This window comes from Kribbella sindirgiensis (assembly GCF_004331435.1).
Classification (GTDB): domain Bacteria; phylum Actinomycetota; class Actinomycetes; order Propionibacteriales; family Kribbellaceae; genus Kribbella; species Kribbella sindirgiensis.
Genome location: NZ_SJKA01000006.1, coordinates 340,744 through 454,420, shown reverse-complemented (window position 1 = coordinate 454,420; position 113,677 = coordinate 340,744). Strand labels below are relative to the sequence as shown.

The following is a 113,677-nucleotide window of genomic DNA, read 5'->3' as shown; positions in this document are numbered from 1 at the left end:
ACGGCTGTCGGTGCGAACCAAAGGGGTCACGAGCGGCGAGGGGTTCGGGTTGGCGGGAATGCGGGAGCGGCTGGCGCTGGTCGGTGGGACGCTGACGGCGGGTGCGGACGGCGACGACTGGTTGGTGGTGGCAGAGGTTGACTGACGCAATCCGAGTGGTCGTGGCGGACGACCAGCAGGTCGTGCGGGAAGGACTGGTCGCCCTGCTCGGGCTGATCGACGGCGTCCACGTCACCGGCGCGGCCGCGAACGGTGTCGAGGCCGTCGACCTGGTTGCCCGGGGCAACGTAGACGTGGTGCTGATGGACCTGCGGATGCCCGTCCTCGACGGGACGCAGGCGACGGCGCGGATCACGGCCGACTTCCCGGACGTCGCCGTACTGGTGCTGACGACGTACGCCGACGACGCCTCGATCGCGAGCGCGCTCCGTGCCGGCGCCCGCGGCTATCTCACCAAGGACGCCGGCCGCGCCGAGATCGGCGCCGCGCTGCGATCGACCGCGGCCGGGCAGTCCACGTTCGACGCAGAGGTCTCGAAGCGTTTGATCGCAGGGCTCACCTCGACGGACCAGAGCACCGACGGGCTGACGGCCCGGGAGACCGAGGTACTGCGGTTGATCGCGCAAGGACTGAGCAACCCGGAGATCGCGGGCCGGCTGTTCATCAGCGAGGCGACCGTGAAGACGCACATCAACAACACGTTCGCGAAGATCGGCGCCCGCCACCGCGCGGAGGCAGTGCGCTACGCATATCAGAAAGGAGTCGCATCGGATTCCTGACCCGCCTGCGGGCGACACGCTCAGCGAGGTTGACGGCCGTCTCGATGTCCGATAATCAGAACGTCGAGAGCCGGAGAGCGTGGGGGGAACACCTGGATGGCACAAGATCTCAGACTCCAGATATTCCAAGGGGAGTCACTACTTCAGCATTTGCGCCAACGAAATTCCAGCGGCGGCTTCCTGTTCTGGTTGCCGATCGTCGCGCTCGGATCATTTGCGGTACTTGCGGCGGCCGGCCAGGATCTCGGCCAGGCTGATCTCGCGGGCCTGCTCTGTCACGACATCAAGGCGTATATCTATGCCAATGACAAGCTCTGCAGCTCCGCACCGCCTTCGGAGCGTATGAGTTTCCTCAGAGACCTGCCGCTGCTCATCACAATAACCCTGCTGTCCTTGACGCCGGGCCTGATGTACCGCCAGTGGCTGGGCATCGAATCGTTCCTCGACTCGATGGAGCGCCGGAACATCCTCGCCTGGCCGAACGGACGAGCCGCCGTCCTTCAAGAGGTGCAGTCCTGCAACGCGTACTATCGCCGGGCATCACGGACGAGCCTCGCGATCCTCGCATTCTCGTTCCTGTCAGTCAGCATCGTGTGCAAGGCGCTCGCGGTCGGCAGTGATTACCCGGTTCTTGATACGACAGGGAATGGCGGCGCCGTCAAGTACTCACTGTGGTGGGCAGCGATATCGTCCGAGGGCTGGGCGTGGCTCGGCTATGTCGGCTGGGGAACTCTCTTCGTGTACTCGGTCGTGTTGCAGAATGTCTACGGCGGTCGCGCCGTCGCACTCCTCTGGCGGACCAGGAAGTCGATCGACTACGGCGCCGACGTCGACAACCTCGACGGCCATTTCGGCTGGTCGGACGTCCGGAAGATCCTGCTCTGTACCTGGACAGCCATCATCATCCACGGCATCGCGATGGCGATGGTCGCGATCTCGTTGCCGAACCATCCGGCGATCGTGCTCTCGCCGTTGCTCATTCAATGGCTGGTGACAACACCTTTCTATGTCGGCATTCCGATCTATCTGATCAGGAAGAACATCGCGAACTGGAAGAGCGCCGAACTGAGCAAATTGACGCTGGCCCAGGTGCCCGCGGCGAGCACACAACAGGCTACGGCCGCAGGGGCCATGGCGGATCGGATCAGAAGAGTTCGGGTGAATCCGTACGCAGGGATCACGGCTCGGATCGTCTACTTTCTCGGCTTCGTGTCATCACTGACGGTCGTTATTCAAATTCTGCGCATCATCTACTGATAGGGGCCGAAAGTGCCTGAACAACCCGATGGCCGAGGGAGTGAGCTGCGAGAATTGCTCGACTGGTACCTGAGTTCCTGGGGACCGGTCGACTGGACAGCGGTTCGCCAGGTTTCCGATCTCGATGCCGATCCCGAGCTGGGCAGAATGCTGCTGGCTTTGTCGATGATCGAGGCGGACTCTCAGGTCATGCGGCGCAAACTGGCCGCATCCGGAGCGGACCGATCGCCCGAACTGCTCGAGTTCATCGCTGTCTGGCTCGCGGAAGAGGGCGAGCACAGCCGCGCTCTGAAGCACATGGCCCGCAACTACGGGACGACCGACCTGGCAATCGACGAGCGGCGCTGGTCACGCGACATCCGGGCATTCATCACCTGGCCGAGCCTGTACCTGGGCCGGAGAATCCCCGGCTTGAAGGCCGCTTACTGTACGTTGGGCGCCATGCAAGAACTGGTGGCGCTGACCACCTACAACCACCTCGCGCAGCGCTGCGACACGTCGCCGGTCTCGTCGGCGCTGAGGGCAATCGCAAAACAGGAATCTCGTCACATGCGTTTTTATCGCACCGCAGCCGAGATCTTTCTCGGCGCCTCACCGGCCGCTCAGCGGACGACCCGCGTCCTGATCGGAAAGCTCTGGCGGCCACCCGGCATGGACCTGATCGGCAAGGGTTGGTACGAGGAGATCTTCGGCCCGATTCTGCGCGATCCGCAGTACACCTCCGCGCTGCTGCGGGTCGATCGAATCGTCTCGGCGCTCCCTGGCATCGGCTCGATCAGCGTGATGCGCGAGTATCTCCATACGCACGAATTCCCGGCACCAGTGGCGGCGGTCGCGCGGCGGGAGGCTCAGGGAGCGTCCGAGTGGTAGGCACTGCTGATGTTCTGGACAGGGGCAGCGGTCCGGCCTTTGTTTGCCTGCACGGCTTTCCACAGAACATGTCCGCATGGGACCAGGTCGCCGATCATCTCGTTGCGGCCGGCTTCCGCGTCATCGCCCCCAACATGCGTGGCTACCGCTCGGCGTCCGAGCTGGGGCCGCGACAGGACTACACCTCGACCAAGCTGGCCGAGGATGTTCTGGCGATCCTGTCGGAGCTCGAGGTCTCAGAAGCTGCGGTCGTCGGGCACGATCTCGGAGCGTCGGTTGCCTGGGAAGTCGCCCGGATCGCACCCAAGCAAGTGACCAGAATCTTCTCGCTCGCTGCTCCACACCCTGCGGCGTTTGTGCAGGCTTGTCTCTCGAGTGCCCAATTGCTCCGGGCGTGGTACGTCCTTGGCGCACAGTCCACGGCCTTGGCTCTGAAGTTGTTCTCCCCGAGGGACGCAGGTTCCGCGCGTCGGCTCGTCACTTTCCTGTCCGAGCGAGGTTTGGTCTCGCCGGAAGTCGACCGTTACCTCGACTATCTCCGCAGCGATCATCGCTTCGAGTCGGCGCTGCGCTGGTACCAGGCGATGCCGCTCAATGATCCCCGCAGCGTCTGGACGAAAGCGGAGGTGCCGGCGACCGTGATCTGGGGCAAGCAGGACCCGTTCACGAACGGACGATCCGTCGACCTCACCTGCCAGTGGACGAACTCCACCTGCTCCGTTCACCGACTTCCCGATGCCGGCCACTGGTTGCTGGACTACAACGCCAAGCCAGTGTCCGAGATCCTGATCGAGGACATGAAGCATTGAGCGGGAGTCTTGTCAGATTCGTAGCTCGGCGACGACCGGGCGGTGATCGCTGCCCGTCGAGCTCATCACCCAGGCCTTGGTCGGGGTGACGCCGCGCACCAGGATGTGGTCGATCCGCGCCATCGGGAACTTCGACGGCCAGGTGAACCCGAAGCCAGTGCCCGCCGCGCCCTGCGCCGAGCGGAGGCCGGCCGTCAGCGGGGCGAGACTGCGATCGTTCGCCGTACCGTTGAAGTCGCCCATCACGATCACGCCCGCGAGCTGCTCGTCGGCGATCTGCCGGCCGAGTGCCTTGATCGTGTCGTTGCGCTGGTCCGACGTGAAGCCGCTGGTGCCGACGCGGACCGAGGCGAGGTGCGCGACGTACACGGCGACCTTGCCCTCCGGCGTGCTGACCTCCGCGCGCAGCGCCCGGGTCCATTTGAAGCCGACGTCGACGGACTTGGTCTCGACGACCGGGTACTTCGACCAGAGGGCGACCGTGTCGCGGGACACCTGGTACGGGTACAGCTTGGCGAAAGCAGCCTTGTAGATCTTGAGGTCCGACGAGGTGAGCTCCTCGAGCGCCATCACGTCGGCGTCGGCCGCGATCAGGTCCTGCGCGGTCTTCTCCGGGTCCGGGTTGGCGGCGTCGACGTTGTGCGTCAGCACGCGCAGGTCGTACGCTCCCCCGCCACCCTTGCCCGGGACGAGCAGGTTGCCGAACATCAGGCCCCACACGAGTGCGGGGACCAGCAGCGCGACACCGGCCGTCGCGGACCGGCGTACCAGAGCCGCGAGGCCGAGGACCGGCACCGCGACGCCTACCCAGGGCAGGAAGGTGTCGAGCAGGCTGCCCAGGTTGCCGATCGAGTTCGGAACGTAACGGTGGAACACCAGCGGCAGCGCCGACAGGATCGCCAGCACCGCGATCACCCGTCCGCGCCGCCACATGCCACCATTCTTCCTCCGCCGCGCGCTGGTGCGCGGCGGCGGCGGTTTGCGAGTGGCGACAGCTGTCTGGCGGTCCGGCATGGAGCGATTGTTGCGGACGGCCGGGCCGGACCAAAGTCCGTGCACGGTCAGGGACGGCGATTTCATCCGTACGGACGATCGCCCGGCACCGGAATGATGAGGAAACCGTGAGGATGGCGGGAGAGCTCTGGTGCCTTCGGGTGAACGCATCGCACAATGCCCGTATGGCGTCAGCGCAGATCACCGAGCCGTTCGTCGTCAGGCGCCACGGGCTCGGTACGACGAAGACCGCGCTCGCGCTCGGTACCGCGGTCTTCGCGCTGATGGTCGTCCTGACGCTCACGATCGTCGTGGTGCAGGCGATCCGGGGCGCCTCGATCCGGGAACCGCTCGAGGCCGTGTGGCTGGCCTGGGGCGGTACGCCGCTGATCTTCGCGGTCGGGCTGCCGATTCTGCTCGTCGTCGGCGCGATCACGGCGTACGAGGAACGCCGCGAGGAGGACACCGACGACGTACTGCTCACCGTCGACGACACCGGCATCTACCTGGGCGGTGAGCAGCAGCGCACGATCCCGTGGGCGCAGGTCCGCGGCGTCTGCCGGCTCGAACTCCAGGACAGCGAAGAGACCTGGGAACCGCGGCTCGTCGTCATGCTCGTCGACGAGGACGCACTCCCCCGCAGCACCAAAGCGTGGGGCCCGTCCTGCCCCTGGCCCGGCACCCACGAAATCCTCGGCCGAACCCTCCCGTACAACGAACTGGCCACGGCAATCGCCCAGCGAGCCCCGCACATCCACGTCACCGACCGCGGCCGCGTCGAGGACTGACCGCAGGTCACCGTCGGGACATGACGGCTGCTGCGGCTTCCCTCGAGCCTTGAATGGTGTTTTCGTGGCTGAGAAGGTCTTCGCGGGGCAGGGGCTGCCGGTGCGGGAGGGGCAGGAGGGGTGAGATGGCCAAGCTGGTCTATGCGGCGATCACGTCACTGGACGGGTACGTCGAGGATGCCGACGGCAACTTCGACTGGGCGGCGCCGGACGAGGAGGTGCACACCTTCGTCAACGCGCTGGAACGCCCGATCGGCACGTACCTGTACGGGCGCCGGATGTACGAAACGATGCTCTACTGGGAGACCGCGACCGATCAGTCGCCGGCGACCCGGGAGTACGCGGCCATCTGGCGGTCGGCCGAGAAGGTCGTGTACTCGCGCACGCTGCAGGCGGTGACCAGCGCGAAAACACGCATCTGGCGCAGCTTCGACGCCGACGCCGTACAGCTCCTCAAAGAGTCGTCCGCCGCCGACATCAGCGTCGCCGGCGCCGAACTGGCCGCCCAGGCCCTCGAGTCCGCCCTCGTCGACGAGATCCACCTGTTCCTCAACCCGGTCATCGTCGGCGGCGGCAAACGGGCGCTCCCCCACCACCTGCAGCTCTCACTGGAGCTGGTGGACGAGCACCGCTTCGCCGGCGGCGTCGTCCACCTGCACTACCAGGTGAAGAACTAGCCCTTGGGGCCGAGGAGTTTTTCGAGGTCGGTGAGGACGTCCATGGCGCCGATGGGGCCGAGGCCGAGGAACCAGACCTCGTCGTCGACGCGGGCCGACTTGCCGGCCTTGACGGCAGGGAGGGACTTCCAGAGGTTGCCGTTGACAACCTTGGTCTCGTCGGTGCTGTCGGGCTTGCCGTAGCTGGAGTAGAAGATCCAGTCGCCGGCGGCCTGGCCGATGTTCTCCTGGGAGACCTCGACGGCGAGGTCCTGCACGTCCTGGATCTTCGGGCGCGGCAGGCCGACGTCCTTCAGGATGACGCCGATGAACGACAGGTTGCCGTACAGCCGGATCTGCCCCGGACGGAAACGGACCAGCGAGATCGTCGGCGTACCCTCCACCTTCGACTTCACCTCGTCGGCGCGCTTCTGGTAGTCGTTCAGGATCGACGTCGCCTGGTCCTCCGCGCCGACCGAGTCCGCGACCAGCAGGAAGTTCTCCTTCCACGGGAACCCGGGCCGGATGCTGAACACCGTCGGCGCGATCGCGCTGAGCTTCTCGTACAGGTCGTTGGCCCGCAGCTTGCTGCCCAGGATCAGGTCCGGCTTCAGGGCGGCGATCGCCTCGAGGTTCAGCTCGCTGATCCCGCCGACGGTCTTGATCCCCTGCGCCTTGTCGGCGAGGTACGACGGTACGCCGCTCTGCCCCGCGGTCGTCGCCATCCCGACCGGGGTGATGCCCAGCGCCAGGACGTCGTCCAGCTCGCCGCTGTCCAGCACGACCACCCGCGACGGCTTGGCCGGGATCTCGGTCGAGCCGAGCGCGTGCTTCACCGTCCGCGGGAACGCTCCCGGTGCGGCGTCCGAGCCGAGTTTCGCGGTCTCCTCGTCGGCCGTCTTGAACAGCCGCCCGCCGGTCGCCACTTCCTTGTCACCGACGCCGGCGTCCGCGCTCTTGCTGTCCCCGCCGCCACACCCGGCCAGCACCAGCACACCCGCCGCCACCACGATCCCGATCAGTCTCTTCACGGACGTTGAGACTACAACAACCCAGGTAAGGCACACCTAACCCGCCCCGATTGTGAGATCGCGGCGCTCGCCGGCGGCGAGGGTGAGGGTGATGGGGGTGTTGGTGGCGAGGGCGATCTGGTGGGTGCCTGCGTGGGAGGCGTGTACGACGGCTTCTGTCAGCTGCCCGTCGCGCCAGGTGACGTCGAACGTCAGCCCGCCGCGGGCCCGCAACCCGCGGAACGATCCGTCCGGCCACTCGGCCGGCAGCGCGGGGAGCACGCGGATGACGTCGGTGTGACTCTGCAGCAACAGTTCAGGGATGCAGCCGGTCAGCCCGAAGTTGGCGTCGATCTGAAAGATGTCGCCGTCGCGATGCATGAGATTGTCCGACACCAGCCGGCCCAAGTAGTCCTGGATCACCGCCACAGCGCGAGACGGCTCGAACAACCGCGCCCACAACGCCACCAGCCAGGCCGCGGTCCATCCACCGTTCACCGCGCCCTCGGTCCTCCGCTCCAACGAGGCGCGAGCGGCCGCGGCCCATTCCGGCGTCCGCAGAGGATCAATCTCCGCGCCCGGATACAGACCGTAGAGGTGCGACTGATGCCGATGCTGCGGCTCCGACGGTTCCCAGTCCGTCGGCCATTCCAGCAACCGGCCGTCAGCCGTCGTACCGATCCGCGGCAACCGTCCGCGGGCGATGGTCGCCCGGCGCGCGAGGTCGGACGAGAGCCCCAGCACACCCTCCGCCTCGACCAGATTCGCGAACAGCTCGCGGATCAGCCAGATGTCGTACGTCGACGTGAGGTCGACCGATGCCTTCTCGCCGGAGGGCAGCACGAAGTGATGCTCCGGCGCGGTCGACGGAATGAACTGCAACTGCTCACCATCGTCCACGAGCATCGCCAGAACGAACTCCGCGGGACCCGCGATCACCGGATACGCCCGCTCCCGCAGGAAACCAACGTCCAGCGTGAACCGGTAGTGCTCCATGAGATGCGCCGTCAGCCATACCCCGCACGTCGCGCACATCGACCACACCGGATCGTCGCCGCCGTCGCCGACGGGCCAGGTCGCCCGCCAGATGTCCGCGTTGTGGTGCGACACCCAGCCGGGTGCGTCGTACAGGATCCGGGCCGTCTCGGCACCCGACGCGGCCAGACCCTCGAGCAGGTCGGTGAGCGGGTCGAAGCACTCGCTCAACCCGGTCAGGTCGGCGAGCCAGTAGTTCATCTGGGTGTTGATGTTGTTGGTCCAGTCGCTGGCCCACATCGGGCGCCGGTCCTGGTTCCAGATGCCCTGCAGGTTGGCCGCCTGCGTCCCAGGGCGGGAGGACGCGATCAACAGGTACCGACCGAGATTGAAGGCCAGCGCGACCAGATCCGGATCGTTGCCCCCGGCACCGACCGCCCGCACCCGCTCGCCGGTCGGCGCGTCCACCACCGGGCCGAGCTCCAGCGACGCCCGGTCGTACAACGCCGCATGATCCTCGATATGCCGCTCCCGAAGCTTGTCCACGGCAACCGAATCCAGCACGGAAAACGCTGTATTCAGGGCAACCAGCGGATCCCGTCCGGGAGGTACCCGCCAGCCGGCGAACGTGCTCGCCGCCGCCAGTACGACGGTCACGCGGGACGCCCCGCGCACCGTGACACCGGCATCGGACGTCGTCACCGATCCTCCGTCGGCGAACGCCCGCAGCGCGACCCCGAACCCGATCCCGCGACCGTCCTCGTACCGGATCGGATCGGGACTCTCCCGGTACTCGATCGTCAGATCCGACGGCGCCCGTCCGACGACTCCATAGGTGCCATCCGCAACTTTCACCGAAACCGGATGCCGACTCTCCAATGCGAGATCGAGATCAACAGCACCGTCCCGATCGGCCGTGATCGTCCAGGTCAGCACCTGGTCCGGCGCGGACACGAAGGTCTCGCGCCGGAACCGGGTGCCGTCCACCGTGTAGTCCACGCCCACGACGCCGGTACTCAGGTCGAGCGTGCGCCGGTAGTCAGTCGCCGTACCGCCCGACCGGATCACCAGATCGGCGAGCGGCTGGTACGACTCCACCAACGGACCCTGCAACGCGCGGGTCCGTTCGGTGGCCGCCAGCTGATCACGGTCTTCCAGCAACAACCGGCGTACGTCGGCCAGCACCGCCGGCCCGTCCGCGACCTCGAGCGAACGCGGACCGTCACCGGACCAGACGTCGTCGAGGTTGAGCGCGATCCGCTCGTCGGCGACCCCGCCGTACACCTTCGCGCCGAGGTGCCCGTTGCCGAGTGGCAACGCCTCGAACCAGTCCGCCGCGGGGGCGTGGAACCACAGGAGGTGGGACAATTACTTGCTTCCGCTCTTGTACTTGTCGTAGGCCTGCTGGTTGATCTCCAGGTACCGCGGCATGCCGGTGCTCTCGAGCCCCTTCACGTACGCGTCCCACTCGGTGTCGATGTTCTTCGAACCGGTGATGAAGGCCAGCTGGTTCTGGTTCACGTACGTGTTCAGGTTGGTCTGCAGCGTGGCGAGCTCACTGCTCAGGCTCGGGTCCGGCCAGACCGAGGTCGAGGGGAACCACTGCGCCTTGTCCTCGTGACCCTCGTACTGCTTGGTGGCCTCGAACAGCCGCCGCTCCAGACCGTCGCCGGAGTAGATGTCCTTCGGCACGACCTGCGAGTTCCTGAAGGCGAGCGTGATGTTGTACTGCGCCATCGCGTCCCACGAGAGGTTCTTCGGCTGTTTGTCGCCGGAGAACCGGTACCACGCCGGCTGACCCTCGAGCCCGATCTCTCCGGCCTTCGGCTTGCGCCAGCCGACGTTCTCCGGGCCCATCAGCGAGACCTCGCGACCTTCGTCGCTGTAGATCCAGTCGAGCATCTTGATCGCCGCGACCTGGGCCTCCTTGCTGGCCTTGTTGGTCAGCATGAACGTGTACCCAGTCGAGCTCGGGTAGTTGTACCCCGTGTAGCTCTTGCCCTCCGGGCCGGTCAGCGGCGGTACGGCGTCGTACTGCTTGTCGCGCCCGTCCTTGGAGTCCAGCTGGACGAAGATCCCCGGCCAGAGCACCGGCACCGAGCCCAGGACGACGGCCTTCGGGTTGTTGCCCTGGGCCTGCAGCGCCTGCGCGTTCTGGGTGAACGCCGCCTGGTCGATCAGGCCGTCCTTGTAGAGGCCGCGAATGTACTTCAGGCCTTCCTTCCACTGGTCCGACGTCACCGGCGTGGTGACCTTGTCGCCGTTCAGGGTGAGGAGCGACCGGACGCCGTTGTTCGCGCCGACCGGGTCGTAGGCGAACGCGTTCATCAGGTACGCGATCAGACTGCTGTCCTGGACGTCGGTGGTCATCGGGATCTCGTCGGCCTTGCCGTTGCCGTTCGGGTCCTTGGTCTTGAACGCCTCGAGCACCTTGCGCAGGTCGTCGGTCGTCTTCGGCACCTGCAGACCGAGCTTCTTCAGCCAAGTGCTGTTGATCCACAGCTTGTCCGGGTACGTGCAGTGGAAGCAGTCCGACCACTGCGACAGGGCGTAGATGTGCCCGTCCGGCGCCGTCACCATTTCCTTGAAGGTCTTGTTGGAGTCCAGCGCCTTCTGGATGTTCGGCGCGTTGTCCTTGATCAGGTTCTCCAGCGGCTGCGCGACGCCCTGCTGACCGAGCTTCAGCACCTCGGCCTGGCTGAAGCCGTCGACCCACGGGATCAGCAGGAACAGGTCCGGGTAGTCGCCGCTGGCCAGCGCGATCTGCCGCTTCTCCTTGGCCGCACCGGCGTCGAAGGTCGTGGTCTGCCAGCGGAACTGGATCTTGAACTTGTCGCTGACCACCTTGGTGACCGCGTTGGTGTCCAGGTTGGTGCCGTTGGAAGGATCGGCCGGCGCGAACACGTCGAGGACGACCTTGCCGTCGGCGCTGGTCTCGTTCGCGGCCCCCTTGCCCGACTTGTCCGAGCTGCACGCCGCCAGGGCGAGCGCGCCGGCGATGCCGAGCGCGACGACCTTGCTCACGGATGAGCGCATTTCTTGTTCCCTTCTGAAGTGGGCGTTTCAGCCCTTGACCGCGCCGACCATCACGCCCTTGGTGAAGTGGCGGGCGACGAATGGGTAGATGACCAGTACGGGCAGGCTCGAGATGACGATGAGCGCGTACTTGAGGACGTTGGCCAGCTGTTGCTGCTCGAGTTGCTGCGCGAGGTTCTGTGCGCCCGCGCCGCCGTACTGGTTCAGGATCAGCACGTTCCGCAGCACGATCTGCAGCGGGTACAGGCCGGGGTCCTTGAGGTAGATGAGCGCGTCGAAGTAGCTGTTCCACTGGAAGATCGCGTACATCAGCGCGATCACCGCGATCACCGGCTTGGACAGCGGCAGCACGATCGACCACAGGAACCGCAGGTCGCTCGCCCCGTCGATGGTGGCCGCCTCGTACAGCTCGTCGGGGATCGTGCTGCGGAAGAAGGTCCGCGCGATGATCACCTGCCAGACCCCGATCGCGCTCGGGATCACCATCGCCCAGCGGGTGTTCAGCAACCCGAGGTCCTGGACCACCAGGTACGTCGGGATCAGGCCGCCGGAGAACAGCATGGTGAAGATCAGCACGCTCATGATCACGTTCCGGCCGAAGAACGTCCGGCGCGACAACGGGTACGCGATCGCGATCGTCAGCGTGACACTGATCAGCGTGCCGCCGATCGCGTAGATGAACGAGTTCAGGTAGCCCTTCATGATCAGCGGATCGCTGAACGCTTCCCTGTAGGCCTTGAGCGAAGGCTCGATCGGCCACAGCAGCACCCGGCCGGCGCTCACCGCCGACGGGCTGCTGAACGAGTTCGCGACGATGTAGATCAGCGGTACGGCGACCAGGATCAGCGCGATCCAGAGCATGATCTTCACGCCGAGCAGGAAGATCTTGTCGGTCCGCGTCTCCTCGATCGTGGTGCGCTCCGACGTACGCCGCAAGCCTTGCAGTGTGATGCTCATGACCAGAGTCCGTTTCCGGTGATGCGCTTGGCGGCGAAGTTCACGCCGAGCAGCAGGAACAGGTTGATCACCGAGTTGAAGAGCCCGATGGCGGTCGCCATGCTGAAGTCGGCGTTCAGCAGGCCGGTCTTGTAGACGTAGGTGGCGATGATCTCCGACTGCGCGGTGTTCAGCGGGTTCTGCAGCAGGAAGGCCTTCTCGAACCCGATCGACATGATGTTGCCGACGCCGAGCACCAGGATGATCACCGCGGTCGGCATGATGCCCGGCAGGTCGACGTGCCGGATCCGCTGCAGCCGGCTGGCGCCGTCGATCCGCGCCGACTCGTGCAGCGCCGGGTCGATCCCGGACAGCGCGGCCAGGTAGATCACCGCGGAGTACCCGGTGGTCTGCCACACGTCCGACCACACGTAGATGTGCCGGAAGTAGTCCGGCCGGCCGAGGAAGTCGATCGACGGTACGCCGAACAGCCCGATCGCGTCGTTCACGAACCCGAGCCGCGGCGACAGCACCAGGATCGTCATCGAGACCACGACCACGGTGGAGATGAAGTACGGCGCGTACGTGACCAGCTGCACGGTCTTCTTGAAGCGGCCGTTGCGGATCTCGTTCAGCGCGATCGCCAGGATGATCGGGATCGGGAAACTCGCGAGCACCGTGTAGACCGACAGCAGGAACGTGTTCTTCACCAGGGTCCAGAACACCGGGTTCTGGAAGAACAGTTCGAAGTTGCGGAAGCCGACCCAGTCACTGCCCCACGGGCCCTTGATCGGGCTGTAGTTCTTGAACGCGATCACCGCGTTCGCGATCGGGATGTACTTGAAGATCACGAAGTACGCGAGCGGTACGACGACCAGCAGGTAGAGCTGCCAGTGCCGCCGCAGACTGCGCGCGGCCTGGGTCCGGCGAGTCGTTCGCGGTGGTTTCCGGGCGGTCGATGCCGCCGGCGGTGCCGCTGCCGGCTGCTGCCCGCGGGCCGGTTTCACCTCGAAGGTTGCGCTCACTCCGCATCCTTTCCCTCACGCGCTGGAGTGGAACCGATATCCGATAGGATCTCGGGTTTCGCTATCCCGGAGGATGACACACAACCCCCGCGGAGTGGAAGACTTCCCGCCCGGGTCGATACCGGACGGTGACCGAAGCGCCTCAATCCCTTGCAGACAAGGGATTCCCGGCGTTGCCCCCAGCAACTAGCGGTCGTAGAACGACGAATGATCCGATGGCTCGCCACCGGATCCGGGCATCACGAGATCACGTCCGGAGTCGCTCTGAGCCACCGCCACCGGACCGATCCACAATTTATTTCTTCGGTTAACTATATCGCAGTCAACCTGCCGGTGACGCCCTATGTCAAGACCTGACCGCGGCCAGCCGGCGGTCGATCGTCACCTCGTCGAAACGCCCCGCCTGGCGGCCGTTCCAGAGGTCGGCCATCACCATCAGCACCCGGAACACAACCCGCAACGGCCCGATCGCAGCCAGCTCATGTTCCGTGAGCGGATCCGTGGCGGCTCGCTGATAGCCCTCGATCAGCTCTGGTCGCACCCGGGCGATCACGAGCTCCCACGCGCGGCTGTCCGGGTGACACAGGTCGAAGTCGATCACCCCGGCGAAACGACCGTCCTCGCCGAAGTGCAGGTTCCAGCTCGCGAAGTCCCCGTGCACGATCGTCTGCGGCAGTTCCAGCAGACCGTGCGCCCGCACCAGTTCCTTCGCGCCGTCCATCGCCTGCTCGGCTCGGTCCGCGAGGTCGGGCCGCAGCAGTTCGACACCGCGGTCCCAGCCCTGAAGCTCCCCCATCGCATCCAGGTCCGCGGCCTGGAAGAACCCCGGCCGCGCGCCGAGGTCAAGGCCACTCAGGTCCGCATGCAACCGTGCAAGCACCTCACCACGCTCCGCCTGCTGCGCCGCGGTCTCATCCTTGTGCGGTTGGCCCGGTACGAAACGGGTGACCGCCCAGAGGCGTCCGTCGTACCGGACCGGACCGGCGATCCGCGCGGGGACGCACCACCCGCGCGCTGTCAGGTGATCGAGCACCTGGGTCTCGTAAGTGAGGTCCTCTTCAGTCCTCAGCAGGTGGTACCGCCGCAGGATGTGACGGTCGCCATCGCCTGTCCAGAGGTGCCAGTTCCCGTTCCGAACCGAGTCCTCGTCACCGAGCCGGGTCGGCTCCAGTCGGACCGGCTCGAGTCCCATTGCTTCCACCACAGCACCCAGCGCGACCATTAGCTCATCCTGGCCGGAAGCCGGTCGACGGGCAAAGAGAAACCTGACCCGACCATCACGGGGGAACGGCCGGGCCAGGCACTACCGATAGTACCCCTGATCACCAACCGGGGTCGGCTAATTCGAAGGCAGACGCGCCGGGTCTCCCCTACTCTGTTCGCCATGCGAACCCGCTCCTGAAAGCGCACCACCGCGGCCCTGCCGCCGTCCGTGCGCCACGCAAGCGTTTGACCCTGCCGGTCGGCGCTTCGTCCTGCCCGCACGCGCTTTCAGGAGCCGCTCCCGATGTCTTCCTACCGGTCCGCCGACCCCACCCGGACGTACTACGTCTACAACGCCGCCTGGTCCTTCCTGGCCGCCCTGTCCTTCACGCTCAACCTCGTGTACTACGTCCGCGAGGCCGGGCTCGACCCGCTCCAGATGGTCCTGGTCGGGACCGCCCTCGAGCTCAGCTGCTTCCTCTTCGAGGTCCCCACCGGCATCGTCGCCGACCTGTACAGCCGCCGGCTCTCGATCGTGATCGGCTTCGTGCTGATCGGCGCCGGCCTGCTGCTCCAGGGCCTGGTGCCGGCGTTCCTGGCGATCCTCGTCGCGCAGGTGCTGTGGGGCGTCGGCTACACGTTCACGTCCGGCGCCGACCAGGCCTGGATCACCGACGAGATCGGCGCCGAACGCGCGGGCCGGGTGTTCGTCCGCACGCAGCAGTTGGGGCTCGCCGCGGGCATCGCCGGCACGGTCACCGCCGGCGGTCTCGGGCTGATCAGCCTGCCGTTGCCGATGGTGATCTCCGGCGCCGGAACGATGCTGCTCGGCCTGCTGCTCGCGGTGTTCATGCGTGAGCAGAACTTCCATCGCACGCCGCGCGAGGAGCGCGAGACGTTCCGGCAGATGGCCGAGACGCTCAAGCACGGTCTGGGGGTCGCCCGGCGGCGTCCCGTCGTCCGGACGCTGGTGGTCATCAGCCTGATCGCGGGTCTGTCCAGCGAGGCGTTCGACCGGCTGTGGTCGGTGAAGCTGCTGACCTTCAGTTTCCCGACCGTGTTCGGTACGTCGGACCCGGCGTTCTGGTTCACGCTCCTGGCGCTGGCCGGCACTGTCCTCTCGCTGGGTGCGTCACTGCTGCTGAACCGCTTCTCCGCCGAACGCCTGCAGGCCGTGCACCCGACCGGCATCCTCGCGACGCTCGCCGCGCTGGACGTCCTCGGCATGTTCCTGTTCGCGTTCGCCGGGAACCTCTGGCTCGCACTCGCGGCGCTCTGGCTGCGGCAGATCGCCGACACCCTCACGAGCCCGATCCACTCCGGCTGGCTGAACCGGCATGTCGACTCCCGTTCCCGGGCGACCGTGCTCTCAATGGTGTCGCAGGCGAACGCGATCGGTCAGGTCGTCGGCGGCCCACCGCTCGGCGCCCTCGGCCGTACGTCGTTGCGCGGCGCACTGCTCGCGTCCGGCCTCATCTGGCTACCGATCCCGGCGCTCTACCTCAGGCTCCGAGGCGGACCGCCAGCACTCACCAAGTCGGCTCCGGCGGGCGGCTCACCGCTCACGAACACCGATCGGACGGAGGTCGACGGCGATTGATGAGTGCTGGCGGTCCGCTCACTCGTCGATCTTGATGCGGATGGCTTCGCGGCGGTTGTCGCGCGCGGATTTGAGCAGGCTGGCGACCGTGGTGACGAACAGCGTGCCGACGATGAAGCCGAGCGAGGTCAGGATGCCGATGTGCGGCAGGTGGATCGCGCCGATGTCGTCGATGTGCGAGCCGTGCAGCGCCTCGATGATCAGCTTCACGCCGATGAACGCGAGGATCACCGACAGGCCGACGTTCAGGTAGACGATCCGCTCCAGCAGGCCGCCGATCAGGAAGTACAGCTGCCGCAGGCCCATCAGCGCGAACGCGTTCGCGGTCAGCACGATGTACGCGTCCTGGGTGAGCCCGAAGATCGCCGGGATCGAGTCCAGCGCGAAGATCACGTTCGCCATCCCGATCGCGGCGATCACGATCACGAGCGGGGTGAGCATCCGCCGGCCGTTGGTCCTGGTGACCAGTTTGGCGCCGTCGTAGTCATGCTGCAGCGGCAGGATCCGGCGCATCCCGCGGATCACGACGTTCTCCTGGCTCTGTGAGTCGTTGATGGCCTGCTCGTCGCTCTCGCCCTCGATCGCCAGCCGGACCGCGGTGTAGACCAGGAACGCTCCGAAGATGTAGAAGACCCAACTCGCGGCCGAGATCGCTGCCGCGCCGGCCAGGATGAAGATCGCCCGGAGCAGCATCGAGACCACGATGCCGACGTACAGCACCTTGTCCTGCGCCAGGCTCGGGACCGCGAACCGCGCCATGATGATCACGAACACGAACAGGTTGTCGACGCTCAGGCTGTACTCGGTGATGTACCCGGCGACGAACTCGCTGCCCGACTGCCCGGGGCTGAACAGGAACAGCCCGAGCGCGAACAGCCCGGCGAGACCGACGTAGAACAGCACCCAGCGGGTCGCGTCCTTGATCGTCACGGTGTGGTTGCGGCGGGCGATCACGACCAGGTCGAACGCGACGATCGCGAGCAACCCGGCGATCGTCAGCACCCAGACGGCAGGGGACATGACAGAGACCATGACGAACCTCCGGACGTCGGCGAACAGCGAGCTTGGTCCGGAGGTCTCTCCCACCTGGATCGCGTGTCCTCGATCGATCCGGGCCGGCAGCACCGGTTCGGCCGTCCAGGCCTCCCGTGATGACGACGCTGCCGCTTCGGGGATACTCCCCTCCACAAACGCGCCAAGTGTATCGGGTCCCGATCTATCTCACCGTTCGGCAGGTCACACCGGCACGTTCGCGAAGATCGTATACCGCATACTGACTGCAGAACTAGATTACTGACCAATATGAGACACGAATGTCTCATATGAGGTATTCTCGTCTCATGGCTGTTGATCGGGACCAGGTACTGCGGGCCGCCGCGAGTCTGCTGATGCGGAGGTCCTCGGCGACGATGGACGAGGTGGCTCGCGCCGCGGGGATCAGTCGCGCCACGCTGAACCGGCAGTTCGCCGGGCGGGACGCGCTGGTCCGGGCGCTCGAGGACCTCGGCATCGCCGAGTGCGAGGCCGCGGCGGAGCGGGCGTCCGTCGACGAGGGTCCGGCCCCGGACGCCGTACGGCGCCTTGTGCGCGAGCTGGAGCCTGCCGCGGGACTGCTCGCGTTCCTGTACTCCGAGAACCAGCTGTTCGAGGGCGACGAGCAGAACGAGGGCTGGGCCCGGCTCGACGCGCGCCTGGTCGCGTTGTTCCGGCGCGGTCAGGAAGCCGGCGAGTTCCGGATCGACCTCAGCCCGGTGTGGCTGACCGAAGCGCTCTACGGGCTGCTGGTTTCCGCGGCCTGGGCCGTCTACGAAGGCCGCGTCGCCCCCAAGGATTCGAGTTCGAACGTCACTGAGCTACTGCTCGGCGGCGCGCTACGGAGAGAGAAATGAAGCAGCAAGCCATCACCCGGCCGAGGCGCTGGCTGGCGCTCGGCGTCCTCGTGCTGGCCGTCCTCCTGGTCGCGCTCGACGCGACGGTGCTCGGCCTCGCGACCCCGTTCCTGTCCGAGGACCTGAAGCCGTCGGGCACCCAGTTGCTGTGGATCGGCGACGCGTACTCGTTCGTGCTCGCCGGGCTGCTCGTGTCGATGGGCAGCCTCGGCGACCGGATCGGCCGCAAGCGCATCCTGCTGATCGGGGCGACGGCGTTCGGCGCGATCTCGGTACTGAACGCGTACGCGAACTCCGCCGAGCTGATGATCGTCGCGCGAGCACTGCTGGGGGTCGCGGGCGCGACGCTGATGCCGGCCACGCTCGCCCTGATCCGCAACCTGTTCCACGACCCGCGGGAGCGCAGTGTCGCGATCGGGATCTGGGGCGCCGCGGCGTCCGCGGGGATGGCGATCGGCCCGATCGTCGGCGGTGTCCTGCTGGAGAACTTCTGGTGGGGCTCGGTCTTCCTCATCAACCTGCCGGTGATGGCGGTGCTGGTCGTCGTCGGCGCTCGCTTGCTGCCCGAGTCGCGCAATCCGGAGCCGGGCCCGTGGGACCTGGCGAGCGTGGTGCTGTCGATGGTCGGGATGATCGGAATCGTCTACGCGATCAAGGAGTTCGCGGCGCACGGGTTCGACTGGATCCCACTGGCCGCAGGCCTGGTCGGCGCCGGCGCTCTCTACGGGTTCGTACGTCGTCAGCGTCGGCTCCCGGTCCCGCTGCTGGACCTGCGGTTGTTCCGCAGCCGTGGTTTCAGCAGCGCCGTACTGGCCGATCTGCTCACGATCCTCGGCCTCTCGGGATTGATCTTCTTCCTGTCGCAGTTCCTGCAACTGGTGCAAGAGCGGCGGCCGATCGAGGCCGGGCTCGCGGAGTTGCCCGCCGCGATCGGTTCGATCGTCGCCGGTCTGCTCGCCGGGCAGGTGGCGCGCCGGTTCTCGGTGCGGGCGGTGGTGGCCGGTGGTCTCGCGGCCATCGGGCTGGCGCTCGCGGCGCTGACCACGATCAGCCAGGACACCGGGTATCCGCTGCTCGGCGCGGCGTTGCTCGTGGTCGGGGCGGGTGCCGGGTTCTCGTTCACCGTCACGGCCGACGTGATCCTGGCCGCCGTACCGAAGGAGGAGGCGGGCGCGGCGAGTGCGGTGTCCGAGACGGCGTACGAGCTCGGTGCGGCGCTGGGGATCGCGTTCCTCGGGTCGATCGTCACGGGCGTGTACCGCGATTTCACCGGTCCCGCGGGTACTCCCGAGGGAGCGCACGAGTCGCTGGGCGGAGCGGTCGAGGCGGCCGCGCAGCTTCCACCGGAGGCGGCGGCTCAGTTGCTCGACGCGGCCCGGGAGTCCTTCGCCCACGGGGTTTCGATCGCCGCCGGCGTCGGCGCTGCCGTCCTGCTGACCACCGCGGTCGTCGCCTGGTTCCTCCTCCGCGGCCAGCGACTCAGTTCGGAACGCTAGGCAAAAAGTTTCCGTTTCTTCGATTACCTCTGGGAGATTCCGCCGAACCGGAGTACAAAGAGTTCTTGTAGGTCTTACCGCCCCTAGACCTGGAGGAATCTGTCATGGCCGGAATCACCGCCGAAGCCTCATGGTTCTGTTGTGGGAACGCATGGGGTCCCTGTGGAAGCGCCGGGCACGGCGCCTGCGGGACGTGCAATTCGGGAAGCATGCAGCACGCGTGGCCGAACACCTCGGACGCCTGCTACGCGATCACTCGACCGGACAGCTGCGGGATCACCGGGATGTCCCGGCGTACCTGCGGTTTCCGGCACGCCACCACCAGCCCGTGTACCGGAAAGCGGATCGTCACGTCGATCGCCGACTGCGGTCCGCAGACCGACCTGTTCTGCGGCGAACGCTCCTGCTGCGGCGGGAACTGCGCCTCGAACAGGGTCATCGACTTCACGCCGGCCGCGTTCAGCGCGCTCGGCCTCAGCCTGAGCAGCGGCCTGTCCCCCGTGTCGATCGACGTGGCCTGAGAGGAGACCGAGATGACCACCACGATGGACCGCCGCTCGCTGCTCAGCCGCGCCGCCCTCGGTGCGACCGGCCTGGTCGCCGCCACCGCCATGGGCTCGCTCGCCCCGGAGGCCGCGTTCGCCGCGCAGACTCCGGACGCCGGCCAGCCGGACCCGAACTTCGCCGAAGGTGTGATCACCGGCCGGAACCAGGATCTCCTGCAGGTGCAGGGATCCGACGGCCGGCTGCACCGGATCCAGTTGACCGGTGTAACGAGTGTCTGGAAGCTCCGCCCGACCACGATCGACCAGGCCAGGATCGGCGACGGCCTGTACGCGCGCGGCGTACTGCTGCCGGACGGGATCCTGGCCGCCGAGGCGATCTGGGTCAACATCGTCAACCTGACCGTCGCGATCACGGCGATCGGCCGGAACGGAGTCCAGTTCGACCACCACGGGCAGAAGGTCGTCGGGCACGTACAGTCCGGGACCACGGCTGCCGTGTACAACGGAACGCCCGCGGTGTCGGACCTGTCGATGCTCACGGTCGGCCGGCACGCCCAGGTGATCGGCGCCTGGCGGCCGGGAACCAACGAGATCGACATCGCGACCATCTACACGTCGAACTGAGATGGGTACCTTGGCGGCTGCTCAGCCGCTCTTGATCGCGCTGATCCTGGCATGGTCGGGCTACGGCAAACTCACCTCACCGGACCAGGCAGACCGCACAGCGCTCCCCCGCCTCCTCGGCGAGTCCGGCACAGCCCGTCCGGGCTGGTTCGGGGCGTCGCGCGCCGTCGCGGCGTACCGAGGTGTCGCTGTCCTCGAGATCGTGATCGCCCTTCTCCTGTTACGGTCCTGGGCGATCGGGGCAGTGGCCGCTGTCGCGCTGTCCGTCGGCTTCACCGGATTCCTCGTCTACTCCAAGATCGTCGTCCCCGAGGCGTCCTGCGGGTGTGCGGGAAAGTCGGCCAAACCGGTCGGCAACCGGGCGATCGGCCGTGCTTTGTTGCTACTGGCAACTGCCGGCCTCGCGGCCACGGCGTCGACCGCCTGGTGGTCGGCGGGTGTGGGTCTGCTCGTGCTCGTCGTCGAGGCGGCGGCGTTCGCGATGCTGTCCGCCGAGCTCGACCGGTACTGGCTGCTGCCGCTGCGGCGGCTCCGGATCCGGCTCGGTCACCCGTACGCCGGCACCGCGTCCGACGACACACCACTCGTCGCGACCCAGCGGCGGGTCCTGCTCAGCCCGGCGTACCGCGCGGTCGACGGGTTGCTGCGTTCCGACATCCACGACTACTGGGACGACGAGGACTGGCGGTACGTGAGCTACGCCGCCAAGTACGACGGACGTCGCGCGACCGCCGTCTTCGCCGTACCGCACCAGAACTCCACCCCGTCGGCGATCCGGGTCGCCGTCGTCGACGAGGAGGGTCTGACGCTCTACCGCCCGACGGTTCTCGCCACCGCCGGGTAGCCCGGATCGCCAGGCCATCACAGTTGCAGATCCGCCGCTCCCGCCACGCTCGTCGTGGCGGGAGCGGCGCACTTGTGATGGCGTGGCGATCCGTGCTGTTGACCCGCGCTCAGGTGCACTACCCCGCCGCCCGACATCTCCTGTCGAGCTGCGGTGTCGGCCCATCAGATCGGGCGGCCGAAGTCGGCGTACACGTGGGTGTTGGTGGTGAGGGCCTGCTGGGCGAGGGTCAGGCGGCGGGTCATGGAGGGGCGGAGGCGGGGGGTCGCCTCGGGGAGGGCGAGGAAGTGATGGGCTCGGACTTCGGTGGGGTCGAGGACGAGGGGTTCGTGATCCAGGACACCGCCGTCGAAGACGAAGGCCAGGGAGTCCGACCACGGGCCGTGCGCGGGGACCCAGTCGACGACCAGCAGGCGGCTGATCGCCAGGTCGAGGCCGATCTCCTCCCGCACCTCGCGGCAGCAGGCCTCGTACGGCGACTCGTCGGACTCGACGATGCCGCCGGGGATGTCGAGCGTGGGTTTGTAGGTCGGCTCGAGAAAGAGAATCCGGCCGGCCGGATCGCGGATGAGCGCACCGCCGGCGGCCGTCTTGCGGGGGAAGCGGGCCGCGATCCCCGGGTTGAACTCCCGCTCCGGCTCACCTTCAGCGGCGAGATCGTTCTGTCGATTCACCCGTCCAGTGTCGGCTACCTGTTGAGTTCGGGCGGCTGCGGGCAGCTACCCACTCGACGGTTCGCGTGGATCGGCGCATTCTGATCCAGCAGACAGCGCGCGGAGGGGTCTGAGGCGCTGGGAAGTGGGGGCACGAGATGTGGGGTCTGGTGAGGCGTGCGCGCGGGTGGACCAGTGTGGCGGCCGCGATGCTGCTGGTCGCCGCGGCACTCGGTCAAGGCGCGGCCCGGGCGGAGACGTTACCTGCCGGGTTCCGTGACACGGTCGTCCTGAGCGGACTGACGAACCCGACGGCGCTGCAGTTCGCGCCGGACGGGCGGATCGTCGTCGGTCAGAAGAGCGGCGTGATCAAGATCTTCCAGAGCCTCACCGACACCAGCCCGGTCACTGTCGCCGACCTGTCGCTCCAGGTCGGGGACTACTGGGACCGCGGCCTCCTCGGTCTCGCCCTACCGCCCAACTTTCCCACCAGCCCGTACATCTACGTGCTCTACGCGTACGACGCCGCGATCGGCGGAACCGCGCCGCGGTGGAACGACGCCTGCCCGACACCACCCGGCCCGACCACCGACGGGTGTCTCGTGTCGGCCCGGCTGTCCCGGCTGCAGATCAGCGGCAACGTCATGACCGGCCCCGAGCAGGTCCTGATCAACGACTGGTGCCAGCAGTTCCCCAGCCACTCGGTCGGCACGTTGCTCTTCGGGCGTGACGGCTACCTGTACGTCAGTGCCGGCGACGGCGCGAGCTTCAACAATGTCGACTACGGGCAGTACGGCGCGACGTACGCGGGCGGCCAGGCGAACCCGTGTGGCGATCCGCCGGGTTCGGTCGGCACCGCTCTGACGCCGCCGAACGCGCAGGGCGGTGCGCTGCGCAGTCAGAGCATTCGCCGTCCGAGCGGTCCGGCCACGCTCGACGGTGCGATCTTGCGGCTCGATCCGGCCACCGGCGCCGGCGTCCCGGGGAACCCGTTCTTCTCGTCGCCGGATCCCAACGCCCGGCGGATCGTTGCCTACGGCGTCCGTAATCCGTTCCGGATGACGCAGCGCCCCGGGACCGACGAACTGTGGATCGGTGACGTCGGGTGGAACACGTGGGAAGAGATCAATCGAGTGGTGGCCCCGACGACAGCCGCCAACTTCGGCTGGCCCTGCTATGAGGGGGCGGGCGTGCAGGGCGGGTATCAGGGCGCCGGGTTGTCGTCGTGCTCGGCGCTGTACTCGACGCCCGGTTCGGTCGTGGCGCCGTACTACGCCTACCACCACGGTGCCTGCGTGGTGAGCTACACCGGGTGCCGCACCGGCGGTTCGTCGATCACCGGGATCGCCTTCTACCAGGGCGGGTCGTATCCGTCGGAGTACAACGGAGCGCTGTTCTTCGCCGACCACTCGCGGAACGAGATCTGGGCGATGCTGCCCGGTACGAACGGCTTGCCCGATCCGGCGCGGCTGCGGTCGTTCGTCGGCGTCGACGCGACGGGTGGGGCCGCGGGCCATCCGGTCGACCTGAAGATCGGTCCGGGGGGTGACCTGTTCTACGTCGACATGGAAGGTGGCACCGTCCATCGCATCACCTTCACGACCGCCAACCAGCCGCCGACCGCGTCGTTCACGGCGACCCCGTCCAGTGGAGCCGTCCCGCTGACCGTGAACTTCAACGGCACCGCGTCCTCCGATCCCGAGGCCGGACCGCTCAGCTATTCGTGGGATCTCAACGGCGACGGCACGTTCGGCGATGCGACCGGCGCGACGGCGACGCGTATCTACAGCGCGGCGGGGACCTATCACCCGAGCCTCCGCGTGACGGACAACCAGGGGGCGACGGATACGGCGTCCGTCACGGTCACGGCCGGCAACACGGCGCCGACGGCCGTGATCGACTCGCCCGCATCGAGCCTGACCTGGAAGGTCGGCGACCAGATCGGCTTCGGCGGCCACGCGACCGACGTACAGGACGGGTCGTTGCCCGCGTCCGCGGTGAGCTGGAGTCTGACCATGCATCACTGCTCGACGCCGTCCGACTGCCACGCACACCTGCTGCAGACGTTCAACGGTGTGTCGTCAGGGAGCTTCACGGCACCGGACCACTCTTATCCGAGCTGGCTCGAGCTGGCGTTGACGGCGACCGATTCCGGAGGTTTGTCCTCGACAACTTCGGTGCGGCTGGACCCGCGGACCGTCGTACTCACGTTCCGGACCAACCCGGGCGGGCTCACGCTGACCAACATGGTCGTCAACGAGGCACCACGCTCGACCCCGTTCTCGGTCACGGTTGTGGTCGGCTCGGCGAACTCGGTCAGCGCACCGTCGCCCCAGCAGTTCAACAAGTTCACGTACAACTTCACGTCCTGGTCCGACGGAGGCCCGCAGAGCCACACCATCACCGCGCCAACCACCAACACCACCTACACGGCCACCTACCGAAAGCGCTGACCTGTCGGATCGCTCCTCTAGCGTCGTAGTCCACACGAGGAGGTACGACGATGCTCAGAGGACGATCCGCGAAGGGCCACTGGTTCGGGACGGTGATCGACGCCCCGGACCCGCAGGCGCTCGGCCTGTTCTACCACGAGGTGCTCGGCTGGAAGATCCACAAGAACGAGCCGAACGAGTTCATCCTCGCGGTCCCCGGCGGCTCCGAGACGTACTTGGCGTTCCAGCCCCAGAGGTCGGCGCCGTGGGAACGCCCGGTCTGGCCGGCCGCCGAGGGGCGGCAGCAGATGATGATGCACCTGGACATCGAGGTCGGTGACCTGGACGCGGCCGTCGAGCACGCCGTGGAACTCGGTGCCGCGCTCGCCGAGTTCCAGCCGCAGGCGGACGTCCGGGTTCTGATCGATCCGGCCGGCCATCCGTTCTGTCTTTACGCCTGATTCAGGCGCAGCGTCATCCAGACCAGGTCGCCGCGTTCCGGGTCCGGGATGCCGCGGCCGCTGTCCTCGAACCCGACCTTCTCGAGGACGCGGAACGACGCCGCGGGCCGCCTCGGTCGCGTACCCGTGTCCGTGGGCCCGCTGCGCCAGCTCGTACGCGATCTCCGGCTCGTCGAACGTCGCCTGCCCGACGGTCAGTCCGCAGTACCCGATGAACTCCGCGGTCGCGCGCAGCTCGATCGGCAGCAGCCCCAGTCCTGGCTCGGGGAAGTCGTCGTACACGCCGTCAATCTGGTTGGCCGCCCGGAATCGATCAGTTTTCGAGAAGCGGAGGGGGTACGGCGGCTTCTAGTGTTTGGGGTGTTGAAGACGGCAACCACACAAGGGAGAGTCCGATGGCCACCGCGAAGAAGACGACCGCGAAGAAGTCGTACGACGGGTTCAGCGACGCTGAGCGGGACGCGATGAAGGAGCACGCGAAGGAGCTGAAGAGCAAGCAGGACCCGGCGGAGGCGCAGGCCGCGAAGATCGCGACGATGGCGGACGCCGACCGCGTGATCGCCGAGCGGCTGAACGAGCTGATCCCCCAGATCGCGCCGGAACTCACCCCGAAGCTCTGGTACGGCATGCCCGGCTGGGCGAAGAACGGCAAGATTGTCGTCTTCTTCCAGGACGCCGCGAAGTTCAAGTACCGCTACTCGACCGTCGGCTTCCAGGACTCCGCCAACCTCGACGACGGCGACATGTGGCCGACGTCGTACGCCATCACCAAACTGACCCCCGCCGTCGAGAAGCAGCTCATCGCGCTGGTCAAGCGCGCCGTGAGCTAAGGCGTCGGCGGCGGAGCCAGGCTCACCGACCTCCGCCCAGCCTGTGCAGGGACTGGTCAGGTGAGCCCCGGGTGCGTGGCAAGATCTGCTGGGTGCAGATCGGGATGCTGGGGCCGTTTGAGGTGCGTGCGGGCGATGGGGGGCTTGTCGACGTACCGGGGGCGCGGTTGCGTGGGCTGTTGATCGTGCTCGCGCTGGATGCCGGGCGGGTGGTTCCGAAGGCGACGTTGGTCGACTGGATCTGGGGTGAGCAGCCGCCGGCGGATGCTGCGAACGCCTTGCAGCGGTTGGTGTCGCGGCTGCGGAAGGTGCTGCCGGACGGCTCGGTCGAGGGACACACGGACGGGTACCGGCTGCAGATCGATCCCGAGGCTGTGGACGCCGTACGGTTCGAACGTCTCCTCACTCGTGCCCGCACCGACCAGGACCCGCAAGGCGTCCGGCTGCTGCGTGAGGCGCTCGGATTGTGGCGTGGGTCGGCGATGCAGGATGTCGGGCTGACCGAGAGCGGCGCGTTCGACGCGGCCGTGACCCGGCTCGACGGCCTCCGCCTGACCGCGATGGAGGACCGGTACGACGCCGAGATCACCCTCGGCCACGGCGCGGACCTCGTCACCGAGCTGACCGACCTGGTCGCCGCGCACCCGGTCCGCGAACGCCTCGTCGCCGCTCTGATGCGCGCGCTGGTCGCCTCCGGCCGCGACACCGAGGCGCTCCGCGTGTACGAGCGCACCCGCGAGACCCTCGCCGACGAACTCGGCGTCGACCCCTCCCCGGAGCTGTCCGCGCTGCACGTCGCCCTCCTCCGCGGCGAGCTCGTACGCCGGGACGAAAAGCGCAACACGAACCTCCGCGAAGAACTCACGACGTACGTCGGCAAGGACGCCGACATCGCCACCGTCCGCGACCTGATCGCGGGGCACCGCCTGACGACGCTGATCGGGCCGGGCGGATCGGGAAAGACCAGGCTCGCGAGCGAGACCGCGCGGACTGTCCTGGGCGACCTGCCCGACGGCGCCTGGATGGTCGAACTCGCGGCGATCGGCGCCGACGACAACGTTGCGCAGGCGACGCTCGGCGCGCTCGCACTGCGGGACGCGCTGCTCGGCGACGTACCGGACGCGGACCCGACGGACCGGGTGATCGCCGCGGTCCGCGAGCGGGCGATGCTGCTGATCCTGGACAATTGTGAGCACGTGATCGAGTCCGCGGCGACGTTCGCCCACCGGGTACTCGGCGAGTGCCCGCGGCTGCGGATCCTGGCGACCAGCCGGGAACCGCTCGGCATCACCGGCGAGGCGCTGTGGCCGGTCGCACCGCTCGCGCTCCCCAGCGGCAGCGGCGAGATCGACGACTCGCCGGCCGTCCGGCTGCTGCAGGACCGGGCCCGGGCGGTCCGCGCGGACCTTGCCCTGGATCCGGAGACGATGGCGCGCATCTGCCGCGCGCTCGACGGGATGCCGCTGGCCATCGAGCTGGCCGCGGCCCGGTTGCGCACGATGTCGCTGGAACAGCTCGCCAATCGTCTCGACGACCGGTTCCGCCTGTTGACCGGCGGCAGTCGTACGGCGCTCCCCCGCCACCGCACGCTGCGTGCAGTGGTCGACTGGAGCTGGGAGCTGCTGTCCGAAGCCGAGCGGGCTGCGCTGCGCAGGCTCTCGGTGTTCGCCGGGGGTGCGAGCCTCGAGGCAGCCGAGCAGGTCTGCGCGGGTGGCGAGGTCGAGTCGTGGGAGGTGCTCGACCTGCTGACCGCGTTGACCGAGAAGTCCCTGGTGGTCACCAAGGACGAGGGCGCGCCGCGGTACCGGCTGCTCGGCACGATCAGGGAGTACGCCCAGCAGCGTCTCGAGGAAGCTGGCGAGACCGACCAGACCCGCCGTACCCATCTCGCCTACTTCACCGAGCTGGCCGAGACCGCCGATCCGCACCTGCGCCGGGCCGAGCAGCTCGAATGGCTGGCGATCGTCGAAGGCGAACACGACAACATCGCCGCGGCGATGCGGGCGGCGCTGGCGGCTGGTGACGCCGCGGGCTCGATGCGGTTGGCGGCGGCGGCCGGCTGGTACTGGTGGTTCGCCGGGCACAAGATCGAGGGCAGCGAGTTCCTGATCGCCGCCCCGGATCTGCCGGGCGAGGTGTCCGACGAGAGCCGCGCGGTGGTGTACGCGTTCGTCGCCAACTTCATGACGTCGGGCCGTGGCCGTGACCAGTTCAACGCGGCGGACTGGATCCGCAAGGCCGCGGACATCAGCCAGCGGGTCAAGAGCCCGCACCCCGCGGTGACGCTGTCGACCGCGCTGGAAGGCCTGCTGCGAGGGCCCGACTCGTTCGTGTCCACGTTCGAGCCGCTGCTCAGCGACCAAGATCCTTGGGTACGGGCGGTGGCACGGCTGCAGACCGGCAAGATGCGGATCATGCTGGGCGACGGCGACCGGGATGGCGACCGCGCGCTGGAGGCGGCGCTCGCCGAGTTCCGCGCGATCGGTGAACGCTGGGGGATGTCGTTCGCGCTGACCGAGCTCGCCGACCGGCTCGCCGTCCGCGGCGAGTTCACCGAGGCGTGCGCGTACTGCGAGCAGGCGATCGCGGTCGCCGCCGAGGTCGGCGCGACCGAGGACGTCGTACGGATGCGGTCGCGGCAGGCGCAGCTGTACTGGCTCGCGGGCGATCTGGACGCGAGCTCGGCGGCGATGGCGGACGCGGTACGGCAGGCGGAGCGCGTCGCGTGGCCGGAGGCTCTGGTCGAGCTGGCGTTGTGCAAGGCGGAGCTCGCGCGGTGGAGCGGCGACGCCGACGAGGCGCACCGGCAACTCGACCTGGCGACCACGATGCTGGGCCACGAGGCCGAGCGGGCGAACCTGCGCGCAATGATCCAGGATGTCCTCGGGTATCTGGCCACGGACCTCGACCAGGCCTGGCAGCACCGCAGCGCATCGTTCCAGGCGGCGGCCGAGGGCGGGCACCCGCCCGGGATCGCCCGGATGCTCGTCGGGATCGCGGATCTGGCGTTGCGCACCGATCAGGACGAGCAGGCCGCGCGGCTGCTCGCCGCGAGCACCGTCGTCCACGGACTGCCCGACCGGTCCAACCCCGACGCGGAGCGGCTGGAACAGGAAACGCGCCGCCGCCTCGGTGACGAGAAGTTCACCGAGGCGGCGGAAGAGGGCCGGCAGGCGAGCTGGCGAGAGCTCGTCGAGGTCACGCTCGCTTCTTGAACGTCGAGGTCGCCCAGAGGTAACCGACCACGGCGATCCCGAGGCACCAGGCGAACGCGGCGATCAGGTCACCGGTCTGCGGCGAACCGTTCAGCAGACCGCGGAGCGATTCGATGATCGGCGTGAACGGCTGGTACTGCGCGAACTGCTTCACACCGGGACCCATCTTGTCGGCCGGCACGATCGCGCTGCTGAAGAACGGCAGCATCACCAGCGGCACCGAGGCCAGACCCGCGGTCTCGGGGGTCTTCGCGAAGAGGCCGAGGGCAACGGTCAGCCAGCCGGTGGCCAGCCCGAGCAGTACGACGAGACCGATCACGGCCAGCCATTGCGCGAAGCTCGCGGACGGGTTGAAGCCGAGCGCGAACGCGACCCCGATGATCGCGGCGATCGCGATCAGGTTGGTCATCACGCTGGCGATCACGTGCCCGGTCAGGACCGCGCCGCGCGGCACGTCCATCACCTTGAAGCGGTTGATGATGCCCTTGGTCATGTCGGAGTTCACGGCCGTCGCCACGGCGCCGAGCCCGTAGCAGACCGCCAGCAGGAGCATGCCGGGAGTCGCGTAGTCGACGTACGGGACGCCGACGCTGAACGCGTCGCCGAGCATGTAGACGAACATCAGCATCACCACGACCGGCATCAGGACCGCGTTGAAGACGGAGGTCGGGTTCCGCGCGATGTGCTTGAGGTTGCGGCGCAGCATCACGATCGAGGGGTTCTTCATTTCGCGACTACCTCCGCGGTGTCGTGGCCCGTCAGGGCGAGGAATACGTCATCGAGGTCAGGGGTGTTGACGGAGAACTCGTCGGCGTCGAGCGAGTACTCGGCGAGCCGGTCGAGCAGCGTGCGGACCGACTGGGTGCCGCCGTCGCTGGGGACCCGCAGGGTCAGCGCGTCGTCGTCCCGGGTCGAGTCGGGCAGGATCCGCGCGGCGGTGTCGAGGTCCTCGACCGAACCGAAGCGGAACCGGACGTGGGTGCCGGGGATCTGCCGCTTGAGCTCCTCCGGGGTGCCCTGGGCGACCAGACGGCCCTTGTCGAGCACCGCGATCTGGTCGGCCAGCTGGTCGGCCTCGTCGAGGTACTGCGTGGTCAGGAAGATGGTCACGCCGTCGGCGAGCAGTTCCCGGATGATCGTCCACATGGTGCGCCGGCTGCGCGGGTCGAGGCCCGTCGTCGGCTCGTCCAGGAAGATGATCTTCGGGTCGCCGACCAGGGTCATCGCCAGGTCGAGCTTGCGGCGCATGCCGCCGGAGTACGTCGCCGCCGCCTTGTCGGCCGCCTCCGCCAGGTCGAAGCGCTGGAGCAGATTGTCAACAATCCGCTTGTCGTCCGTGACCGGGCTGAGGTCGACCATCAGCTGGAGGTTCTCGCGGCCGGTCAGCAGCTCGTCCACGGCCGCGAACTGGCCGGTGACGCCGATCGCGGACCGGACCGCCTTGGCCTCGGTCGCGACGTCGTGCCCGGCCACCCGGACCGTGCCGCTGTCGGCCTTGGTCAACGTGGTCAGCACGTTCACCGTGGTCGTCTTGCCGGCCCCGTTCGGGCCGAGCAGGGAGAAGACGGTGCCCGCGGGGACGTCGAGGTCGATCCCGTCGAGCACGGTCTTGTCGCCGAATGCCTTGCGCAGTCCTGTAACCGCGATCGCCGAAGTTGTCATGGGAACACCTTCGGCGGACGTCCTGACACGCACCTGACACGCCGCCTACACGGTGTCAGCCCCGTGTCCGCGCTCGTCGCAGGGCCCTGTCAGCGCCCGCGACCAGAGTTGTCGGCAACCGACACCCCAAGGAGCTCAGATGTCCACGTTCAGCACCCCCGCACCGGTCTCCGCCACCATTGACATCATCTTCGGCGACATCACGGTGCGGGCGAGCGACCGTACCGACACCGTCGTCGAGGTCCGGCCCGTCGACCCCGCCTGGGACCTGGACGTGAAGGCCGCCGAGCAGGTGGTCGTCGAGTGCACCGACGGGAAGCTGCAGGTCAAGCACCCGAAGCTGCGCTCGATCTTCAGCAAGCGGTACGGCGCGGTCGTGGTGCTGATCGAGCTGCCGACCGGCTCCGACGTCCAGGGGTACACCGCCAAGGGCGAGTACGTCGTCGAGGGCGAGGTCGGCTCGTGCGAGCTGAAGACCGCCAACGGCGACATCCGGGTCGGCACGGTGACCGGCAACCTCCGGGCCAAGTCGGCCACCGGCCACATCACCGTCGAGGCGGCCGGCGCCGACGTCAACGCCCGGACCGCGAGCGGCAACATCCACGTCGGCGCAATCGGCACCGGCAACGTCGACCTCTACACCGCCACCGGCGAGGTCGCGATCGACGTACCCGAAGGCACGGCGGCCGCCCTCGACGCCCACACCTCGGTCGGCCGCGTCTTCAACGAGCTGGAGTCCGTCGACCACCCCACCCGCACCGTCAAGGTCCGCGCCCGCACCCACGGCGGCAACATCACCCTCCGCTCAGCCTGACGCGCCGTCGCAGCCGCCGGCGGGGAGTTGCGTCCGGCGCCGTCGGAAAGGAAGCTGAATTTTGTCGGAGTGTTGACGGAATAATTCCGGGTTCCTAGCGTCGCGGCTGTGCAGAGCTATCCAGGAGTGCAGGCGCTGGTGCGGAGGACCCACGAAGAGCGGGTCCTCCAGGTGCTGCGGGAGCAGGGCGCGCTCAGCCGGAACCAGATCGCCCGGGCCATCGGCCTGTCCCGTACCACCCTGTCCGAGATCACCGGGAGCCTGCTGCAACGGGGCGCGATCGTGGTGACCGACACCGACGCGGCCCATCGCGAAGGCAGCGGCCGGCCGGCTGAGCGGCTGGCCCTGGATCCGGCCTCGGGACAGTTCATGGGCGTCGACTTCGGGCATCGCCGCGTCCACGTCGTCGTGGCCGACGCCTCGCACGAGATCGTCGCCTCGGGTTCCGACCGGTATGCGGACCATGTCGACTGGCCGACCCGGCTCGATGTCGCGTTCCGCCTGGTGGAGCGCCTCAGCGACGAGTACGGCGTCCACTACGGCGCGCTGCAGGGGGTGGGCATCGGGATTCCCGGGCCGTACTCGGGCAAGCCGGGCGTGCGCGACTACCCATCGCACCGGTCGGCGGCCGACGGGTTCCACGAGGCCTCGGTCGACGAGGCCTTCGGGGAGCGATTCGGCGCCCCGGTGATCGTCGACAACAACACCCGGCTGGCAGCGCTGGCGGAGGCGATCTTCGGCGAGAAGGCGATCGAGAACCTCCTGTACGTCCGCCTGTCCGACGGCGTCGGCGGCGGGCTCGTGGTGGGCGGCCGGCTGGTGTCCGGTTCGGCCGGGCTGGCCGGCGAACTCGGCCACGTCACAGTCACCGCCGACGGCAGCCCCTGCCGGTGCGGCAAGAACGGCTGCCTCGAGACCATCGCCTCGGTCCCCGCGATCCTGGCCGCCTGCCGGGCGGCCGGGCTCCCGGTGGAGAGCCTGGACGACCTCGCGGCCGCGATCGCCCGCTCGCACCCGCTGGCCGACCGGGTACTGCGCGACGCTGCCGCCGCGGTGGGCCGCGTGCTCGCCGCCGTCGCCATGGCGCTGAACCCGTCCGAGATCGTCATCGGCGGCGAGATCACCCGCCTCGCGCCCGTGATCGTCCAGCAAGCCTCCGCAACAGTCGCGTACGAACTCTTCCCCGGCGCGGCGTCGCCCGGCGTACGGGCGGCTCACCTCGCCGACGACGACGGCGCTCTCGGTGCCCTCGCCGCGGTGTTCCACAGCTCGCCGCTGCTGGCGGGCTACCCAGAGACGCCGGCGCCGACCGGTGCCGGTCCGCGGGCGGCGATCGCCCCGCGGCAGACCCGAGGAGTGGCCGATGGCCGTCATCAGTGACCAGACCGCCCGCGGCGCCAAGCCGCGCGACCGCGCCGGCGGGCGAACGCGCGCCCGGGCTGTTGGTCTCCCCCTGCTCCTGAACGCGGTCTCGGTCGGCCTCGGTATCGCGGTGTGGTGGGCGCTGGCTCTCGCCGGCCTCAAACTGCCCACGCCGCCCGAGGTCGTCACGCAGGCGATCACCCTGATCGGGAACGGCACGCTGGGCAAGGACGTCCTGGCCAGCCTGACCCGGGTCCTGATCGGTTTCGCGCTCGGCACCGCCGCCGCGGTCCCGGTCGGGTTCCTGATGGGCTGGTACGCCGTCGTTCGCGGACTGGTCGAGCCGTGGATCCAGTTCTTCCGCACCGTTCCGCCGCTGGCGATCATCCCGCTGGCCATCGTGCTGATGGGGATCGGCGAGGCGCCGAAGATCTTCGTGATCTTCCTGGCCGCGTTCCTCGCCTGCGTGATCTCGACGTTCCAGGGCGTGGTCAACGTCGACCGCACGCTGATCAACGCGGCCCGGGTGCTGGGCGCCAAGGACGCCGGCATCTTCGCCCGGGTAGTGGTGCCCGCGTCGACGCCGTTCATCCTCGTCGGCATGCGGGTGGGGCTCGGGTCGGCCTGGGCCACCCTGGTCGCCGCCGAGCTGATCGCCGCACAGCAGGGCCTCGGCTTCCGGATGCAGAACGCGCAGCTGTACTACGACCTGCCGACGATCTTCGTCGGCCTGATCTCGATCGGGATCCTCGGCCTGCTGATGGACCGGATCCTGCTCGTGGCCGAACGCAAACTCACCGGATGGCAGGAGCGCCGATGACCGCGAAGATCACTGTCCAGTCCGTCACCAAGACATTTGCCTTGGGCAAGGACACCTTCACCGCCCTCGACCAGGTGTCGCTCGACATCGCGGACAACGAGTTCATCACCGTGGTCGGTCCGTCGGGGTGCGGCAAGAGCACGCTCATGAACATCCTCGCCGGTCTCGAGGAACCGACCGCGGGGCGCGCGCTCGTCGACGGCGTACCGGTATCAGGTCCCGGGCCGGAGCGCGGCGTGATCTTCCAGCAGTACGCGCTCTTCCCCTGGCTCACCGTGCGCAAGAACGTCGAGTTCGGCCTCAAGACCGCCGGCGTCGGCAAGGCCGAGCGCCGCGAACGGGCCCAGCACTTCATCGACCTGGTGGGGCTCGGCGACTTCGCCGACGCACTGCCCAAGATGCTGTCCGGCGGTATGCGGCAGCGCTGCGCGATCGCCCGTGCGTACGCCGTGAATCCGTCGATCCTGCTGATGGACGAACCGTTCGGGGCCCTGGACGCCCTGACCAGGGTCAAGCTGCAGGAGCAGCTCCTCGACACCTGGAGCCAGGAGCAGCGCACGGTCCTGTTCATCACCCACGACGTCGACGAGGCGGTCTTCCTCGCGAACCGCGTCATCGTGATGGCCGCCCGACCGGGGCGGATCTACGACGTGGTCGAGGTCGACCTGCCGTACCCGCGGTCGGAGGACTTCCGCCTCAGCCCCGAGTTCGCCGACCTGCGCAACCGGGTCTGGCACTCCGTTTACCACCAGGACGGCCGCACCGCGGCCCCTGTCGCCGCTCGACCCTAAGGAACCTCATGTCTGTTGCACGCAAACTGGCGGCGCTGGCCGCCGGAACCGTTGCCCTCGCACTCGCCCTCGCCGGTTGCGGTGGATCCGAAGACCAGGCCGGCGGATCCCTGCAGACCGTGAACTTCGGCTACATCGCCGACTACAACGGCACCAGCCTGCTCGCGATCGCCAAGGACCAGAAGCTCTGGGAGAAACACGGCCTGAAGGCCGACGCCAAGGTGTTCACCAACGGCCCGCTGCAGATCCAGGCCCTCGGCACCGGCGACCTCGACTTCGGCTACATCGGCCCCGGCGCGTTCTGGCTGCCGGCGTCCGGGCAGGCGAAGATCATCGCGATCAACACCCTCGGCAACGCCGACCGGGTGATCGCCCGCTCCGGCACCACCTCGATCGACCAGCTCCGCGGCAAGACCGTCGGCGTACCGGAAGGCACGTCGGGTGACATGATCCTGACGCTCGCGCTGCAGAAGGCCGGGATGACGAAGAAGGACCTGAAGGTCGTCAACATGGACGCGTCGACGATCGTCTCGGCGTTCGCGTCCCAGAAGATCGACGCGGCCGGCTTCTGGTACCCCGCCATCGGCACCATCAAGAAGCAGGTGCCGGATCTGACCGAGCTCGCCAAGAACTCCGACTTCGAGTCCCAGGTCTCGTTCCCGACCGCGTTCGTGGCCGGCAACGACGTCGTGTCGGGGCAGAAGGACAAGACCGAGAAGACGATCGCCGTACTGCGGGAGGCGATGGCCTACCGCTCCGCGAACCCGGACCAGGCGATCGAACTGACCGCGAAGATGCTCAGCGTGCCGGTCGACCAGGTCAAGGCCGACGCGAGCAACGTCAAGGTGCTGCCGGTCGACGAACTGGACGCCAAGACCAAGGACGGCACGATCGGCAAGTGGCTGAACGGGATGGCCGACTACTTCGTCCAGGCCGGGAAACTCAAGACGAAGACGGACCCGAAGACCTACTACACCGGCGATCTGTTCACCACGGCGGCGGCCAAGTGACTCAGCCGAAGAACATCCTCTTCCTGATGACCGACCAGCACCGAGCCGACACCCTCGGTGCCTACGGCAACCAGTTGGGCACCACCCCGAACCTCGACGAGCTGGCCCGCACCGGGACCCGGTTCGACCGCTGGTACACGCCGACAGCCATTTGTACGCCGGCCCGCGCCAGCCTGCTCACGGGCCAGGCGCCGTTCCGGCACAAGCTGCTGGCGAACTACGAGCGGAACGTCGGATACCTCGAAGACCTGGGCGAAGGACAGTTCGCGTTCTCGCAGGCGCTGCGCGACAAGGGGTACAACTGCGGGCTGATCGGCAAGTGGCACGTCGGCACCAACAAGTCGGCCGGTGACTTCGGGTTCGACGGCCCCGATCTGCCGGGCTGGCACAACCCGGTGGATCACCCGGACTACCTGGCCTACCTCGAGGAGCGGGGTCTCCCGCCGTACGAGATCTCGGACCGGATCCGCGGCACGCTGCCCAACGGCGGGCCCGGCAACCTGCTCGCCGCCCGGCTGCACCAGCCGGTCGAGGCAACCTTCGAGCACTATCTGGCGACCCGGGCGATCGAGATGCTGGAGCGGTACGCCGCGGACGGTGGGAAACCGTTCTTCCTGGCGCTGCACTTCTTCGGGCCGCACCTGCCGTACATCCTGCCGGACGAGTACTTCGACCTGATCGATCCCGCGGACGTCGAGCTGCCGCGATCGGTGGCGGAGACGTTCCAGGGCAAGCCGATGGTGCAGAAGAACTACAGCGCGCACTGGACGTTCGACACGATGCCGATCGAGACCACGCGCAAGCTCATCGCGGTCTACCAGGGGTACGTCGCGCTGATCGACTTCGAGCTCGGCCGGGTGCTCGACGCCATGCAGCGGCTCGGGCTCGCCGACGACACCTCGGTCTTCTTCACCTGCGACCACGGGGAGTTCACCGGCTCGCACCGGCTGCACGACAAGGGGCCGGCGATGTACGAGGACATCTACCGCACTCCCGGCCTGCTCCGGGTGCCGGGCCGGCCGGGAGGCGTCGTACGGGACGAGTTCGTGAGTCTGCTCGACTGCACCGCGACGATCCTCGAGCTGGCCGGCGCCGACCCCAAGGCGGCCGTCGACTCGCGGAGCCTGCTGCCGCTGGTGAGTGGCGAGCCGGTCGAGTGGGACGACGACATCGTGTGCGAGTTCCACGGGCACCACTTCCCTTACCCGCAACGGATGCTGCGGACGGACCGGTACAAGCTCGTGGTGAATCCGGACTCGGTGAACGAGCTCTACGACCTGGAGCTCGATCCGGACGAACTGCTCAACGTGTACGAGCACCCGGAGCAAGCCGCCGTACGGTCGCGGATGCTGCGGCGGCTGTACACCGTGCTGCGGGAGCGGGGCGACAACTTCTACCACTGGATGACGTCCATGTACGACGTGGGCGACGTCGGCTACGACCCCACCATGAGCGGCCTCGACGAAACGACGTACCAGAAGGAGTAGTAGCTCCTCAGCTCCTGCGGCGTTGCACGTACAGGCGGTTGGTCTCGGGTCCCGTCCATTCCATCCGGACGACGCCTGGTACGGCGGCATCGTCGACGCGCGCGGGATCGGCCCAGTAGCCGAAGGCGGGGTTGCGGAAGAACGTGGCCCACAAGTGGCCGGCGGCGTCGGTGAACAGGTTGTTGTGGCCGGCGCCGACGCCTGCAGTCCAGCGTTTCGAGTACGGGCCTTCGAAGCGGTCGGCGACCGCCATGACCAGGTCGTACTGGTACTGCACGCGGCCCGGCGCGGGAGGGTCGTAGGCGTTGCGTGCACTGCCGTCCGGGTTCGTCGAGGCGCGGTCCCAGGCGGCGTGCATGAGGTAGTACTTTCCCCCGTGCTTCAGCACGTACGCGCCCTCGAGGTACGGCTCGGGTGCGTAAGCGGTCTGCTGGAACGTGGACAGGTTGGTCGTGGGGACGATGTCCTCCATGTCGTCGCGGAACTTCGCGTAGAGGTTGTTGTGCAGGACGAGCCACGCGTCGTCGCCCTCGGAGTACAGGCCGCCGTCGATGTGGTGGTAGGCGCCGGGTTCGATGAACGGCGGGCCGCCGACGAACGAGTCGCCGAACGGTTTCGTGAGGTTGCCCTGGGCAACGCGGTACGGTCCTTCGACGCCGCCCTCGCTGATCAGCAGGAACGACCCGACCTTGCGCGAGTGGTCGCCCATACAGGCGACGATGTACCAGGTGCCGCGGAAGTAGTGCAGCTCGGGAGCCCACGCGTTTCCTCGCTTGCCGAACTGGTCGTCGTACCAGTACTCCTGCCACGGAGCGACGACGGTACGGCCCGGTGTGTTCTCGCCGGCGAACTCGGGTGACCAGACCTTGCCCCGCTCCGCGTCCGGCCGGATCCCTCTCGTGTCGGCGAGTCGCCACGGGCCGTGCAGCGCCGGCGCCGTCCAGACGAAGATGCCGTCGTTCCACGGACCCGCGCCCGGCCGCCCCGGTACCCGCGTCGTACCCGTTGCGACGTACAGCGGGCGGCCGTCGACCCGGAAGCAGTTCACGTACGTGTCGCGCATCCACACCCGCCCGAGCTCCTCGTCACGGGGCCGGAGTTCGAGCGGCAACACGAAGGAGTTGTCGTCCCGCGGCCACAGGTCGAGCCGGGTGTCAGCCACGCCGTACGGCTCCAGCTCGGGCCACGCCGCCGGATACCGCGAGCTGCTCCCGTACGCCGTTCCGCCCGGCAGTGCCGTGGCGCCGACAGCCCCGGCCAGGCCACCCAGAACCGTTCTCCTGTTGATGTGAGCTCTCTCCATGCCGCACACGCTAATCAGACTCATTTCGACGGTGAACCAGCGGCAAAATGCAGATTTCTGTGGAGTGATGTCAAGACGGGCCGGCCGGCGCCGACCTTCCCGTGAAGGCGCCGAAGGGCGGTGCCGGAACGAAGGAGTAGTCCGATGTCCGAAGTTCGTGTTCACAATCTTGCGATCTCGCTCGACGGGTTCGCCACCGGGGACGGGCAGTCCCTGGAGGCGCCGTTCGGGCACGCCGGCGAGCGGCTGCACGAGTGGCTGGTCGGCACCCGGTTCTTCCACGCGGCGGACGGCCTGCCCGGTGGCACCGTCGGCACCGAGAACGCGTTCGCCGAGCGGCACGAGCCCGGGATCGGCGCCGAGATCATGGGCGCCGGGAAGTTCGGCCCGCCCGGATGGCAGGACGACCCGGAGTGGAAGGGCTGGTGGGGCCCGAACCCGCCGTTCCACTCGCCGGTGTTCGTGCTCACCCACCGCCCGCGCGCGTCGGTCGAGATGGAGGGCGGGACGACGTACCACTTCCTCGACGGCACGCCCCAGGAGGCGATCGACCAGGCCCGGGCCGCGGCGAACGGCGCTGACATCCGGGTCGGCGGCGGTCCGACCGTCGTCCGTGAGTTCCTCGCCGAAGGCCTGGTCGACTACGCGCACATCGCCCAGGTGCCGATCCTGCTGGGCCGCGGCGTCCGCCTGTGGGACGGCCTGGAGGCCCTCGAGAACACTTACGACATCGAGGTCGTCACGAGTCCGAGCGGCATCACGCACCTGACGCTCACGGCCAAGATCCGCTGAAGATCAGGTTTCCGGCCCGGCAGCGCCGCGGGCTCGTCGCGTCCAGCTCTTCTCGGCACTCCGCAGAGGCAGTTCCACGGTGGCGCGGAGCCCGCCGCCGTCGCGTGGAGCGAGGGTGAGGGTGCCGTTGTGGGCCTGCGCGATGCTGTTGACGATGGCGAGGCCGAGCCCGACGCCCGCGTGGTCGGACCGGGCCCGCTCGGCCCCGCGCTGAAACGGCTCGACCAGCGTGGACACCAGGTGTGCGGTCAGTTTCTGGCCGGTGTTCTCGACGGTGAGCCGCACGGTCCGGGGGCCGACACCGGTCCGGACCCAGATGCTGCCCTGGGCCGGCAGATTGTGGACAATCGCATTGTGGACGAGGTTCGTCGTCAGCTGCAGGAGGAGCGGGGCCGAACCCATGGTGGGGGCCACGTCTCCCGAGGTCTCGAGGGTGAGACCGCGCTTCTCCGCGAGGGGGAGCAGCGTTTCGGTGGCCTCCTCCGCCAGGAGGGACAGGTCGACGGGTTCCCGGATGAAGGTCCGCTGGTTGGCGCGGCTGAGCAGGAGCAGCGCCTCGATGAGGTCGATGGCCCGAGTGTTCACCAGGTGGAGGCGCTCGACGAGTTCGCCGGGGTCGTGGTTCGGGTCCTTGCGGGCCACGTCGAGCAGCGTCTGCGTGATCGCCAGCGGGGTGCGCAGTTCGTGGGAGGCGTTCGCCGCGAACCGCCGCTGCTCCGCGTCGTGCGCCTCGATCCGGGCGAGCATGACGTCAAACGCGTCGGCCAGCTCACGGAACTCGTCGGTGCGCCCCTCCAGATGGATCCGGTGCGACAACGACCCGTTCGCGCCCAGGCGGGTCGCATGGGTGATGCGAGTCAGCGGCGCGAGCATGCTGCCGCCCAGAATCCAGCCCCCGACGAGACCGAAGACCAGCAGGAACGCGAGCATCATGGTCACCTTCGGGATGAACGCCCGCATCAGGTCGGAGCGGTCGGGCGTGCGCATCGGGCCCATGGTCACGTCGGGTACGTACCGCAACAGGAACACCCACACGACCGCGAGCAGCAAGGCGCCGGCCAGCATGATGAATCCCGCATAACTGAGGGTCAGCTTGAGCCGAACGCTCAGCCCGGGCTCCCTATCCACGACCCTCAGCTCCAGTGTCGATGCGGTAGCCGGAACCGGCCACGGTGGCGATCAGCCACGGCTCACCGAGGCGTTTGCGCAGTGCCGAGACAGTGATCCGTACGGCGTTCGTGAACGGGTCGGCGTTCTCGTCCCAGGCCCGCGCGAGCAGCTCCTCGGCGCTGACGACCCCTCCTTCGGCAGCGACCAGCACCTCCAGTACGGCGAACTGCTTCCGGGTGAGCGCGACGTACCGGCCGTCGCGGTAGACCTCGCGGCGGAACGGATCCAGCCGCAGGCCCGCGATCTCCCACACCGGCGGCCGGTTGTGGGCGCGCCGGCGGTCGAGCGCCCGCAACCGGAGGACCAACTCCTGGAGCTCGAACGGTTTGGTGAGGTAGTCGTCGGCGCCGAGCTCGAACCCCGACGCCTTGTCGTCGATCCGGTCGGCCGCGGTCAGCATCAGAATCGGCATACCGCTGCCGGAGGCAACGATCCGCTTGGCGATCTCGTCACCGGACGGGCCGGGGATGTCGCGGTCCAGAACGGCGATGTCGTAGCTGTTGATACTCAGCAGCTCCAGCGCCGCGTCACCGTCGCCGGCCACATCGGCGGCGATCGCTTCGAGGCGCAGACCGGCACGGACGGCGTCCGCCATCTCAGGTTCGTCCTCGACGATCAGTACCCGCACAGTCTCGATGGTACGAGGCCGCACATATCGCCCGCATATCCAAAACCCGATACGCGCTGACAACACGCGCCTGTTTTGACTGGACACATGTCCGTCAGCGCACCTTCACGCCGGATGACCTTCCGGGCGGCGCTCGTCGTCGCCAATGTGGCGATCATCGGCGTGTTCATCCACCAGTCACTCGCGTTCCCGTCGTACTCGGCCGGATCCACGCTCGGCGAGACCGACGGCGCCGTACCCGACGGCGTCACGGTCTTCGACGATATTCCCGCAGTCGCCAACCTCGATCCCGCGCTGCTCGTTGCCCTGCGCAAAGCCGCGACCGACGCCGCCGACGACGGGGTGCAGTTCTTCGTCAACAGCGGCTGGCGTACGCCGGCGTACCAGGAGCACCTGCTCCGCGAGGCGGTGTCGAAGTACGGCTCCGAGCAGGAAGCGGCGCGCTGGGTCGCCACCCCGACGACATCGCCGCATGTGGCGGGGCAGGCGATCGACATCGGGCGCTCCGACGCGACGGCGTGGCTGTCCGAGCACGGCGCCCGGTACGGGCTGTGCCAGATCTACGACAACGAGCCGTGGCACTACGAGCTGCGCCCGGAGGCCGTGACGCGCGGCTGTCCGCCCCGGTACGCCGACCCGACGCACGATCCGAGGATGCAGCGGTGACGCTGACCGTCGCGCCGATCAGCTCGACCGAGCATCTGGAGTTCGTGCGGGCCCAGCGGTCGGTCAGCTTCTTGCAGACCCCGGCGTGGGGCCGCGTGAAGACCGAGTGGCGGAGCGAATCCCTCGGCTGGTACGACGGTCCTCGGCTCGTCGGCGCCGGACTCGTGCTGCACCGGCCGGTACCGCGGCTCGAGCGTCATACGCTGGCCTATCTGCCCGAGGGGCCGTCCATCGACTGGACCGGCGATCTCAGTGGGTGGCTGGACCCGTTGGCGGCGTACCTGAAGGCGCAGGGTGCGTTCGCGATCCGGCTCGTTCCGCCGCTGCGGACGGACAGTTGGAGCGCCGCTCAGGTCAAGGCCGGGATCGCGGACGCGGGCATCGGGCGGCTCACCGACCTGCCTGGGGCGGTCGATCCGGTGGGTCGGCGGGTGGTTGATCGGCTGCGCCGGGCCGGGTGGCTGGCGCAGAACCCGGAGGACGGGTTCGGGGCCGGGCAGCCGCAGTTCAAGTACGAGGTTCCGCTGGCCGGGCGGAGCGAGGACGACGTACTCGGTGGGATGAATCAGCTCTGGCGGCGCAACATCAAGAAGGCGGCTCGGGCCGGTGTCGAAGTCACGGTCGGCACGGATCTGAAGGCTTTTCACGATCTGTATGTGCACACCGCCGAGCGCGACCACTTCGTGCCGCGCCCGCTGCGGTACTTCGAGACGATGTTCGCCGAGCTGAGCGCGGAGGACCCTTCGCGGATCAAGCTCTATCTGGCCCATCACCAAGGCGATCTGGTCGCAGCGACGATCCTGGTCCAGGTCGGGGCCTACGCGTGGTACTCGTACGGCGCCTCCGCGACCGAGAAGCGGGAGGTCCGCGGCTCGAACGCCTGCCAGTGGGCGATGATCCGCGACGCGCTCGCGGCCGGCTGCGACGTGTACGACCTCCGCGGCATCACCCCGACCCTCGACGTCGACGACCCGCACGTCGGACTGATCCAGTTCAAGGTCGGCACCGGCGGTCAGGCGGTCCGGTACGTCGGCGAGTGGGACCTGCCCCTGCGGCCGGTGATGTACCGGGCCTTCGACCTCTACATGAAGCGCCGCGAACACCTGAGAGGCAAGCGAAGATGACCGAACCAGCCGCGACCACATCTGCTGTCACGGTACGGCGCACCGTCACCGATCTGACCGTCTTCGGGTGTGAACCGGACGAAGCCGCCTTGTTCCGGGAACTGGCGCCACGCTTCGGCATCGCGCCGACCATCACCGACGCCGCAGTCTCCGAGGCCAACATCGATCTGGCGTTCGGCAGTCGATGCGTCAGCGTCGGCCACAAGACCCGCGTCACGAACGCCACTCTGCGCGCACTGAGCCGGGTCGGCGTCACCTACATCTCCACCAGAAGCGTCGGCTACAACCACATCGACGTGCGGTACGCCGAGCGCGTCGGGATCCGCGTCGAGAACGTCGCGTACTCACCGGACAGCGTGGCGGACTACACGCTGATGCTGATGCTGATGGCGGTACGGAACATGAAGTCGGTCCTCCGGCGCGCCGACGTCCACGACTACCGGTTGAGTGCCACCCGCGGGCGGGAACTCCGCGACCTGACCGTCGGCGTCGTCGGAACGGGGCGCATCGGCAGCGCGGTGATCGACCGGCTGCGCGGGTTCGGCTGCCGGGTGCTTGCCTATGACAAGGATCCCGGAACACGTGTTCCGCTCGAAGAGCTGCTGCAGCGGAGCGACATCGTGACGCTGCACACGCCGCTTACCGCGGAAACCCAGCATTTCCTGGATCGCCGGCGGATCGGGCAGCTGAAGCCCGGCGCGTTCGTGGTCAACACCGGACGCGGAGCGCTCCTGGACACCGAGGCGCTGGTCGCGGCACTGGAGAGCGGGCGGCTGGGCGGCGCCGCCCTCGACGTACTCGAAGGCGAAGAAGGAATCTTCTACGCCGACCGTCGCGACGAACCCGTCGAGAGCGACCTGCTGCTGCGGCTGCAGAAACTGCCGAACGTGATCGTCAGTCCGCACACCGCCTACTACACCGACCACGCGCTCAGCGACACGGTCGAGAACTCCATCATCAATTGCCTGAGATTCGGAAGCAGGGAACACCATGGATAGGGTCAAGATCGCCGTCCTCTTCGGCGGCATCTCCGAGGAGCACCACATCTCGGTCAAGTCCGCGCAGGAGATCGCGAAGAACCTCGACCTGGACAAGTACGAGCCGTTCTACATCGGGATCACCGAGCGCGGCGCGTGGAAACTCTGCGACGGCCCCGGCCCGGACTGGGAGAACGGCAACTGCCGTCCGGTCGTGCTGTCGCCGGACAGCAGCGTGCAGGGCCTGCTCGTCCTGGAGTCGGACCGGATGGGTTCGCGGATCAGGCAGGGGCAGTACCGGACGATCAACCTGGACCTGGTGTTTCCGGTGCTGCACGGCAAGCGCGGCGAGGACGGTGTGATCCAGGGCCTGCTGGAGCTGTCCGGGATCCCCTACGTGGGCTGCGATGTGCAGAGTTCCGTGCAGTGCATCGACAAGTCGCTGACCTACACCGTCGCCCGCAGCGCCGGCATCGCGACACCGAACTTCTGGTTCGCCACGCCCGACCTCGATCCCGAGCAGCTCCCGTATCCCGTCTTCGTGAAGCCGGCCCGTTCGGGTTCCTCCTTCGGTGTCAGCAAGGTGTCCGACGCCGCCGAACTGCGGGAGGCGCTGGAGACCGCCGGCCAGTACGACTCGAAGGTGCTGATCGAAGAGGCCGTCGTCGGCAGTGAGGTGGGCTGCGCGGTCCTCGGGAACGACGTGGACCTGATGACCGGCGAACTAGATCGCGTCGCGCTGACGCACGGCTTCTTCAAGATCCACCAGGAGGACTCGCCGGAGACAGGTTCCGAGAACGCCACGTTCGTCGTTCCCGCCGACATCTCGGAGGAGTCGCGCGCGCTCATCCAGGAGACCGCGCAGGCCGTGTACCGCGCGCTGGGCTGCGGCGGGCTGGCCCGCGTCGACCTGTTCCTCACCGCGGACGGTCGAGCGGTCCTCAACGAGGTCAACACCTTGCCCGGTATGACGTCGTACAGCCGTTATCCCAGGATGATGGCCGCGGCCGGCGTACCGCTGAGTGAAGTGATCGACCGGCTGGTGTCGGTGACTCTGACCGGGAAGCTCCAGTGAACGCTGACTTCGCCTTTGTGGACGAGGTGGCGCCGGGGATCCGGTGGGATTCCAAGTACGCCACGTGGGACAACTTCACCGGCAAACCCGTGGACGGCTACTTGGCGAACCGGATCGCCGGGACGCGGGCGCTGTGCGCGGCGTTGCAGAGAGCACGCGAGAAAGCGGAACCGCTCGGCTTCGGACTCCTGCTGTGGGACGGTTACCGGCCACAACGTGCCGTGGACAACTTCCTGCGCTGGGCGCGACAGCCCGAGGACCGCCGTACGAAGCCGCGGCACTATCCGAACATCAACCGTCTGGAGATGTTCGAAAAGGGCTATGTGGCAACGAAATCCGGCCACAGCCGCGGCAGTACGGTCGACCTCACGCTGTACGACCTGGCGACCGGCGAACTGTCGCCGATGGGCGGCCACCACGACCTGATGGACTCGATCTCGCACCACGGTGCCACCGGTATCACCGCACTCGAGGCCGAGAACCGGCGGCACCTCTGCTCGATCATGGAGTCCGCGGGGTTCAGCCGGTGCGACCACGAGTGGTGGCACTACACGTTGCTGGACGAGCCCTACCCGGACACCTATTTCGACTTCCCGATCGCCTGATGGACATCCGTCTCGCCCGCACCACGGACGCCCCCGCTATCAACGAACTACTGGATCAGCTGGGCTATCCGCAGTCGGACCCGGCGGCGACGGCGACCCGCATCAAGACCTGGTCCGACGACCCGGCCGGAGCGGTCTACGTCGCCGACAGCGGGCAGGGGCTCCTGGGCGTCATCGCCGTACGCACCTGCCCGTTCTTCGAACGCGACGGCACCTGGGCCCGCATCGTCGCCCTGGTCGTCTCAGACAAGGCCCGCCGCCAAGGCATCGGCTCCCAGCTCATCACAGCCGCAGAGACCTTCGCCACCACCCGCGGCTGCCTACGCATGGAAGTAACCAGCGCAACCCACCGAACCAAGGCCCACACCTTCTACCAGTCCCACGGCTACACCGTCACACCCACTCGCTTCCTTCACACACTCCCCCACTGACCGCGGGTGCCCCAGCCGAGGCACCCGCGGTGCTTGTCAGCCGTCGGTGGAGACGCCGAGGATCCGGTAGATGCCGACCACGCCGCTCCACATGGGGTGCTTGGCGAGGCCGAGGTCTTCGTTGAGGGCGCCGTAGGCTTCGTTGTTCCCGGCGTAGAAGTCGACGTGGTCGATAGCCGCGTCGCCATCGGTGTTGTAGAAGAACAGGTCGCCGACCTTCGCGTCCGCCCGGTCGACCCGCTTTGCGTAGACCTTCGCGGGCGAGGTGTGCGACGTCGCCCAGTTGTAGATCGAGTCGGCGGTACGGACACCGCCGAAACCGGGGAAGAGCGGGATCTGGTTGTAGGACCAGAGTGTCAGCCCGGAGCAGTCGTAGTCGTTCGGCCCCACCCCTCCCCACTCGTAGGGCTTCTCCTCCTGGCTCCAGGCGTTGTTGTAGGCGATCCTGCTCCAGTTGAAGATGTTGCGGGACTCGGTGCAGTGGATCCCCTGATCGGTGGTCCCGTTCTGGACCTTCACCTTCAGGTGATTGAGGTCGGCCATGTTGCCGGGATTCCAGTCCGCCTCGAGGCCGACCTCGCTGTGTCCGTTGCCGCCCCTGAGGACGAACCAGGCATCGCCGCTGGGGAAGACCATGGGTGCCACAGTGCCGTCCCCGTCGACCGCCTGGATTCGCAACACCGGAGAGATTCCGGCCGTCGTTCCGGTGTCTTCGAGGCTCCAGCGGACAGTTACCCGGTTCGGGCCCAGCCAGTCGACCTGAACGAAGGCGGACGCCCCCGGGCATTCGACGGTGAGCGTCCCGCTCGGGTTGGCCAGCCCATCGGCGTACGCCGGTGTCGCGGCGACAACGACGGCTCCGGTGAGCGCGGTGACGAGGGCCAGGGCCGACGTCGTGATCCTCCGGGTGAGATGTTTCCATTTCATGGTGCGCTTTCCTTTCGGGCGGGTTCCGTGCACGAGAAAAGGTCGACGGTCAGCCGTGGCAGTTTGCGGAGCTGTCCCACGGCTGCCAGCCGCGAGCGCGGTACAGGTCGTAGGCGGCGTGGATGTTGTCGGCCGAGCTCAGCGCCCGGTCGATCTTCTCGCCGGCGTCACTGCCCGGCAGGTACTCCTGGAGAGTTCCGCCGGTGTTGAACTGGAACACCCCGACGTCCTTTGTTCCGTTGGTGTTGAGACCGACGGCGATCGGGTTGAGCCCGGACTCGCAGCGGGCGACCCGGACGGCCTTGTTCGCGATCGCTGCCGGGAAGACGGCGCGAATCTGACTCTCGACTGTCGCGTCACAGGCGACGGCCAGACCCTCGTCCGGGTCGGCGAGCTTGGCCCGGGTCACCGATCCCACCACGCCGACCATGTCCAGCCGGTTGCGGCCCTGGAAGGCGTACACGCGCATCCGGGTCGCCGTACCGAACTGTCCGTCGACGTCGAGCTGGTTGCCGCAGTTGAGCCCCAGCTCGTTGAGCCGCCGCTGCAACCGCTCCACGCAGCTGCCGGACTCGCCGTACTCCAGCTCGACGTCGCACAGCGTGACTGCACTGGTGCCGGCCTCTGCCGCGGCGGCCGGCCCCGGGCTCAACGCGATCGAACTGACCGCGACGAGCACCGCACTCAGCAGCGCGGCCGATCGTTTTCGAAACCGGAATCCCTCGTCCGAACTCATCGCTTCTCCTCCTCGGGCGGTACCTGCGGGCGAACTGGATTCCGAGGCTAGGAGCCGCCGCTGGCGTGCTGCTGCCAGTACTCCGCCAGTACTGCCAGTACGGCGCGCTTCGGGCGAGCCCGTACACGTTCCTCGTCGGTAGGATGAGCGCGGTACCTCGAAACCGCAGGCCCGACGGTCTGCCCGCCCTGAGCAGGTACGAGTGATCGAAACCGATATCGCCGGACAGCTTCGCGCTCATCGGCAGCGGGCCGGCCTGACCCAGCGGCAGCTCGCCGACCGGGCGGGTGTGAGCCCCTCCGTGATTCGCGACCTCGAGCAGGGCCGGACGAGATACCCGAAACGCGAGTCGGTCCAGGCGATCGCCGCGGCTCTGGAGTTGCCCGAGCCCGACACAGCGAACCTGCACGCTGCTGCGGGAGCCCGTGCTCGCACCGGCGCGCCGGCGGTCGAGGGCGGTCCGTTGCGCATTCGCGTGCTCGGTCCGATCGAGGTCTGGCACGGCGAGGTCCAGGCACCACTCGGCTCCGAACGGCAACGCACGCTGCTCGCCCGGCTCGCGCTCGCAGGAGGCGCGGCGGTCAGCCAGGAAGAGCTCGTCGAGCTTCTGCGGAGGCCGGGTGAAGCTCCGCGACCGATGAGTCTGCTGCACACCCACATCGCCAGGCTGCGACGGCTGCTGGACTCCGGATCGCAAACCGGCAGCGTGCTCGTCGGTGGCCAGAAGGAGTACAGGCTCACGGTCGGCGCCGCGCACCTCGATCTGCTGGCGTTTCGAGACCTCACCTCGCGGGCCGCGCACTGCGGCCCGGAGGTCGCCTTCGCCCGGCTCGCGGATGCCGTCGCGCTGTGGCGCGGTGAAATCGACGCCGACCGGTTGGCGTCGAGCCCCCTCTATGCCGCGACAATCGCGGAGTACGGTGCCGTCGTTCAGACGTTCGCGGCGCTTGCTCGAGATCTCGGCCGGCCGGACGACGCGCTGAAGCCGTTGCAGGACCTGACGCTGCGGCGTGAGCTGGACGAGCCGCTGCACGTCGCGCTGATCCTCACTCTCGCTGCGAGTGGTCGCCAGGCGGAAGCGCTCGCGGCGTACGACCGGATCCGGCTGGCACTTGCCGACCAGCTCGGCATCGACCCAGGAGAGTCGCTCCGGTCGGTTCAGCTCGCCGTACTCCGCCAGCAGGAGGTACGTCGCGTCCGGCCGGCAGCGATCCAGCAGACACCCGCCGCGCCGCCGGACTTCGTCGGCCGGAACGGTGAACTGACCAGCATCCAGGCCGCGCTGTCCCGGCCGGGCGAGACACCCGCGCCGGCTGCACCCAGGATCGTCCTGATCGCCGGCGTCGCGGGCATCGGCAAGACCGCGCTCGCTCTGGCCGCCGCGCAGCGCTTGCGTGGACGGTACCCGGACGGTCAGCTGTACGCCGATCTGCGCGGCGCCACCGAGACCGCGCCGGAACCGATGCAGGTGCTCGGCCGATTCCTGCGAGCACTCGGCGTACCCAGCCGACAGATCGGTACCGACGAGGCCGAGGCGGCGGCGTTGCTGCGGAGCGAACTGGCCGGCCGGCGGATGCTGATCCTGCTGGACAACGCTCACGACGCGGACCAGGTCCGGCCGTTGCTGCCAGGGGCCGGAGGCAGCGATGTCGTCGTGACCAGCCGACGCCGGATGCACGGCCTCGCGGGAGCGTTCGTGCTCGACCTCGAGCCACTCGACCCGGAGGAGTCGGTCGCTCTCATCGCCGCGACCGCCGGATCACACCGGGTCGACGCCGACCCCGCCGCCGCGAGTGCGCTCGCCGAGGCCTGCGCACGGCTGCCCCTGGCGCTGCGCATCGCGGGCGCGCGGCTGGCCACCCGGCAGGCGTGGACGATCGACGACCTGACCCGCAGACTCGGCGACGAGCATCACCGGCTCACCGAACTGTCCACCGACGACTCGAGCGTGCTCAACAGCTTCCAGCTCAGCTACGCCGACCTGAGCCCGGCGGCGCAACGCGCGTTCCGGCTGTGCAGCCTCCATCCCGGCGACGACTTCGGCGCGGACGGTACCGGCGTACTGCTCGGCCTGCCGCCGGCCGAGGCCGACCGGCTGCTGGAGAACCTGCTCGAGGCGAACATGCTGATGCAGTACGCACCGGACCGCTACCGATTCCACGACCTGCTCGGTCTGTACGCCCGCCGGCTGCTGAGCGACGATGCCGAGACCGGCACCGCGCGGTCCCAGCTGTACTCCTGGTACGCCGAAACCGCGACCGCAGCAATGGAGTGGGCCTATCGCCAGCTCGTGCGACTCAGCGGGCATCCGGCGCGTGAGGCGTTCTTCGCGTCCGAGGCAGATGCGCTGTCCTGGCTGGATGCCGAGCTGCCGGCATTACTTGCCGTGGTCGGCGCGACGGCTCGGTCCGCCGACCCCACGCTGTCCTGGCAGATCACTGACCAGCTCCGCGGCTACTTCATGATCCGTCGGCACGTCGACGGCTGGCTGGGCGCGGCCGAGGCAGGGCTCGACGCCGCCACCAGGACCGGCGATGCCACCGCACGGACGGCGATGCTGATCAGCCGCGGTCATGCGCACTGGTCGGTCGGTCGCGACGACGAGGCGCTGGCCGATTTTCTCGCCGGCGAGCAGCTCGCGGTCGCGACCGGTTGGACGATGGCCGTTGCGTACCTGTCCCACGACATCGGCTGGCTGCACCTAGATCACGGCCGGCTCGCGGAAGCGCACAACTGGTTCGACCGTGCACTGCAGCTGACCGAACACGACAAGACCAGCCACGTGCGAGCGGTCGCGCTCAACGCACTCGGCGTCATGAACCTGCACCAAGGGCAGCTCCGCGACGCCGCCGATCTGCTGTCCGCGGCCTTGGAGATCAACAAGGAGAACGGCAGAGAGCTGTCGGCGCTGGCCAACAGCGGCAACCTGGCGAGCGCGCTCCGTCAGGCCGGCGAGGAGACGCAAGCGTCCGCACTGCTGACCGACGTACTCGCGGACTACCGCAAGAGATCCAACCTTCGCGGTGAGTTGTCGACGTTGGACGAATGGAGCAAGCTGCACCGGCAGCGCGGGGACACCGCCACAGCGCTCCAGGTCGCCAGACGCGCTCACGAGCTGGCCAACACGGTCCGGGACCGCAAGGCGATCGCGCAGACCGCAGCCACCGTGGCGCAGGCACACCTCGCCCTCGGCGACGCCACCGCGGCCGCCCAATGGTTCGACGACAGCCTGACGATCGCCCGCAGCGTCTACCCCTTCATCGAGGCACGCGCCCTTCTCGGCCTCGCCACCGCCCGCCTCGCCGCCAACGAACCAACCTCAGCAAGGCACGCAGCCAACCAAGCCCTCACTATTGCCACCACCTGCGGATTCCACCTACTAGCCCAGAAGGCGTCCGCCGTACTCCACCTCTCGGCCCAGCCCTAGCTCCTGGACTTCAGAGTTGCTTTCCAGTTGTCGAGGTAGGTCTCGATGTAGGTGAGGTCGCGGAGGTACCCAGCACCGTGGCGCCACGGCTCAGGCTGTTCCCATTGGGCCTGCCAGCCAGGTCGGTCTTCGGAGGCCCAGATCCGCATGGTGTCGTAGGCGGCGCGGACCCGAACGGGAATGGTGTCGAGCAACGTGTCCCACTGCTCTTGGGTGCAGCCGTAGGCATCCCGGATACGCGCAAGCCGTTCGCAGACCGCAGTCGGGCTCGGCCATCCCATAGCTTGCAGATTCTCGGGCGCGGCCAACGGAACGAGTGTGTAGGCGAGGTACGCCAGATCCCACATCCGCGGCCCGGGCGCCGCGGTATCCCAATCCACAAAGGCCACGACCGAACCGTCGCGAGCAATGAGGTTCCACGGCGCAACGTCGTTATGGCAGATCACCTCCGGCTCACCAACCGCCACAGGCGCCAACTGCCACGCGCCCGCCGCCGGCCTCCACCCCTCGACCACGTCGTGATACCGGCGCAACAGCGCCGCCGCACTCTCGAGCACCCCCGACATCGGACCAGGCGGCCAAGGAGTATCACCTGGCACCAGGGACAGGATCTCCCGCCCGTCCTGATCAACCCCGAGAAACCGCGGCGCTCCAGCAAACCCGCGGGCTTCGAGATACTTGAGAAGCTCATGAACAGACGCCGACCACGGCCCGACCGTACGCCGAATCGTCTGCCCGACCTGCGTTACCTGGTTGATGCCTCCGTCGACCCGGCGTTCCTCCATACCTCATACGATATGACGCACCATGAGCACGCGTTTGACCGTCGCCACCCTGAACGTGCGTGGGCTTCCGCTGAAGGGCTCCCGCCTCGGCGAGCGGTTCGCCGCGATCGCGGACGAGTTCGATGCCGCCGACATCGATCTGGTCTGCCTGCAAGAGGTGTTCGCCTACCATCACCTGGCGCACCTCCGGAAACGGATGCCGTCCTTCCCGTACGTCGCCTACCGGCCGTCGGCGATCGGCCCAGCCGGCGGCCAGGTCACGCTGTCACGGCTCCGGCCGGCAAGCACGACGTACGCCGGACTTCCGTGGTCGTCGCGTCCCTCGGCACTGCCCCTTCGCGCGCGACTCAATGCCCTCCACAGCGGGATGCTCACCGTTCGGCTGGCCGACTGCCGCGTACTTAACGTCCACCCGATGGCCAACACGGACGGCGACTGGTCTGAGCAGAATCGGTTCTATGAGCTGCAGCGCGATCAGTTCAGTGCGCTGGCGCGGGCCGTCTCAGCCGAGAACTCGCCGGCGGTGGTGTGCGGAGATTTCAACGTCTCCCAGGCGAGCACGCTGCATCGTGAACTCCAGCAGCGGACCGGTCTGCGCGATGCGTTCAGTCGCCTGTGCCCACCGACGTTCCACGCCGAATACCTTGCACCAGGCAACAAACCACACTGCATCGACTTCATCCTCGCCGCGGAGACGATCGGCGTGGACAGCACCGAGCTTCTGTTCACCGACAAGCGCGTCCTCCGCAGCGGTCCGACGTACCTCTCAGACCACATCGGTCTCCTGGCCCGTCTCCGGATCCCCGACTAGCACCTCGCCCATCGGGACTTGGCTCAGGAGTTCGGTTGCGTCGTCGTTGTCGGGGTTGAGGTCGATGGCGCGTTGGAGGGCGGATCTCGCGAGGTCGTGTTGACCGTCCAGTTGGTGGGCCCATCCGGTCATCGTCCAGGCGTCGGAGGAGTCCGGGCGCACCTCGGTCCACACGCGCAGGAGTGGCCAGACCAGGCTCGGGCGGTGCAGTTCGATCGCTCCCCAGGTGGCGTCGGCGAACCGTTCGTCGTCGAGGTCGAACTCGGCCGGGTCGACCGCGGCCAGCCGGCGGAACTCAGCCTCGGCGGCTTCCGGCCCCGATGCTGTCAGCACCTCGGCAACAGGCCCGACGATCGAGCGCGGCATGGCGCGCAGATCGACCATCCCATCAGGCTTCGCCGAGAGCGGGACATCGGCAAGGGCGACGTCGAGCGCTGCCGCCGCGATGTCCGACGCAGGGATGTTGTTGGAGTTGGCCAGCACGACAACGCCGGTCCGCCGCTCAGGCACCATCACGAACCTCGACCCGAACCCAGGGTCCGACCCGGCATGGCTAACGGTTCGATGCCCGCGGTAATCGCCCACGAACCAGCCGAGCCCGATCTCCCCCATCCACGGCGGACGCCCCACCGGCATCATCGGCTGCCACAGCTGCTCGCGTACAGCAGGATCCAGCCGCGCCCACTGCCCGTCGGATCCCGCGGCCGGCTCGAAGTAGGCCACCATCCAGCGACACAGCTCGAGCACGCTGGAGTGCAGAGTCGAACTCGGGGCATGGCGCCTGGTGTACGGGTACGAGCCCTCAGGCACTGCAAGCGGCATACCCACATGCGGTGCGGCGGCCAGGTCCGGAGGTACGTCGCCACGCAGGAACGTGCTGTTCTGCAGCCCGAGCGGGTCCAGGACCTGTTGCCGCATGGCCTCCTCGAACGTCGTGCCGGTCACCCTGGACAGCAACAAGCCGAGCAGCTCGAACCCCGCATTGGAATAGGAGAATGTCGAGCCCGGCTCCGACTGCAACCGCCAGTCCGAGATACTGCGAGCGAACTCGCTGAGCGCGTCGTCCCCGAGCTGAGGATCGTGCCACTCGTAGTCCTGGACGTCCGGGAGTCCGCTCGAGTGGCTCAGCAGTCGCCGAGCTGTGACCTCCCCTTGCCGACCATCAGCGAGCGTGAATTCAGGCACCCATTCGGTGATCGGAGCATCAAGATCGAGCACCGGCTCACCGTGAGTCGCCGCCGCGGACACGATCGCGGTCGCGACGAAGGGCTTCGACACCGACGCCAGGTGGAACATCGTCTCGGGCGTGACCGGCGTACCGGCCCCGGCGTCACGGACGCCGAACCCACGCGCGACGACCTCCTCATCCCGCACCACGGCAACAGCCAGGCCTGCCACGTCGTGCGAGCCGAGATAACTCTCGACCCGCGGCCACAACCCTTGCTCCACACGCCCCCGAAGACCCGCCCCCACGTCCATCATTCGAGAGTACGCCCACCTGCGGATCCCGGACTCCTGATTTCCCTATCGGGTCAAGGTGAGCGGCGATGGGGTCAGAAGGTGGCAATCGGGTTGACCGGACTGCCCGACGTACCGGCGAAACGGACGGGCGCGACCGCGAACTGGAAGTCCCACTGGCCGAGTTCGGCAGCTGTGGCCACGCACTCCTCCAGGTCGCAGTTGTCGAGCATCCACAGCCCCATCGCGACGAGGCTCACGGCGTGCACCGGCATCAGTACGTCGTCGTACCCCGACGGCTGTACGTCCTGGGGCGTGTCGGCACCGATCAACGCGACCTCCCGTTCCTGCAGCCACGGCAGACAGGACACGTGCCACCCGGCCTGCGTGATACCCCCGGACTGGCCGGACTCGTGGCGGGCGCGGCCGTACCCGGTGCGCAGGAGTACCGCATCGCCGGACTGGACCCGCACTCCCTGACGATGTTCGGCCTCCTCGAGATCCTCGGGAAACACACCCTCACCAGGCTCCAGCCAGGGGACGTCGCGGACCGCGGCAACGTCCAGCAGGACACCACGTGTGACGATCCCGTTCGCCGCCGCCGTGACGGCCGCCCACGCTGATCCCGTCGCAGCGTCGACCAACTCATGCGACCGCCCGTTGTACATCTTGCCGTCCCAGAACAGATGGCAGGGCGAGTCGAGGTGCGTGATCGTGTTGCCGTGGAACATCATGCCGAGCCGCTCGTTCGAGAACCCCCAGCGGCGGTCGTTGTGGAACAGCGGCGGCATGTGCTCGGCCCCCGGCATGTCGGCCGCACACGGGCACGAGTTCGTCGCCCGCTCCATCTCCTCCGGTACGGCGACCTCCCACGCACACGACACGCTCCGCCCATGCCGCACAGCCCGCGCCGCCCCCAACCGAACCTCGTCAGTGACGTGATTCAAAGTCCCCAGCTCATCGTCCTCCCCCCACCGCCCCCAGTTGGACAACCCCTCGAAGTACCCAAGAACCTCATCCTGCGTAGGCACCGTCATCCCACCATCAACTCCTCCAAGCGACCTGACCTGCATGAAACTACATCGACAGGCCAGGGGGCGATCGATCAGGCGGGACCGCGTTGGAAGGCTGCGCGGTAGGCGCTTGGGCGGCGGCCTGTGTGGCGGGTGAAGAGGGCGGCGAAGGTGCCGGCGTCCTGGTAGCCGACTCCGGCGGAGATGCTTGCGACCGTTCGGTCCGTCGTCTCTAGGAGGTGGCGGGCGCGACGGACACGCGACGCCTGCAGGTAGTCGAGCGGGCTCTGGCCGGTCTCGTCCGCGAAGCGGCGCAGCAGCGTTCGCGTGCTGACGTTGAAGTCTGCGGCCAACGCACCGAGGTCGTAGCGTGCGGCAAGGTTCTGGTCGAGTCGTCGCATGACCCGGCGGGAGAACTCGTTTCCGGGGCGGGGCAGAAGGCGCGCGTCGACGTACGGCGTCTGGGACGATCGCGCGTCGTCGACGAGCGCCATCCGCGCGGTCGACCGTGCCACGCGGGCACCGCTGTGTTCGCGGATCAGTTCCAGCGCGAAGTCGTACATGGCGCTGAAGGCCGCGGTCGTGGTCACCCCCGTATCGGTGACGACGAGACGTTCGGGCTGGACGTCGGCAGCGGGGCAGCGTCGCGCCAGTTCGTCGGCGAACAGCCATGCCGTCGTCGCCCGGCGGCCGTGGAGCACTCCCGCCTGCGCAAGCAGGAACGCCCCGACACAGATCGACACCACCACGTTGCCCGCGCTCGCGTGTGAGCGGATCGCCGCAACCTCCGGGGCGAGCGACGCGAGTTTCGCGTCCACGTCGAGACCCGGCGCCAGCTCGAACCCCGGTACGACGAGGACATCCACGTCGCGCAGCGGAGACACCGCCAACGACGTACCACCCGATGCGGCGACCCGCCGACGGGGCGAAACGATCGATACCTCGTAACCGACGTGGTCCGGACCAGCGATGTGAGTGGCCATCGTCAACAGATCGGGTACGCCGAACACCTCGGACGCGAAGCAACCCGGATAGGCCAGGACACCGATCCGTAGTGCGCTCACGATCACCTCCTGTGGCGAGATTACCGCCATATGTGGCGATCTGGCCCAGCGCTTTGTACGGCGGATCGGGCCACGCTGTCGGCATGAGCGCCGCCGACCTTGATGACGCGATCACCGACTTCGCTCGCCGAGACGTGGACGTGGACGGGGTGGTGAAGACGGTGTACGTCGCCGGTACCGGCCCGGCTGTGGTGCTGATGCCGGAGATGCCCGGTATCAGCCCAGACGTCCTTCGGCTGGCGCGGTGGGTGCGGGATGCGGGCTTGACCGTCTACGTCCCGTCGCTCTTCGGGGTCGACGGTGCGTATCCCACCGCCGAGGGTGGTCGCGAGGTGGTACGGCGCGCGTGCGTCAGCGCCGAGTTCCGCGCCTTCGCCAACGGCGGCACCAGCCCCGTGACCGTGTGGCTCCGTGGTCTCGCACGACAGGCTCACGCCGAATGCGGTGGTCCGGGAGTTGGTGCGATCGGCCTGTGCTTCACCGGCAACTTCGCACTCACCATGGCACTCGAGCCGGCCGTCATCGCGCCAGTGGTCAACCACCCGTCACTGCCACTGGACGACCCCGCCGGGCTCGAACTCAGCGACGAGGACGCGCACGCGGTCCGGGATCGCATCGCGCGCGACAGACTGACCGTCCTCGCGTACCGCTTCGACAACGACCGCTGGTGCACCGGCCAACGCTTCGCCGCCTACCAAGCCCTCCTAGGCGACACCTTCGACGGCCGCGTTCTCCCAGGCCGCTCCTCGAACCCCAACCCACCCCCGTTCTTCCGCGACGTCGTCGAGACCCCTCACAGCGTCGTCACAGCCCACCTCGTAGACGAGACAGGCCACCCCACCCTGAAGGCCCGCGACGAAATCCTCACCTTCCTCACCACCCGCCTGGGACAACGACGGGTCTGAGCACCCTCTGCGGGGGCAGGAGACAGGTTATTGCGTGCCTCCAGCCACCAGTTCCTGTCCGCCGCCACCATTTCGGCACGGAGCTGGGGACTGCTACCCACCTGCAATGACCAGCCAGAATCCCCAGTCGCCCGAGCCGCTGCGGGTTTGTGCAGGGTCGACAGGACATATCCGTCCCTGCCCGTCGAACCGGCCGCTGCCCCGGTGCGCAGTGGCAGGTAGTACACGTATACGTCCTGTCGACCGTGCACTTCCCCGACGGCCCGCCGTACCCGTGAGTGCGGTGAACAGGTTGCCGGGACAACAGACACCGTCCGGGCGCTGCGGACAGGCAATACCAGCTGCGACCCCACCAGAACCTGTCGCACCGCCCCACAGTTCACCCACACCTGCGGCAGGAGAGCCATCTATTGCCTGTTCCCTGCCTCCAGCACCTGTTCAAACCTGGGGCGACCCTGGCCTTCACCGAGGCGGTGCGGCGAACGGCGGACTTGCTGTCGTCGCGGCGTTAGACTCGCCGGGCATGGGACTTCTCACGTTCAGCCTCAACGTCACCCTGGACGGTTGCGTCGACCACCAGGTGGGAATCGCCGACGACGAGTCGCACGCCTACTTCACCCGCGTCATGGACGAAGGCGGGGCCATGCTGTGGGGTCGCGTCACCTACGAACTGATGGAGAGCTACTGGCCGGCCGTCGCCCGCGGCGACGAGGAAGCGCCGCCGGCCCTGCGCGAGTGGGCGGTCAAACTGGAGGCCAAACCCAAGTACGTGGTGTCCTCGACGCGCACGGACTTCTCGTGGGCCAACAGCCACCACCTCGCCGGCGATCTGCGCGACGGCGTACAGAAGCTCAAGGACGCGACCCCGGCCGGGGTCCTCCTGGGAAGCGGCAAGCTCGCGACGGAGCTCGACCGGCTGGACCTGATCGACGAGTACAGGCTGCTCGTCCAACCCAGGATCGCCGGCCACGGCCCGACGCTGTACGAGGGCGGGCTGCCCACCACGCGCAAGCTCGAACTGCTCTCGGCGGAGCCGCTCAGGAGCGGCATCGTCGCCATGCACTATCGCCGCGCAGACTGAATCGCTGGAGCCCAATCTGCCTCAGCTGGGCATCTTGCTCACTCGACCTGCCACCGTCGGCCGGACGCCACTGGAGCGAAATCTCAACGGAGGCGTCGGAGCGCTGACTCGACGGCGACCTCGACCCGGGAAGTCATTCCGCGAACATCGACGGGACGGCGTCCAGCGACCTGTCGATCAATCCACTTCGCCCCGCTGTCGTCATAGTGCAACAGCGCATACAGGTCCCACCACGGATCGAGAGTCACCCCGGCGATCGACTCGTAGAGCGACCGAAGCTCCTCCGACCATTCAGGCGAGTGGAGCGCCGCCAGGTATCGCCGACACTGCCCGACGTCAATCGCGCGCGAACCCCGATGGATGCCGTTCCAGTCGGTCAGCCCCGTGATCTTCCCGCGCGACCACAGCAGGTTGACCGGCAGGAAATCGCAGTGCAGAAAGACGGCAGGGTCCTCGGGCGGCGGCGCGGCCATGACATCGAACGCCGCCTTCCACACAGTCGGCTTCTGTGCACCGGCCGGCACCTTGAGGTCATCCAGAGGAGCGATCCAAGAATCCTTCCAAGGCCTGAGCCTCTTCGCGGGGAGATCGAGGGAATGCAGGAAAACAGCGAGTTCCGCGATCCTCGTCATCCACTCCCGAGGCTCCGCCGGATTGAGTTCAACGTGCCCCGGCAAGCGTGTCATCAGCACCGACGGCGAGCCGCCCGTCGACGTACCAGCAACGTCAGTAGCCAGGATGCTCGGAACCGGGAGCCCACTTCCCGCCACCACACCAAGGTTGGCGATCTCCTTCTCCACGGCCTCCTGCAGGCCGAGCCCGCCCGGATACTGACGCAGTACGACGAACGTTCGCACTCCACGTCGCTCGACCGTCAACCGATGCACAGAGGAGCACACGCCACCCGTCAATCGGCGATGACCCACGACGCGACTGCCCCGACCCATCGACGCCGCAACCCAGTCGAGAGTCTCCGCGGAAGGGCGCCGCTGCCTGAACCCGCTCTCCCTCCAGTCACCTTCGGTCACAACCGCGAGCCTATGCATCAGATGCTTTTGGCGATAAGGATTTTCCAACCCAGCGATCCGCCTCGCGGACGACTGCCGCCATCTCGAACGGCACGTAAGCCCGTGGCCGTCCGTGCCTGGACAACCCGTTCTGACTCAGCTCAACCCCCAGGGCGCACGCCGATCAGAAGAAACTAGCGGGCGTCTTCGGAGTCGGCGGCGGACAGCGTCTCGGCCCACTCGGCGGCCCACCGGCCGAGCGGGCGCAGCGCGCGATGGACTCCGTGACCCAGTTCGGTGAGGGCATACGTGCTGTCCGGATGCTGTTCGACGAGAGCGGCATCGACCAGCTCAGTCAGCCGTTGCCGCAGCACGCTGGAGGACATGTTGTCGCAGCGCTCTTGCAACGCCCGAAACCCGATCGGCCCGTGCTGCAGTTCCCAAACGATCCGCAGATTCCACCGACGGCCGAACAGGTCAAGCGCGGCCATCAGCGGCCGCCCGGTACTCGACCCTCGAACGGCCTGCCCCGGCCTAGGTGCCGCCATCCGCCGTACCACCCCTCTTGCTGCTTCGATATCAGACACACTATCGTGCTCCCTGTGCTTCGATTTCCGAAGCACTTGGACAGCGACGGCCTCGGTGTTGTGGTCGCTCGCCACTGACCGGAGGCCGTTATGCACAAGGTGTTGGTCCTGTATCCCGAGCCCGTCGACCCCGACCACTTCCGCGACTACTACGTGAACAAACACCTCCCGCTGGTCGCGCAGTGGCCAGGCGTACTCGCATGGCGCTACAGCTTCGAGGTAGCGGCGAAACAGGGAGAGTCGCCGTACTTCGCAGTCTTCGAGGCCGAGTTCGCCGACGAGGCGGCGTACGAAGCGGCGAGCGCGTCCCCGCAAGGCCAGCAACTGTCCGCCGACGTCGCCAACTACGCCACCGGCGGCGTGGTCGTCGTCCACTATCCGGTGCAGAACGGCACCTCCTGAGCCTGCCCCTGAGGCACCGCCGCTGAGCCACACCCTTGCGGAGTCGTATGCACGAGTACGCCGTTCCGGATATCCGATTGACAGCGGACGGCGCCGATCGATCCGATGGGCTCGTGAGCCCCCGCAAAACCCACGCCGACCAGGCCAAAATCGACACATCTCTCGTCCGCGAACTGGTCGCCGCGCAGTTCCCACAGTGGGCCACGTTGCCACTCGAGCCGGTCGACTCCGCTGGCTTGGTGAACGCGATCTACCGCCTCGGCACCGACCTGTCCGTACGGCTACCTCACCGCCCCTCGATCACCGACATTGTCCGGCGGGAGCAGGCGAAACTCGCGGCCCTCGCGCCGTACCTGCCAGTGCCCATCCCCTCCGTCGAAGCGATCGGCTCACCCACCGAGGCCTACCCCGGCGAGTGGTCCATCCACCGCTGGCTCACCGGCACACACCCCACCCCCGACGCACTGGCCGATCCACGCGGGCTGGCAACGGACCTCGCCGCGTTCATCCTGGCGTTCCGCCAGATCGACCTACCTGACCGCCCACCGGCCTACCCAGGCGAACGCCGAACGCGCGCTCCCATGTCCTCGATGGACTCCCCAACGCGAGAGGCCATCAACGAACTGGACGGCCTCATCGACACCCAGGCAGCCCTGACCTCATGGGAGGAGTCACTAGCCGCGCCGTACGACGGCCACGAGGTCTGGGTCCACTCAGACCTAACGCCAAGCAACTTGCTGGTCTCAACCGAAGGCCGCCTAACCGCAGTCCTCGACTTCGAGACAAGCGGCGTAGGCGATCCAGCATGCGACCTGTTCCCCGCCTGGTACCTCCTCCCCGCAAACGTCCACAACGAGTTCCGCACCACACTGAACGTCGACGACCCAACCTGGCTCCGCGCCCGCGGCCGAGTACTGTCCCAAGCCCTGATCGTCCTGCACCACTTCAAAGACACGAACCCAGCCCTCGCAACCTACGCCCTTCACGAGCCGCGCTGCGGACCATCACGCCGTTCCAGCTATGGGTGCACGCAACCCGCCACGCCGGCAACTCGCGACGGAGACGAGTGGCTCATGGTTCAGGACCCCCCTCGGGCAGCGTCGGCGTCCTGTCTGAGTGCCGCGACCACGACCTTGTCGTAACGTCGGCACATGATCCAAGAGGTGCACACCGGAGTCGTCAACACCTGCCCGAACCTTGGCGCGAGTCCCGCCATATCACCGGCCCAAGCGAGCCATGCCTCAACCTGCGGGATGTCGGCGTGACGCCGCCCACCCTGCTACTTGTCGACCTCGACGCTGACCTCGTCTCAGCCTGGCGTGAGGTCTTCGCTGCGCAGATCGACGAGGGCGCGATCGAGGTGCGGCAAGGATCATTGTTGGACGTGCTGCCGGAAGTCGGTGCCGTTCTGACGGCAGGAAACAGCTACGGGCAGATGGATGGCGGTGTCGATCGAGCGCTCGCAGGGTACTTTCCCGATGTTCAGCGGTCGGTCTGGGCGGCGGTGGCTGACGAGCATCACGGCTACCAACCGGTCGGGGCAGCGAGTGTGGTTCCCACTGGCGGCGAGCCCTGCCGATGGCTCATCTACGCACCGACCATGCGCGTGCCGATGCCGCTGTCAGGCGGGATGGACATCGCTGTGCACGACGCTTTCTGGGCCGCCCTGTTGGCCGTCGGCCGCCATCCGGAAACCAACACGCTCACGAGAGTCGCCGCGCCCGGCTTCGGTACGGGGTACGGCCGCGTGCTGCCTGGGCGGGCCGCACAACTCATGGCCGCCGCCTACACCATGTGGCGTCTGCCAGCCGCCACGCGCATCTCGCAACGCGAGGAACTGCTTCACCGGTCGGAGGCTGAGGCAACGGACCTACAGTCGCCCGCGAACTGATAGTCACGCAGGCCACGCGAAAGGCCGGTCTCCTCAAGCGGGAAACCGGCCTCTGACCTGCGGTGGAGCTTAGGGGATTCGAACCCCTGACCTCTTCCATGCCATGGAAGCGCGCTACCAACTGCGCCAAAGCCCCGCGGTGTCTTGCGACTCCGAAAGCTTAGCGGATGAGGGCCTGCAAAGAAAAATCGGTTCCCTCGTGGGGCTGGTGAGGTACGCGACAAGCTGTTTGCGGTGCGACAGGAGGTTGATGGGTGCGGTCTGTTTGCTGCTCACAGTACGTCGCAGCGCGGCTCCCGGAGGCGGACGGGGCCGCGATAGCCGGTGCCTGTCACGCCGCTCGACGGGGTGCATCCGATCCGCCGGAGCAGTACGCCAAGCACCAGTCCGCGCGCCGCCGGAGGCGGCTATAAGACAGTCGCCGCGAAGCGGTGTCCGCTACTTCCTCCCACCACAGTTCGTACGCCGTGGGCGCCGCGCCGGAGGCGGCCAGAAAGCAGCCGCCGCGAAGCGGTGTCCGCTACCTCCCCCACCACAGCTCATGCGCCAGGGGCAGTACGCCGTTGCGCGCTGCCGGAAGGCAGTCGGCGCGGAGCGGTGTCCTTAGCGTTGGGGGTCGTCGCTCATTACTGGTTCGGGGAGGGAGCCGGCGTTCCATTCCTCGATTCGCCAGCCGGAGCGGCCGGGGAGGAGGGAGACCCAGTTGCAGTTGGCGAGGCCTCCGAAGGCGGGCCAGCTTGTCTGGGGGATGCCGAGGAACAGGCAGATGCCGACGCGGGCGGCGAGGCCGTGGGTGGCGATCACGATGGTGTCCTCGGAGGAGCCTTCCGCGGAGATCCGCGTCAGGGCTTCGGCGAAGCGGGTGGCGACTTCTTCGACGGTTTCGCCGTTGGAGCCGCGGCGCTGGGGTTCGCCGCTGCGGATGCGGGTGGCGGCCTCGGGGTTGATGGCCGCGAGCTCGGCCATGGTGAGGCCGGCCCAGTCGTCGACGTCGATCTCGCGGAGCGCCTCGTCGTACTCGATCTTCAGGCCGGTCAGCAAGGAAAGCTCACCGGCGGTGGCGGCCGCGCGCTTGAGGTCGCTGGCGAAGAGCCGGGTGGGCGCGAGGGATGCGAGCCGAGCGGCAGCGGCGCGGGCCTGGCCCAGGCCGACCGCGTCGAGCGGGATGTCGGCCTGGCCCTGGATCTTGTCCTGCAGGTTCCATTCCGTCCGGCCGTGCCGCCAGACGATCAGTCGGCCCGCGCTCATTCGGCCGGAGCCGAGCCAGGGACCGGCGACGGCAGCGGGATGACCGGGCAGTCGCGCCACAGGCGCTCCAGCGAGTAGAACGAGCGCTCCTCGTCGTGCTGGACGTGGATGACGATCTCAAGGTAGTCGAGCAGCACCCAGCGGCCTTCGCGGGCGCCCTCCCGGCGGACCGGCTTGGCGTCGAAGTCGACGCGGAGTTTCTCCTCGATCGCGTCCACGATCGCGCGCACCTGGCGGTCGTTGGAGGCGGACGCGACCAGGAACGCGTCGGTGATGGCGAGTTGCTCGGACACGTCGAACGCGAGGACGTTCTCGGCCTTCTTGTCGTGGGCCGCTTCCGCAGCCGCGGTCAGCAGCTCGATGGCGCGTTCACTGGCAGACATTGACGTCCTAACGGTTGGTGTAGAGCTCACGCTTGGCGATGTATTGGACGATGCCGTCCGGCACCAGGTACCAGGTCGGGTTCCCCTTGGCGACCCGGGCGCGGCATTCGGTCGACGAGATCGCCAGCGCGGGTACCTCGAGCAGGGTGATCCGATTCATCGGCAGCTGGTCCAGCGGCAGTTCGAGTCCTTCGGTACCGGGGCGCGTACAGCCGACGAACTGGGCCAGCTTGAACATCTCGTCGACGTCCCGCCAGGTCAGAATCTGGGCGAGTGCGTCGGCGCCGGTGATGAAGAACAGCTCGGCGTCCGGATACAGCCTCGACAGGTCGCGCAGGGTGTCGATCGTGTACGTCGGACCGGGCCGGTCGATGTCCACGCGGCTGACCGAGAACCGCGGGTTCGACGCGGTCGCGATGACCGTCATCAGGTACCGGTCCTCGGGCGGGGAGACCTTGCGGTCCGACTTCTGCCACGGCTGGCCGGTCGGGACGAAGATCACCTCGTCGAGGTCGAAGTACGACTGCACCTCGCTGGCCGCCACCAGGTGCCCGTGATGAATCGGGTCGAACGTGCCGCCCATCACGCCGATGCGCCGTACCCGCTCCACCGCAGCCATGCCCATCGCGCCGCTCAGCTGTGCGGCCGGCCCTTGCCCATGATGACGGTGACGAGCAGCAGCAGGACGAGGACGAAGAGCGCGAATCCGCCGTACCACCATTTCGAGATGTGCTCGGCCTCGACGGCGGCCTCTTCGACGACCGCCATCAGCGGCATCAGGTGCGTTTGCATGAGGCAGAGCCTATCTCGTGGCGGTGGATACGACAGCGACCGGTGGCCCCGGACACTCGCCGCGGGACACCGGTCGCGATAGGAAGGTCAGCTGTGGCGGCCGTTGCGGGTCAGCAGCCGGCGCCAGGAAGACGGTACGGCGTGCGCGCGGCGGGCCTGCGCGGCGGCGCGATGCATCTCGTCGATACGGGCACGGGCAACTTCGGGGGTGATCATGGTTCCTTCACAGGGTTGGTACGGCGGAACCGGGGCGGACTGTCCCCGGTACCTCAAATTGTACGGCAAGAGTTACGCTCTCACAAACGAATTGAAGGCGCAGGGCATGCCTGGCCTTGGAATCTGCGGTGAACAGGAGGCGTCATGGACGCGATCGATCGGCAGCTGATCGAGGCGCTCCGGCTGAACGGCCGCTCCAGCTGGGCCGAGCTCGGCCGGGAGGTCGGCCTGTCCGGCCCGAGCGTCCAGGAGCGGGTACGGCGGCTCGAGGAGCGCGGCGTACTGCTCGGCTATCGCGCAGTGGTCGCCCCGGACCAGGTCGGTCTCGGGACGAGCGCGCTGATCGGACTGTTCCAGCGCGATGACGTCGAGACCGACGACATCGTCGATCAGGTCCGCGAGATCCCCGCGGTCGAGGACTGCTGGTTCGTCGCCGGCGACCAGGAACTCGTGGTGAAGGTCCGGGTCGCCGACGTGACGCAACTGGAGGCGGTCGTCGGCTCGCTGCGCCGTGTGAACGGAGTGGTCAGGACCCGGACGACTGTTGTGCTGTCGACTCGCTGGGAAGGACGTCCCGCACCTTTACCCGAGTGAGCAGCAGTACCGCGCCCGCAGCCAGCGCTAGGCCCGCGGCCACGGGGTAGAGCAGTTGCGGCGCGTGCTGGTACGTCGTACCGCCGATCGCCGGCGCGAGGAACATGCCGCTGATCGACGCGGCGGCGTACAGGCTGGAGTACCGTCCGACCATCCCCTCCGGCGCCGCGTCGGCCACATGGGCGGTGGCGGTCGGCTTGTAGAGCATCTCCCCCGCCGTCATCACCGCGATCGCCAGCGCAGCCCCGCCGAGCGCCGGCCAGACGCCGAGGACCGCGAGCCCCAGGCCGATGCACGCGAAGCCGGCCGCGATCACCCGGGTCGCGCGATGACCCTGGAGGCGTACGGCGATCGGCGCCTCGAACAGGACGATGACGACCGAGCTCGCCCCGAGCAGTACCCCGTACGCGACCGCCGGCGTCCCCGCGTCGCGCAGAAGCAGCGGCATCGTGGCGAAGATCTGCCGGTAGACGGTGTCGACCACCACGATCGTCGCCAGCACCACCAGGACCGAGCGATCTCTGAAGACGGTCCGCCACAATCCTGTTGTCAACAATCTGGTTGTCTGCTGTCCGCTCGGGACCCAGCGCCAGACGATCACGGCCATGACGAGGCTGGTGACGGCGTCGACGACGAAGACCAGCGAGAAGTCGTACGCCGCGAGCAGGCCGCCGAGGGGCGGTCCGATGGTGAAGCCGGCGTTGCTGGCGGTGCGGGACAGCGCGATGCCCTCGCGGCGGCGCTCGGGTGGGAGCGAGGTGGCGACGAGGGCACTGAGATTCGGACGACCGGCGCCGCCGAACAAACCGGCTAGCGCTGCTAGAAAAGCTAGCGACGCTCCCGGCGCGAAGGGCATGGCGGTGCATGCGATCGCCCACAACAGCTGGCTCGCGACGGCCGCCGTACGCAGCCCGAATCGGTCGCCGAACCAGCCGCCGCCGAGGTTGCCGCCGAGCAGGCCGATGCCGTACGCCGCCGCGGCGAAGCCGGCCTGCTGTGCCGACATACCGCGGTCCTCGACGAGGTAGAGCGTGAGGTAGATCCAGGCAAGCGCGCCGGCCCCGTTGACGAGCTGGCCGACCATCACCGCCTGGAGCCAGGTGGGCAGCTCCGCGATTCGGCGCCAGTACACGTCCGCCCCCTCCCGTACAGTGAGTTCCTGTTGGGAACTTACTCGACTGACCGATCCGGCGGCAACCGGGATTCCAAGGAGGGCGGACGTGCGGCGGAGCACCTTCTCGCCGGAGCCGGATTGTGCGATCGCGCAGTCCCTCGGCGTCATCGGCGACGGCTGGGAACTGCTGATCGTCCGCGATCTGGCCCGCGGGTTGGCGCGGTTCGACGAACTGGCGGGGTCGTTACACATCTCCCGGAAAGTGCTGACCGAGCGCCTGAACGGCCTGGTCGACAGTCAGATTGTCAACAAAACCGCTTACCAGGACCGGCCGACGCGCTACGCGTACGAGCTGACGCCGCGCGGGCGCGCGCTGCTGCCGGTCCTCGTCGCGCTGCAGGACTGGGGCGATCGCTGGCTGCTCGGGGACGGATCGCTCACCGGGACGAACGCCGCGGACGAGCCGCCGGCGCAGCGCCTGCACGAACTGGTGGGCCAACGGGTGCCGTACGTCGCGTTGCCGTCGATCGCCGGTACGACGGTCGACGTGGTGGACCCAGACGCGCGCGCAACGGTGCTCTTCGGGTATCCGGCGACGGGACGACCAACCCGGCTACCGGACGGCTGGGACGAGATCGCCGGGGCGGCCGGATGCACGCTGGAGAACCGGCTCTTCGCCGGCCGGTACGACGAATTCGCGGCCCAGCGGATCGCGGTCCGCGGGGTGAGTACGCAGCGGACTGACGAGCAGCAGGCGTTCGCTCGGGCGGAGGAAATCCCACACCTACTGCTGTCCGATCTCGAGCTGGAACTGGTGGCGGCGCTGCGATTGCCGACGTTCCGGGCCGGTGGGTACGAGCGGTTGAAGCGGGTCGTGCTGGTGGTGGGCGCGGACCGGGTGGTGCAGGCGGTGCGATACCCCGTCACCGACGTCGCGGATGCGGTCGACTGGGCGCTCACGACTGCTTGAAGAACGCCTTCACCTCCGCGGCGACGCGTCGTACCGCCTCGGGCTTGCCGTTCGGGTTGACGCCGCCGGGGTCCGACGACGAGCCGTGGTCGTAGCCGTCGAACTCGATGCGGCGGCAATGCGGCAGGACCTTCTCCAGGGTCGCCCGGCCGGGACCGAGGCTGGGAAGACCTTTACTTGCGCCGAGGAGCAGGACCTCGGCCTCGACGGTGCGGAACGCGTCGAAGGAGCCGCCCAGTTCGGCGATGATCGTGCCCTCGGCATGGATCGTCGGGGCCAGTTGGCGCATGGTGATCGCGCCGGCGTCGGCCTGGCGCTCCTCCTTCGCCATCATCTTCTCCGTGGTCCAGCGCAGCAGACCGCGCGGCATCGCCTTGAGGAACGCCGGCGCCATCTCGAAGCCGAACATGCTCGTCACCATCGCCCCGGCGACGTCACCGCGGGCGATCTCCTGGTCGAACCGTTCCAGCCACTCGCGATGCGGCGCGCCGTCGGCGACGATCGCGGGCTCGTAGAGCGCGATCTGCTTCAGGTTCGGGAGGGTGCGGGCGGCCTCCAGGACCACCGCTCCCCCGGCGCTGACACCGAACGCGCGTTCCGCTCCGGCTGCGGTGAGTACGGCGTTCAGGTCCTCGATCTCGGTGCGGACGGTGTGGTCCGGCTTGTGCGGGCCGGAGAGTCCGCGGCCGCGACGGTCCGGGAGGTAGACGGTGAACTCGTCGGACAGCGCCTCCGCCAACAGAGTGTGGCTGCGGGCCGACTCCATGCTGCCGTGCAGGACGACGACCGCCGGGCCTTCACCGGTCTTGTAGTAGCCGATCTCGGTGCCGTCGCGGGAGGTGACGGTGCCTTGGGTCAGTTCCGCTGCTCTCATGGATCGATAGTTACATGGGTTCTAGTTACATTGCAACTAGTATCTTTGCACCCTTATGGTGGTGGGGTGACTTTTCGACGCTCATCGCTGGCGCTGGCGATCCTCGGTCTGCTGGAGAACGGGCCGCTGCATCCGTACGGGATCCAGCGGCTGATCAAGCAATGGGGCAAGGACCAGGTGGTCAACGTCGGGCAACGGACCAGCCTGTACCGGATGATCGTGCGTCTGGAGGAGGCCGGTTTGATCACCGCCGGCGCGGTCGAGCAGGACGAGCGGTATCCGGAGCGGACGGTCTACCACCTGACCGACGAGGGCCGGGCGGTCTGCCGGGAGTGGCTGGCGGAGATCCTGACGACGCCGCGGAACGAGTTCCCGGAGTTCCCGGCCGGGTTGTCGTTCGTGATGCTGCTCCCGCCGGAGACCGCGGGTGAGTTGCTTGGTCAGCGGCGGGAGCGGCTGACCAAGCGGATCGCGGAGCTGCAGCTGGAGCTCCGCGCGGACGTGGACGGGCAGCCGATCCCCCGGTTCGCGCTGCTCGAGACGGAGTACCAGGTCGCGGTCGCCGTGGCCGAGGCGAAATGGATCGACGCGGTCCTCCACGACCTCCGAACAGGCACCCTCAGCTGGACCCCAGGCCCGGCATGACAACATCCCGGGGCATGACGGGGGCCGTGGGCCGGGCCGGCGGCCCGGATGTTGAGGTTTGGTGGGTGGGGGTTGGGGCGGCTCGGGACGAGTTCGTGCGGGACCTGAATGAGGTCGAGCGGGGGCGGTTGGCGGCATACCTCCGCGAGGTGGACCAGGCGCGGTTCCTGCTGGGGGTGACGTTGGTACGCCGTGTGCTGGCTCAGAGGTTTTCGTTGCCTGCGGCAAAGGTCGCGCTGGATCGGACCTGCCCGGACTGCGGACAGCCGCACGGGAAGGTGCGGGCCACGGGGGTTGAGCTGTCCGTGACGCATTCGGGAGAGCTGGTGGGGATCGCGGTGGCCGATCGGCCGGTGGGGCTGGATGTGGAGAAGGTCGATCCGCGGGTCGAGGTCGACGCGGTGGCCCGGATCGCGTTGACCGACGCCCAGGTGCGCGAGTTGACCGGGTACGACGGAATCGCGAAGGCGCGGGCGTTCACGACGTACTGGACGCGCAAGGAAGCCGTCGTGAAGGCAACCGGGGAAGGACTACGCGGAGATCTGCGCGCCGCAGTGCCGGACGGTGTCCAGGTGCAGGATCTCGACGTCGGCGTCGACCATCGCGCGGCGCTCGCGGTGGTCGACGCAAACGCGCCTGTCGTCAAGGTGCACGACGGGCTGCAACTGCTCGACTAAGACCTAGGTGCGGATCTGGCCTTCGCCGGTGACGACGTACTTGGTGGAGGTCATTTCGGGGAGACCCATCGGGCCGCGGGCGTGGAGTTTCTGAGTGGAGATGCCGATCTCGGCGCCGAACCCGAACTCACCGCCGTCGGTGAAGCGGGTACTCGCGTTCACCACGACCGCCGCCGAGTCGACCGCGGTCGTGAACCGGCGCGCGGCCGCCTGCGAGCGGGTGATGATCGCGTCGGTGTGGCCGGAGCTGTACCGGCGGATGTGCTGCACCGCGTCCTCGAGCGAGTCGACGACGGCCGCCGACAGGTCGAGCGAGTTGTACTCCGTCCCGAAGTCGTCCTCGGTGGCCGGGACGACGGCCCCGGCCACACCGTCGGCGGAGGACGACGTGTTCTTGCCTGCGGCAACTACAGCGGGATCCCCGTGGACCGTGACGCCGGCCGCGGCGAGCGCCGGGAGGGCGCGGGCCAGGAAGTCCTGAGCAACAGCCGAGTGGACCAGCAGCGACTCCGCCGCGTTGCACACGCTCGGGCGCTGGGTCTTGGAGTTGAGCAGGATCTCCAGGCCGAGGTCGAGATCCGCGTCCGCGTCGATGTACACGTGACAGTTGCCGACGCCGGTCTCGATCACCGGCACCGACGACTCGCTGACCACGGTCTGGATCAGCCCGGCGCCGCCGCGCGGGATCAGTACGTCGACCAGCCCGCGCGCCTGCATCAGCTCCTTCACCGCGGCCCGGTCCGTCGGCACGCCCTGGACGACGTCCGCCGGCAACCCGGTGGACTCGGCGGCGTCCCGCAGTACGGCGATGATCGCCTCGTTCGACGCGGCTGCGGACGACGAACCGCGAAGCAGCACCGCGTTGCCGGACTTCAGGCAGATGCCCGCGGCGTCGGCCGTCACGTTCGGCCGGGCCTCGTAGATGATCCCGACGACGCCGAACGGCACCCGCACCTGCCGGAGCTCGAGCCCGTTGGGCAGCGTGTACCCGCGGACCACCTCGCCGATCGGATCCGCCAGCCCCGCGAGCTGCTCGAGACCGGCCGCCATCCCGTCTACACGCGACGGGTTGAGCGCCAGACGATCGACGGTGGACTCCGGCGTACCGGCTTCCCGCGCCGCGGCGACATCGACAGCGTTCGCCTCGACGATCGCGTCCGTGTTCGCCCGCAGCGCCGCCGCCATCGCGTGCAGCGCCGCGTCCTTCGTCGCCCGGGACGCCTCTGCCAACGCATACGACGCAACCCGCGCCCGCCGCGCCAACTCGATGATCTCGCTCACCCCTTCATCGTAGGACCCCGCACCCGCGACGAAGCACGCCGATCTCACCAGACGGCCCGAAGCCCGGACGCCCACCACTCATCAACCATCGGCTCCTCGCCGCGATCACGCCTGAACCTCCCGACGGGCGGCCCGTCCAGCCGGGTTAGTGAGTGCTGGGGATCCCCACGCCATCACAATCGCTCGCCGGCCGCGCGGCCGAGCGTGGCGCCGGTCATCGGTCGCGCATTGTGATGGGTTTCAGGTTCGTCGGAGGCGGGGAAGGCGGGCGATCACGTGGGAGAGCGGGACGATCGCGGTCAGGGCGACGGTGAGGCGGCGATCGGTCGGGGCGATCGGTACGCCCCCGGTCTTCAGTCGCCGCCACGCCCACACGCTGAACGGGATCACGACCAACGGAGTCGTGATCAGCCCCGGGGTGTAACGGCGCAGTACGACGGACTGGGCCACGTGGGTGCCGGCGTGGAGACCGAAGCCCATCAGCGATGCCTGGAAGAACTTGCTGCGGCCGCCCGTGGCCGCACCCGCGGCGGAGGCGGCCGCGATCGCGACGCCGGTCAGCCCGATCGCCGTGGCCGCCTCCCTGCGCGACATCGGCAGCACCTTCGTGAGTGGTGCCGGCAGATCGGGTTGCTGCGAGAAGGACGGCATCGTCGCCAGTTCCTCGAGGTCGTGCACGATCCACGCCGCGAGCAGACCCCAGGCGAGTTTCACTCCGCCATCGTAGGTTCTTCCGGCGGAGGCAGTTGGCGGCGGTCGCGAATCATCTTGAACAGGGTACGGAGGGTCAGCAGCGCGACGATTCCGACCAGTTGGCCACCCAGGATGACCTTGGTGACGTCGACCGCGGGTGACCAGGTGACCTTGTCGTTTCCGATCACGTAGACGCCGACCGGCCGTGCGGACAGCCCGAGACCTCCGCCGGACCCGTCGGCCGCACGGCCGTTGCTGTTGTCACCACGGCCACCACCTCCACCGCCCCTGATCCGTGCGACCGGAAGTACGGTGATTCCTTGGTGACTCACCGGGGCACCGAAGACCGTTCCGGCCTTGACGCCGTCCACCACTCCGCGCAGGACGTCGAGCACGTCCGCCCGCGTCTCGTCGGACTTCGCCATCCCTTTCACCTCCTGATCAGGACCCGAGGAACTTCAACAAGTCGTACGTGACGAACGCCGGCCAGACCACGGCCTTGAGAATGCCGACGACGACGCTCCAGAAGCCCTGAGCCTGCTGGAGGTAGAACACCATCGCGCCGATGAGCCCGAGCCCGTAGACGGCGTTTCCACCACCGGCGCACGTGTTGTTCCGAACCGTGCGGACATTTCCGTTCATCCCACCCGCCCTCTCCGACCGTACTCCGGGCTCGACCTCCGGCCACTCATGTCGTCTGGGAAGCTGCGCCGGCCCGTAACTGACTGGCGATGGTGTGCGCCCAGTCGGCGATCCGTTCCTGGTTGCGGAAGTCGCCGCCCGCACCGTTGCGGACCATGGTTTTGGCGATGAATCCGCCGGCCTCCTCGGTGAGGCGGCCACCGAAGGTCACGTGCTCGACGGCGCCGAGGCGCTCGATCACCTTGACGACCTGCCCCACGGGAGGGATCTCGCCGAGATCAGCAGAATCGTCCAGCGGGCCGCTGCTGAACAACCAGACCGGTCGGCCCAGAAGCGCCTTGCTGTGTCGACGCGCGAAGAGGCGCGCATCACGATGCCACCGACCCGCGTAGAGCGCCCCGCCCAGCACGACAGCGTCGTACCCGTCCACCGCCCGCACATCGGCAGCCGGACGAGCCTGCGCCACCAGACCCTCCGCCTGCAACGCGGCGACGATCATGTCGGCGATCCCCGCCGTCGACCCGTTCTTACTACCGTACGCAACCAGGACCTTCATGTCGGCTCCTCACAGCTGTTCCCCCAAGCGTCACCGAAACCACGGACGAGCAGCAGGGCCCACGGACCTCGCAGGACAGGACCTTTGGGTCACGACAGCTGCGATCGTTCACGCGAAGCTCGTGGCGAGGAGGTGCGATCATGCTGGACCAGAAGGGCCGCCGCCCCTCAGTGGCCACCCGGCGGACCGGCTATGTGTTCGCCACCGTGTTCAACGCTGCCGTGCTGTACGCCATCCACTCCTGGCCCGGCTGGCAGCAGGTGCCGTTCCTCACGTCCGAAACCAAGCAGGTCCTCAGCTGGGTCAGCGCATCGCTGATCGCGGGACTGGGCGCGAACGTCGTCTACGTGCTGGCGGATCCGCCCTGGCTGAAGTCGCTGGGTGACCTGGTCATCACCGGGATCGGGCTGGTGGCGATCATCCGCATCTGGCAGGTCTTCCCGTTCGACTTCGGGGAAACGTCGTTCGACTGGGCGTTGCTGGTGCGGATCTTGCTGGGCATCGGGTTCTTCGGGTCGATCGCGGCGATGATCGTCCAGTCCGTCGTACTGGTCGCGGACGGGAGCCGGCGGCGCTAGAGGAGGACCATGTCGTCTCGGTGGACTACCTCGCGTTCGTACGCCGCACCGAGCTCGCGGGCGAGGTCTCGGGTTGACCGGCCGAGCAGGTCGGGTAGCTCGGAGGCGTCGTAGTTCACCAGCCCGCGGGCGATGACGACGCCTGTCGGCGACACGAGGTCGACGGGGTCACCTGCGGAGAAAGTGCCTTCTACCGCAGTGATTCCGGCAGGGAGGAGGGACGCACGGCGATGGGTCAGAGCGCGCACGGCACCGTCGTCCAGATGGATCATCCCCTGCCCCGACGTGGCGTGCGCCAGCCACAGGAGGCGGGTCTTGCGGCGTCGGCCGGTCGGGTGGAACAGCGTGCCGACGGGCTCCCCGCGGAGCGCCTCGCCGACCCGCGCGGCGGACGTGAGGATCACCGGGATCCCTGCCTCCGTGGCGATTGCGGCCGCCTCGACCTTCGTCTGCATGCCACCTGTACCGACGTTCGACGAGCCGGTCTTCCCGATCGCCAGCGGCTCCAGGTCGGCGGCGCCGCGGATCTCGGTGACCATCGACGTACCGGGTTTGCGCGGATCCCCGTCGTACAACCCGTCCACATCCGACAGCAGCAACAACAGGTTGGCGTGCACGAGGTGCGAAGTCAGCGCCGCGAGCCGGTCGTTGTCGCCGAAACGGATCTCGGTGGTCGCGACCGTGTCGTTCTCGTTCACGATCGGTACGACGCCCAGCTCGAGCAACCGCGCGAACGTCCGATACGCGTTCCGGTAATGACTCCGTCGCGTCACATCGTCGACAGTCAACAAAACCTGGCCGACTCGCAACCCGTGCGCCGCGAAGGCATCGCTGTAGCGGGCCATCAACAGTCCTTGACCGACCGACGCAGCGGCCTGCTGCGTCGCCAGGTCACGCGGCCGGGTCCGCAACCCCATCGGGGCCAGGCCGGCGGCGATCGCGCCGGACGAGACGAGCACGACCTCGGCACCCTCCACCCGGCGCGCCGCGATGGCGTCGACAAGCAGCCGGAGCCGTTCGAGGTCGATCTTGCCGCGCTGGGTCAGCGACGACGAACCGACCTTCACGACGATTCGCGTGGCTTTCAGGGCCTCCGCGCGACCCGTCCTGGAGTGCACAGTCATGAAATCAACCGTTCTGGTCGAGATCCTCCGCCGCGGCCAGCTCGCGCGCTTCCTTGCGCGCCTGCTTCGCCGCGGCCTCTGCCGCTCGTTTCGCCTCGGCCGGGGACAGGTCGACCTCGTCGGCGTCCCAGTTCTGGCCGTACTCCGACCAGTCCTCGGACCGCTCCCCCTCGCGGAAGGCGTGGTACTCGGTGTCCTTCGCCCGCCGCCGCTGCGCCGCGGGACGGTCCTCTTCGAGCCGGTGGTCCTCGCCGCGCCGGGCGAGGATCTCCGCACCGGCCTGGACGTCGGGCGCGAAGTCGAACACGATCGCGTTCGGCCCGTCCCCGATCACGACCGCGTCGCCCGGCGTCGCACCGAGCTTGAGCAGCTCGTCCTCGACGCCGAGCCGGTTCAGCCGGTCGGCGAGGTACCCGGTCGCCTCCGCGTTCGCGAAGTCGGTCTGCTTCACCCAGCGCTCGGGCTTCTGGCCCTGCACCAGCCAGCCGCCGTCGTCCGGCAGCTTCTTCACCTTGAACTCTGGCCCGCCCTGCACCTGCGGCCGGATCACGATCCGCGTGGTGTCGGGTTTCGCCTGCTCCGCCCGCCGCCGGAGGACGATCTCGGCCATCGCGAACTTCAGGGCCTCCAGGCCTTCGTGCGAAGCGGTCGAGATCGGGAACACCCGGTACCCGCGCTCGGCCAGCTCGGCCTGCACCATCTCGGCGATCTCGCGGGCGTCCGGTACGTCGATCTTGTTCAGGGCAACGAGTCGCGGCCGGTCCTCGAGCCCGCCGTGCGCCTCGAGCTCCGCCTCGATCGTGTCGAGGTCGCTCAACGGGTCCCGGCCCGGCTCGTACGTCGCGCAGTCGATGACATGCACCAGCGCCGCGCACCGCTCCACGTGCCGCAGGAAGTCGTGCCCGAGCCCGCGCCCCTCGCTCGCACCCTCGATCAGACCGGGTACGTCGGCGACGGTGAACGTGGTGTCACCGGCGACGACCACGCCGAGGTTCGGGATCAGGGTGGTGAACGGGTAGTCGGCGATCTTCGGCCGGGCGCGGCTGATCGCGGCGACCAGCGACGACTTGCCGGCGCTCGGGAACCCGACCAGGCCGACGTCCGCGACGACCTTCAGCTCCAGGACGAGGGTGCGCTCCTCGCCTTCCTCACCGAGCAGCGCGAACCCGGGCGCCTTCCGCGAACTGCTCGCCAGCGCCGCGTTGCCCAGACCGCCCTTACCGCCCTGCGCCGCGACGAACTCCGCACCCGGTCCGACCAGATCCGCGAGTACGTCGCCGTTCGCCGTACTGACGACGGTGCCGTCGGGGACGCCGAGGATCACGTCGCCGCCGTTGCCGCCGGCCTGGTGGTCACCCTTGCCCTGGGCACCGTTCGTGGCGGTGCGGTGGCTGGAGCGGTGGTAGTCGACGAGCGTCGTGACGTCCTGGTCGACGCGCAGGATCACGCTGCCGCCGTCACCGCCGTTGCCGCCGTCGGGGCCGCCGAGCGGCTTGAACTTCTCCCGGTGCACCGAGGCGCAGCCGTTTCCGCCGCGGCCCGCGGTGACATGCACCGTAACGCGGTCGACGAAGCTGGGGATGGCCATCGGTGTTCTCTACTTCCTGGAGGAGCCAACTACTACTGAGACAGCAAAAAGGCGGGTCCGCGGTATTCCGCGACCCGCCCTTTGCAGAGCTGCTGATACGTCCGGGTGGCGGTGTTACTCCGCCGGGGCCGGGACGATGTTGACGACGCGGCGACCGCGCCGGGTGCCGAACTCCACGTGGCCCTCGGCCAGCGCGAACAGCGTGTCGTCGCCGCCACGGCCGACCAGGTTGCCCGGGTGGAAGTGGGTGCCGCGCTGACGGACGATGATCTCGCCGGCGTTGACCAGCTGACCGCCGTACCGCTTCACGCCGAGGCGCTGGGCGTTGGAGTCGCGACCGTTACGGGTCGACGCTGCTCCCTTTTTGTGTGCCATGTCTAGATCAGCTCACTTCTTCTTCGCGTCGATCGCGGTGACCTTGACCTGGGTGTAGTGCTGACGGTGCCCCTGGCGCTTGCGGTAACCGGTCTTGTTCTTGTACTTGAGGATGTTGATCTTCGGGCCCTTGGTGCGGCCCAGAACCTCGGCCGACACGGCCACGTTGGCCAGCGCCGCAGCGTCGGCCGTCACGGTGTCGCCATCCACGACGAGGACCGCCGGCAGCGACACGGTGTCGCCCACCTGGTCGGTCAGGCTGTCGATCTCGATGACATCGCCGACGGCGACCTTCTGCTGGGTGCCGCCACTGCGCACGATCGCGTACACCGTGGATCTCACTCTCTGCTGGATCGGAAAACTTACGGGTGTGATGGTGTGAGGTCGTCGCGAGGACGTGATCCTCACACTTACACACCGACACGAGTAGGGTGCGCCGAGCGCACCCGCTCAACTTTACAGGGTTGAGCCTGCAAAGTTGAAATCGGCTTAGCTGCCGGTGGTGACGAGCTCGGAAGGCTCCGTGCTCTCACCCTCGGTAGCGGTCTTGCTCCGGCTGCGGCTGCTGCGCCGCCGCCGGGTGCTCTTCGGGGCGCCGTTCTGCGCCGCGTCCGATGCCTCGGCAGCCTCGGTCCCGGATGCGGCCGCGGTGGCCGTCTCCGGGGCCGGGAAGCCGGTGGCCTCGGGGCTCACGTGCTCGTCGGCACCGGCAGACACCGGGTAGCCGGTGGGTTCCGGCGTACCGTCGGCCTGCTCGTCGGTCTTGGAGGACGCGGCAGCGATCTGGGCCAGCTTCTGGGCGGCGTCGCCGTTGTGCTGCGGCGCCTCGGGCTCGGTGGTCTGCTCGTCCTCGCCCCGACCCTTGCCGCGGCGGCGGCGCGAGCTCTTCCGGCCGCCTTCCTCCGCCTGCACGGACTTCTGGTCCTGACCGTTGCCGTTGTTCTGCCCGTTCCGGCCGTCGCGGCGGCGGGACTCCTTCGGCTCGTCGTGCAGGATCAGCCCGCGGCCACCGCAGTGGTCGCAGTTCTCGCTGAACGCCTCGAGCAGACCGGTACCGATCCGCTTCCGGGTCATCTGGACGAGACCGAGCGAGGTGACCTCGGCCACCTGGTGCTTGGTCCGGTCGCGGCCCAGGCACTCGACCAGCCGGCGCAGGACCAGGTCCCGGTTCGACTCGAGCACCATGTCGATGAAGTCGATGACGATGATGCCGCCGATGTCGCGGAGCCGGAGCTGCCGGACGATCTCCTCGGCCGCCTCCAGGTTGTTCTTGGTGACGGTCTCCTCGAGGTTGCCGCCCGAGCCGGTGAACTTGCCGGTGTTGACGTCGACGACCGTCATCGCCTCGGTACGGTCGATGATCAGCGAGCCGCCGGACGGCAGCCAGACCTTACGGTCCAGCGCCTTCTTGATCTGCTCGTCGATCCGGTAGTCCGAGAACACGTCGCTGTGCGCCTTCTCGACCCGGTCGACCAGGTGCGGCGCGACGCCCTCGACGTACTCCCGGACCTGGTCGTACGCACGGTCGCCGGAGACGACGAGCTTGGCGAAGTCCTCGGTGAACAGATCCCGTACGACGCGGATCAGCAGGTCGGGCTCGCCGTACAGCAGTTGCGGGGCCTGACCGTTCTTGGACTTCTTGTCGATCTCGTCCCAGGCGGCCTGCAGGCGGCTGACGTCGGAGGTCAGCTCCTCCTCCGAGGCGCCCTCGGCGGCGGTCCGGACGATCACGCCGGCCTCGTCCGGGACGATGTCCTTGAGGATCGTCTTCAGCCGGTTCCGCTCGGTGTCGGGCAGCTTGCGGCTGATGCCGCCGTTGCCGCCGCGCGGGACGTACACGACGTACCGGCCGGGCAGGCTGATCTGGTTCGTGAGGCGGGCGCCCTTGTGGCCGATCGGGTCCTTGGTCACCTGGACCAGGACCGACTGGCCGGACTTCAGCACCTGCTCGATCTTGCGCGGGCCGCCGGCCCCACCAAGGGTGGCCCAGTCGACCTCACCGGCGTACAGCACCGCGTTGCGGCCCTTGCCGATGTCGATGAACGCGGCCTCCATGCTGGGCAGCACGTTCTGCACGCGGCCGAGGTACACGTTGCCGATCAGCGAGGTCTGCTCCGCGGTCGTCACGTAGTGCTCGACCAGGACGTTGTCCTCGGAGACCGCGATCTGGGTGACGTCCTCGCGGGACCGGATCACCATCGTCCGCTCGACCGACTCGCGGCGGGCCAGGAACTCGGCCTCGGTGACGATCGGTGCGCGGCGGCGGCCGGCGGCGCGGCCCTCGCGGCGACGCTGCTTCTTCGCCTCGAGACGGGTCGAGCCCTCGATCGCGGTGACTTCGTTCGCCACCGTCTTGCTGCGCGGCTCACGGACCCGTACGACGGTCTCGTCCGGGTCATCGGGGGACGCGGCGCTGTCCTCGCCCTTGCGACGGCGACGACGGCGACGCCGGCGGGACGAGCTGCTGCCCGCTTCGCCGTCCTCGTCCGTGTCGGCCTCGGCGTCGGAGTCACCGGACTGGGAGTCGGTGTCCTGGTCGGACTCGTCGTCCTCGTCGTCGGACTGCTCGTCGGCGCTGTCGTCCGAGCCGTCCGCGTCGCCGGACTTGCGGCGACGACGACCGCCACGACGGCGGCGACGGCGGCGGGTGCCCTCCTCGCCGTCCTCGCCCTGCCCGTCGGCGGCCTCGGCGGCGCTGTCGGCCTCCGGGTCGGCGTCGGTGGTGTCGGTGGTCTCGTCGGTGTCGTCGCTCTTGGCGGCGGTCTCGGCGTTGGCACGAGTCCGGGTCCGGCGGCTGGAGCGGCCCTCGGGCTTTGCGTCGGGTTCGCCGTCGGCCTGGTCGGCGCTCACGGTCTGCGGAGCGTCGTCGGTGGTCGGCTCGGGCGCGGTGTCGCGGGCCTCGGCGTCGCGACCGCGACGGCTCCGGCGACGGCGCGTGCCAGTCGGCTGCTCGTCAGCGCCCGGCTCCGGGGCGCCCGCTGCGGCAGTCTCCGCCTGAGCGGGCCGGCCGGACTTGGCGTCGGTGGTCGCGGACTGGCCGGCCTGAGGCTGGGTGGTCTTCGCGGTCGCGGGCTCGGCGGCCTGCGTGTCGGCGGTCGGCGCCTGGAACAGCACGGCCGCGGAAGCAGCCGGACGACGGCGCGTACGCCGGGCACTCGGCGCCTCGGCCTGCGTCTCCGCGCTCACGTCTGGAGCCGCCACAGGAGCCGACTGAGCGTCGGCAGCCGTGGACGGGGCGTCGGACGCCACGGAGTCAGCCGCGGCGGACTTCGTCGTACGGCGGCGAGAAGTGCGCTTGCGCGCCGGCGCGTCCTCCGCAGGGGTGGCCTCGGCGTCGGTGACCGGGCCGTCGGTGACGGCGGCGTCGGTGGTGACCAGGTCCGGGGCGGCAGCCTTCTTCGTGGTGCGCTTGCGCGTGGTCTTCTTCGCCACGGGCGCGCTCTCCACGACCGGGCCGGCGTCCGCGGTGGACGTCTCGGTCTCCTCGACGAACTCCGGGAAGATGTCCTGCGCGGCAGCCTTCTTCGCCGGGCGCTTCGCGGCCTTCTTCGCCGGAGCCTTCGCCACGGCCTTCTTGGCGGTGGTCTTCTTCGCGGCGGCCGTCTTCTTGGCGGCGGCCTTCTTCGCCGGCGCCGGGGCCGGGTCGGCCTCCCGGTCGTCGGACTGGGTGGGGACCGCCGTCACGTCGTCGGCGGCGGCCTTCTTCGCCGTGCGCTTGCGCGGCGTGGTGGTCTTCTTCGCAGCTGCGGCCTTCTTCGCGGTCCTGCGAGTGGAGGCGGCGGGCTGGGCGGGGGCAGCCGCATCGGCTGCTTCGGTGGTCGGCTCGTTGTCGAGCATGTAGTGCGGGTCTCCTCAAGCCTTCCGGCGCATCCGGCGACCCCTGTCACGGGTCCGGCGCGGCCACAAGGCGGTCACGGTTCGCCTCACCGGGCCCTCGGATGGTGCACGGGCGCGGTACGGCGGAAGCCTGCTGGATCCGCTCCGCCCGCGCTCAGGGCACAGAGGGAGCGGCGGCGTCGCCCTCCGCTGTGTGCGTCTGGCGGGGACCTGCCTGGCCGGTCGCGGTCGCCTGGTTGGCGTCGCGGTCACGAGCGAGCGGGTCTTCCACCGTGCCGGTGTCCGTGGTGAGCGGGCCCTGGGCGAGCCTGGTCAAAAGAGCCGGGCCCGTCACCGGGAGCGTCGCTACCTCGAGCACGCCGGCGAGAACGTCGTCGGGTCTCACGGCCGGGGTTCCGTGCCGTAACACCACTTGCAGTATCGCACATGCCGCAACCGGCCCCGGTTCACTCGCGACGGTGAGTCGGAGAACAGCAGCCCGACAGTCGAACGAGCGAAGTCCCCGTTTGGTCATGCGTTCGACCAGAATTTCGTCCCGTTCGAGGAACGTCCGCACCGCGGTCGCGGCCGCCTCCGGATCCGCCCCCGGTAACGCGATCTGCCACTCACTGGCCTCCAGCCGCTCGGCCAGCGCACCCGGCCCGGCGACGACCACCTCGAGCACGTCCAGACCGGGCGGCAGCGCCTCGTCGAGGGCGGCCCGGACCTGCTCGGCGTCCCGCTCGTGTGTGAGCGAGATCTCCAGATACTCCGCCTCCGAGGCGGCCCCGGTCGGCGCTGCACCGGCGTACGAGATCTTCGGGTGCGGGCTGAATCCGTGCGAGAACGCCACCGGGAGCTCGGCGCGGCGTACGGCGCGCTCGAACGCCCGCTGGAAGTCGCGGTGTGAGGTGAATCGCAGCCGCCCGCGCTTGGCGAACCTCACCCGCAGCTTCTGGACCGCGGGGAGCTGCTGCGACGGCGGAGCTTGAACTGGTGGCACGCGCACAGTCTCTCAGAACCTGCTCACTCCGACGGTGCGTACCGCGCCTCTGGCTCGAAGGCCGGCTCGGCCTCGGGATCCAGCTCGATGTGTACGACGCCGCGGAGATCGTCGAAGACGACGACCCGGCTGCCGTCCGCGGGCACCCGGTCGGGCGAGGTCCGCATCCGCGCCTGGAGCTGGTGCGAGCCGGCGGGCGAGTCGCACGCGATCGTGACCTCCAGTTCGGGATCGTGTCCGAGCCAGATCACGACGCGGCCGAGCTGCACCTGCCCGGCGTACCGGCGCCCGTCCCGTCGCAGTCGCTCGATGGTCAGCTGACGCTGCCGGGCGTGCAGCAGGGCCGAGGGCAACCGAACCACCACGGTGACGCACCAGAGGCCCGTCAGCACGGCCACGACGACCGAGACGGCAACGGATTCGGTGCCGATTTCGCCGTGGACCGTTCGGCGGAGTACGTCGGACGGATCGGGCGCGACGGCGGTGGCAGCCGAGATGAAGGCGCCGACGGACATCCCGGCCAAGAGCGGGGCGGAGCGGAGCAGGGCTGCCGCGCGCCGCTGCCCGAGCCGTTGGCGCGCATGGGCGTTCAGATCGGTCGTGACGGCGAGGACCAGATACAGCACGACGACGGCTGCCGCGATGAACCAGCCGGCTGAGATGTGGCCAGGGATGTCGACGGCACAGGTGCTGGACGGCGCTGACGTGGTGCCGCAGAGCGCCGACGTACCCAGCAGGCTCACGGCTCCCCACCCCAGGAAGCACAGCAGAACCGAGACCAGCATGCGTGTCGTCACATGGCCTGGCTGCTCACCCGGGCCGAGTCCGGTGATGCGGGACATCTTGTCGGTGGTCGAGAAGACCGGCCGGTGGTCCCACCAGTCCGTCGAGTCCACCACCCTGTGCCTCCCCAGGATCCGATTCGCGACGAACGGTACCTGGAAATATCTGCGAATAAGTTCACGGCTGAGCGGCGGATTTTCCGGTCAGGTAGAGGGCCCAGCCGAGGAGGCCGAAGGAGACCAGCGCGAGCAGGGTGCGGACCAGGTTGAAGGCCACCCATTTGGCCTCGTCGAACGCCGCGCGGGCCGCCGCGACGTCGATCGTCGCCGGATCGCCGGCCGCCTTCAGCGCGTCGTTCAGCGGGACGTTCACCGCCATCGTCAGGATCATCGTGACCAGGTAGAGCACGAACGCGACCGCGATCCACGGCAGCGCCTTCTCCTTCAGGCTGAGCAGGCCGGCGAGCCCGGTGAACAGCAGGGCGCCGAGGAAGCCGAGGCCGAGGAACAGCGGGTTCACGATCGCCCGGTCGACCGCCGTGAACGCCCCGACGAAGGTCTTGTCGTCGGTCTTCGCGAGGCCGGGCATGAACGCGTTCGCGTAGATCCCGTACACGCCGGCCACCAGGCCCGTCGTCATCGTGGCCGCCATCAACGAAGCCACCCGCAGTCCGTTCATCTCACTCCTTCGGTACGGCGGGAACTCCCCGCACCGAGAAAGTTAGAAGAATCGAGCGGCCGGGGACATGTCGCCAGAACTCACGTGCATGTCCGCTCGACTCATACCGGCCGTGCGCGCCCCCTCCCGCTCACAGCCGGGCGCATTGGCCGGAGCGGGGGCCGGAGACCTGGTTCGGCGCCTCCAGGTTGGTCGGCGCGGGGGTGTTGGCCGAGCAGGTGAGTGGTCCGTTGACGGTGTTCCCGGCGAGCGTGACCGGGTCGGTCGTGCGGCTGCTCGTGACGGACACCGGTCCCTGAATGGTGCTGCCGACAACGACCAGGCTGCGCGTGACACCGCTCGCGCTGACCGGTCCGGCGATCGTGGAGCGCAGCAGGTGCAGGTCGGCGGCTCGATCGGCCCGGACCGGTCCGTTGACGTGTGAGTCGGTGGCGACAAGGGATGCGCCGGCGGCGACCAGGACCGGGCCGTTGACGGTCGCGTTCGTCAGGCAGGTAACACCTTTGGCGATGTACAGCGGTCCGTCGTGCCTTCCGGTGCGGGTCGTCGTACAGGCCGGGGCCGGACGCAGAAGCGTGACGGCGAACCGGCGCGGGTCGCCGATGTTGCCGGTGGCATCGATGGCGCGATACTCGACCTGATGACGCCCGTACCCAGGCGGTACGTCGTCCCACGGCACGACCCGCGGTACGCCGAGCTTGCCGTACACGAGTTGGTCGATCGCGGTCCCCTCGGCGGTGAACCGGAACGGCGCGGACGCGTCGGTCGGCCAGCCGTAGTAGTTGTACCAACCGTCCCCGTCGACGCGGAACTCCGGAACGACGTACCCCGCGCTGTCGTCCGCTGCGGCCAGCCCCATCGTGAACGCGTCGTTGTAGACGTACTCCGGTCCGCTCGGTTTGTGCACGGTCAGCAAGGGTTTCGACAGCGTCGGCGTGACGACGGGCTATACGCCGTCGACGTCCCAGCTGAGGGTTTCGGAGCCGGCCTGCGCGGTCAGGGTGTGCCGCCCGGTCAGCTGCAGCGGGGCGAGGTCCAGGTCGCGGTCGTTCCCCGGATTGTCGACAATCCGACCGTCAACTTTCCACGTGATCGCACCGGCCGACTGTGCGGTCTCGGCGTACACGACCTCGTCGGCGCTGACCGGGTGCTCGGTCGACGTGGACCCGGTGAAGGTCGGCGTCGTCGGCGGCGGTGCGATTGCCGACGAGTCGATTGTCCACAATCGGATTGCCGTCGGGCGGACGGCGGGATCGCGGATGAAGTCGGTCGGGTCGACGATCGTCGCGGACAGGGTGTGCTGGCCCGGCGCGAGGTCGAGCGTCGACAGGTCGATGGAGCGGGCGTTCGCGGTCGACAGCGTCGTACCGTCGAGGGACCAGGTGACGTCGAGCTCGTGGTCGACCGGGTGCAGCGTCTGCAGCCAGACCACCTGGTCAGCGGCGACCGGGCCGGCCGGGGTGCTGTCCTGGAACAGGTTCGCCTTGGCCGACAGGCGTTGGGTCATCCGCTCGCGCGACGGCTGGTCGAAGTAGTACCCGAGGGCCTTCATCATCGAGTGCGCACTGGGCCGCCAGACACCCGAACCGGCGTACATGCCGCCCTCGTAGCGGCCGATCGTGCCGCCCGACTCGGACTTCTCCCCCAGCCAGCGCCACCACTTCTTGTGCTGCTCGAGCATTTGCTGCTCGGTCAGCAACGTGTGGTGGATCGAGGACGGCTCAGGACCGACGTACGGCGCACCGCGCTCGCCGCGGGCGTAGTAGTCGTACTCGTCCTGCAGCCCACCGAGCGAATGCCCGAGCTCGTGCGGCGTGATCAGCGCGGACAGCGCGTTGCCCCCGGACGCCGTGGCGTACGTTCCGCCCGCACCGCCGTACGTGTCGCTGTTGCCGATAGCAAGGATCTGCCGGTTGGCGCTCGTGGTACCGGGGACAAGGTCGGCGTACTGCGTCGCGGCGGCCTGACTGACCGTCAGCAGGCGCTGGACGCTGCCCGGGTTGCAGCCGCCCCAGAAGCCCATCTGCAGCGGGGTGTCGCGCTTCGGGTCGGTCAGACCGGGATCGCAGTCGACGCCGGACTCGGGGGACGCGATCTCGACGGCGTACACGTTGACGTAGTTCCGGTACGACTTGAACGGCTCGATGCTCCAGAGGATGTTCAGGTGCTTGTCGAGCTGCTCGCGGAACTTCGGCAGCTCGGCTGCCGTGTAGCCGTCGCCCATCACCACCAGGTTGAACCGCGACGCCGCCGGGCCGGTGACCTGGATCGGTACGACGGTCGCGTCCGGCGCGGCCGCTCTCGCAGGCAGCGTGACCGGCATTGTCACGGCGACCCCGGCTAGCAGTGCTAGGACCGCGGTCAGGAGCTTCGTGCGCATGGTTCTCTCCCCCACCTGGGCGACGGTGCCGTCAGCAGCTTACGAAGGTCCGCCCGCGAGCGTGAGGCGTTCCCGCGTGGCGACGTACGAGCCAAGCGGGCGATCGTGCGGCATCATGTGGGTTCGGGGAACACGTGAGGGAAGGACTTCGATGACGGAACCGGCACAGTCGCCGCGGCGGGAGCCGGACCCTGCGGTCGTGGATGCCGGCGACGGCGACGGCAAGGGCATCTACTGGGTGCTGAAGAACGTGGTCGTCGGACCGCCCGTCCGGCGGATCTTCCGGCCGAACGTGGTCGGCGCCGAGAACATCCCGGAGACCGGCGCGGCGATCATCGCCAGCAATCACCTCTCGTACTCCGACTGGATCTTCATGCCGCTGGTGCTGCGGCGGCGCGTCACGTTCGTGGCGAAGTCCGACTACTTCACCGGGGCCGGGATCAAGGGCCGGTTCCAGCGCGGGTTCTTCAAGGGCACCGGCCAGGTGCCGATCGACCGCTCCGGCGGGTCGGCGTCCGAGGGCGCGATGCGGGCCGGGATGAAGGTGCTGGAGCGCGGCGAGCTGTTCGGGATCTACCCGGAGGGCACCCGCTCGCACGACGGGCGGCTGTACAAGGGCCGGACCGGTGTCGCGCGGCTGGCGCTCGAGGCCAAGGTGCCGGTGATCCCGTGCGGCGTGATCGGGACCGACGTGGTCGCCCCGCCCGGGAAGATCGTCGCGTCGTTCGCCTCGCCGACGGTGAAGTTCGGCGAGCCGCTGGACTTCTCCCGGTACGAGGGCATGGAGAGCGACCGGCTGATCCTGCGGGCGGTCACCGACGAGATCATGTACAAGATCATGGAGCTGTCCGGCCAGGAGTACCTCGACATGTACGCCACCAAGGCCAAGGCCCTCGAGGGCCGCGCGGTGACGGGCGCGCCCGAGAAGGTCCGCAAGTCGGACACCTGATCCGGGTGGTGAGATCGGGTGGGTCTACCCTGGGAGATCGTGGACGGACCGATCGCTTATCAGGGTGAGCCAGGCGCCAACTCGGCGATGGCCTGCACCGACATGTTCCCCGACCGCGAGCAGTTGCCCTGCACGACGTTCGAGGACGCGCTCGAGGCGGTCAGCAGCGGGCGTGCCGGACTCGCGATGATCCCGGTGGACAACTCGATCGCCGGCCGGGTCGCGGACATCCACCACCTGCTGCCGGAGTCCGGGCTGCACATCGTCGGTGAGTACTTCCTGCCGATCCACTTCCAGTTGCTCGGCGTTCCCGGTACGTCGCTCGACCAGATCCGCACCGTACGCAGCCATGTGCACGCGCTCGGGCAGTGCCGCAAGATCATCCGCGAGCACGGGTGGTCGACCGTGGTCGCCGACGACACCGCCGGTGCGGCGCGGGAGGTGTCGGAGCTGGGTGATCCGACCGTCGCGTCGCTGTCCCCGCGGGCCGCGGCCGGGCTGTACGGGCTGGAGACGCTGGCCTCCGACGTCGAGGACGAGCACCACAACACGACCCGCTTCCTGGTCCTGTCCCGCGAACCCGAGGTCCCGCCGGTCGGATCCGGGCCGGTCATCACCTCGTTCGTGTACCGCGTGCGGAACGTCTCCGCCGCCCTGTACAAGGCCCTCGGCGGCTTCGCGACCAACAGCGTGAACATGACCAAGCTGGAGTCGTACCAGCTGGGCGGCATGTTCTTCGCCACCCAGTTCTACGCCGACATCGAAGGCCACCCCGAGGACCCGAACGTAGCCCTCGCCCTCGAGGAACTCGCCTTCTTCTCGGTAGAGGTCCGCATCCTAGGCGTCTACCCCGCCAACGAGTTCCGCACCCAGATCGCCGAACCCGCCGCGAACCGGGCGCTCCGGCCGCATCATTAGCCACGGCGTCCGCGTCGTACTGATCGGCGGCACATCGAACGTCGGGAAGTCGACGGTCGCTGAGGTGATCGCGCGGCGGCTCGGGTTCGACTATGTGTCGACCGACAAGCTGGGTCGGCATCCGGGGCGACCGTGGGGTGAGGTACCGCCGCACGTCGTTCAGCACTACCGGTCGCTGACCAGTTCGCAGCTGGTCGACGCTCTGCTCGAGCACTACCAGCGGATGTGGCCGCAGATCGAGGAGCTGGTCACGGAGCGTGCGACTGCGCCGGAAGGGGCGGGGCTGGTGCTGGAGGGGTCCGGCGTCTGGCCCGCAAACGCCGCGCGGCTGACCACGCCGTACACCTCTGCCGTGTGGCTCAGCGCGAACGAGCGTGTCCTGACGGCCCGGATGCAGGGGCCAGCGGTTACGCCGATCTCTCCGCCGATGCCCGCTACTTGGTCGACAAGTTCCTCGCCCGATCGCTCGGCTACCAGACGAGAATGCTCGCCCTCGTCGAACAGCTCGCCCTGAACCACCTCGACGTCACCGGACTCCGCTCCCCCGAACAACTCACCAACGAGATCCTCGACTCGGTAGAACGCTCCCTCACCTAGCACACCCCCGAGGGACTGGGAACAAGCTATTGCGTGTCCCCACCTCCCAGCAGCTGTTCCCAGTTGGTCACGAGGACGGGTACGGCGGTCCGTCGGCGAACGTACACGGCCGACAAGACGCGCCCTCGGGTGGCGAGGCTGGCTGGTCATTTCAGGTGGGTAGCAGTCCCCAGCCCGGTGCCGAACTGGTGGCGGTGGACAGGAACTGGTGGCGGTGGACACGCAATAACCTGTTCAAGCCCCCGCGATCCGGTCACCCCGCCGTCCGCGCACCAGTCACCGCCCACATCGAGCAGGAGAGCCGTTATTACCTGTCCCCCGCCCCCATCCGAGTGGCTCCAGGTCACAGGGCAAGGACAGCGTGTACGACGGGGCTCAGCCGGCTCTCGTCGCCCGTGAGTGTGTCGAACCACTCGCAGCCGGCTGTGTCAGGAGACATCGGAGGTCGAGAAGGCCGGTGTAGGGGCCGCGGGTCTTGTGGACCAGGAGGATGCGGTTTCCGTCGCGGATCCGGGCGTAGACGCCGAAGTGGTGCTGCGGTTCCGAGACCATCGGGGGATGGTAATTCGGGGGCGGTCGCGGGTGGGGTGGAATACGGTCGCGGGATGGAGATTGTGTGGGTGGATGGGCGGGATGCTGAGGTTTTTCGGCGGTTTTATGCGGTGAAGTTCGGGGTGCGGCGGGAGGAGTTGGAGTTTCCGGTGGGGATGGGGGTGGAGGAGGCTCGGGTGTTCATGGCTCGGGAGCATGCTGAGGTGCGGGCGGAAGGGCTCGGACTGGTGGACGGGGACGAATGGCTCGGGGTTGCTTGGCTCGACTGGTGGCTGGTGGGGAACACCAGCAGCGTGGACGTGGAGCTCGCGGTCGCTCCGGCGTACCGGCGGCGTGGGGTGGCGACGAAGCTGCTGGATGCGGCGATCGAGCGCGCCAAGGCTGACGGCCGGCGGATCGTGTCGGGGACGAACGTGGCCGGTGACCCGGTGACCGGTGAGAGTCCGGGTACAGCGTTCGCGGCGGCGCGAGGGTTCGTGAAGAAGCACACCGAGCTGCATCAGGTCGCCGAGTTGCCGATGACCGACCTGGTGGAGCAACCGGTCGACGGGTACGAGATCATCCAGTGGCGGGAGCACGCGCCGGACGAGTGGCTCGAGCAGTTCGTGGAGTTGCTGAGCGGGATGAGCGAGGACGTACCGTCCGGCGAGCGCACCTCGGAGGCGGTTCGCTGGACGCCGGAACTGGTACGTGATGCTGAGGACCGCCGCGTCGCCCAAGGCCGGTTCACGTACACCACAGCCGCCGTACACACCGCCTCCGGCGAGCTGGCGGCGTACACACAGATGGGCGGTACGCCGGAAACCCCGGACCGCCTCAACCAGTACGACACCTACGTACGTCGTACGCACCGCGGCCACCGTCTCGGGATCGCGGTGAAGGGCCCGAATCTCCGCGCTCTCCAGGCCGGCGTCGCGCTCCCCGCCGTACTGCACACCTGGAACGCCCCCGAGAACGCGCCGATGATCGCCGTCAACAGCAAACTCGGCTTCCGCCCGGTCGCCCAGCGCACGATGTGGGAGCGGACGCTGTGAACTACAGCCTGCGCATCGCGCGGTAGGTGCAGTCGGCCAGGTGGTCCAGCACCTGCGTCCGTCCGTCGTGCGGGTGCTCGGCGGCACAGACCACGACCTTGGTTCCGACCGCGTGGATCCGACGGCGGTGTTCGATCGCGTCGGAGACCGCCCACGACAGCACGACCACCGTCAGCACCAGCCAGACGGCGAGCTTCCGAGACCCGATCACGACCACAGGGTCGCACCCGCCCCGCGGACCGTTGTACCCGGTCCCCGCCAAGCGCTTGAAATTCGGCAACCACCGCAGCGAAGTACGTGAAATTTGACTGCCGGTCCGCGAGAGGTTGTGCACGGGCGGTGATGAGCGGATCGTGAAACAGGAGCAGCGACTTGGGGGCCGACTGTTCGGTGGGGGAAGACGGCAGGACCGTCTTCGATCGAGGGCGCGCTGGGGGTGGGTTCTTCGGTTCGGCGTACGCCGGCCTGCTCGTGCGCCCCCGCGGAAGGGGGAGAGATGCCGAGGAAGGCCAACGGGCGGGCGGACAAGCACCGGGACGACCACCGGATGCCGGGCGAGGCGCCGGCGACCGAACCGAACGGGCATGCCACCAGCGAACAGCCCACGGCGAACGGCATGCCGACGGCCGGCGCACCGGCTGCCGGAAGTCCGACGAGTATGAGCGGCGGCGGATCGCCTGCCGCTGACATGAGCGGTGGCGGATCGCCGAGCGGTACCGGAATGGCAGGCGGCGGCGCACCTGGCGGTGCCGGCATGAGCGGCGGCGGAACGCCCGGCGGCGCGGGGATGTCCAGTGGCGGATCGCCTGGTGGTGCGGGGATGTCCGGTGGCGGACAGGCTGGTGGTGCCGGTATGAGCGGCGCGACCGACGGCGGACGGACGGAGCACCCGGCCCGTCGCCAGTGCGGCGTGATGGACGTGCACCGGCGGCTGCTGTCGACCTCGGCGGCGTACGCCGCGGCGCGATCGGCGCTCGAGACCGCGACGATGGACTACGTCGCCGCGGGGCAACGGTTCGCCGGGATCGCGCGCATCCCGGTCGTCGTCCACGTCGTCTGGAACACCACCGCGCAGAACATCTCGCAGGCCCAGATCGACAGCCAGATCGACGTCCTGAACCGCGACTTCCGCGCCACCAACCCGGACACCAGCATCGTGCCGGGCGTGTTCAACGGCCTGATCGCGGACTCGCGGATCGAGTTCTTCCTGGCCACGGAGGACCCGAACGGCAACCCGACGACAGGCGTCACCCGGACCCAGACGAGTACCACGAACTTCGGCACCGACGACCGGGTGAAGTCGTCCGCGACCGGCGGCATCGACCCGTGGGACACCGCGAACTACCTGAACATCTGGGTCTGCCAGCTCGGCGGCGGCCTGCTCGGGTACGCGCAGTTCCCCGGCGGTCCGGCGAACACCGACGGCGTGGTCATCCTGCACAGCGGATTCGGCACGAACGGTACGGCGGCGGCGCCGTTCGACCTCGGCCGGACCACGACCCACGAGGTCGGGCACTACCTGAACCTGTTCCACATCTGGGGCGACGACGGCAGCGGCTGCAGCGGCAGCGACGAGTGCGCCGACACCCCGAACGCGGCCGGCCCGAACTTCGGCGTACCGACGTTCCCGCACGTGACCTGCAGCAACGGGCCGAACGGCGACCTGTTCTACGACTACATGGACTACACCGACGACCGCGGCATGGTCATGTTCACCAACGACCAGGCGACCCGGATGCAGGCGTGCCTGGACACCGTACGCAAGGACCTGCCGGACTTCGGCGGCGGCACCGGTACGCCGGAACCGGCCGGATCGGTGGTGGCGTGGGGCGCGAACCGGCTGGACGCGTTCGTGCTCGGCACCGACCTGGCGATGTATCACAAGTGGTGGGACGGATCGGCCTGGGGACCGTCCGTCGCGGGTTACGAGTACCAGGGTGGTATCTGTATGAGCGCTCCTGAAGTCGCGTCCTGGGCGCCGAACCGGCTCGACGCGTTCGTTCTCGGCACCGATCACGCGCTGTACCACAAGTGGTGGGACGGCTCGGCCTGGAACGGGTACGAGTACCTCGGCGGCGTCTGTATGAGCCCGCCGCGGGTGGCGACCTGGGGCCCGAACCGGCTCGACGCGTTCGTCCTCGGCACCGACCGGGCGCTGTACCACAAGTGGTGGGACGGCTCGGCGTGGAACGGGTACGAGTACCTCGGCGGGATCTGCATGAGCCCACCGGAAGTCGTTGCCTGGGGCCCCGACCGGCTGGACGTGTTCGTGCTCGGCACCGACAACGCGGTCTACCACAAGTGGTGGGACGGCACGGCCTGGAACGGGTACGAGTACCTCGGCGGCGTCTGCGCTTCGCCGCCGCGGGTGGTGGCCTGGGGCCCGAACCGGCTCGACATGTTCGTCATCGGGACGGATTCGGCGCTGTATCACAAGTGGTACGACGGCTCGGCCTGGTCGGACTGGGAGTACATGGGCGGCGTGTGCACGACGGCACCGACCGTGGTCTCGTGGGGTTCGGACCGGCTGGACGTCTTCGTGCTCGGAACGGACTCGGCGCTCTACCACAAGTGGTGGGACGGGTCCGCATGGGGACCGTCGCTCACCGGGTACGAGTACCTGGGCGGGATCTGCACCGACGAGCCGCGCGTGGTCTCGTGGGACACGAACCGGCTGGACGTGTTCGTCACCGGAACCGACAAGCAGCTCTACCACAAGTGGTGGGACGGCTCGGCGTGGAACGGGTACGAGGCGCTCGGCGGTGTCATCAGCGACTTCCGGCTGACCGTTCCCGATTCGCCCGCCCCGATCCAGGGGGTGGGAGTCTGACCACCGCGCCGCTCGGGCACTGGACGCATTCCGCCGAGGAGGACCACGACGGGATCAGCGTCTACCGCCGCGACGACTACGCCTTCCCGCCGGCCCGCGGCCGGCGGGGGGTGGAGTTCCGCGCCGACGGCACGTTCGTGGAGTACGCGATCGGTCGCGGCGACGCCCCCGAGGCCCGAGCGGCGGGCCGCTGGCAGGCCGGCGGCCAACTGGCCCGAGGCACCGGCGGAAAAGGCCAGGTAGTGGCAGCCACCAACGACCGCCTGGACATCGACTGGCAGGACTGACACCCCTGGGTTGGGGAGGGTTTCCCTCCTCAACCCGGGGCTGGACGAGGAGTGATATGAGCGCAGGACCTGTGCGTTATCTCGTCGTGCCGACCACGGACGCCGCCGGCGGTGCGCAGGCGGCGCGGTTCGGGGAGCGGACGCTGCTCTGGGTCCCGGCCGACCAACGCCTCGGCCGGGCCTCCCGCACCGCTCCCGGACTGCTGCTCGTCACCCAGGTGGGACGCAGCTTCCAGGACGACTACCCCGACGTCACCCCCCTGCTCGATCACGGCCGGCATCTGGTGATCTCGGCCGCCGACAAGCCCCGTCGACGGTCCAACCACTGCTGGCGGGTCGAGCCCTTGCGAGCCGGTACGACGGTTATCGACACCCCTCCCGTCGTACCGGCGCGCGCCGACCCGGACATCGCGCAACTCGTCGCCGAGGTGTCCACGGCGTCGTACCAGAGCGACCTGACCTGGCTGGCGAGCCTGCCGACCAGGCACTCGCTGAGTCCGACGTTCACGCAGGCGATGGACTTCGCCGACGACCGGATGGTTGCCCTCGGCTACCAAACCTCCCGGACGCCGGTGACCGTCGGCGCCGGCCACTCCGCAAACCTGATCGGCGACCGGGCCGGTATCGGGTCCAACCGTGGACTGGTGATCGTGACCGCCCACCTGGACTCGATCAACCTGGCGGGCGGCCCGGCCGCGGCGGCACCGGGGGCCGACGACAACGGCAGCGGTTCGGCCGGGGTGCTGGAGCTCGGTCGATTGTTGACAACCCGATCGTGGACACACGACGTTCGCCTGATCCTGTTCGGCGGCGAGGAGGAAGGGCTGTTCGGCAGCAAGCAGTACGTCGCGACGCTGCCGCCGGCCGAGCGGTCCCGCGTCCGCGCCGTCCTCAACATGGACATGATCGCGACCAAGAACACCGCGACACCCACGGTGCTGCTAGAGGGCGCACCGGTGTCGACCGCGCAGATCAGTGCGCTGGCGACCGCGGCCGCGACGTACACGGGGTTGAAGGTGGAGACCTCGCTGAACCCGTTCGCCAGCGACCACGTCCCGTTCAACGACGCCGGGATGCCCGCGGTGCTGACGATCGAGGGCGCGGACAGCGCGAACGGTCACATCCACTCCGCCAACGACACGCTGAACTTCATCGACTGGTCGTTCGCCACCGAGATCCTGCGGATGAACGTCGCCGCCCTGGCCGGCTGGCTGGAGCCCGCCGCCGTCCGCCCCCGCCCGGCCGGCTCGGTCGTCTCGTGGGGCCCGGGCCGGATCGACGTCTTCGCGGTCGGCACCGATTCCGCCTTGCTCCACAAGGCTTTCGACGGCTCCTGGCACGACTTCGAATCGCTCGGAGGCGTTGTTCTGGACACGGTCTAAGCTGACAGGTATGTGGAGCCCGAATGCGCGTGACGTTGGCGGACTTCCGACGCGGTACGGCGTCCCGACCCGGTCGGGGGCCGTTGTACGCAGCGATGCTCTCGACGCTGCGGATCTGGCCCATTTCGAGGCGCTCGATCCGGGGCTTGTGCTTGATCTGCGGTCCGATTGGGAGATGAAGCAACCGCATCCACTCGAAGGCACCCCGGCGTACCAGCGGATCCCGTGGATCGATCCGGAGGCCGAGCGGCTGCGGGACGCGGAGGCGGAGCCGCGGCTGGTTGATGTCTACCGCAACAGCCTGACGCGCAACGCGACCCACATCGCCAGGATCTTCGGCGCGATCGCCGACGCACCGGCGGATCGGCCCGTCGTCGTGCACTGCAAGGCGGGCAAGGACCGGACCGGCCTGACGATCGCGGTGCTGCTCGACCTGGCCGGCGTACCGCGGGAGGAGATCGCCGCGGACTACGCGATCAGCGAGGTGCACCTCGGGATCCAGGACGGCCCCGAGTTCACGCGGACCCTTCCGGAGACGATCCTCGTGTCCCTCGAGCACCTGGACAACCTCGGCGGCGTTCGCGCGTACCTGTCCTGGCTGGGGCTGAGCGCGGCCCAGATCCACCGGCTCGCCACCCGGCTCGTGCCGGTGGAGGTGCAGGCGATCGTGTTCGACTTCGACGGTCTGCTGATGGACACCGAGACCACGATGGTCGAGAGCTGGCAGGCCGAGTGGGCGCACCACGGTCTCGAACTCGAGCTGGACGGCTTCTGGCCCGGCCACGGCGGTGACATCACCGAGGACCGGTACGCGATCCTCGCCGAGGCGGTCGGCGCCGGTTTCGACCGTACGGCGAGTCACGCCCGCCGCGTCGCGCACCGGGATCGGCTGCACGCCGAGCTCGACTTCCGGCCGGGGATCCGGGCCTGGATCGCGGCGGCGCGGGAGCTGGGTCTTCGGGTCGCCATCGCGAGCAGCTCGCCCCGCAAGTGGGTCGTCGGCCATCTGGAACGGGTCGGCGCGGTCGGCCTGTTCGACCACATCGTCACCGGCGACGAGGTCGAGACCCACAAACCCGATCCCGCGATCTACGAGCTGGCCCTGCAACGTCTCGGCGTACCCGGTCCGTCGGCGATCGCCGTCGAGGACACCCCGCACGGCGTGGCCGCGGCCCAGGCGGCCGACATGTACGCGGTCGCCGTACCCAATCCGTACGTCACCGCCGCCGCGGTGGCGGAGGCCGACCTGGTTCTGGGCAGCGCTGACGAGCTCTTGCTCACCGACCTGCTTCTGTCCGCCGCGCCGAAAGGGTCGACGGCTCGTAACTGAGTGACCTAATCTGCTGACCCTCTGTAGGTTTCCAACTGGAGGGTGGTCAGATGCGGAAACTCGTAACGACGGTCGCGGCCGTTGCGGCGGCTGCGGCAGGTCTGACGGTCGCGGCGCCGGCCCAGGCGTCGACCTCGGCCTGCGATCTGGTGACGGCGAAGTCGGTCGGGTACTCGGCGTTGATGCTGTACGTCGCCGTGGGCCTGGAGGGCTGCTCCAACAGCGTGACCGAGGTACGTGTCGAACTGCAGAAGGGCGACAGCGCGAGCGGGCCGTTCACCACGGTCGCGGAGACGTACGCGTACTCCGGCGGCGGCGCCTGGTTCGACGAAGGCACCGGCTGCGGCTACTACGTCGGCGTGGCCCACTGGCAGGACCAGACCGAAACAACCCCAACCCCGGCGTACTACTGCAACTGAAGGCTCGAGGGGCCTGCGGCGTCGTGCCGCAGGCCTCACACCACGGACAGCGGCAGGAGCTTCTTGCCGGTGGGGCCGATCTGGATCTCGGTGCCCATCTGCGGACACACGCCACAATCGAAGCACGGGGTCCAGCGGCAGTCCTCGACCTCGATCGCGCCGTCCTCTTCGAGCGAGTCCTGCCAGTCCTCCCACAGCCAGTCGCGGTCCAGGCCCGAGTCCAGGTGGTCCCACGGCAGTACTTCGGCGTACTCGCGCTCCCGCGTCGTGTACCAGGCGAGGTCGACGGGCTCGTCCGCCAGCGCACGCTCGGTGGACTCGACCCACCGGTCGTACGAGAAGTGTTCGCTCCATCCGTCGAAGCGGCCGCCGTCGCGCCAGACCGCCTCGATCACGCGGCCGACGCGCCGGTCGCCGCGGGACAGCAGGCCTTCGATGATGCCGGGCTTGCCGTCGTGGTACCGGAAACCGATCGCCTTCGCGTAGCCCTTCTCGGACCGGATCGCCGCGCCGAGCTTCGCCAGCCGCGCGTCGGTCTCCTCCGCGCCGAGCTGAGCGGCCCACTGGAACGGGGTGTGCGGCTTCGGCACGAATCCGCCGATCGACACCGTGCACCGGATGTCACGCCGGCCGGACACCTCGCGGCCGGTCTCGATCACGCGCTTCGCGAGCGCGGCGATCGCCAGCACGTCCTCGTCGGTCTCGGTCGGCAGACCGACCATGAAGTACAGCTTCACCTGCCGCCAGCCGTGGCTGTACGCCGCCGAGACCGTGCGGATCAGGTCCTCCTCGGTGACCATCTTGTTGATCACCTTGCGCATCCGGTCCGACCCGCCCTCGGGCGCGAACGTCAGGCCACTGCGCCGGCCGTTGCGGGAGAACTCATTGGCCAGCGTGATGTTGAACGCGTCGACCCTTGTCGAAGGCAACGACAGCGAGACGTTGCTGCCCTCGTACCGGTCCCCCAGGCCCTTCGCGACGTCGGCGATCTCGCTGTGGTCGGCGCTCGACAGACTCAGCAGGCCGACCTCCTCGAACCCGGACTGCTTCAGCCCGTTCTCGACCATGTCGCCGATCGTGGTGATGCTGCGCTCGCGCACCGGCCGGGTGATCATGCCCGCCTGGCAGAACCGGCAGCCCCGGGTGCAGCCGCGGAAGATCTCCACGGAGTACCGCTCGTGCACGGTCTCGGCGAGCGGGACCAGCGGCTTCTTCGGGTACGGCCAGGCGTCCAGGTCCATGACCGTGTGCTTCGCCGTCCGGAACGGTACGCCGTGGCGGTTCGGCGTGACGCGCTGGATCCGGCCGTCCGGCAGGTAGTCGACGGTGAAGAACTTCGGGATGTACACGCCACCGGACTTCGCCAGCCGCATCAGTACCTCGTCGCGGCCGCCCGGGCGGCCCTCGTCCTTCCACTCCCGGATCACCTCGGAGATCGCCAGCACGATCTCCTCACCGTCACCGAGCACCGCGGCGTCGATGAAGTCCGCGATCGGCTCCGGGTTGAACGCGGCGTGCCCGCCGGCCAGCACGATCGGGTCCTCGTCGGTGCGGTCGACGGCGTGCAGCGGGATGCCGGCCAGGTCGAGCGCGGTGAGCATGTTCGTGTACCCGAGCTCGGTCGAGAACGACAGCCCGAACACGTCGAACGCCCGCACCGGCCGGTGCGTGTCCAGCGTGAACTGCGGGATGCCGTTGTCCCGCATCACCTTCTCCATGTCCGGCCAGACGGAGTACGTCCGCTCGGCCAGGATGTGGTCGCGCTCGTTCAGCACCTCGTACAGGATCTGCACGCCCTGGTTCGGCAGCGCGACCTCGTACGCGTCCGGGTACATCAGCGCCCAGCGGACACTGACCGCGTCCCACTCCTTACTGACCGAGTTCAGCTCACCACCGACGTACTGGATCGGCTTCTGCACCCCCGGCAACAGAGCCTCCAGGCGCGGGAACAGCGATTCGACAGTCATAGCCACTTCCAGTCAGCAGGTCAGAGCGCCTACCAGCCTAACCGCGACCCACCGCCAGATCATCATCGCTCCGGCAGCCGAGGCAACACTGGCGCCAGTATGTCGACCATCGCCGCCCGCCGCTCCCAGGTGCAGTCCACCGGTTGCGCACCGCACTGAACCTGTAACAGCGCGCCGATCTCCTGAAACTCGGTGAACACCCCGGACGCCTCCAGAGCACCCCGTCCCCCGAGCAGCCGAAGATGCTCCGGGCCCAGCAGAATCCGCCACGCCGGCCCGCGAACGCTGCTCCTCGGATCACGCCGTACGTCGGAGCGCACTCCGGCGAACGACTCGTACCGCGACTGGCCGTCGCCCAGGTAGAACCGTCGCGCAGCGTCGATCCAGCCCCCGACGACCGGCAAAGTTTCGACCGCCCGAGTGACCAGCTCACCCACGAACAGTCCCGGGACGAACGAGCACATCGGATCGGAGATCTTGACAGTGAGATGGGCGGGCAGGCTGTACAGGCTTTGGTCCGCTGCGAGCTGAGCACCGATCAGCAGACCGCCCCACTGTGCCGCGTCGCCCACCACCTTCCCCTCGAACTTGACCGACGTCAGCTCTCCGGACCTGAGCCGCCTCTGCACCCGATTCCAGGCCTTGTCGTCCGCACCGCTGGTCGCGTGGCGGCCGCGAGCCGATCTGTAGACAAGCGTCAGCATCAGGCCGTACACGGGCACGTCCTGACCCCCCGAACGAACCTGTCCGCCGATCGCTGCGTAACCGTCGGCCACCGGGGTCAGCAGCATGCCGCGGGCCTGTTCGAGCCAGTCCGCGACCTCATCGACCCTGTCCAGAAGGTCCGTACCCATCGCGAGCTCGATCGCCGCGTGCTGCGGTCCGGCGACAGAGTGCCGCCACCATTCCTGCCTGCTGAGGTCGTGGTACCAGGGCACCTCATCGACGCCGTCGGGGTAGTCCGGCGGTACTTCGAGGTTCAGCGGCAACCGGTGCTCGTCTGCCGCACGGCCCTGAACTCCGACGTTCTCGCGTGCCCAGGTGGCGGCGCCCGACAAACTGCCGGCATGACTGGAGGGCACCTCTTGCCACTCCACACCGAGGTGTTCCGAGACCCATGCGCGCTCCGTGTCACGGCCGTAGCTGCCCAGGCTGATGGGCGGATCGAAGGTAACGTGCAACGATCCGTCGAGCGCGACGAAGGACGGCGGCTCACCGAAGGTCTGCAATGAATGCTCCACGACCAACTGGCGCCAGGCCGCGGAACTGTGGTCGATCGGAGCCGCGAACACCCCGGCCATGGTCGGCCCGGCCGGCGCTTCTTGTTCGGTCTCACCGGCCTCGGCCTCACCGAACGGCCTGCCGTCGGCGTCGACCGTGGGATCGAGATCCTGATATTCGGTGGGGCTGTCAGCGGACACGATGCCGAGTGACTCCAGCACCTCGCTGACGCCTTCCTCGGCGAAGGTGTAGCCGCGTTGCAGGATCTCGGTCAGTGCTTCCCTGTCGGCCCTGAGCCCGGTCTCCGCTGCCCATGCCTGGATCAGGTGTGAGGTGTCCTTGGCGCGGCCGGGCAGGGTGGTCTCGAGTTCGAGATGGTCGACAGGTCGCTCTTGGAACGCGGCGAGCGCGGCCTCGCCGTACACCCATCGCCAACTGGTCCTGCCCGCTACGAGGCCGCGGATGTCCGCGACGTCGCTGTCGAAGATGTGCGCGACGACGGCGTGTCCAGGTCCCGCATCCCAGTCGTCACCCCTGGCCAGCGGGAGCTCCCACCAGACCCATCCCGGCGCGGTCTTGCTGTGCCGTGCGTACGCCGCCGGTGGATCCTCCCGCTCGCGTCCGACCATGTACGTCGCCCAACGCCCCACCCTGGCCTCCTTCGCCGATGTGGGTGGGAGCGTAGCGGCACCGTCGGACAGTCCTCAGCCGAGATGGGCTAGCAGCAAGGGATTGATGACGTCGGGGTGGGAGTAGGTGACGAGGTGGGCGGCGTTTTCGATGATTTCGAGGTGGGCGCCGGGGATTTGGGAGGCGAGGGGGACGACGGTTTCGGGTGGGACGGAGGTGTCGGAGTCGGTGGTGATGAGGAGGACCGGGGCGGTGATGTCGGCCAGCTTGGGGAGGAGGTTGGTGGTGCTGAGGGCCTCGCAGCAGGCGGCGTAGCCCTCGGCGGGGCAGTCCAGGAGCATCTGGCGGACCGGGTCGGTGTCCTTGAACTCCGGGAGGAACCAGCGGCCCAGGGTCGCGTCGGTGATGGCTTGGGTGCCTTCGGACCGGACCTGGGCGGCGCGGTCGATCCACGGTTGCGGATTCGCGGCCAGGTTCGACGGCGGGCAGATGGCGACGAGGCGGTGAAGTCGCTCCGGTGCGTTCTGCGCGATCCACAGGCCCACCGCGCCGCCGAGCGAGATCCCGACGTACGACGCCTGCTCGACCTCCAGTGTGTCCAGCAGCTCGACGACGTCGCCGCCGAGGTCGTCGATCGTGTACGGCCCCGGGGGCACGTCCGACCCGCCGTGCCCCCGGTGGTCGAACGCGATCACCCGGAACCGCTGGGCCAGTACGTCGATCTGTGGCGCCCACATCCCCTGATTCGCGCCGAGCGACGAGCCGAGCAGCACTACGGGCGCGTCGGCCGGTCCTGTCTCCACGTAGTTCAGTCGCATGTCCCCACCCTACGAAACCTCGCTCACCCGGTCGCGAGCCCAACATGGCACACCCCTCGGGGACTGGGAACAGGCTATTGCTTGTTCCCAGTCCCCGGCGGCGGTCCTCAGTCGAGCGGCATGATCGTCGTGCGGCGGTGGTGTTCGAAGACGACCGAGCTGCGGATGTCGGCGATTTCCTGGCGTTTCGCGAGGGCGAGGACCAGGTCGCGGAGCGCCTGTGTGTCCTTGACGGCGACATGCGCGAGGAAGTCGGAGCCGCCGGAGACCATGAACATGTCCAGGGTCTGCGGCAGGTCCATCACGTACTGCTGGAACGCGGTGGCGACGGCCATCGCCTGCGGCCGGAGCTTGATCGAGATGATCGCCTGGGTGGACCGGTCGATCGCCTTCAGGTCGACGGCCGCGTGGTACCCGCTGATCACGCCGCGGTCGCGCAGCCCGCGGATCCGTTCCAGGCAGGTCGACGGCGCGATCTTGAGCTCGGCCGCCATGTCCCGGTTGGTGCGGCGGGCGTCGTTCTGCAGCATCCGCAGGAGGGCCGTATCAAGTTCGTCCATGCCGTCCAGTTTCGCAGATCTGCCGAACGATGTTCGGAGTACGCCGAGATCGGCCGTCCATCGGGCTAGCGTGACCGCCGTGCTGACGAACAAGATGGTCGTGATCATCGCGGCCGAAGCCCCGATCGGCGTCGCCCTCAACACCGCCGCTCTGCTCGGAGTCGGTGTGGGGAGACGCCACGACGACACCGTCGGTCCCGATACCGCCGACGCTGCCGGGACCGCCCACACCGGCATGTGCGCGTACCCGATCCCGATCCTCCGCGCGCCCGCTGACACCCTCAGCAGGCTGCGGGCCGAGGCTGCCGCGCGCCCCGACGTCACCATCCACGACATGCACCAGGTCGCCCAGCAGGCCCGCACCTACGACCAGATGTCCACAACGCTGGCCGGCACCAAACCCGAAGACATCGAATACCTGGGCCTGGCCCTCTACGGCCCCCGCCCCACCGTCGACTCCCTCACCGGAGCCCTCCCCCTCTACCGCTAGTCCGGGAGGTGCGGGGCGACGAGTTCGAGCAGGATCGTGTGGGTCTTCTCGTCGGCCGTGGCGATGACTCCTGGGCCGTCGTGCAGCGGACCCCCGCGCAGATCGGTCACGACGCAGCCGGCGGCGCGGCACAACGCGAGGCCGGCGGTGAAGTGGACGCTGTCGCGGAGGTTGCCGTCGGTCACGTACGCCGTACGCCGTCTCGCCGCCACCCACGCGACCGCCAGCGTCGTCGACAGCACGCGCTGACCGAACACGGCCCGCATACCGGGATCCGCGAGCAGCCGCGACCCGAGAAACCCACCGTCCGTGATCGGATCCAGGTTCACGTCCACCAGAAGCGAATCCGCCGACGGCACCAGCGCGAGATCAGACCCGTCACGCCGCACATTCGCCCCTTCGCCATCGGTCCAGAAGATCTCGCCCGACACCGGGTCCGCGATCGCGGCGACGGTCGCCGTACCGCTGACCTGCAGCGCGACGTTGACCGAGAACAGCGGCGTACCCGCGGCGAAGTTGAGCGTCCCGCACAACGGATCGACCATCCAGCGCCGCGACGCATCAGCATCCCCACTGGCGCCGTACTCCTCACCCAGAACCGCATCCCCCGGCCGCGCACCCTGGATCACGTCGAGGATCGCCCGCTCAGCCGCGAGATCGGCGTCCGTCGCGAAGTCCGTCGCCGACTTGTCGTGCCGTGCGACCACGGTCCCGTACTTGCTCCGTACCACAGCGGCCCCAGCCGCAGCCGCCGCGATCGCCACCTCGAGATCAGAACTCATACCGGTCATCCAACACGGCAGAAAGCTTCTCCGGGTCCGCCACCACTCGAAGGGCGGTGATCGCGGTGCCGTCGGACTCCAGCGTCAGCACATGGTGGTTGCCGCGGACAACCACCTTCAGACCGGGCCCGGTGACCAACTCCACCGGGGCAAACGTGACCTCAGGACGCCCGTAGATGTGGCTGAAGAAGGCGGCGACCTTCTCGCGCCCGGTGACAGGTTTGCGGGCGGCCCGCCGGCGGCCGTTCGCGTCGGTCCAGGAGATAACGTCGTCCCGGAGCATCGACTCCAGCCGCGGCAGGTCGCCGTCGCGGGCGGCGGCCACGAAGTCCAGGAGCAGGCGACGCTGTTCGGCGGCGGTCGGCTCGTAGCGTGGCCGGTCGTCGGCCAGCGCGTGCTGGGCCCGGCGATGCAGTTGCCGGCAGTCGTCCGGCGTACGGTCGAGGATCTCGGCGATCTCGTCGTACGGGAGAGTGAACGCGGTCCGCAGTACGTAGACCGCGCGTTGCGGCGGAGTCAGGCGCTCCATCAGGTGCAGGAGCGCCATCGACACCTCGTCGAGGTCGAGCGCGTGCGCCGGAACCGGCTCGGGGAGCCACTCGCCGACATAGCTCTCGCGGCGCGCCTGCCGGGTTCGCAGTACGTCGACGGACAGCCGCGTCACCACCCGGGTGAGGTAGCGACGCGGCTCGGCCACGTCGGAGCGGTCGGCGGCGGACCAGCGGACGTACGCGTCCTGCAGCACGTCCTCGGTGTCGTGCCAACTGCCCAGCATCCGGTACGCGAGCCCGGCGAGCATGCCGCGCGCCGACTCGTACTCGTGCAGGATCAACCGGCCAGTTCCGGCTGTTTCCTCGTCGCGACGTTCAGACGGGTCCACAGGTTGATGGTGCCAATCGCCAGGAGCACGTTCGCGGTCCCCTCCTCGCCGAACTGCGCCAGCGCCGCGTCCCACAAGTCATCCGGTACGCCGGTACGCTCCAGCACCGTCACCGCGTCGGTCAACGCCAGCGCCGCGCGCTCACGGTCGTCGTAGAACGAGGAGTCGTGCCAGGCCGCGAGCCCGAACAGCCGCTGACTGCTCTCGCCGTCCTTCAACGCGTCCGTCGTGTGCATGTTCAGGCAGAACGCGCAGCCGTTGAGCATCGACGCCCTGATCTTGATCAGGTGCAGCAACGTCTGGTCCACCACGCCCTGCACATAGTTCTCCACGCCGAACACGGCTCGGAAGCCGGCCGGCGACACCTTGCTGAAGTTCATTCGCTCGTCCATGCCAACACGACGGCGACGCAGCAGTCCTACGTGACGACGAGGCGTGTGACACCGGTCACGCGGGTTTGAGGACGTGCCGGGCCTTCGTGACGGCCGCTTCGGTGGCGGGGTCGAGTTCGGTGCCCTGGCCGGCGAGGACGCCGACGGAGAGGATCACGTCGTCGACTCCGGTGACGACCGCGGCGTACTCGAGGCCGCGCTTCGGGCCGCTGGTGCCGGTGAGGCGGAACGCGAACGGCTTGGAGCCGTACTGCGGGGCGGTGATCTTCTCGACCTTCATCGACGTACTGCCGGCACCGTCGGTCTTCAGGGCCACCTTGGTGCAGCTGTCGACGGCTTCGGCGTACGCGTCGCGGAGGTCGGCGACCTCGTCCGCGGTACCCATCGAGTCGAGACCGTAGTCGATGTACGGGCCTTCCTGCCCGCCCGTGAACGTCCGGGCCACGCTCGCCTTGGAGCCAGGCGCCTTGGTGGCGTTCAGGTACTTCACCAGCGACTTGCACCGGCTGCTCGACGACGAGAACGGCTTCGCGTCCTCGTCGGCCTCGTCCTTGTCCTCCGCGAAACCGGTCGGCAGGTCCGCGAGCTCGAGGAGCGCCTTGGTCAGCTCGGTGGTCGTCCGGGTGACCGGCGCGGCCGGCGTCGACTCGGTCGCACTGGGCGTCGGTGTGGCGGTCGGCGTGGTCGCCGGTGGACCGGCGGCGGGCTTGTCGTCCGCACCGCCGCAGGCGGCAAGGGACAGCGTCAAGACGGCAGCTAACGCAACGAACCTGGTCATCGGGCCTTCCAGCGGGCTCTGGGCGGGGGCCGAGCAGGGAGCAGCGTACCTGACGGGTCAGTCGGGCGGTCAGTGGCGGTGCGAGCGGAGGTGGATGTTCTGCAGCAGGCCGATCGCCAGCAGGCACGCGAACATCGAGGAACCGCCGTACGAGACGAACGGCAGCGGCAGGCCCGTGACCGGCATGATGCCGAGCGTCATCCCGATGTTCTCGAACGCCTGGAACGCGAACCAGCAGACGATCCCGGTCGCCACCAGCCGCCCGAACGCGTCCCGCGCGTTGACCGCGATCCGCAGCCCGCGGAACAGGATGATCGCGAACAGCACGATGATCGCGCCGGCGCCGATCAGCCCCAGCTCCTCCCCCGCGACCGTGAACACGAAGTCGGTGTGCTGCTCGGGAACGAACGCGTTCTGCGTCTGGCCGCCGTGGAACAGGCCCTGCCCGAACACGCCGCCGTTCCCGATCGCGATCCGCGCCTGGTTCACGTTGTACCCGATGCCCTGCGGGTCCGACGACGGGTGCATGAACGCGGTGAAGCGGGCGATCTGGTACTCCTTCAGCACCTGCAGCTTGATCGCGATCGCCGCCACCAGCACGCCCGCGGTGAGCAGCCCGAGCATCCAGCGTTTCGGTACGCCGGACACCGCGATGATCCCGAACACGATCGACCCGAGCACCATCACGGTCCCGAGGTCCGGCTGCAGCATCACCAGGATCACCGGTATCGCGGCGACCCCGACCGCCTGCGCGACGTCGATGGTCCGGGCGTCCTCGTGACGGTCGGTCTCGCTCTTCTCCGCGATCAGCAGCGCCATGCCGACGATCACCGCGAGCTTGGCGAACTCGCTCGGCTGGATCGACATGAACGGCAGCTGGATCCAGGACCGGGAACCGTTGATCGTCGAGCCGACGCCGGGCACCAGGACCAGGATCAGTCCGACGATCGAGGCGGCGTACAGCAGCGGGGCGAGGATCCGGACCCGGCGGTGGTCGGTGATCGCGGCGCCGACCGCGAGGACCAGGCCGATCGCGAAGTTCAGCGCGTGCCGGAGCAGGAAGGCGTCCGGTTTGCCTTCGGTCAGCGAGGTCCGGTTGTGGGTCGCGGACCAGATCAGCAGCGCCCCGATGAACGACAGCGCGACCACGCCGAACACCAGGATCCAGTCGACGTGCCAGACCGTCGACCGGCGGTCCATCCGCGGCCTGGTCCGGATCGGGGTCAGTAGCGCCATTACTGCTCCGGCTTCTCTTGGCCGGGCGGCGGCGCGGGCTTGATGTTGTACAAGGTCTCGTAGATCTTGCGGACCGCGTCACCGCCGGCACCCGAACCGGTACCGGCCTGGCTGAGCATCATCACCACGGCGTACCGATCGGTGTACGACGCGAGCCACGACGTGGTCTGCTTCCCGTACACCTCGGCCGTACCGGTCTTGGCGCGGACCGGGATCTTGTCGAGCGGGAAGCCCTGGAACTTCCACGCCGCCGTACCGGTCTTGGTGGTGCCCTTCAACGCGGTGTCGATGTACTTCAAGGTGTTCCGCGGCACCGGAAGCTTCGACTTCACGACCGGCTTGATCTCGTGCGGCTTGCCGTTCGCGCCGATCCAGGACTGGACGACGCGCGGCTCGTACAGCGTGCCGCCGTTCGACAGGGCCGAGTAGACGGTCGCGAGCTGCAGCGGCGTGATCGTGGTGTCGCCCTGGCCGATCGCGAAGTTCACCGCGTCACCGGCGCGGTACTTGTACCCGTCGACGCAGAACTCCCGGGCGAACTGCTTCAGGAACGCGGACGTCCCGGCGGGCGGGTTGGCCGCGATCTTGCAGTAGTAGTCCTTCTGCGCGTCGTAGTACGTCTTCTTCCACTTGCGGTCCGCGATCCGGCCGCTCACCTCGCCGGGCAGGTCGACCCCGGTCGGCTTGCCGAGCCCGAACTTCTGCGCCATCTCGACCAGCGGGTCGCGGGTGCTGACGTCGCTGGAGTTGCCGCCCTCCTTGAGCCAGAGCGCGTACGCGATCCGGTAGAAGAACGTGTCGCAGGACAGCGCCAGCGCCTGGTCGAAGCCGATCATCCCGTACGACGCGGACTCGTAGTTCTTGAACCGGCGGTTGCCGACCTCGAAGTACGACGAGCAGTCGAGCCGTGTCTTCGGGCCGTACCCGGCGCTCATCGCGGCCGCCGTGGTGATCGGTTTGAACGTCGACCCGGGCGCCAGCTGGCCCTGCAGCGCGCGGGACACCAGCGGCGTCCCGGACTTGGTCGAGTAGAGCGCGTCCAGCTCACGCTGGGTGATACCGCCGACCCAGACGCCCGGGTCGTACGTCGGGTAGCTGGCCATCGCGACGACCCGTCCGGTCTTGGTGTCCATCACGACCGCGGCGCCGGAGTCGGCGACGTACTTGCGGTGGGTGACCGGGTCGGTCTGCTTCCGCGCGGTCATGATCGCGTTCTTCAGCTGAGCCTCGACGGACGCCTGGATGCGCGCGTCGATCGTGGTCACCAGCGTCGCGCCCGGGACCGGAGCGGTCTGCTTCTTGATCCCGGTCGTGTACCCGACCGCGTCGACGAGCACGTCCTTCTCACCCGGCGTACCGCGCAGGAGCTTGTCGTACGACCGCTCGACACCGGCCCGGCCGACCAGGTCCGAGCGGTGCGGGACCGAGTCCTGCCCGGCCTTGTCCATGTCCTCGAGCTCTTCGGTCGTGATCGGCGACAGGTACCCGAGGATGTGCGCCGCGTTCACCTTGTACGGCGAGGGGTACGCACGCAGCGTCTGCGAGTCGGCGGCGATCCCGGGGAAGTCCTCGCGGCGCTCCATCACCTCGATCGCGACCTGCTCGCTGACATCCTTCGCGACCGGGATCGGCTGGTACGGCGTGCCGTTCCAGCAGGCGGGCGGCTTGGACGCGCCCGGCTCACCGCACAGCATCGTGCGCGCCTTCAGGTCCTTCGGCTTCTGGCCGAGCACCTTCGCGAGGCGGGCGAGCACGACGTTCTGCTGGCTCTCCGGGAGCTTGGCGAGCACCGATCGGTCGACCGTGATCACCACCGAGACCCGGTTGCCGACCAGGGTCCGGCCCTGCGAGTCGACGATCGTGCCGCGCGGGGCCGGGACGAGCACCTGGCGGATGTGCTGCTGGGTGGCCGCCTGACTGTAGTCGGCGCTCGACATCACCTGCATGTACCAGAGGCGGCCGAACAGCGTGCACAGCAACGAGAAGACCAGCACCCCGATCACGAACAGCCGGAGCCGGGCCTTCAGCGGCGCTTCGAAACCGTCCCAGCTCATGGCGTCGGCCCTGGAGGGTTGCTCATGGGGCGACCCGGCGGCGTTCGCGGGCGGGCTGGACGCGGCCCATGATCCACATCACCAGCGGGATCACCACGATCGCACCGACCACGTCGTACCCGGCGGCGATGCCGAGGCGGACGCCGAACTCGCCCCAGTCGACCGACGGGTCGTGCAGCAGCGATCCGGTCGCGCTGTAGATGAAGAACGACACGGCCGTCCCGAGCACGACGGTCAGCGCGACGCCGAGCGGCCCGACCGGGCTGCCGGAGGTCTCGCGGCGGATCAGCCCGGCGATGTACCCGGCGATCGCCAGCGACAACGCCCACCGGCCGGCGGTGTGGTCGGCGGGCGGCACGACGTCGAGCAGCAGACCGCCCATGAAACCGGCGATCGCACCCCACTCAGGCCCGCGGGACAGCGCCAGCGCGATCACCACAATCAGCGTCAGGTCGCACGTCACCCCGGCGACCGCGACATTCGTCAGCACGGATGTCTGCACGGTGACGGCGATCATCAGGAACAGGGCAGCCAACCCGATCCGTAGTGCAATCACATCAGTTCCCCTTCCCTGTGAGTTGTGGGCGCGGCGCCCGGGCGGGTGGCCCGGTGACCACGCCGACCGTGTCGATCCGGGTCGGATCGACGTACGGCTTGACGGTCGCGGTGGACCCGAGCGACCCTTCGTTCGCCGTCACCGAGGTGACGACGCCGATCGGGACACCCGGCACGTACGGCGCGTTGCCGCTGGAGCCCCAGGTGACGATCCGGTCGCCGACCTTCGGCCGTGCCTTCGGGTCGATCAGCTTGTAGTCGAGGGTGCCGCCGACCTCGCCGCGTCCGGAGACGAAACCGAGCGCCATCGACGCGTTCAGCCGGCCGCCGACGGTCGAGTTCCGGTCGCCGATCAGCAGCACGGTCGCGGTCCCCTGGGTGGTCCGCACCACCCGGCCGACCAGACCGGTCCCGTTCAGCACGGTCATGTCGGTGTGCACGCCGTCCGCCGTCCCGGCGTCGATCGTGACCGTGTGGCTGAACGTCTGCGCACTGCCGATCCCGATCACCCGGGCCGGCGTCATCGTGTACGCCGGCGCGACCTTGAGCAGCTTGTCCAACTCCTGCGCCCGGTTGCGGGCGTAGTCGGAGGTGGTCAGCTCCCGGGTCAGGTCCTCGTTGTCCTTCTTCAGTTTTTCGTTCTCTGCTTTCAACCTATCCATTTCCGCGAATCTGTCGCGGAGGTTGTCCACAGGCTGCCGGGCCGAGGTCGCGGTGGACTCCAGCGGGCCGAAAACGCCGGCCGCGGCCTCCCGCAACGGCTCGACCGGCGAACCGGCCGACCGGCGGGCGTCGAGCACGATGAGCGTGAAACAGGCCAGGACCACCAGCAACAGCACGGTACGGCGGCGGCGCACGTCACGCGACGTACCGGCCGACCGCAGCGGAGCCTCCCCCGCCGACCGGAACGCGCTCCGGGGCGCGGTGCTCCGGGACGACGTACTGCGAGACGGGCTACCGAGGTCTTTGAGCATCGCCTGCTACCTCAGCGCCGGTTGTCGGTGACCAGGATGCGGTTGAGGGTCTCGATGTTGTCGACACACTTGCCGGCGCCCAGGACGACCGCGTCCAGCGGGTTCTCGGCGACGTGGATCGGGATGCCGGTCTCGTGCCGCAACCGCTCGTCCATCCCCTTCAGCAGCGCGCCGCCGCCGGTCAGCACGATGCCGCGGTCGACGATGTCGCCGGCCAGCTCCGGCGGGGTCTTGTCCAGGGTGGCCTTGACCGCGTCGACGATCGCGGTGATCGGCTCCTCGATCGCCTGCCGCATGTCCGCCGACGACACCTTCACGGTCCGCGGCAGGCCGGAGACCATGTCCCGGCCGCGGATCTCGCTGTCCGGGCCGTCGGTGGTCGGGAACGCCGACCCGATCGTCATCTTGATCTGCTCCGAGGTGGCCTCGCCGAGCAGCAGCGAGAACTCCTTCTTGCAGTAGTTCACGATCGCCTTGTCGATGGCGTCGCCGGCCACCCGGATCGACTGGCTGGTGACGATGCCGCCGAACGAGATGACCGCGACCTCCGTCGTACCGCCGCCGATGTCGACGACCATGTTGCCGGTGGCGTCGCGGACCTCGAGGTTCGAGCCGAGCGCGGCGGCCATCGGCTCCTCGATGATGTACACCTTGCGGGCGCCGGCCATGTACCCGGCGTCGCGGACCGCGCGCTGCTCGACCGCGGTGATCCCGGACGGGACGCAGACCACGATCCGCGGCTTCGCGAAGTACCGCCTGCGGTGCACGCGCTGGATGAAGTACCGCAGCATCTGCTCGGCGGCGTCGAAGTCGGCGATCACACCGTCCTTGAGCGGCCGGATCGCGGTGATGTTGCCGGGCGTCCGGCCGATCATCTTCTTCGCCTCGTGCCCGAACGCGACCGCCTCGCGCGGCTCGTCGGTCCGGGTCGCCACCACCGACGGCTCGTTCAGCACGACACCCCGGCCGCGCACGTAGACCAGCGTGTTCGCCGTCCCGAGATCGACCGCCATGTCGCGGCCCAGCATGCTGTTCGCCACCGCGGCACCTCCCAATCGACCCCAACTCAGGCTAAGCGCCGCCCGCGCACAGCCCGTGGACCGACACGACCCGTCCGCCCAGAACAGATCGTACCGGTCCACGCTCTGACAGTGATCAGCGGCTGAACGGCGTCACTACTGGCCTCCCGTCCATTCCTGAATGTTGACGATGAACCCGAGCCCCAGCTGGGTGTAGTTCCACGGCGACGCCAGCCGGGTCCGGTCGACGAAGTTGAACCCGGCCTCCTCAGGCAATCTCAGGAACTTCAGGAATCCGAGCATCCCTGCACCAGTAACGAGCTGGGTGCAGCTCATCGCTTGACCAGGGCCTTCGGTCCCGCACCCGATCCCGTCCTTCACCATTGCCGTCATACCGGCGATCGTCGCGAGCGGCCACAGCGGCGGGATGAGCGCCAAGACACCCGAGATGGTGCCGATGTGGTCCCAGACCCATTTGCCGACGATGAGTGAAGCGTTCGAGTGCGGGCCGCTCGTACTGAGGATCAGACGTTGCGCGGCCGCGATCTGGCGGTCGTTGCAGGACATCAGGGTCGCACCGGAGGAGTCCGGGTTGCAGGCGTTCTCGAGGGCGTAGCGGCTGCCGTCCTCGCGGTAGTACCAGATGTCGGACGGGTCGTTCCACAGGTCCTTGTCCTTGATCGCCGCCCGGCGGTCGACCATCGATGGCTTCGGCTTCGGCTTCGGCTTCTTGTACTTCGGCGCCCGCGAGTAGCCGCAGTTGCCGAACATCGAGCTGTACTGCCCGGCCCAGCTCTTGGTGCAGTAGTCGCCGTAGCCGCGGGAGGTGGACCGACGGGACCCGCCCGGTTTGTAGACACCGGCGTCGACGGATTTGCCGCCGTCTCCCTCGAAGTACTTCAGGCCGTCGGGGTCGCTGAAGGTGGCTGGGCTGTTGTTGGCGTAGGCGTAGGCGTTGAGTTGTTGGGGGTCGTCCGGGTCGATGACGGGGTCTACCGACAGGAAGCGGCCCAGGGTTGGGTCGTACTCGCGGGCTCCTAGTCTGGTCAGGCCGGTGGTCGCGGTTGGGGTGCCGCCTACGAAGCCTCGGGTGCCTCCGGGCCAGGTCATGGCGGTGCCGCGGGGGGCGCCGAAGGGGTCGAACAGGCGGCTGGTGATGGCCAGGGTGGTGGCGTTCAGTGCCGTCTGGTTGGTTCCGAAGCGGTCAGGGATCGTCCACGTCAGGCCTCCGGCGGTGCGGACGCCGATGCCGTCGTAGTAGCGGGTGCCCTTCAGGACGCCGTTCGTGACTGTCAGCTCCCCGTTGCCGACGAACAGCGTGCTGGATCCCGCGTCGCGGCGGATCAGTACCTTGCCGTCCGCGTCGTACACATAGTTGCTGCTGCCGACCGACGCCAACTGTCCCTCGTCGTCCCAGACGAGCGGCTGCGGCTGACCGTCCGGTCCGGTCCGGCTGGTCGTATTGCCGGCGGCGTCGTACTCGTACGCCGCCACGGTCGATCCGGTCGTGACGGAGCGGACCGCGTGCGGCAAGTCGCCGCCTGGCTGGCCGTACGCGTAGGTGCTCACCTTGTCCGCCGTACCGCCGAGACCCTTCACGGTCGCCGCCGTGCGGTTCCCGGTGAGGTCGTAGGTGTACTCCTGCCAGTACGGCGCCGGCCCGCCGATCCGACTCGCATCCGGAGCGGCGGCACACGCATCGGTCGCCGTCCAGGCAGCCGTCGTACGGCGTAGGTGGTCGTAGCGGAAGCACTGCGTGTCCAGCGAGCGGCCCTGCACCTGGTCGGTGACACGAGTGACGTTGCCGGTCGGGTCGTACTTGTAGGTCTGGTCCGCGGCCATCACGTTGCCCGCGGAGTCACGATGCGTCTTGACCTCCTCGAGCCGCCCGGTGCCCTGGTCGTAGAAGTTCGTTCGCCAGAGCGTCCGGTCCGTCGGCCCGAGGACGAGCTGCGCCACCTCGGCCAGCCCGGTGTACTTCGTGTCGTTCACGTACGGCGTCGCGCCGGTCATCTTCTTCTGCAGCCCGAGATCGTCGTACGAGTAGTTGAGCGTCTCCACGTCGACGTCACCGAGCTTGGGCAGCTTGGTCGACCAGACGCTGCCGTTGTCGGCGTACTCCTGCGTCGTGGTGTAGGTGTTCGCCAGCACGCCCTCCACGGCAGGGATGACGACCTGTTCGCCCTGTGCACGTCCGGCCTCGTCATAGCTGGTCACCGCTCGCACATAGGCGTTCGCACCGACGTACCGGGTCGAGGACGTCAGCTGCCCCTTCGAGAGCGTGTCGTAGACAGACTTGGTCAGCAGCGGGCCTGCTGCCGACCCGCTGCGCGTCTCCACCTTGCGCCCGAGAAGGTCGTAGGTGGTCACGACGACCTTGCCACGTGCGTCCGTAGCGCTGACGAGCTGATCGGCGTGGTCGTACGTCATGGTCGCGACACCCTTGTCCGGGTCGTCCGCCTTCACCTTCCGGCCGAGTACGTCATATTCGTAGCGCCAGACGTTGCCCGCGGAGTCTTTCAGCGACGCCAGCTCGCCACGCTTCGTGTAGGTATAGCTGGTGGTCTCGGCCGTGCTCTCCGTGGTCCTGCCCTGATACTGCAACCTGGCCGTGGTCCGGCCGCGGGCATCGCTGACCGTGGTGGTCAGCGTGCCGCCGTCGGGCGGCAGCACGGTGACCCGGTCACCGCCGTACGTCGTTCTGGTGCGCCACTTCTCCGTCCCGAACTCGACATGTGCCTCCGCGGTCACTCGCTCCGCTCCGTCGTAGCCGATCGCCGTCGCGTTCGGGACCTCACCGTGCACCAGGGAAGCCAAAGCTGTGCCAGGGGCGGCGTCGGGGTCGTAGTACGGCGCTCGCTTGAAGTACACCAGGCCGCGGCTGTTCGTGTACTCGTCGGTGAGGATCCGGCCGCCGAGCGGGCTGGGCGACTGCGTCTGCCGCAGCCGCAGGAATCCGTCCAGCAACTGGTACGACGCAACCTGGGTGCCGTTGGCGGTCAGGGTGAGCGTCTTCACCCAGTTCGGTCCGCCGGAGTTGCGGACGCCGTACGCGAACTGAAGGTGCGGTGTCTCCAGGTTCGCCTCCGTACGGCCGGGTTTCCAGACAGCGGTGAGACGTCCCAGCGCGTCGTACTTCAGCGTCGTGATCCGGCCGTCGGGATCCGTTTGCTTGACCGGTTGTCCCAGCCGCGGGTCGATGGTCTGGGTGCTGACATGGCCCAGCGCGTTCGTAGTCGTCACCGAGGTGTTCACGCCGTTGGTGTCGCCGTACGCAACCGTGGTCGGCCGGCCCAGAGCGTCCTTGGTCTCCAGCGGACGGCCGAAGGCGTCATAGGTGGTCGTGCTCCTGGTCAGGTACGCCGGAGTCGCACCGCTGTACGACTCGGCCTGCTCGACGCGGCTCGGGTTGCCGTACTGCGGGACCGTGTCGACGGCTCCCCCGTCGTACGACGTCCTGACGTCCTCGACGGCGTCCGCCGGGTACGACGGTGTGGCGCCACAGGTCACGCCGACGGTCCGGACGCGCGAGGCGAGGTCCATCAGCCACTTCGCGGTGTTCCGGTTGTACGTCGTCGTCGTACAGCGGTCGTCGGTGGCCACTGCGGTGTCGCCCCGGTCGTCGACCTCGGTCTCGTTGCCGTAGGCGTCGTAGGTGGTCCGCACCTCGGTAGTACGGGCGCCGCCCGCTGCCAGCGCCGTCCGGCCGACGGTCCGGGTCTGTTCGACCTGATAGGACTCGTACGGCGCCTGTACGGCGGTCCGGCGGGACCACGGGTCGTTGATCGCTCCGCCGACCTCCGGGCCACCGACGTCGTTGTAGGTGATCTCCTCGCGGACCAGCCCGGCGTACTGCTTCGAGTCCGTCAGGACGGTGCCGGTGCTGTCCTTGATACCGACGGTCTTGCTCCCGCCGGCTGCGGTCCGGTCGCCGTTCATGCCGCGGAAGTACTGGTAACGGGTCGCCGACTGGGGACTGTTCGGCTCCTGGGCCTTGTCACCACGGACGACCAGCACCTTCTCGTACCCGCGCCAGTCGGTCCAGCTGCGGTACTTCGGATCCGAGAGCGGGTTCTGGTCGTACGCCCAGGCTGGAGTGCCCTCATAGGTGTACTTGGTCCGTCCGGCGAAGTTGCCCGTGAGCAGGTCGTCCTCCGTGACCTCGCTGACGACGTACTTGTGGAACCAGTCGTTGCGGGGCTCCACCTCGGGTTCCATCAGCCACCGGACCGGGAAGCAGCGCTTGCCGTTGCTGTCCGGTGCCGGCAGTGCGCCGGGTGCGCAGTCCTTCCCGGCGTACGCGACGTTGATGCGG

Annotated in this window: 111 protein-coding genes, 1 tRNA gene and 1 pseudogene (2 of these 113 running past the window's edge); 52 read left to right on the top strand and 61 right to left on the bottom strand. The window is 68.4% G+C overall.

The genetic code is table 11. From position 1 onward, the window contains the following. From E0H50_RS19995 to E0H50_RS19975, 5 genes are all read left to right on the top strand, one after another. A protein-coding gene (locus E0H50_RS19995) for a sensor histidine kinase (RefSeq protein ID WP_131290643.1) crosses the window boundary here: on the top strand, positions 1–145 show its 3' portion. The gene continues 974 nt to the left of window position 1, outside the view; 145 of the gene's 1,119 nt are visible here — the last part of the coding sequence; its start codon lies off the left edge, out of view; the stop codon is at positions 143–145. After that, a complete protein-coding gene (locus E0H50_RS19990; RefSeq protein ID WP_131290640.1) occupies positions 138–779 on the top strand; it encodes a response regulator in 642 nt (213 codons plus the stop codon). The genes E0H50_RS19995 and E0H50_RS19990 overlap by 8 nt, the downstream gene beginning before the upstream one ends. Positions 780–875: 96 nt before the next feature. After that, a complete protein-coding gene (locus E0H50_RS19985) occupies positions 876–2,036 on the top strand; it encodes a hypothetical protein (RefSeq protein ID WP_131290637.1) in 1,161 nt (386 codons plus the stop codon). A 54-nt stretch (positions 2,037–2,090) separates the two neighbouring features. Then, positions 2,091–2,906 (top strand): acyl-ACP desaturase, encoded by an 816-nt coding sequence (locus E0H50_RS19980; protein ID WP_131290634.1) that lies wholly within the window; start codon positions 2,091–2,093, stop codon positions 2,904–2,906. Continuing rightward, a complete protein-coding gene (locus tag E0H50_RS19975) occupies positions 2,900–3,715 on the top strand; it encodes an alpha/beta fold hydrolase (RefSeq protein WP_131290631.1) in 816 nt (271 codons plus the stop codon). The genes E0H50_RS19980 and E0H50_RS19975 overlap by 7 nt, the downstream gene beginning before the upstream one ends. Before the next feature lie 12 nt (positions 3,716–3,727). On the opposite strand, the gene E0H50_RS19970 is transcribed toward E0H50_RS19975, so the two are convergent. Next, positions 3,728–4,648, bottom strand: a complete 921-nt coding sequence (locus E0H50_RS19970; RefSeq protein WP_238151087.1) for an endonuclease/exonuclease/phosphatase family protein — start codon at positions 4,646–4,648, stop codon at positions 3,728–3,730. Positions 4,649–4,893: 245 nt separating this feature from the next. Here E0H50_RS19970 and E0H50_RS19965 point away from each other — a divergent pair, with 245 nt between their 5' ends. Together E0H50_RS19965 and E0H50_RS19960 are read left to right on the top strand one after the other, a co-directional pair. Further along, entirely contained in the window at positions 4,894–5,496 is a 603-nt protein-coding gene (locus tag E0H50_RS19965) for a hypothetical protein (RefSeq protein ID WP_131290625.1), read from the top strand. Positions 5,497–5,621: 125 nt separating this feature from the next. Then, on the top strand, positions 5,622–6,173 hold the full coding sequence (locus E0H50_RS19960; protein ID WP_131290623.1) for a dihydrofolate reductase family protein: 552 nt from the start codon (positions 5,622–5,624) through the stop codon (positions 6,171–6,173). On the opposite strand, the gene E0H50_RS19955 is transcribed toward E0H50_RS19960, so the two are convergent. The 6 genes from E0H50_RS19955 to E0H50_RS19930 form a co-directional block, all read right to left on the bottom strand. Beyond that, the gene (locus tag E0H50_RS19955; protein WP_131290620.1) at positions 6,170–7,183 is read right to left on the bottom strand and encodes an ABC transporter substrate-binding protein; all 1,014 of its coding nucleotides are present in this window, start codon (positions 7,181–7,183) and stop codon (positions 6,170–6,172) included. The genes E0H50_RS19960 and E0H50_RS19955 overlap by 4 nt on opposite strands. A 36-nt stretch (positions 7,184–7,219) precedes the next feature. Beyond that, positions 7,220–9,505, bottom strand: a complete 2,286-nt coding sequence (locus tag E0H50_RS19950) for a glycoside hydrolase family 95 protein (RefSeq protein WP_131290617.1) — start codon at positions 9,503–9,505, stop codon at positions 7,220–7,222. Beyond that, on the bottom strand, positions 9,506–11,173 hold the full coding sequence (locus E0H50_RS19945; protein ID WP_131290614.1) for a type 2 periplasmic-binding domain-containing protein: 1,668 nt from the start codon (positions 11,171–11,173) through the stop codon (positions 9,506–9,508). 27 nt (positions 11,174–11,200) lie between these two features. After that, the gene (locus E0H50_RS19940) at positions 11,201–12,130 is read right to left on the bottom strand and encodes a carbohydrate ABC transporter permease (RefSeq protein ID WP_131290611.1); all 930 of its coding nucleotides are present in this window, start codon (positions 12,128–12,130) and stop codon (positions 11,201–11,203) included. Next, positions 12,127–13,134, bottom strand: a complete 1,008-nt coding sequence (locus E0H50_RS19935) for an ABC transporter permease (RefSeq protein WP_238151086.1) — start codon at positions 13,132–13,134, stop codon at positions 12,127–12,129. The genes E0H50_RS19940 and E0H50_RS19935 overlap by 4 nt, the downstream gene beginning before the upstream one ends. Before the next feature lie 346 nt (positions 13,135–13,480). Next, positions 13,481–14,326 (bottom strand): phosphotransferase enzyme family protein, encoded by an 846-nt coding sequence (locus tag E0H50_RS19930; protein ID WP_165547218.1) that lies wholly within the window; start codon positions 14,324–14,326, stop codon positions 13,481–13,483. Between the two features lie 315 nt (positions 14,327–14,641). Between E0H50_RS19930 and E0H50_RS19925 the strand changes: the two genes are divergently transcribed. After that, positions 14,642–15,937 carry an MFS transporter gene (locus E0H50_RS19925; RefSeq protein WP_131290606.1) on the top strand — a complete coding sequence of 432 codons (1,296 nt, stop codon included), beginning with the start codon at positions 14,642–14,644 and terminating at the stop codon, positions 15,935–15,937. A gap of 18 nt (positions 15,938–15,955) precedes the next feature. Here the strand turns inward: E0H50_RS19925 and E0H50_RS19920 are convergent, their stop codons facing one another. Then, entirely contained in the window at positions 15,956–16,957 is a 1,002-nt protein-coding gene (locus E0H50_RS19920; protein WP_131290602.1) for a TerC/Alx family metal homeostasis membrane protein, read from the bottom strand. A 320-nt stretch (positions 16,958–17,277) separates the two neighbouring features. Here E0H50_RS19920 and E0H50_RS19915 point away from each other — a divergent pair, with 320 nt between their 5' ends. From E0H50_RS19915 to E0H50_RS19895, 5 genes are all read left to right on the top strand, one after another. Continuing rightward, on the top strand, positions 17,278–17,826 hold the full coding sequence (locus E0H50_RS19915) for a TetR/AcrR family transcriptional regulator (RefSeq protein WP_165547217.1): 549 nt from the start codon (positions 17,278–17,280) through the stop codon (positions 17,824–17,826). Then, complete coding sequence (locus tag E0H50_RS19910) at positions 17,823–19,322, top strand: MFS transporter (protein ID WP_131290597.1); 1,500 nt, start codon at positions 17,823–17,825, stop codon at positions 19,320–19,322. The genes E0H50_RS19915 and E0H50_RS19910 overlap by 4 nt, the downstream gene beginning before the upstream one ends. 209 nt (positions 19,323–19,531) lie before the next feature. Continuing rightward, entirely contained in the window at positions 19,532–19,843 is a 312-nt protein-coding gene (locus E0H50_RS19905) for a hypothetical protein (RefSeq protein WP_238151085.1), read from the top strand. A 12-nt stretch (positions 19,844–19,855) separates the two neighbouring features. Beyond that, positions 19,856–20,452, top strand: coding sequence for a cell wall protein (locus tag E0H50_RS19900; RefSeq protein WP_131290591.1), 597 nt, complete (start codon positions 19,856–19,858; stop codon positions 20,450–20,452). A 1-nt stretch (position 20,453) separates the two neighbouring features. Next, complete coding sequence (locus E0H50_RS19895) at positions 20,454–21,296, top strand: MauE/DoxX family redox-associated membrane protein (RefSeq protein ID WP_131290588.1); 843 nt, start codon at positions 20,454–20,456, stop codon at positions 21,294–21,296. Between the two features lie 164 nt (positions 21,297–21,460). Here the strand turns inward: E0H50_RS19895 and E0H50_RS19890 are convergent, their stop codons facing one another. Then, a complete protein-coding gene (locus tag E0H50_RS19890) occupies positions 21,461–21,970 on the bottom strand; it encodes an NUDIX domain-containing protein (protein WP_131290585.1) in 510 nt (169 codons plus the stop codon). A 149-nt stretch (positions 21,971–22,119) separates the two neighbouring features. Between E0H50_RS19890 and E0H50_RS19885 the strand changes: the two genes are divergently transcribed. Both E0H50_RS19885 and E0H50_RS19880 read left to right on the top strand, forming a co-directional pair. Next, complete coding sequence (locus tag E0H50_RS19885) at positions 22,120–24,402, top strand: PQQ-dependent sugar dehydrogenase (RefSeq protein WP_202868222.1); 2,283 nt, start codon at positions 22,120–22,122, stop codon at positions 24,400–24,402. Between the two features lie 50 nt (positions 24,403–24,452). Next, a complete protein-coding gene (locus tag E0H50_RS19880; RefSeq protein WP_131290579.1) occupies positions 24,453–24,842 on the top strand; it encodes a VOC family protein in 390 nt (129 codons plus the stop codon). Between the two features lie 153 nt (positions 24,843–24,995). Here E0H50_RS19880 and E0H50_RS44540 read toward each other — a convergent pair. After that, a pseudogene (locus E0H50_RS44540) lies at positions 24,996–25,124 on the bottom strand (hypothetical protein); the annotation flags it as partial. Positions 25,125–25,237: 113 nt separating this feature from the next. Here E0H50_RS44540 and E0H50_RS19870 point away from each other — a divergent pair. Together E0H50_RS19870 and E0H50_RS19865 are read left to right on the top strand one after the other, a co-directional pair. Beyond that, complete coding sequence (locus tag E0H50_RS19870) at positions 25,238–25,672, top strand: iron chaperone (protein ID WP_131290576.1); 435 nt, start codon at positions 25,238–25,240, stop codon at positions 25,670–25,672. A gap of 71 nt (positions 25,673–25,743) precedes the next feature. Beyond that, positions 25,744–28,887: an AfsR/SARP family transcriptional regulator gene (locus tag E0H50_RS19865; protein ID WP_238151084.1), complete on the top strand. Its 3,144-nt coding sequence runs from the start codon at positions 25,744–25,746 to the stop codon at positions 28,885–28,887. On the opposite strand, the gene E0H50_RS19860 is transcribed toward E0H50_RS19865, so the two are convergent. Continuing rightward, positions 28,871–29,614, bottom strand: a complete 744-nt coding sequence (locus E0H50_RS19860; protein WP_131290573.1) for an ABC transporter permease — start codon at positions 29,612–29,614, stop codon at positions 28,871–28,873. The genes E0H50_RS19865 and E0H50_RS19860 overlap by 17 nt on opposite strands. After that, complete coding sequence (locus E0H50_RS19855) at positions 29,611–30,549, bottom strand: ATP-binding cassette domain-containing protein (protein WP_131290570.1); 939 nt, start codon at positions 30,547–30,549, stop codon at positions 29,611–29,613. The genes E0H50_RS19860 and E0H50_RS19855 overlap by 4 nt, the downstream gene beginning before the upstream one ends. 139 nt (positions 30,550–30,688) lie before the next feature. Between E0H50_RS19855 and E0H50_RS19850 the strand changes: the two genes are divergently transcribed. From E0H50_RS19850 to E0H50_RS19825, 6 genes are all read left to right on the top strand, one after another. Continuing rightward, positions 30,689–31,363 carry a DUF4097 family beta strand repeat-containing protein gene (locus E0H50_RS19850; protein WP_131290567.1) on the top strand — a complete coding sequence of 225 codons (675 nt, stop codon included), beginning with the start codon at positions 30,689–30,691 and terminating at the stop codon, positions 31,361–31,363. A 108-nt stretch (positions 31,364–31,471) separates the two neighbouring features. Then, on the top strand, positions 31,472–32,743 hold the full coding sequence (locus E0H50_RS19845; RefSeq protein WP_131290564.1) for an ROK family transcriptional regulator: 1,272 nt from the start codon (positions 31,472–31,474) through the stop codon (positions 32,741–32,743). Then, on the top strand, positions 32,727–33,545 hold the full coding sequence (locus tag E0H50_RS19840) for an ABC transporter permease (RefSeq protein WP_131290561.1): 819 nt from the start codon (positions 32,727–32,729) through the stop codon (positions 33,543–33,545). Before E0H50_RS19845 ends, E0H50_RS19840 begins: the two co-directional genes overlap by 17 nt. Further along, a complete protein-coding gene (locus tag E0H50_RS19835; protein WP_131290558.1) occupies positions 33,542–34,336 on the top strand; it encodes an ABC transporter ATP-binding protein in 795 nt (264 codons plus the stop codon). The genes E0H50_RS19840 and E0H50_RS19835 overlap by 4 nt, the downstream gene beginning before the upstream one ends. Before the next feature lie 8 nt (positions 34,337–34,344). Next, on the top strand, positions 34,345–35,346 hold the full coding sequence (locus tag E0H50_RS19830; protein WP_131290555.1) for an aliphatic sulfonate ABC transporter substrate-binding protein: 1,002 nt from the start codon (positions 34,345–34,347) through the stop codon (positions 35,344–35,346). After that, positions 35,343–36,833: a sulfatase family protein gene (locus tag E0H50_RS19825; protein ID WP_131290552.1), complete on the top strand. Its 1,491-nt coding sequence runs from the start codon at positions 35,343–35,345 to the stop codon at positions 36,831–36,833. The genes E0H50_RS19830 and E0H50_RS19825 overlap by 4 nt, the downstream gene beginning before the upstream one ends. A 7-nt stretch (positions 36,834–36,840) precedes the next feature. Here E0H50_RS19825 and E0H50_RS19820 read toward each other — a convergent pair whose 3' ends face one another. Continuing rightward, a complete protein-coding gene (locus E0H50_RS19820) occupies positions 36,841–38,136 on the bottom strand; it encodes a family 43 glycosylhydrolase (RefSeq protein ID WP_131290549.1) in 1,296 nt (431 codons plus the stop codon). A 144-nt stretch (positions 38,137–38,280) separates the two neighbouring features. Between E0H50_RS19820 and E0H50_RS19815 the strand changes: the two genes are divergently transcribed. Then, positions 38,281–38,928, top strand: a complete 648-nt coding sequence (locus tag E0H50_RS19815) for a dihydrofolate reductase family protein (RefSeq protein WP_131290546.1) — start codon at positions 38,281–38,283, stop codon at positions 38,926–38,928. Between the two features lie 3 nt (positions 38,929–38,931). Here E0H50_RS19815 and E0H50_RS19810 read toward each other — a convergent pair whose 3' ends face one another. Together E0H50_RS19810 and E0H50_RS19805 are read right to left on the bottom strand one after the other, a co-directional pair. Beyond that, positions 38,932–40,056: a sensor histidine kinase gene (locus E0H50_RS19810; protein ID WP_131290543.1), complete on the bottom strand. Its 1,125-nt coding sequence runs from the start codon at positions 40,054–40,056 to the stop codon at positions 38,932–38,934. Continuing rightward, positions 40,049–40,726, bottom strand: coding sequence for a response regulator transcription factor (locus tag E0H50_RS19805; protein WP_131290540.1), 678 nt, complete (start codon positions 40,724–40,726; stop codon positions 40,049–40,051). Before E0H50_RS19805 ends, E0H50_RS19810 begins: the two co-directional genes overlap by 8 nt. Positions 40,727–40,813: 87 nt before the next feature. Here E0H50_RS19805 and E0H50_RS19800 point away from each other — a divergent pair, with 87 nt between their 5' ends. Genes E0H50_RS19800 through E0H50_RS19775 form a run of 6 tightly spaced genes read left to right on the top strand, consistent with a single transcriptional unit; the run spans position 40,814 to position 45,604 of the window. Then, a complete protein-coding gene (locus E0H50_RS19800; protein ID WP_131290537.1) occupies positions 40,814–41,392 on the top strand; it encodes a M15 family metallopeptidase in 579 nt (192 codons plus the stop codon). Then, on the top strand, positions 41,389–42,516 hold the full coding sequence (locus E0H50_RS19795) for a lipid II:glycine glycyltransferase FemX (RefSeq protein WP_131290534.1): 1,128 nt from the start codon (positions 41,389–41,391) through the stop codon (positions 42,514–42,516). Before E0H50_RS19800 ends, E0H50_RS19795 begins: the two co-directional genes overlap by 4 nt. Continuing rightward, positions 42,513–43,514, top strand: coding sequence for a D-isomer specific 2-hydroxyacid dehydrogenase family protein (locus E0H50_RS19790; protein ID WP_202868220.1), 1,002 nt, complete (start codon positions 42,513–42,515; stop codon positions 43,512–43,514). Before E0H50_RS19795 ends, E0H50_RS19790 begins: the two co-directional genes overlap by 4 nt. Then, positions 43,507–44,568: a D-alanine--(R)-lactate ligase gene (vanA, locus tag E0H50_RS19785; RefSeq protein WP_131290531.1), complete on the top strand. Its 1,062-nt coding sequence runs from the start codon at positions 43,507–43,509 to the stop codon at positions 44,566–44,568. Before E0H50_RS19790 ends, vanA begins: the two co-directional genes overlap by 8 nt. After that, entirely contained in the window at positions 44,565–45,173 is a 609-nt protein-coding gene (gene vanX, locus E0H50_RS19780; protein WP_131290528.1) for a D-Ala-D-Ala dipeptidase VanX, read from the top strand. Before vanA ends, vanX begins: the two co-directional genes overlap by 4 nt. Next, positions 45,173–45,604 (top strand): GNAT family N-acetyltransferase, encoded by a 432-nt coding sequence (locus E0H50_RS19775; protein ID WP_131290526.1) that lies wholly within the window; start codon positions 45,173–45,175, stop codon positions 45,602–45,604. The genes vanX and E0H50_RS19775 overlap by 1 nt, the downstream gene beginning before the upstream one ends. Positions 45,605–45,640: 36 nt before the next feature. Here E0H50_RS19775 and E0H50_RS19770 read toward each other — a convergent pair whose 3' ends face one another. Continuing rightward, positions 45,641–46,531 (bottom strand): C40 family peptidase, encoded by an 891-nt coding sequence (locus E0H50_RS19770; protein ID WP_131290523.1) that lies wholly within the window; start codon positions 46,529–46,531, stop codon positions 45,641–45,643. A 49-nt stretch (positions 46,532–46,580) separates the two neighbouring features. After that, complete coding sequence (locus E0H50_RS19765) at positions 46,581–47,267, bottom strand: peptidoglycan-binding protein (RefSeq protein WP_131290521.1); 687 nt, start codon at positions 47,265–47,267, stop codon at positions 46,581–46,583. 202 nt (positions 47,268–47,469) lie between these two features. On the opposite strand from E0H50_RS19765, the gene E0H50_RS19760 reads away from it, so the two are divergent. Next, positions 47,470–50,694 carry a BTAD domain-containing putative transcriptional regulator gene (locus E0H50_RS19760; RefSeq protein ID WP_131290518.1) on the top strand — a complete coding sequence of 1,075 codons (3,225 nt, stop codon included), beginning with the start codon at positions 47,470–47,472 and terminating at the stop codon, positions 50,692–50,694. On the opposite strand, the gene E0H50_RS19755 is transcribed toward E0H50_RS19760, so the two are convergent. Beyond that, positions 50,691–51,479 (bottom strand): phosphotransferase, encoded by a 789-nt coding sequence (locus E0H50_RS19755; RefSeq protein WP_131290515.1) that lies wholly within the window; start codon positions 51,477–51,479, stop codon positions 50,691–50,693. The genes E0H50_RS19760 and E0H50_RS19755 overlap by 4 nt on opposite strands. A 22-nt stretch (positions 51,480–51,501) precedes the next feature. Here E0H50_RS19755 and E0H50_RS19750 point away from each other — a divergent pair, with 22 nt between their 5' ends. Beyond that, complete coding sequence (locus E0H50_RS19750; RefSeq protein WP_131290512.1) at positions 51,502–52,290, top strand: endonuclease/exonuclease/phosphatase family protein; 789 nt, start codon at positions 51,502–51,504, stop codon at positions 52,288–52,290. Here E0H50_RS19750 and E0H50_RS19745 read toward each other — a convergent pair. From E0H50_RS19745 to E0H50_RS19735, 3 genes are all read right to left on the bottom strand, one after another. After that, a complete protein-coding gene (locus E0H50_RS19745) occupies positions 52,246–53,769 on the bottom strand; it encodes a serine hydrolase domain-containing protein (RefSeq protein ID WP_165547215.1) in 1,524 nt (507 codons plus the stop codon). The genes E0H50_RS19750 and E0H50_RS19745 overlap by 45 nt on opposite strands. 74 nt (positions 53,770–53,843) lie before the next feature. Continuing rightward, positions 53,844–54,695 carry a cyclase family protein gene (locus E0H50_RS19740; protein ID WP_238151083.1) on the bottom strand — a complete coding sequence of 284 codons (852 nt, stop codon included), beginning with the start codon at positions 54,693–54,695 and terminating at the stop codon, positions 53,844–53,846. 158 nt (positions 54,696–54,853) lie between these two features. Continuing rightward, positions 54,854–55,825: a GlxA family transcriptional regulator gene (locus tag E0H50_RS19735; protein ID WP_202868218.1), complete on the bottom strand. Its 972-nt coding sequence runs from the start codon at positions 55,823–55,825 to the stop codon at positions 54,854–54,856. Between the two features lie 83 nt (positions 55,826–55,908). Between E0H50_RS19735 and E0H50_RS19730 the strand changes: the two genes are divergently transcribed. Then, complete coding sequence (locus tag E0H50_RS19730) at positions 55,909–56,730, top strand: dienelactone hydrolase family protein (protein ID WP_131290504.1); 822 nt, start codon at positions 55,909–55,911, stop codon at positions 56,728–56,730. A gap of 523 nt (positions 56,731–57,253) precedes the next feature. Then, a complete protein-coding gene (locus tag E0H50_RS19725) occupies positions 57,254–57,811 on the top strand; it encodes a dihydrofolate reductase family protein (RefSeq protein ID WP_131290501.1) in 558 nt (185 codons plus the stop codon). 83 nt (positions 57,812–57,894) lie between these two features. On the opposite strand, the gene E0H50_RS19720 is transcribed toward E0H50_RS19725, so the two are convergent. After that, positions 57,895–58,758, bottom strand: a complete 864-nt coding sequence (locus tag E0H50_RS19720; protein WP_238151107.1) for a phosphotransferase family protein — start codon at positions 58,756–58,758, stop codon at positions 57,895–57,897. Positions 58,759–59,012: 254 nt separating this feature from the next. Further along, positions 59,013–59,309 (bottom strand): winged helix-turn-helix transcriptional regulator, encoded by a 297-nt coding sequence (locus E0H50_RS19715; RefSeq protein ID WP_238151082.1) that lies wholly within the window; start codon positions 59,307–59,309, stop codon positions 59,013–59,015. Between the two features lie 186 nt (positions 59,310–59,495). On the opposite strand from E0H50_RS19715, the gene E0H50_RS19710 reads away from it, so the two are divergent. The 3 genes from E0H50_RS19710 (at position 59,496) to E0H50_RS19700 (ending at position 61,698) form a co-directional block, all read left to right on the top strand. After that, positions 59,496–59,807 (top strand): EthD family reductase, encoded by a 312-nt coding sequence (locus E0H50_RS19710; protein ID WP_131290492.1) that lies wholly within the window; start codon positions 59,496–59,498, stop codon positions 59,805–59,807. A gap of 113 nt (positions 59,808–59,920) precedes the next feature. Next, a complete protein-coding gene (locus tag E0H50_RS19705) occupies positions 59,921–60,949 on the top strand; it encodes an aminoglycoside phosphotransferase family protein (protein WP_131290490.1) in 1,029 nt (342 codons plus the stop codon). 119 nt (positions 60,950–61,068) lie between these two features. Next, entirely contained in the window at positions 61,069–61,698 is a 630-nt protein-coding gene (locus E0H50_RS19700) for a macro domain-containing protein (protein ID WP_131290487.1), read from the top strand. A 63-nt stretch (positions 61,699–61,761) separates the two neighbouring features. Here E0H50_RS19700 and E0H50_RS19695 read toward each other — a convergent pair. The 6 genes from E0H50_RS19695 to E0H50_RS44225 form a co-directional block, all read right to left on the bottom strand. After that, positions 61,762–61,834 (bottom strand) — tRNA-Ala (locus E0H50_RS19695). A 467-nt stretch (positions 61,835–62,301) separates the two neighbouring features. Beyond that, entirely contained in the window at positions 62,302–62,946 is a 645-nt protein-coding gene (locus tag E0H50_RS19690; protein ID WP_131290484.1) for a histidine phosphatase family protein, read from the bottom strand. Beyond that, on the bottom strand, positions 62,943–63,329 hold the full coding sequence (rsfS, locus tag E0H50_RS19685; RefSeq protein ID WP_131290481.1) for a ribosome silencing factor: 387 nt from the start codon (positions 63,327–63,329) through the stop codon (positions 62,943–62,945). Before rsfS ends, E0H50_RS19690 begins: the two co-directional genes overlap by 4 nt. Before the next feature lie 7 nt (positions 63,330–63,336). Continuing rightward, positions 63,337–63,954, bottom strand: coding sequence for a nicotinate-nucleotide adenylyltransferase (nadD, locus tag E0H50_RS19680; RefSeq protein WP_420323252.1), 618 nt, complete (start codon positions 63,952–63,954; stop codon positions 63,337–63,339). Positions 63,955–63,962: 8 nt separating this feature from the next. Continuing rightward, positions 63,963–64,121, bottom strand: a complete 159-nt coding sequence (locus E0H50_RS43025) for a hypothetical protein (RefSeq protein ID WP_165547213.1) — start codon at positions 64,119–64,121, stop codon at positions 63,963–63,965. An 87-nt stretch (positions 64,122–64,208) separates the two neighbouring features. Next, positions 64,209–64,337, bottom strand: coding sequence for a hypothetical protein (locus E0H50_RS44225; RefSeq protein WP_272948514.1), 129 nt, complete (start codon positions 64,335–64,337; stop codon positions 64,209–64,211). 144 nt (positions 64,338–64,481) lie between these two features. Here E0H50_RS44225 and E0H50_RS19675 point away from each other — a divergent pair, with 144 nt between their 5' ends. Continuing rightward, positions 64,482–64,931: an Lrp/AsnC family transcriptional regulator gene (locus tag E0H50_RS19675; RefSeq protein WP_131290477.1), complete on the top strand. Its 450-nt coding sequence runs from the start codon at positions 64,482–64,484 to the stop codon at positions 64,929–64,931. Here E0H50_RS19675 and E0H50_RS19670 read toward each other — a convergent pair. Continuing rightward, the gene (locus E0H50_RS19670) at positions 64,864–66,063 is read right to left on the bottom strand and encodes an MFS transporter (RefSeq protein WP_238151081.1); all 1,200 of its coding nucleotides are present in this window, start codon (positions 66,061–66,063) and stop codon (positions 64,864–64,866) included. The two genes, E0H50_RS19675 and E0H50_RS19670, sit on opposite strands and share 68 nt — an antisense overlap. Before the next feature lie 88 nt (positions 66,064–66,151). Here E0H50_RS19670 and E0H50_RS19665 point away from each other — a divergent pair, with 88 nt between their 5' ends. Continuing rightward, a complete protein-coding gene (locus E0H50_RS19665) occupies positions 66,152–67,015 on the top strand; it encodes a winged helix-turn-helix transcriptional regulator (RefSeq protein ID WP_131290474.1) in 864 nt (287 codons plus the stop codon). Here the strand turns inward: E0H50_RS19665 and E0H50_RS19660 are convergent. After that, positions 67,002–67,889 (bottom strand): alpha/beta fold hydrolase, encoded by an 888-nt coding sequence (locus E0H50_RS19660; protein ID WP_131290471.1) that lies wholly within the window; start codon positions 67,887–67,889, stop codon positions 67,002–67,004. The genes E0H50_RS19665 and E0H50_RS19660 overlap by 14 nt on opposite strands. A 66-nt stretch (positions 67,890–67,955) precedes the next feature. Here E0H50_RS19660 and E0H50_RS19655 point away from each other — a divergent pair, with 66 nt between their 5' ends. Both E0H50_RS19655 and E0H50_RS19650 read left to right on the top strand, forming a co-directional pair. After that, on the top strand, positions 67,956–68,534 hold the full coding sequence (locus E0H50_RS19655) for a PadR family transcriptional regulator (RefSeq protein ID WP_131290468.1): 579 nt from the start codon (positions 67,956–67,958) through the stop codon (positions 68,532–68,534). A 14-nt stretch (positions 68,535–68,548) separates the two neighbouring features. Continuing rightward, positions 68,549–69,211 carry a 4'-phosphopantetheinyl transferase family protein gene (locus tag E0H50_RS19650; RefSeq protein WP_165547212.1) on the top strand — a complete coding sequence of 221 codons (663 nt, stop codon included), beginning with the start codon at positions 68,549–68,551 and terminating at the stop codon, positions 69,209–69,211. Positions 69,212–69,214: 3 nt separating this feature from the next. Here E0H50_RS19650 and E0H50_RS19645 read toward each other — a convergent pair whose 3' ends face one another. The 5 genes from E0H50_RS19645 to E0H50_RS19625 form a co-directional block, all read right to left on the bottom strand. Beyond that, positions 69,215–70,492, bottom strand: a complete 1,278-nt coding sequence (locus tag E0H50_RS19645; RefSeq protein WP_131290462.1) for a glutamate-5-semialdehyde dehydrogenase — start codon at positions 70,490–70,492, stop codon at positions 69,215–69,217. A gap of 240 nt (positions 70,493–70,732) precedes the next feature. Next, on the bottom strand, positions 70,733–71,206 hold the full coding sequence (locus E0H50_RS19640; RefSeq protein WP_131290459.1) for an HXXEE domain-containing protein: 474 nt from the start codon (positions 71,204–71,206) through the stop codon (positions 70,733–70,735). Then, positions 71,203–71,610, bottom strand: a complete 408-nt coding sequence (locus tag E0H50_RS19635) for a spore germination protein GerW family protein (protein WP_131290456.1) — start codon at positions 71,608–71,610, stop codon at positions 71,203–71,205. The genes E0H50_RS19640 and E0H50_RS19635 overlap by 4 nt, the downstream gene beginning before the upstream one ends. A gap of 16 nt (positions 71,611–71,626) precedes the next feature. Next, positions 71,627–71,827: a hypothetical protein gene (locus E0H50_RS19630; protein WP_131290453.1), complete on the bottom strand. Its 201-nt coding sequence runs from the start codon at positions 71,825–71,827 to the stop codon at positions 71,627–71,629. 46 nt (positions 71,828–71,873) lie between these two features. Further along, a complete protein-coding gene (locus E0H50_RS19625; protein WP_131290451.1) occupies positions 71,874–72,383 on the bottom strand; it encodes a flavodoxin domain-containing protein in 510 nt (169 codons plus the stop codon). Positions 72,384–72,523: 140 nt separating this feature from the next. On the opposite strand from E0H50_RS19625, the gene E0H50_RS19620 reads away from it, so the two are divergent. Then, on the top strand, positions 72,524–72,961 hold the full coding sequence (locus E0H50_RS19620) for a hypothetical protein (RefSeq protein WP_131290449.1): 438 nt from the start codon (positions 72,524–72,526) through the stop codon (positions 72,959–72,961). Here E0H50_RS19620 and proB read toward each other — a convergent pair. The 10 genes from proB to E0H50_RS43870 form a co-directional block, all read right to left on the bottom strand. Further along, positions 72,958–74,085, bottom strand: a complete 1,128-nt coding sequence (proB, locus tag E0H50_RS19615) for a glutamate 5-kinase (RefSeq protein ID WP_131290446.1) — start codon at positions 74,083–74,085, stop codon at positions 72,958–72,960. The genes E0H50_RS19620 and proB overlap by 4 nt on opposite strands. Before the next feature lie 4 nt (positions 74,086–74,089). Further along, entirely contained in the window at positions 74,090–75,673 is a 1,584-nt protein-coding gene (obgE, locus tag E0H50_RS19610) for a GTPase ObgE (protein ID WP_131290443.1), read from the bottom strand. Positions 75,674–75,787: 114 nt separating this feature from the next. Then, positions 75,788–76,048 (bottom strand): 50S ribosomal protein L27, encoded by a 261-nt coding sequence (rpmA, locus tag E0H50_RS19605; protein ID WP_130381076.1) that lies wholly within the window; start codon positions 76,046–76,048, stop codon positions 75,788–75,790. 12 nt (positions 76,049–76,060) lie between these two features. After that, entirely contained in the window at positions 76,061–76,378 is a 318-nt protein-coding gene (gene rplU / locus E0H50_RS19600) for a 50S ribosomal protein L21 (RefSeq protein WP_131290441.1), read from the bottom strand. A gap of 159 nt (positions 76,379–76,537) precedes the next feature. Next, positions 76,538–79,885 (bottom strand): Rne/Rng family ribonuclease, encoded by a 3,348-nt coding sequence (locus E0H50_RS19595; RefSeq protein WP_131290438.1) that lies wholly within the window; start codon positions 79,883–79,885, stop codon positions 76,538–76,540. A gap of 154 nt (positions 79,886–80,039) precedes the next feature. Next, a complete protein-coding gene (locus tag E0H50_RS19590) occupies positions 80,040–80,867 on the bottom strand; it encodes a TIGR03936 family radical SAM-associated protein (RefSeq protein WP_131290436.1) in 828 nt (275 codons plus the stop codon). A gap of 23 nt (positions 80,868–80,890) precedes the next feature. Beyond that, positions 80,891–81,766, bottom strand: a complete 876-nt coding sequence (locus E0H50_RS19585) for a hypothetical protein (RefSeq protein WP_131290433.1) — start codon at positions 81,764–81,766, stop codon at positions 80,891–80,893. A 61-nt stretch (positions 81,767–81,827) separates the two neighbouring features. Further along, positions 81,828–82,328 carry an anthrone oxygenase family protein gene (locus tag E0H50_RS19580; protein WP_131290430.1) on the bottom strand — a complete coding sequence of 167 codons (501 nt, stop codon included), beginning with the start codon at positions 82,326–82,328 and terminating at the stop codon, positions 81,828–81,830. 130 nt (positions 82,329–82,458) lie between these two features. Further along, positions 82,459–83,235 (bottom strand): hypothetical protein, encoded by a 777-nt coding sequence (locus tag E0H50_RS43875; RefSeq protein WP_238151080.1) that lies wholly within the window; start codon positions 83,233–83,235, stop codon positions 82,459–82,461. Positions 83,236–83,274: 39 nt separating this feature from the next. Continuing rightward, on the bottom strand, positions 83,275–84,708 hold the full coding sequence (locus tag E0H50_RS43870; protein ID WP_238151079.1) for a M64 family metallopeptidase: 1,434 nt from the start codon (positions 84,706–84,708) through the stop codon (positions 83,275–83,277). 151 nt (positions 84,709–84,859) lie between these two features. On the opposite strand from E0H50_RS43870, the gene E0H50_RS19570 reads away from it, so the two are divergent. The 4 genes from E0H50_RS19570 (at position 84,860) to E0H50_RS19555 (ending at position 88,758) form a co-directional block, all read left to right on the top strand. Next, a complete protein-coding gene (locus E0H50_RS19570; RefSeq protein ID WP_131290427.1) occupies positions 84,860–85,657 on the top strand; it encodes a lysophospholipid acyltransferase family protein in 798 nt (265 codons plus the stop codon). A gap of 39 nt (positions 85,658–85,696) precedes the next feature. Next, positions 85,697–86,575, top strand: a complete 879-nt coding sequence (locus tag E0H50_RS19565; RefSeq protein WP_131290424.1) for a prephenate dehydratase — start codon at positions 85,697–85,699, stop codon at positions 86,573–86,575. Positions 86,576–86,929: 354 nt separating this feature from the next. Further along, positions 86,930–87,172 (top strand): hypothetical protein, encoded by a 243-nt coding sequence (locus E0H50_RS43460; RefSeq protein ID WP_202868217.1) that lies wholly within the window; start codon positions 86,930–86,932, stop codon positions 87,170–87,172. 605 nt (positions 87,173–87,777) lie between these two features. Further along, a complete protein-coding gene (locus tag E0H50_RS19555) occupies positions 87,778–88,758 on the top strand; it encodes a GNAT family N-acetyltransferase (RefSeq protein ID WP_165547211.1) in 981 nt (326 codons plus the stop codon). A 1-nt stretch (position 88,759) separates the two neighbouring features. Here E0H50_RS19555 and E0H50_RS19550 read toward each other — a convergent pair whose 3' ends face one another. Then, a complete protein-coding gene (locus E0H50_RS19550) occupies positions 88,760–88,969 on the bottom strand; it encodes a hypothetical protein (protein WP_131290421.1) in 210 nt (69 codons plus the stop codon). A 285-nt stretch (positions 88,970–89,254) separates the two neighbouring features. Between E0H50_RS19550 and E0H50_RS19545 the strand changes: the two genes are divergently transcribed. Genes E0H50_RS19545 through E0H50_RS19525 form a run of 5 tightly spaced genes read left to right on the top strand, consistent with a single transcriptional unit; the run spans position 89,255 to position 95,006 of the window. Beyond that, positions 89,255–91,588 (top strand): DUF8189 domain-containing protein, encoded by a 2,334-nt coding sequence (locus tag E0H50_RS19545; protein ID WP_238151078.1) that lies wholly within the window; start codon positions 89,255–89,257, stop codon positions 91,586–91,588. Further along, positions 91,495–91,875, top strand: coding sequence for a hypothetical protein (locus E0H50_RS19540; RefSeq protein ID WP_131290418.1), 381 nt, complete (start codon positions 91,495–91,497; stop codon positions 91,873–91,875). The genes E0H50_RS19545 and E0H50_RS19540 overlap by 94 nt, the downstream gene beginning before the upstream one ends. A gap of 56 nt (positions 91,876–91,931) precedes the next feature. Further along, a complete protein-coding gene (locus E0H50_RS19535; protein ID WP_131290416.1) occupies positions 91,932–93,257 on the top strand; it encodes a M28 family metallopeptidase in 1,326 nt (441 codons plus the stop codon). A 10-nt stretch (positions 93,258–93,267) separates the two neighbouring features. After that, a complete protein-coding gene (locus tag E0H50_RS19530) occupies positions 93,268–94,587 on the top strand; it encodes an HAD-IA family hydrolase (protein WP_131290413.1) in 1,320 nt (439 codons plus the stop codon). A gap of 50 nt (positions 94,588–94,637) precedes the next feature. Then, the gene (locus E0H50_RS19525) at positions 94,638–95,006 is read left to right on the top strand and encodes a hypothetical protein (RefSeq protein ID WP_130381096.1); all 369 of its coding nucleotides are present in this window, start codon (positions 94,638–94,640) and stop codon (positions 95,004–95,006) included. 35 nt (positions 95,007–95,041) lie between these two features. Here the strand turns inward: E0H50_RS19525 and E0H50_RS19520 are convergent, their stop codons facing one another. The 4 genes from E0H50_RS19520 to E0H50_RS19505 all read right to left on the bottom strand — a co-directional run bounded on the left by E0H50_RS19520 (position 95,042) and on the right by E0H50_RS19505 (position 100,202). Continuing rightward, complete coding sequence (locus E0H50_RS19520; RefSeq protein ID WP_131290410.1) at positions 95,042–96,973, bottom strand: TIGR03960 family B12-binding radical SAM protein; 1,932 nt, start codon at positions 96,971–96,973, stop codon at positions 95,042–95,044. Positions 96,974–97,035: 62 nt separating this feature from the next. Further along, positions 97,036–98,844 (bottom strand): hypothetical protein, encoded by a 1,809-nt coding sequence (locus tag E0H50_RS19515; RefSeq protein WP_131290407.1) that lies wholly within the window; start codon positions 98,842–98,844, stop codon positions 97,036–97,038. A gap of 54 nt (positions 98,845–98,898) precedes the next feature. Beyond that, on the bottom strand, positions 98,899–99,642 hold the full coding sequence (locus tag E0H50_RS19510) for an alpha/beta fold hydrolase (RefSeq protein WP_131290404.1): 744 nt from the start codon (positions 99,640–99,642) through the stop codon (positions 98,899–98,901). A gap of 107 nt (positions 99,643–99,749) precedes the next feature. After that, positions 99,750–100,202: an Lrp/AsnC family transcriptional regulator gene (locus tag E0H50_RS19505; RefSeq protein ID WP_131290401.1), complete on the bottom strand. Its 453-nt coding sequence runs from the start codon at positions 100,200–100,202 to the stop codon at positions 99,750–99,752. A gap of 79 nt (positions 100,203–100,281) precedes the next feature. Here E0H50_RS19505 and E0H50_RS19500 point away from each other — a divergent pair, with 79 nt between their 5' ends. Next, positions 100,282–100,692 (top strand): DUF2000 domain-containing protein, encoded by a 411-nt coding sequence (locus E0H50_RS19500; protein ID WP_165547210.1) that lies wholly within the window; start codon positions 100,282–100,284, stop codon positions 100,690–100,692. On the opposite strand, the gene E0H50_RS19495 is transcribed toward E0H50_RS19500, so the two are convergent. From E0H50_RS19495 to E0H50_RS19450, 10 genes are all read right to left on the bottom strand, one after another. Continuing rightward, positions 100,689–101,474 (bottom strand): inositol monophosphatase family protein, encoded by a 786-nt coding sequence (locus E0H50_RS19495; protein WP_131290395.1) that lies wholly within the window; start codon positions 101,472–101,474, stop codon positions 100,689–100,691. The genes E0H50_RS19500 and E0H50_RS19495 overlap by 4 nt on opposite strands. Then, positions 101,464–102,354: a sigma-70 family RNA polymerase sigma factor gene (locus E0H50_RS19490; protein WP_202868216.1), complete on the bottom strand. Its 891-nt coding sequence runs from the start codon at positions 102,352–102,354 to the stop codon at positions 101,464–101,466. Before E0H50_RS19490 ends, E0H50_RS19495 begins: the two co-directional genes overlap by 11 nt. Beyond that, positions 102,303–102,746: a carboxymuconolactone decarboxylase family protein gene (locus E0H50_RS19485; protein WP_131290392.1), complete on the bottom strand. Its 444-nt coding sequence runs from the start codon at positions 102,744–102,746 to the stop codon at positions 102,303–102,305. Before E0H50_RS19485 ends, E0H50_RS19490 begins: the two co-directional genes overlap by 52 nt. A gap of 55 nt (positions 102,747–102,801) precedes the next feature. Continuing rightward, on the bottom strand, positions 102,802–103,524 hold the full coding sequence (locus E0H50_RS19480) for a hypothetical protein (protein ID WP_131290389.1): 723 nt from the start codon (positions 103,522–103,524) through the stop codon (positions 102,802–102,804). A 69-nt stretch (positions 103,525–103,593) separates the two neighbouring features. Next, positions 103,594–104,760 carry a rod shape-determining protein RodA gene (gene rodA, locus E0H50_RS19475; RefSeq protein ID WP_131290386.1) on the bottom strand — a complete coding sequence of 389 codons (1,167 nt, stop codon included), beginning with the start codon at positions 104,758–104,760 and terminating at the stop codon, positions 103,594–103,596. Beyond that, positions 104,760–106,814 (bottom strand): penicillin-binding protein 2, encoded by a 2,055-nt coding sequence (mrdA, locus tag E0H50_RS19470; RefSeq protein WP_131290383.1) that lies wholly within the window; start codon positions 106,812–106,814, stop codon positions 104,760–104,762. The genes rodA and mrdA overlap by 1 nt, the downstream gene beginning before the upstream one ends. Positions 106,815–106,836: 22 nt before the next feature. After that, positions 106,837–107,370: a rod shape-determining protein MreD gene (mreD, locus tag E0H50_RS19465; protein WP_131290380.1), complete on the bottom strand. Its 534-nt coding sequence runs from the start codon at positions 107,368–107,370 to the stop codon at positions 106,837–106,839. A gap of 1 nt (position 107,371) precedes the next feature. Further along, positions 107,372–108,343, bottom strand: coding sequence for a rod shape-determining protein MreC (gene mreC, locus E0H50_RS19460; protein WP_131290377.1), 972 nt, complete (start codon positions 108,341–108,343; stop codon positions 107,372–107,374). A gap of 11 nt (positions 108,344–108,354) precedes the next feature. Further along, positions 108,355–109,383: a rod shape-determining protein gene (mreB, locus tag E0H50_RS19455; RefSeq protein ID WP_272948512.1), complete on the bottom strand. Its 1,029-nt coding sequence runs from the start codon at positions 109,381–109,383 to the stop codon at positions 108,355–108,357. Positions 109,384–109,518: 135 nt separating this feature from the next. Further along, a protein-coding gene (locus E0H50_RS19450) for an RHS repeat domain-containing protein (protein WP_131290374.1) crosses the window boundary here: on the bottom strand, positions 109,519–113,677 show its 3' portion. 1,868 nt of this gene lie beyond the right edge of the window; 4,159 of the gene's 6,027 nt are visible here — the last part of the coding sequence; its start codon lies off the right edge, out of view — the gene reads right to left on this strand; its stop codon occupies positions 109,519–109,521.

What these genes read in the sequence shown, in the direction of transcription:
- E0H50_RS19900 (WP_131290591.1), top strand. Translation starts at nt 19,856, where the DNA reads ATGACCACCACGATGGACCGCCGCTCGCTGCTCAGCCGCGCCGCCCTC.
- E0H50_RS19725 (WP_131290501.1), top strand. Translation starts at nt 57,254, where the DNA reads ATGGGACTTCTCACGTTCAGCCTCAACGTCACCCTGGACGGTTGCGTC.
- E0H50_RS19840 (WP_131290561.1), top strand. Translation starts at nt 32,727, where the DNA reads ATGGCCGTCATCAGTGACCAGACCGCCCGCGGCGCCAAGCCGCGCGAC.
- E0H50_RS19745 (WP_165547215.1), bottom strand. Translation starts at nt 53,769, where the DNA reads ATGGACGTGGGGGCGGGTCTTCGGGGGCGTGTGGAGCAAGGGTTGTGG.
- E0H50_RS19920 (WP_131290602.1), bottom strand. Translation starts at nt 16,957, where the DNA reads ATGTCCCCTGCCGTCTGGGTGCTGACGATCGCCGGGTTGCTCGCGATC.
- E0H50_RS43025 (WP_165547213.1), bottom strand. Translation starts at nt 64,121, where the DNA reads ATGCAAACGCACCTGATGCCGCTGATGGCGGTCGTCGAAGAGGCCGCC.
- E0H50_RS19915 (WP_165547217.1), top strand. Translation starts at nt 17,278, where the DNA reads ATGGCTGTTGATCGGGACCAGGTACTGCGGGCCGCCGCGAGTCTGCTG.
- E0H50_RS19835 (WP_131290558.1), top strand. Translation starts at nt 33,542, where the DNA reads ATGACCGCGAAGATCACTGTCCAGTCCGTCACCAAGACATTTGCCTTG.
- E0H50_RS19570 (WP_131290427.1), top strand. Translation starts at nt 84,860, where the DNA reads ATGACGGAACCGGCACAGTCGCCGCGGCGGGAGCCGGACCCTGCGGTC.
- rodA (WP_131290386.1), bottom strand. Translation starts at nt 104,760, where the DNA reads ATGGCGCTACTGACCCCGATCCGGACCAGGCCGCGGATGGACCGCCGG.
- E0H50_RS44225 (WP_272948514.1), bottom strand. Translation starts at nt 64,337, where the DNA reads ATGATCACCCCCGAAGTTGCCCGTGCCCGTATCGACGAGATGCATCGC.
- E0H50_RS19580 (WP_131290430.1), bottom strand. Translation starts at nt 82,328, where the DNA reads ATGAACGGACTGCGGGTGGCTTCGTTGATGGCGGCCACGATGACGACG.
- E0H50_RS19485 (WP_131290392.1), bottom strand. Translation starts at nt 102,746, where the DNA reads ATGGACGAGCGAATGAACTTCAGCAAGGTGTCGCCGGCCGGCTTCCGA.
- E0H50_RS19815 (WP_131290546.1), top strand. Translation starts at nt 38,281, where the DNA reads ATGTCCGAAGTTCGTGTTCACAATCTTGCGATCTCGCTCGACGGGTTC.
- E0H50_RS19495 (WP_131290395.1), bottom strand. Translation starts at nt 101,474, where the DNA reads ATGAGTTCTGATCTCGAGGTGGCGATCGCGGCGGCTGCGGCTGGGGCC.
- vanA (WP_131290531.1), top strand. Translation starts at nt 43,507, where the DNA reads ATGGATAGGGTCAAGATCGCCGTCCTCTTCGGCGGCATCTCCGAGGAG.
- E0H50_RS19910 (WP_131290597.1), top strand. Translation starts at nt 17,823, where the DNA reads ATGAAGCAGCAAGCCATCACCCGGCCGAGGCGCTGGCTGGCGCTCGGC.
- E0H50_RS19860 (WP_131290573.1), bottom strand. Translation starts at nt 29,614, where the DNA reads ATGAAGAACCCCTCGATCGTGATGCTGCGCCGCAACCTCAAGCACATC.
- E0H50_RS19850 (WP_131290567.1), top strand. Translation starts at nt 30,689, where the DNA reads ATGTCCACGTTCAGCACCCCCGCACCGGTCTCCGCCACCATTGACATC.
- E0H50_RS19720 (WP_238151107.1), bottom strand. Translation starts at nt 58,758, where the DNA reads ATGGGTCGGGGCAGTCGCGTCGTGGGTCATCGCCGATTGACGGGTGGC.
- E0H50_RS19715 (WP_238151082.1), bottom strand. Translation starts at nt 59,309, where the DNA reads ATGGCCGCGCTTGACCTGTTCGGCCGTCGGTGGAATCTGCGGATCGTT.
- rpmA (WP_130381076.1), bottom strand. Translation starts at nt 76,048, where the DNA reads ATGGCACACAAAAAGGGAGCAGCGTCGACCCGTAACGGTCGCGACTCC.
- E0H50_RS19750 (WP_131290512.1), top strand. Translation starts at nt 51,502, where the DNA reads ATGAGCACGCGTTTGACCGTCGCCACCCTGAACGTGCGTGGGCTTCCG.
- E0H50_RS19870 (WP_131290576.1), top strand. Translation starts at nt 25,238, where the DNA reads ATGGCCACCGCGAAGAAGACGACCGCGAAGAAGTCGTACGACGGGTTC.
- E0H50_RS19765 (WP_131290521.1), bottom strand. Translation starts at nt 47,267, where the DNA reads ATGAGTTCGGACGAGGGATTCCGGTTTCGAAAACGATCGGCCGCGCTG.
- E0H50_RS19520 (WP_131290410.1), bottom strand. Translation starts at nt 96,973, where the DNA reads ATGACTGTCGAATCGCTGTTCCCGCGCCTGGAGGCTCTGTTGCCGGGG.
- E0H50_RS19730 (WP_131290504.1), top strand. Translation starts at nt 55,909, where the DNA reads ATGAGCGCCGCCGACCTTGATGACGCGATCACCGACTTCGCTCGCCGA.
- E0H50_RS19620 (WP_131290449.1), top strand. Translation starts at nt 72,524, where the DNA reads ATGCTGGACCAGAAGGGCCGCCGCCCCTCAGTGGCCACCCGGCGGACC.
- E0H50_RS19880 (WP_131290579.1), top strand. Translation starts at nt 24,453, where the DNA reads ATGCTCAGAGGACGATCCGCGAAGGGCCACTGGTTCGGGACGGTGATC.
- E0H50_RS19755 (WP_131290515.1), bottom strand. Translation starts at nt 51,479, where the DNA reads ATGGAGGAACGCCGGGTCGACGGAGGCATCAACCAGGTAACGCAGGTC.
- E0H50_RS19770 (WP_131290523.1), bottom strand. Translation starts at nt 46,531, where the DNA reads ATGAAATGGAAACATCTCACCCGGAGGATCACGACGTCGGCCCTGGCC.
- E0H50_RS19555 (WP_165547211.1), top strand. Translation starts at nt 87,778, where the DNA reads ATGGAGATTGTGTGGGTGGATGGGCGGGATGCTGAGGTTTTTCGGCGG.
- E0H50_RS19905 (WP_238151085.1), top strand. Translation starts at nt 19,532, where the DNA reads ATGCAGCACGCGTGGCCGAACACCTCGGACGCCTGCTACGCGATCACT.
- E0H50_RS19660 (WP_131290471.1), bottom strand. Translation starts at nt 67,889, where the DNA reads ATGAGAGCAGCGGAACTGACCCAAGGCACCGTCACCTCCCGCGACGGC.
- E0H50_RS19965 (WP_131290625.1), top strand. Translation starts at nt 4,894, where the DNA reads ATGGCGTCAGCGCAGATCACCGAGCCGTTCGTCGTCAGGCGCCACGGG.
- E0H50_RS19505 (WP_131290401.1), bottom strand. Translation starts at nt 100,202, where the DNA reads ATGGACGAACTTGATACGGCCCTCCTGCGGATGCTGCAGAACGACGCC.
- E0H50_RS19535 (WP_131290416.1), top strand. Translation starts at nt 91,932, where the DNA reads ATGAGCGCAGGACCTGTGCGTTATCTCGTCGTGCCGACCACGGACGCC.
- E0H50_RS19970 (WP_238151087.1), bottom strand. Translation starts at nt 4,648, where the DNA reads ATGTGGCGGCGCGGACGGGTGATCGCGGTGCTGGCGATCCTGTCGGCG.
- nadD (WP_420323252.1), bottom strand. Translation starts at nt 63,954, where the DNA reads ATGGGCATGGCTGCGGTGGAGCGGGTACGGCGCATCGGCGTGATGGGC.
- obgE (WP_131290443.1), bottom strand. Translation starts at nt 75,673, where the DNA reads ATGGCCATCCCCAGCTTCGTCGACCGCGTTACGGTGCATGTCACCGCG.
- E0H50_RS19480 (WP_131290389.1), bottom strand. Translation starts at nt 103,524, where the DNA reads ATGACCAGGTTCGTTGCGTTAGCTGCCGTCTTGACGCTGTCCCTTGCC.
- mrdA (WP_131290383.1), bottom strand. Translation starts at nt 106,814, where the DNA reads ATGAGCTGGGACGGTTTCGAAGCGCCGCTGAAGGCCCGGCTCCGGCTG.
- E0H50_RS19895 (WP_131290588.1), top strand. Translation starts at nt 20,454, where the DNA reads ATGGGTACCTTGGCGGCTGCTCAGCCGCTCTTGATCGCGCTGATCCTG.
- E0H50_RS19940 (WP_131290611.1), bottom strand. Translation starts at nt 12,130, where the DNA reads ATGAGCATCACACTGCAAGGCTTGCGGCGTACGTCGGAGCGCACCACG.
- E0H50_RS19925 (WP_131290606.1), top strand. Translation starts at nt 14,642, where the DNA reads ATGTCTTCCTACCGGTCCGCCGACCCCACCCGGACGTACTACGTCTAC.
- E0H50_RS19675 (WP_131290477.1), top strand. Translation starts at nt 64,482, where the DNA reads ATGGACGCGATCGATCGGCAGCTGATCGAGGCGCTCCGGCTGAACGGC.
- E0H50_RS19530 (WP_131290413.1), top strand. Translation starts at nt 93,268, where the DNA reads ATGTGGAGCCCGAATGCGCGTGACGTTGGCGGACTTCCGACGCGGTAC.
- E0H50_RS19855 (WP_131290570.1), bottom strand. Translation starts at nt 30,549, where the DNA reads ATGACAACTTCGGCGATCGCGGTTACAGGACTGCGCAAGGCATTCGGC.
- E0H50_RS19945 (WP_131290614.1), bottom strand. Translation starts at nt 11,173, where the DNA reads ATGCGCTCATCCGTGAGCAAGGTCGTCGCGCTCGGCATCGCCGGCGCG.
- E0H50_RS19775 (WP_131290526.1), top strand. Translation starts at nt 45,173, where the DNA reads ATGGACATCCGTCTCGCCCGCACCACGGACGCCCCCGCTATCAACGAA.
- E0H50_RS19800 (WP_131290537.1), top strand. Translation starts at nt 40,814, where the DNA reads ATGTCCGTCAGCGCACCTTCACGCCGGATGACCTTCCGGGCGGCGCTC.
- E0H50_RS19625 (WP_131290451.1), bottom strand. Translation starts at nt 72,383, where the DNA reads ATGAAGGTCCTGGTTGCGTACGGTAGTAAGAACGGGTCGACGGCGGGG.
- E0H50_RS19635 (WP_131290456.1), bottom strand. Translation starts at nt 71,610, where the DNA reads ATGGCGAAGTCCGACGAGACGCGGGCGGACGTGCTCGACGTCCTGCGC.
- mreC (WP_131290377.1), bottom strand. Translation starts at nt 108,343, where the DNA reads ATGCTCAAAGACCTCGGTAGCCCGTCTCGCAGTACGTCGTCCCGGAGC.
- E0H50_RS19595 (WP_131290438.1), bottom strand. Translation starts at nt 79,885, where the DNA reads ATGCTCGACAACGAGCCGACCACCGAAGCAGCCGATGCGGCTGCCCCC.
- E0H50_RS19930 (WP_165547218.1), bottom strand. Translation starts at nt 14,326, where the DNA reads ATGGGACTCGAGCCGGTCCGACTGGAGCCGACCCGGCTCGGTGACGAG.
- E0H50_RS19525 (WP_130381096.1), top strand. Translation starts at nt 94,638, where the DNA reads ATGCGGAAACTCGTAACGACGGTCGCGGCCGTTGCGGCGGCTGCGGCA.
- E0H50_RS19710 (WP_131290492.1), top strand. Translation starts at nt 59,496, where the DNA reads ATGCACAAGGTGTTGGTCCTGTATCCCGAGCCCGTCGACCCCGACCAC.
- E0H50_RS19830 (WP_131290555.1), top strand. Translation starts at nt 34,345, where the DNA reads ATGTCTGTTGCACGCAAACTGGCGGCGCTGGCCGCCGGAACCGTTGCC.
- E0H50_RS43870 (WP_238151079.1), bottom strand. Translation starts at nt 84,708, where the DNA reads ATGCGCACGAAGCTCCTGACCGCGGTCCTAGCACTGCTAGCCGGGGTC.
- E0H50_RS19545 (WP_238151078.1), top strand. Translation starts at nt 89,255, where the DNA reads ATGCCGAGGAAGGCCAACGGGCGGGCGGACAAGCACCGGGACGACCAC.
- proB (WP_131290446.1), bottom strand. Translation starts at nt 74,085, where the DNA reads ATGACTGTGCACTCCAGGACGGGTCGCGCGGAGGCCCTGAAAGCCACG.
- E0H50_RS19510 (WP_131290404.1), bottom strand. Translation starts at nt 99,642, where the DNA reads ATGCGACTGAACTACGTGGAGACAGGACCGGCCGACGCGCCCGTAGTG.
- E0H50_RS19960 (WP_131290623.1), top strand. Translation starts at nt 5,622, where the DNA reads ATGGCCAAGCTGGTCTATGCGGCGATCACGTCACTGGACGGGTACGTC.
- rsfS (WP_131290481.1), bottom strand. Translation starts at nt 63,329, where the DNA reads ATGTCTGCCAGTGAACGCGCCATCGAGCTGCTGACCGCGGCTGCGGAA.
- E0H50_RS19690 (WP_131290484.1), bottom strand. Translation starts at nt 62,946, where the DNA reads ATGAGCGCGGGCCGACTGATCGTCTGGCGGCACGGCCGGACGGAATGG.
- E0H50_RS19650 (WP_165547212.1), top strand. Translation starts at nt 68,549, where the DNA reads ATGACGGGGGCCGTGGGCCGGGCCGGCGGCCCGGATGTTGAGGTTTGG.
- E0H50_RS19630 (WP_131290453.1), bottom strand. Translation starts at nt 71,827, where the DNA reads ATGAACGGAAATGTCCGCACGGTTCGGAACAACACGTGCGCCGGTGGT.
- E0H50_RS19985 (WP_131290637.1), top strand. Translation starts at nt 876, where the DNA reads ATGGCACAAGATCTCAGACTCCAGATATTCCAAGGGGAGTCACTACTT.
- E0H50_RS19790 (WP_202868220.1), top strand. Translation starts at nt 42,513, where the DNA reads ATGACCGAACCAGCCGCGACCACATCTGCTGTCACGGTACGGCGCACC.
- E0H50_RS19820 (WP_131290549.1), bottom strand. Translation starts at nt 38,136, where the DNA reads ATGGAGAGAGCTCACATCAACAGGAGAACGGTTCTGGGTGGCCTGGCC.